Raw genomic sequence first — 115,024 nt, forward strand, 5'->3', positions numbered from 1 at the left:
CGCCGCCGGCGTCGACCTGATCATCGCGCAGGGTGGCGAGGCCGGCGGCCACACCGGCGAGATCTCCACGATGGTCCTGGTCCCCGAAGTGGTCGACACGGTCGCGCCGGTGCCCGTCCTCGCCGCGGGCGGCATCGCCACGGGACGCCAGATGGCCGCCGCCCTCGCCCTCGGCGCGTCCGGCGTCTGGTGCGGCTCGGTCTGGCTCACCACGGAGGAGGCGGAGACGTCCCCGGCCGTCAAGGAGAAGATGCTGGCCGCCACGTCCCGCGACACGATCCGCTCGCGGTCCCGCACCGGCAAGCCCGCCCGCCAGCTCCGCTCCGCCTGGACGGACGAGTGGGAGGGCCCCGCAAGCCCCGGCCCCCTCGGCATGCCGCTGCAGATGATCGTCGCCGAGGGCGCGATGCGGCAGATCACCAAAGTGGCCGAATCCGGCAACCCGGGCGCCCGCGCCCTCGCCAACTACTTCGTCGGCCAGTGCGTCGGCCTGATGAACACCGTCAAGCCCGCCCGCCAGGTCGTCTACGACATGGTCGAGGACTTCGCCGGCGCCGTGGAGCGCCTCAACACCATCACCGGCGACGACTGACCGGACAAGACCGGACGGTGATCGGGCCGTCACTTTATGACGCACGAACACCCGCGCCCCTACGCTTTCCCGGAACACTGAAGCACGTTCCGGAAGGCTGAACCGTGGGCAACCCCCGACCCACCGAGTCCGGGCGCGGACTCCTCGCTTTGTTCGACTGGATGTCCGGGCGCCTCCCGTGGCGGCTGGACTCCCGCCCGTACCCGGTCATCGTCCTGGAACCGGCCGACGACCCGGACGCCCCCGGCCGGCACCTCGACGAACTGAAGCGGCTCGCCGCCGAGACGGGCCTGCCGGCGATCGCCCCCGGCCTCGCCGCCGACCTGACCGGCGGCGAGGCCGGCGGCGCGGAGACCGCCGCGATCGCGCTGGCCGACACGATCTCCCAGCCGCTGACGTGGACGCACACCCGGTCGCCGTTCGGCCGGCTGCGCTTCCCCCGCTCCGACCTCATCCGGACGATCCAGGCCGCGGCCGCCGAACCCGGACCGGACGGCGCACCCGCCCCGCCCCCGTACCGCCGCTCCCCCGTCGCCGCCGTCGACCGCTGGAACGAGCAGGCCCGGCTGTTCCGCTGGCAGAGCGGGCCGCTGCGCGCCCCCGGCTGGTGGACCACCGTCGGCGGGTCCCTCGTCGCCATGATCGCCGTGCTGGCCGGCGGCATCGCCGAGCAGACGCCGAGCCTCATCCTGCTCACCGCCGCCGGCTGCCTCGCCGCGGTGCTGCTGGTCGTCGCGGGGCTGTCGACCCGGCGGATCTGGCTGCCCGTCCTGTCCCGCCTCGGCTTCGGCGGCCGGTACCGCTGGTTCGCCCGGACGTCGTTCTTCGCCGTCCTCGGCGACGGCGACGACGGCGGTGACGACCTCGGCTTCGAAGGCCGCCTGCACCGGGTGTGCGAGCGCCTCACCCGGCCGGACGCGGCCCGGTTCCTGCTCCAGATCAAGACGTTCGCGCTGCTGGAGGACCTGCGCGACCAGTACCGGCGGCTCGCGCCGGACCTGCGCGGCCTCAAGCGCCCGGCCCCGCCCGTCGTGTTCCTGTCCGGCGTCGGACGCGGCAACGGCGGCCTCGCGCTGCTGTCGGCGATCAGCGACATCCGCGCCCGGCGCAGCGAGTTCCACCCGCTGATCGTCATCGGCTCCATCGACGCCGCCACCCGCGACGCGTTCGGCGGGCCCGCACCGGGCGGCGACCCGCGCGACCGGTACGAGGAGTGGCGGTCGTCGCTCGGCACCGCGCAGGGGCCCAGCGAATCGATCCCGCTGCCCTACCTGCTGCGCATCCCGGTGACCGGCGACCCCGCCGCCGGACGCCCCGACGCCTTCGCCGTCCGGCGCCGTCCCCGCTGGACGTGGCTGTGGTCGTGGCGCAGCCTGGTCGCCGCCGCCATGGTCCTCACGCTCGCCCTGCTCTACGTGCAGACCCACCTGCGCTCCACGTACTGCAGCGTCGGGTTCCCCGTCGGCTGGAACGGCGACACCCGGCTGCAGACCAACGGCGACGGCAGCCACGAGTGCGTCGGGGTGTCCACGCACGGCGTCCGCTTCGAGCGCGACCGCGACAGCATCGGCCTGGACGCGGAGAAGCGCCGCCCGTCCCGCCGCAACACCGGCTCGCGCCTCACCCTCGCCGACCTCCAGCGCCGCATCCACGAGGAGAACGAGGCCGTCCTCGCCTCCGGCGAGCACTACGTCACCGCCGTCTACGCGGGCGTGTTCACCGCCAGCCCCGGGCAGAGCGACCTCACCGTCAGCAGCATCCGCGAACTCGCCGGCGTGTACCTCGCCCAGAAGCGCAACAACCGCTCCGGCCGGCCCGGCGAGGTCAACAACCCGCTCAAGCTGCGCATCCTGCCCGCGAACACCGGGCAGAACATGGTCTTCTCCCAGGAGACCGCCGACCGCATCCTCGACATCGCCCACCGCGACCCCACCCTCGTCGGCGTCATCGGCTTCGGCCGCAACACCGAGAACTCCCAGGCCGCCATCAAGGAACTGATCTCCGCCGGGCTGCCGGTCGTCAACACCGTCAACTCCTCCGACCAGCTCCCCGCACTGCCGCACTACTACGGCCTCGCCTCCACCGACTTCGACGAGGCGGCCGCGATCCGCGCCGCCGTCCGCGCCGAACTGCACGGCCGTCCGCTCTCCCGCCTGATGCTCGTCCACCGCGCCCCGGGCCCGTCCAAGGACGCCTACAGCCGCGAGATCGCCGACGACGTCGCCCGCGCGCTCGCGCCCGGCGACGTCGACCGCGTCGTCTACACCGGCACCGGCGACATCTCCGGCAAGGTGAAGGCGGCCTGCGAGGCCGCGCCCGCCCCGTTCGTCTACTTCGCCGGCCGCTCCGAGGACCTTCCCGGCCTGATGAACGGGCTCGTCGGGGGCGGCTGCACCCAGCACCGCCTCGTCCTGCTGGCCGGCGACGACGTGACCAAGACCCGGTTCGGGACCGGCCCGCACCAGGTGCCGATGCCCGCGAACACCGTCGTCTACCACACGGCGTTCGTCCACCTGCCGTTCCTGATCGCGGGCGACGCCGACCAGACCAACGGGTTCTTCACGCTCGCCCGCAGCCTCCTCGGCATCGGCGCACCCCGCGTCCGTCCCAACGAGCCGCTCCTCGTGGACGGCCAGATGGCCCTCACCTACGATGCCACCGTCGCCCTCGGCCAGGCCGCGCAGAACGCCTTCACGAACCTCGGCCTCACCGCCGCCGGGCCGGGCGTCGTGGCCGGCAGCCGCTCGGTGACGTCCGGCGACGTCATACTGGAGCTGCGCCACCTGCACGTCCGCAGCGCCGCGACGGGCGACATCGACTTCCGCGGCGACCAGCACAAGGTGAACGGCCCCGGCGACCGCAACCTGACGCTGATCAAGGTCATGCTGAAGAAGGGCGAACCGACGTCCACCCCGATCTGCGGCCGCCTGAACGGCGGCATCCCGGCTCCCCACCTGAAGCCCTGCCCCCGCTAACGCTGGAAGGCCGCGAAGCTAGTCCCAGCGGAGCGGCGGCGGCCCTGGGAACCGCATCCACACCGCCGTCCGCTCCCCATCCGGCCGCACGCCCCACTCCAGGCTCAGCGCGTCGATGATCCGCAGCCCGCGTCCGTCCTCGGCGAGCGGATCGTCCCGCATCACCGGCCGCCGGCCGCCGCCCGTCCGCCCCGTCATCGGCCACCTCCGCAACGACGTCCTCCGCCACCACGGAGAACACCACCGTCACCCTCCGCATGTTGAAGGCGCAACCTCGGTCGGAATGCCGGTTTCCCTCTGGTGCACACCTTTAGGACACGCGCTTGGCTGAGGTTCTCTTTTCATCGGTTCAGGGTGGTGCTGCAGGTGCACGGCTGAGGTGATCTTCCGAGGGTTGGCGCGCCCGTTTGCCTTTTCCGCTGATTGCTGCCACTTCGCTTGCGGTAGGTGCCCGGAAAGTGGTGTTACCCTTCCGGCCCGGCACGTGGTTGCTCTCTGGCCGCGCTCCGCGCGGCACATGGCGGGCGACGATCGGCAGCAAGGATGCGCGGGGCACGGTTCCCTCTGACGACACGGGGTGAACCGCCCCGCGACTGGCGTTTCTTGTGGAAAATAAAAGGGGGAGTTAGGTGGGATGTCTTGAATGCCCAGTGGCGGCAGTGACGGCTTGAGATATAATTGGAGAATGGATTAAGGGGAGGTGACTTTGGTGTCCATGCTCGCGGACAGCGCGGCTCCTCAGCGTGAATGGGGAGATCGGGAGTGGTTTCCGCCAGGGCCGCAACTGGCGATCTGTCTTTCCGGCGGGAAAGAGCACCTGGCCGAATTGACCGATGCCGAGCTCCTCCAGGTCGCCGCGGCCGCGCGCCGCCAGACCTCGTGGGCACAGGCTCGGGAGCTGGCCGCCATCGCCGAACTCACCGAACGCCGCACCCGGGACGAAGCCGACGGCGATCCCGACTACCGGATCCTGCCCGCCCGCGAATCCGTCGCGGAGGAACTCGCCGCCGCGCTCACTGTCACCGGCAACACCGCCGCCACTATGGTCCACCTAGCCGAACGCCTCACCGGTCCGCTCGCCGACACCGGTGCCGCGCTGGAAGCCGGACTCCTGGACTTCGCCAAGGCCCGCGTCATCAGCGACCTGACCGACCAACTCCCGGAACCGGTCACCCGCAGGGTCCAAGCGGAGGCGCTGCCGAAGGCATCCGCCCAGACCACCGGGCAACTACGCCGCACCATCAAGCGAATCTTCCAGCGGCTCGCCCCCGAGGCGATGGAGGAACGCAAGCGCGAAGCGGTGCGGCAACGGCGGCTGGAGATCTGGGGCACCCCCTCCGGCACCACCGATCTGGGCCTGTGCGATCTGGCCGCCGAGGACGCCCACGCCATCTACAACAAGATCACTGCCGCCGCGCACGGCGTCAGGCACGACGGCGACTCCCGGCCCCTGAACATGATCCGCGCCGACCTGGCCACCCGCCTCCTGCACGGACTCCCCCTCCCGGCCGCCGTCAGCAGCCTCATCGCCCCTGTTCCTGCCGACGGCCTCGCAGCGCCGTCCCACACCGATCCGGAACACGAACTCATGCGTCCGGAGTCAGACCAGTTGGCACCCGCATCCGACGACCGATCCGACACCGCCGGTCCGCATTCGGTGGGCGAACCAGCGTTGCGCCTGCCTGGCAACCACTCCGGCACCGGCACCCCGGGTCCGAGGGTGGGCGCGCACCTGCAGCCAGGGCCCGCCGTGGCACTGTGGCCTCACGGGATGGTGGTCGCGACCGAGGTCCGGGTCAGCGGGTACCTGGCCGGCGCCGGTGGAGGGACGGGTGCCGATGCGTTCTGGGCCGCGGATCTGGCCGGACGGCGGCTGGCGCACGTGAGCGCCCGCGTCCCCTCCCGGGATTTGGCGGCCGCCGTACCGCGCACCGTGCGACGCATCCACCGGGAACTCGCCCGTGCCCGCGAAGCCGCCTGCCGGGGCGATGCCCAGACTCACGGTCGCCCCGCTTACCGTCCGCCCGCCGCAATGCGCCGGGAAATCGAAGAGCGGCACCCCACCTGCGTGTTCCCGACCTGCAATCAGCCCTCGCACCGGTGCGACCTCGACCATACGGTGCCCTGGCGGCCCGGCATTACCTGCCGCTGCAACCTCGCCCCGCTCTGCAGACGCCACCACCGGCTCAAACAAAGCCCAGGCTGGACACTCCACCAGATCTGGCCCGGCTTCCTCATCTGGACCACCCCATCAGGCGCCTGGTACATCGTCCAACCAGACGAGAAGTAGCGCATCGGCGGGTGCGGGCCTTGGCACTCGCGGAGCCGGAATGCCGTTCGCACGGCCTTGGGCGCGACGATTTCCAGCGCGGACGGGTGTCCGTCGGAGGCCGCTGCGTGCTCCTGCTGAAGTCGTGGCCCGCTTTGTCAGACCCTGGATGTAGCGTTCTTGAGCGAGCAGCGAGGAGGCGTTATGGGCGTCGAGGAGAACGGGTGGGGCGGGGGAATGTGGGCGGCTGCCGACCTGGTCACTCCGATGGCCATTCGGGTGGCGGCGACGTTGCGGCTCGCCGATCACATCGCGGGCGGCACGCGGACGGACGCGGCGCTCGCCGCGGCGGTGGGCGCCGAACCCGACGCGCTGAGGCGGCTGCTCGGACACCTGGTCACGGCCGGGATCCTCTCCCGTGTGGAAGATGGCGGCTATGGCCTGACGAGTCTGGGTGAGCAGCTTCGGGACGACGATCCAGGGAGTATGCGGGCCTGGCTCGATCTGGAGGGGGCCATCGGGCACGCCGATCTGTGCTTCGTCGACCTGCTGCACACCGTTCGTACTGGTGAACCGGCGTTCCCACGTCGTTTCGGCCGGACGTTCTGGGACGACCTGTCCGCCGACTCCGGTCGCGCGGCGTCGTTCGACGCGCTGATGGGAGGCCGGCTGGTGCAGGAGGCGCCCGCCCTGGCCGCCGCCTACCCCTGGGGCGACCTCGGGCGCGTGATCGATGTGGGCGGCGGCAACGGCAGCCTGCTGATCACCATTCTGCGGGCCCATGAGGAGCTGCGCGGGACGGTCGTCGACCTGGCCGGGCCGGTCGCGCGTGCGGAAGAGGCCATCGCCGAGGCGGGCCTGGGCGATCGTGCCGATGCCCGGGCCGGCAGCTTCTTCGACGCCCTTCCCGCCGGGGCGGGCGGGTACCTGCTGTCGGGCGTCCTCCACGACTGGGACGACGAGCATGCCGCCCGCATCCTGCAACGGTGCGCCGAGGCGGGGGGCGGGACGGGAAAGGTCCTCGTCGTCGAGCACGTGGCCAACGTCCAGGGCGCCGAACGGGACACCGAAGGCGACCTGCGCATGCTCTGCTACGTCCGCGGCCGAGAGCGCACCCTCGACGAGTTGGGCGAGCTGGCCGAGCCGGCCGGGCTGCGGGTCGGCTCGGTCACGCCGGGAGAGCTGCACTCGATCGTCGAACTGTGCCCGTCCCGCTGACGCCATTCCCCGCCGGAGAAGCGTTCCAAGCGGACTGGCGGGTGCGCCGGGCGCGCCGATTCCTGCCCGGGTGACTCCGCGGCGGCCCGGTTCCCGGACCCGCGTGCACAGGTCGGCCTCGGTCGGGTCGATGGCGGCGGCGACGCGGGGAATGTGGTCGCGCGGCTGGTCGTCGCCCAGCGGCTCCAGGGCGCTGTGGGACGATGGCGAGGTGCCCGTTCCCGAGAGCATCACCGCAGATGCGCCAGGGTTGACCGGCCGGCCGTGGCTTACGCAGTGGTGGCTCGACCTCGCGTTCGTCCACTGGGCCGTGGAGCCGCGAGAGGTGGCGCCGCTGCTGCCGGAAGGCGTTGCCCCGGACACGCTGGACGGAGTCACCTATGTCGGGCTCGTCGCCTTCTGGATGCACCGGGTCGGCTGGTTCGGCCTCCCCGGGGTGCCGTACCTCGGGACGTTCCCGGAGACGAACGTGCGGCTGTACTCGGTGGACGAGCAGGGACGGCGCGGCGTGGTGTTCCGGTCGCTGGACGCGTCGAGACTGCTGCCCGTGGCGATCGCGCGCGCGGGGCTCCGGATGCCGTACCAGTGGTCGCGCATGACCGTCCGGGCCCGGAAGGACGTGATCAGCTACACCAGCTCGCGACGGTGGCCTGGGCCGCGCGGCGCCCACAGCCGCATCACCGTGCGGATCGGCGAGCGGGTGGAGGAGCCCTCCGAGCTGGAGCACTTCGTGACCGCCCGCTGGGGCATGCACAGCGAGCTCCTCGGACGCGTGCGGTTCCTGCCGAACGTCCATCCGCGGTGGCCGCTGCACCGGGCGACGCTGCTGCGCTGCGAGGAGAACCTCGTGGCGGCGGCCGGCCTCCCGGGGCCGCTCGGAGAGCCGGTGAGCGTGCTCTACTCGCCGGGCGTGCCGGTGCGGTTCGGCCGTCCGGACAGCTGATCACCCACTGGCGGGGAAGCCCATCACCGGGTTGCCGGTCAGCCGCGTCATGACCGCACTACCTACCTGAGCTTGCCTTGAGGGGGCCTGGATGCTTCCCGCCCTGGCCGTCCACCGGGCGAACGGGCGGGTGATCGAGATGCTCCTCGCCAACGTATCGGCGCGCGAACTGGAGGCCCGCGCTGACGCGAGGTCACTGGCCCGGACGATCCAGGCCGTGATCGCGGGCACCGGCCTGGCCTGGGCCCTCGACCGTGCGGGGACGCTGCCGGAACGGCTCCGGGACGAGATCGGCGCCGTCCTCGCGCCGAACATCCGCAGGGAGGAATCGTGAGGAAACTGACCGGTCAGGTAGCGCTGGTCGCCGGTGGCACGCGCGGGGGCGGGCGCGGCATCGCCGTCCAGCTCGGGGCCGCCGGGGCGACCGTCTACGTCACCGGGCGCAGCAGCGGCTCGGGGCGCTCCGAGCTCGGGCGGCCCGAGACGATCGAGGAGACCGCCGAGCGGATCACGGCGGCCGGCGGCGCCGGGATCCCGGTGCGCGTCGACCACAGCCGCCCGGACGAGGTCCGCGCGCTGGCCGGGAGACCCCCGCCTACCTGGGACGCGCGGTCGCCGCCCTCGCCGCAGACCCCAACATCATGCACAAGACCGGCAGGGCACTGGCGACTTGGGGCCTGTACCAGGAGTACGGGTTCACCGACGTCGGCGGCACGCAACCGGACTTCGCCGCGCACTGGGCGGAGGCGCTGGTGGACGAGCACGGCCCGCTCGGCGATCCCCTATAGCCCACCGATGACGAGCCGGCCGTCCCGCGCGGCGACGCCGGTGCCGAACGCACGGCACGCCGCGGTGAGACGCCCGGTGATCCAGGCGAGGTCGGCGCCGTCCGCCAGCCGGGTATGGGCGAAGTCGAGACGGAGCGGGACCGCCTCAACGCGGGACGGACGTCCGCCGTCCAGGGTCACCAGGAACAGCAGCCCCAGGTCGTTGCGCAGCCTGCCGTCAACGGCATAGTCGTCGATGAAGTCGCCCATGTCGTACATGACCGGCCAGGCCACGCCGTGGAACACGTGTGCCGAACTCCCCGCGATGAGCGACGCGCCCGCGTCCACGAGCGCTCCGGCCGCCCGCAGGACGTGCGCCAGCGGCTCCTCGATCATGTTCGGACCCCAGTGCGGCATGACCAGCACGGCGTCGGCCTGGTCCCGCAGCCGGCGGATCCGCCGCACCAGGCCGTCCGGGACGCCGCGCCGGAGATCGGCGTAGGCGACCCCGGGACGGCCGGGCGCGGCGGCGAAGTCGGCCGGGTGATCGGTGACGCCCACCACCGCGAGCCGCGTGCCCCGCACCTCCAGGACGGCGGGCTCGCGAGCCTCCGCGAGGTCCGCCCCGGCACCGACCGTGCGGATGCCCGCCCGCCGCAGGATGGCGACCGTGTCCAACAGCGCGTCCGGGCCGTAGTCCAAGGCGTGGTTGTTGGCGAGCGTCACGCAGTCGACGCCCAGGTCGGTGAGGGCGCCGACCGCGGCCGGAGGCGCCCGGAAATGGAACGGTTTTCCGGGCGCATCCCACGGATGTCCGCGCTCGGAGACGCAGCATTCCAGGTTCACGAGGGCGAGGTCGGCCCCGGCGAAGACTTCGCACACGCCGTCCGAGAACAGGCCGTGCGGGCCGGACGCGGCGATCCGCTTCGCCACGCCCCGTCCGAGCATGGTGTCCCCGGCGAGCGCGACCGTGACGGCCATGGGTCCCCCCATCCGACGGGACGTCCGGTTCCCAGCCTACGAGCCGCCCCGGAACCCGGCCCAGCGCAGGGCGGTGCCCTCGACCACTAGGACAGCGGGCGGCCGGGCCCCTTCTTGATCTGCGCGATGAACAACTGCGCCAGCGCGTGCTGCCCGGCGATCGTCGGGTGGTAGCTGCGCGGCTCGGCTTCGAGCGCCGACAGGTTCACCGTCAGGCCGTTCATGTACGCGTTCCGGCTGCCCACCTCGTGCCCGGCGAACGCGCTGTAGGCGTCGATGAACTCGACGCTGCCGGGGGCGTGCGTCGCGGCCTTCCGCGCGTCGGCCTCGGCGGCGGACTGCCGGATCAGCTGCCCCAGGGCGTAGGCGCGGGCGTTCAGCCAGCGCTGGTCCGGCACCGTGATGTTGTCCCCGTCGACGCCGCTGACCTCGGAGAACGCCTTCGGATAGCCCATCACGATCACCCGCGCGTACGGCGCTCGGGCGGCGATCTTGCCGAGCAGGCCCGGGAGGTCCTGGCGCAGGTCGGACATCTTCCCGGCGATCTCCTCGCCCTGCCCGGTGCAGCCCTTGCTCCACGGCAGCCTCACGACGCATCCGGCGAGCACCTTGGAGAAGCCCACGTCGTTGCCGCCGATGCTGAGCGTGACCAGGCTGGTGTCGCGTCCGATACGGCCGATCTGCGGGGGTTCGCCGCCCCGCCCGTCGAGGACGTCGTCGGTCGTCGCGCCGGAGCAGGCCCAGAACGAGGTGCCCTTCGCGAAACGGAAGGTCTGCGCGACATCGTGGTAGTACGCCTTGGACGTCCGATGGCAGCGGTCGAGAGGGTTGTGGTCGGCCGGCGTCGCCTCCGCGCCGACACCCGCCGAGTAGGAGTCCCCGAGCGCGACATAGGACCCGCGGGTGGCCGCTTCGAGCGGCGTGGGCGCCTTATGGGCGGCGACGGGGTCGGCGCGCTTCTCCGGGACGGGCATGCGGCAGCCGCCGCCGAAGACCTCGCAGCGTGCCGCGGGCAGCGCCACCAGCGGGACGACGGCCATCGTCAGCAGCACCACGAGGAAGACGATCGCGGCCCTCCGGTCGCCGAGCCGGTCCCGCACCCATGCCACCGGGCTGATCATCGTCCTCCTTCGCTCCATGGGGCAGACGTGCGTGAGCCGTCCCGGGTTCCCGCCTTTACATTGTAGATCTCAATTGGAACGCGGGCGCGGAGCCGCGCGTCCAAAGGACCAACGATAAGTCAGCGGGAGGGACGCATGCTCGCGGCACTGACCGGCCTCGGCCTCTCCGCCGCGGCGGGCCTCAACGCCTACATCCCGATGCTGGTCGTCGGCCTGCTCGCCCGGTACGGCGACCTCGTCCGGCTGCCCGCCGAGTTCGGCTGGCTCACCGACGGGCGGGTCCTCGCCGGGCTGGCCGTGCTGCTCGCCGCCGAGATCGTGCTCGACAAGGTGCCCGTCGTGGACAGCGTCAACGACGCCGTGCAGACGTTCGTCCGGCCCGCCGCCGGAGGCGCCGTCTTCGCGGCCACCGACGCCGCCGGGCGGCTCGACTCGTCCTCGTTCATGCAGGAGCACCCGTGGATCGGCTGGGGGCTCGGCATCGTCGTGGCGCTGGCCGTCCACGCGGCGAAGGCGTCCGTGCGGCCCGTGGCGAACGCGGGGACGATGGGCGCCGGAGCGCCGGTCCTGAGCACCCTTGAGGACGCCGCGTCCCTGGTCATGAGCGTGCTGGCGATCCTGGCCCCGATCATCGGGCTCATCGTCGTCCTGCCGGCCGGGTACGCGGGCTTCCGCCTCCTGCGGCGCCGCCGGCGCCGCAGGGCCGCTAAGCGGCCGGCGCCCACATGACGACGCGCGGCCCCAGGTCGTGCAGCCCGGCCTTGATCTCGGCGTCCCAGTAGGACCTGATGCCCGCCCCCCACCGCTCCTCGGGCAGCTCGGCGAACCCGTGCCGGGCGTACCAGGGGGCGTTCCACGGGACGTCCCGGAACGTCAGCAGGCTGACGCCGGGCGAGCCGGCCGCCGCCGACCGCGCCTTGACCTCCTCCAGCAGCCGGACGCCGATCCCCCGCCCGGTCAGGCGGCCGAGCACCGAGATCTGCTCCAGGTGCGCGGCCCCGTCGACCTCCTCGACCGCCGCGAACCCCACCGGCGGATCGCCGGCCACCACGATCTCGGCGCCCTTCTCGATCATCAGCTCGATCACGGCCGGACCGGGCGGGAACACGATCCCGATCTCCCTGAACATCGGATCGCCCGAGTTCTCGATGTCCGCCAGTCCCGGCAGATCCGCGGCCCGGGCCGGCCGCACCTCGTACTCCATCCCGCGATGGTAGGCCGCCGCAGAAGACATCGATCACGGTCATACCGGGGCTCCTTCCCGGGGCGGGGGCGGGCTCGTCCGGGGCAGGACGGCGAGGGCGAGGAGGGCGGCGCCGAGCAGGAGGACGGCGCCGAGGGCCAGGCCGAGCGCGTACCCGTCGCTGAGGGTCGCGGGCGTGACGGCGTGGCCGGTGCGGTCGTGGGCGACGGTGCCGAGGGCCGCCAGGCCGAGCGAGGCGCCGATCTGGCGGGAGCTGTTCAGCAGGCCCGAGGCGGTGCCGGTCTCGCGGGCCGCGACGCCGGCGGTGGCCGTGGAGACGAGCGGCCCCAGGCAGAGCCCGAAGCCGACGCTGGCGACGATCGACGGCCCGAGGACGTCGGTGGCGAAGGCGCCGTCCGAGCTGATCAGGCCGAACCAGGCGAACCCGGCCGCGGTCAGCGCCGCGCCGGCGGCCAGCAGGGTCCGGGGCGCGAGGCGGTAGCCGAGCTTGACGGCGAGCACGGAGCCGGCGATCACGCCGAAGGCGAACGGCAGGAACATGACCCCGGTCAGCGCCGCGCCGTGGCCGAGCACCCGCTGCAGGTAGAGGGACATGAAGTAGAAGGACGAGGCCATGGCGGCGCCGACCAGCAGGTTGTAGGCGTTGGCGCCGGCGACCGAGCGGTTGGCGAACAGGCCCAGCCGGACCAGCGGATCGCGGGACGTGCCCCGCTCGACGAGGACGAACCCGGCGAGCAGCGCGGCGGCGACCGCCAGGATCGTCACGGTGACGGGCGACGTCCACGGGTACCGGTCGGTGCGGACGACGCCGAACACCAGCAGGCTCAGGCCGCCCGTGGCGAGGACGGCGCCGAGCACGTCCGGGCGTCCGCCGCGGACCGGGCGCGGGCCGGCGGCGACGCCCCGCCAGGCCATGGCCAGCGCCGCGGCGGCCATCGGCACGTTCACGAACATCACCCAGCGCCAGCTCGCGTACTCGGTGAGCAGGCCGCCGATCAGGACCCCGAGGGCGCCGCCGGCGGCGTTCGTCGCGCTCCAGATCCCGAACGCCCGGACGCGGGCCCTGCCGGTGGGGAACGCCTCGGTCAGCAGCGCCAGCGCGGCCGGGGCCAGCGCGGCGGCCCCGACGCCCTGCGCGGCGCGCGCGGCGACCAGGTGGCCGGGCTCCTGCGCGAAGCCCCCGGCGAGGGAGGCGAGGCCGAACAGGCCGAGCCCCAGCAGCAGGACGCGCTTGCGCCCGTACCGGTCGGCGGCCTTGCCGCCCAGCAGGAGCAGCCCGCCGAAGGTGAGCGCGTAGGCGTGGATCACCCAGGCCACGCCCACCGCGCTGAAGCCGAGGCCGGCGCCGATCTGCGGGAGCCCGACGTTCACGACCGACAGGTCCAGCGAGACCATGAACTGCACGACCGCCACCGCGGCGAGGACGAGCCCGGGGCGCGCATCGGACGCGGCGACCGGCGTCAGCGTCCCGCCGACCGATTCCCTGACCGTCATCGCGACCCCCCGGGGCTCTTGCGGAATTCGTCCTTCACTCGGAACGTGTGCATGCCGGACATCGTGGTGTCCGGGCCGGTCACCCGTCGTCCTGCGGAGGAAGACACCTCCGCTCGGCACCCGGGAAGCAGCATTCGCCCGCCTACATCCCTGGGAGTAGTGGTCACTTGCGACGTGCGGCGGAGGACCTCGCCAGAAAAGCCCCATAACCTACCGAGATGGGCTTTATGAAGGGATGGCGGCCGCTCGCTCAGGACAGCCTGCTCGCCGTGGTGGTGGGCGTCCTACCGGTGGTCTTCGTGTTCTTCGCGCCGGACTCGGGCGTGATCGACCTCACGCTCGCCGTCGCCGGCTCGCTCGCGCTCGTCGCCTGGCGGCGGGCGCCCCTGGCGGCGCTGCTCGGCAGCACGGGCTGCATGCTCGCGGTCTCCGTGCACGTCCAGCCGGGCCCGTCGGCCGTCTTCCCCGTCCTGGTGGCCGTGTTCGCCGCCGTCGCGGCAGGCCGTCGGGCCGCCCCCGCCCTCGCCGCCACGGCCTTCCTGGGCGCCGACCTCGCGGTCGCCCTGCCCGGCGATGACGGGCCGGTGCACGACCTCGAGAACACCTCGCTGCTGCTCGGCTGGTTCGTCGCGGCCGGCGTGGCGGCGACGGTGACCCGGCACCGGCAGGCGTACCTGGAGGAGGCCGAGCGGCGGGCCGCCGAGGCCGAGCGCACCCGCGAGGAGGCGGCCCGGCGCCGCGCGGGCGAGGAGCGGCTGCGCATCGCCCGCGAACTGCACGACTCGCTCACGCACAGCATCTCGATCATCAAGGTGCAGGCCGGGGTGGCCGTCCACGTGGCGCGGCGGCGCGGCGAGGAGGTGCCTCCCGCGCTGCTGGCCGTCCAGGAGGCCAGCAGCGACGCCATGCGCGAGCTGCGCGCCACCCTGGAGGTGCTGCGCGACCCCGGCGGCTCCGGCGACGAGCCCCCCGGATCGGACGGGACCAGCGGCCTCGACCGGCTCGGCGACCTCGTCGAACGGGCCCGCTCGACCGGGCTGCCCGCCACGGTGACGATCTGCGGCACCCGGCGCGACCTGCCGGCCGAGGTCGACCGGGCCGCGTACCGGATCGTCCAGGAGGCGCTCACCAACGTCTCCAGGCACGCCGGCAGGGCGGCCGCCGCGGTGCGCATCGACTACACCGGCGGCGGGCTGGTCGTGCGGATCGACGACGACGGCGGGGCCGCCCCGGAGGCGCCGCCCGTCCCCGGCACGGGCCTGCTCGGCATGCGCGAGCGCGTCGCGGCGCTCGGCGGCCGGCTGCGGGCCGGGCCCCGCCCCGAGGGCGGCTTCACCGTGTGCGCCGAGCTGCCGCTGGGGGAACCGGCGTGATCCGCGTGCTGCTCGTCGACGACCAGGCGCTCATCCGCGGCGGCTTCCGGGCGCTGCTGGAGATCGAGGACGACGTCGAGGTGGTGGCCGAGGCCGCGAACGGCGAGCGGGGCGTCGCGCTCGCCGTCGAGCACCGGCCCGACGTCGCCCTCATCGACATCCAGATGCCGGTGATGGACGGCATCGAGGCGACCCGGCTGATCGCCGCCGACGAGCGGCTGACCGGCGTCCATGTCGTGATCCTCACCAACTACGGCCTCGACGAGTACGTCTTCAACGCGCTGCGCGCCGGCGCCTGCGGCTTCATGGTCAAGGACACCGAGCCCGCCGATCTCGTGCAGGGCGTCCGGGTCGCGGCCCGCGGCGACGCGCTGCTGTCCCCCGCGATCACCCGCCGCCTGATCGGCGAGTACGTCGCCCGCCGCCCCGAGCCCGCGCCCGGCGCGCTCGGCGTCCTGACCAACCGCGAGCGCGAGGTCGTCGCACTGGTGGCCCGCGGCCTGTCCAACGATGAGATCGCCGCCCACATCGTGATCAGCCCGAACACCGCGAAGACCCACGTCAGCCGCGCGATGACCAAGCTGCGCGCCAGGGACCGCGCCCAGCTCGTCGTCTTCGCCTACGAATCCGGCCTCGTCACCCCCCGCACCGGCTGACCGGGCGGGCGCGGCCGTCGCGGCGGCGCCGCCGGCGCCATTGTGCGAACTGCGGCAGAGCGGGCCCCGCCGTCGCCGCACACGGCGGCGGGGCTTCGAGAATTGGCCCCCTTTTTGTCATGCGGAATTGAGTCCACGTGATGCCATGGCACTGGCGGCCGGTCGAGCTTCTGATGTACCGGAACGCCATCGAAGAATATCCGCCCGGCTAGCTGGCGGAGGTTATCGGACGGACAGATGGACGCGCGCATCGCTTGACTTATTCGAGTTTGGCCCGATTTGCTACTCGCAGCCGTCCGGACGGCGTTTACGCAGGTGAAAGAATTGTCGAAGTGGCACGGCCCACATTCCCGGTGCCATACTCCGCTCGTTCCGCCTTTCGTGAAGGCGGAATTGGGAGCTCCCTCGAGAAAATCCACGGCATGGAACAGGAGAGAAGATGAAGCCGTACGAAACGCCCGTCCTGGTGGCGGCCGGCTCGTTCCGCAAGGTGACCGGCCTGCTCCTCAAGCACGGCAACGACCGTCTGATCCTCAGCAAGAACTGACGACGGGCGCCCAACGCACATGCCTGATCTGAACGGCATGCCGGGTCACGGCGAGGCGTTCTTCGTGGTCCTGCCGGACCACGAGGCCGCCCTCGCCGGCGCCGGACTCGACGAGCGGCAGCTGGCGGCGCGGCTGCTGTGGCCGCTCCCGCATCCGCTCCCGCACACGCCGATGTGGCGGGGCCTGCACGCCGTGGAGCCGGGCGCGCACCTGGTCGTGGAACCGGACGGCCGCACCCGCGTGCGCCGCTGGTGGACGCCGCCCGAGGCGGAACGGTCGCTGGCCGCCGGCGCGGCGGACCTCGCGGCCGTGCTCGCCGCGGCGGTCGGCGCGCGGACGGCGGGCGGCGGCACGGTGAGCTGCGACCTGTCCGGCGGCCTCGACTCCACTTCGGTCTGCTTCCTGGCCGCCCGCGGCGAGGCCGCGGTCGTCGCGAGCACCTGGCCCGGCCGGGACCCGGCCGACGAGGACCTCGTGTGGGCGCGCCGCGCCGCCGCCCGCATGCCCGGCGTCGAGCACGCGGTGTGGCCCGCCGAGGAGTCGCCGCTCGTGTACGCGGGGCTCCTGGAGATCGACGATCCGCTGGACGAGCCGTCCATCGGCATGATGGACCGGGCGCGGGTCCTCAGCCACGTCCCCCGGCTCGCGGCGAAGGGCAGCCGGCTGCACCTGACCGGCATCGGCGGCGACAACGTCGCCTGGTGCTCCGAGGCCCACTACCACGGGCTGCTGCGCCGCCGGCCGCTGCTCGCGCTGCCGCGGCTGCGCGGCTTCCGGGCGCTGTTCGACTGGGACCTCGGCCCGATGGCGGCGGCACTGGCCGACGGGCGCCCGTACCGCCGCTGGCTCGCGGACGCGGCCGGCGGCCTCCGCCGCCCCCCGCCGCCGCCCGCCACCGGGGCGCTCGGCTGGGACGGCGCGCCCCGGATGTTCGGCTGGGTCACCCCGGACGCCGTGCACGCGGCGGCGGAGGTGCTGCGGGAGGCCGCCCGCACGGCCGAGCCGCTGGCGCCCGACCGGGGACGGCACGCCGACCTGCAGGGCATCCGGTCGTGCACCCGCATCATCCGGCAGTGGGAGCAGATGAGCGCCCGCGCCGGGCTGCCGATGGCCTCGCCGTTCCTCGACGACCGGGTGGTCGAGGCATGCCTCTCCGTCCGCCCCGAGGAGCGGGTCACCCCGTGGCGGTACAAGCCGCTGCTGGTCGCGGCGATGCGCGGCACGCGTGGGTGGAGGCGGAGGGCCGGCCCGTCGAGGAGGACGTCCCGGACGGCTACCTCGTCCCGCTCATCACCGTCCCGCCGGCCGAGGAGCACCGTGCACGGTGAAGGCGGCGCGGGCGGCCTGCGCGGCGTCCTCGCCCTGGCCGCCGGGCACCGCGGGCCGATCGCCGCGACCGTGGCCCTCACCCTCGCCGCGTCGGCGCTGGGGCTCGCCCAGCCGCTCGTCGCCCGCGACGTGATCGGGGCCGCGGGGGCGGGCCGGACGCCGTGGGCCGCGGTGGCGGCGCTGGTCGCGCTGTTCACCGTCCAGGCGCTGCTGCAGGCGCTGGTCCGGTTCCAGCTCGCGCGCACCGGCGAGGGCATCGTGCTCGGCATCCGGCTGAACCTGATCGACCATCTGCTGCGGCTCCGCATGCCCGCCTACGACCGGCACCGGGTCGGCGACCTGATCTCCCGGGCGGACGCGGACACCCTCGCGCTCCGGCAGGTCGTCGCCGGCGGGCTCACCGACGCGGTCACCGGCGGCATCGGCCTGGCCGCCACGGTGGCGCTGATGATCTGGCTGGACTGGGCGCTGTTCGCGTGCGTCGCCGCCGTCATCGCGGTCGCGGGCACGCTCCTCGGGTTCGCGCTGCGCGGCATGCGGGCCGCGTCGCTGCGCGGGCGGCGGGCGACCGGGGCGATGGCCGCCGACCTGGAGCGGGCGCTCGGCGCGATCCGGACGGTGAAGGCCGGCCGGGCCGAGGACCGGGAGAGCGAGCGGATCGGGGGCCGGGCCTCGGCCGCGTACGCCGCGAACGTGCGGATGGCCGGGTTCGACGCGCTCGTCGCGCCGGCCACCGAGCTGGCGGTGACGGGTTCGTTCCTGCTGGTGCTGCTGACCGGCGGGGCGCGCGTCGCCGCCGGGGACGGGTCCGTCGCCGACCTCGTCGCCTTCCTGCTGTACATGCTGTACCTGACGGGGCCGCTGGGCGCGCTGTTCGAGTCGCTCAGCGTCGTCCAGCAGGGCACCGGCGCCGCCCACCGGATCGCGGAGGCCCTCGCCCTGCCCCGGGAGGCCGGTGACGCCCCCGGCGCGGACCTCCGCGCGGCGGACGCGTCCGGTGGCCACGCCCCGGCGCTGGAGTTCCGCGACGTGTGGTTCGGCTACCGCCCCGCGCGTCCGGTACTGCGCGGCGTGTCGTTCGAGGTGCCGCGGCGCGGCCACGTCGCGCTGATCGGCCGCTCCGGCGCGGGCAAGTCGACGATCTTCGCGCTGGCGGAGCGCTTCTACGACCCCGAGCGCGGCGAGGTGCTGGTCGGCGGGCTCCCGGCCGGGGCGCTGAGCCGGTCCGCGCACCGCGCGCGGATCGGGCTGGTCGAGCAGGACTGCCCGATCCTGGACGGCACCCTCCGCGACAACCTCCTCTACGCGGCCCCGGACGCCGGGGACGACGAGATCCACCGCGTGCTCGGCATGACCGATCTGGCGGATCTCGTCGCCCGGCTCCCGCGGGGCCTGGACACCCGGGTCGGCGAGCACGGCCGGGAGCTGTCGGGCGGCGAGCGGCAGCGGATGGCGATCGCCCGCGCGCTCATCACCCGTCCGGACCTGCTGCTGCTGGACGAGCCGACGTCCCACCTGGACCTGGAGAGCGAGCTGGCGCTGCGCCGCACCCTCGACGAGGCCGCCGGCCGGTGCGCGCTGCTGGTGATCGCGCACCGGTTCACCACGGTCCGCGCCGCCGCGCGCGTCCTCGTCCTCGACGGGGGCCGGGTCGCCGCCTCCGGCACCCACGACGAGCTCATGCGGGCCAGCCCCTACTACCGCGCCCTCGCCACCGGCTGGCCCGCCGACCACGCCGCCGCCCCCCGATGACCGCGCGACCCCGCCGGAAAAGGGGATGCGGACGGGGCGGCGGTGCGGGGATGCTCGGGTATGGGCTGGACACTCACCAATGACCTTGACGGCTTCCTCGCGCACGCGGGCGGGTTCCTGCGGGGCGACCCCGTCGCGAACACCGTGCCGCTGACCGTGACCGAGGCCATGCGCGTCCAGGGCTCCGGGCTCTACGGCGACGCGCTCCTCGGGTGGTGGACGGCGGACGGCCGGGTCGCGGGCGCGTGCCTGTGGACGGGCGCGCATCCGCCGATGCTGACCGCGATGCCGGAGACGGCGGCGGCGGAACTGGCGGAGACGCTGGCCGGACGGGACGCGACGGTGCCCGGGATCAACGGGTCGCCGGAGGCCGCCGAGGCGTTCGCGGACGCGTGGACCAGAAGGACCCGGGCGGCGAGCGGCGTCGCGATGCGGCAGCGGCTCTACCGGCTCGACGGCCTGGACGTCCCCGATCCGCAGCCCGAGGGTGCCGCGCGGGTGGCGGGCGGCGGCGACCGCGAGCTGGCGCTGGAGTGGTTCACCGCGTTCCACGCGGATGCCGGGGAGCCCCGGCGCGCGAACCCGGAACTGGTCGACGGCAGGCTCGCGGCGGGCGGGCTCATGCTCTGGGAGACCGGCGGCGGGCCCGTGGCGATGGCGGGACGGACGGCGGTCGTCGCCGGCATGGCCCGGGTCGCGCCCGTGTACACCCCGGCCCGGCACCGGCGCCGCGGCTACGGGGCCGCGGTCACCGCCGCCGTCACCCAGGGCGCGCTGGACGCGGGCGCCGAGCACGTCGTGCTCTTCACCGACCTCGCGAACCCGACCAGCAACGGCATCTACCAGCGCCTCGGGTACCGTCCCGTGCAGGACCGCGTCGTGCTGTCGTTCACCTGAGACCTGTCCTTCACCTGAGACCTGTCCTCCCTGGGAGCCGTCCTCTGCCTGAGACGGCGAACAGCGCGGGCCGCCGGGCCCGGTCGTGCTCCCCCCTACGTGACGCCGGCCTCCTTCATGTCGCGGAGCTCGCGCTTGAGTTCCTTGATCTCGTCGCGGAGGCGGGCGGCGAGCTCGAACTGCAGGTCGGTGGCGGCCTGGTGCATCTGGTCGGTCATCTGCTCGATCAGGCTCTCCAGCTCCTCGCGGGGCCGGTCGCCGACGAGGTCGGCGGCGTGCCGTCCGGCCTCCCTGGTCCTGGAGGCGAGACCGGGGACGGGGGCCTTGCCGCGGGACTGCTGGCGTCCGCCGCCGCCGATCAGGGTCTCGGTGTCGGCGTCCTCGCGGACGAGGGAGTCGAGGATGTCGGCGATCCGCTTGCGCAGCGCCGTCGGCTCGATGCCGTGCTCGGTGTTGTAGGCCTGCTGCTTGGCACGGCGCCGGTTGGTCTCGTCGATCGCCCGCTCCATCGACGGGGTGACCGTGTCGGCGTACATGTGGACCTGGCCGGACACGTTGCGGGCCGCGCGGCCGATCGTCTGGATGAGGGACGTCTCGGAGCGCAGGAAGCCCTCCTTGTCGGCGTCCAGGATCGCGACGAGGGACACCTCGGGCAGGTCGAGGCCCTCGCGGAGCAGGTTGATGCCGACGAGGACGTCGAACTCGCCGGCCCGCAACTCGCGGAGCAGCTCGATGCGGCGCAGCGTGTCGACCTCGCTGTGCAGGTAGCGGACCTGGATGCCGAGTTCGAGGAGGTAGTCGGTGAGGTCCTCGGACATCTTCTTGGTGAGGGTGGTGACGAGGACGCGCTCGTCGCGTTCGGTGCGCTCGCGGATCTCGTGGATGAGGTCGTCGATCTGCCCCTTGGTGGGCTTGACGACGATCTCGGGGTCGATGAGGCCGGTCGGGCGGATGACCTGCTCGACGACGTCGCCCTTGACGCGGTTCATCTCGTAGCTGCCGGGCGTCGCCGACAGGTAGACGGTCTGGCCGATGCGGTCGAGGAACTCCTCCCACTTCAGCGGCCGGTTGTCCATCGCGGACGGCAGCCGGAACCCGTGCTCGACCAGCATCCGCTTGCGGGACGCGTCGCCCTCGTACATCGCGCCGATCTGCGGGACGGTCTGGTGCGACTCGTCGACGACCAGGAGGAAGTCCTCCGGGAAGTAGTCGAGGAGGGTGTTGGGGGCGGTGCCGGGGCCGCGGCCGTCGATGTGCCGGGAGTAGTTCTCGATGCCGGAGCAGGTGCCGACCTGGCGCATCATCTCGATGTCGTAGGCGGTGCGCATGCGCAGCCGCTGCGCCTCCAGCATCTTGCCCTGCCGCTCCATCACGGCGAGGGTCTCCTCCAGCTCGGCCTCGATGGCGCGGATGGCCCGCTCCATGCGCTCGGGCCCGGCGACGTAGTGGGAGGCGGGGAAGACGTACAGCTCCTCGTCCTCGGTGATCAGCTCGCCGGTCAGCGGATGCAGGGTGGCGAGCTTCTCGATCTCGTCGCCGAACATCTCGATGCGGACGGCCAGCTCCTCGTACTGCGGGATGATCTCGATGGTGTCGCCGCGGACCCGGAACGTGCCGCGGGTGAACGCGAGGTCGTTGCGGGTGTACTGCATGCCGACGAGCTGGCGGAGCAGGTCGTCGCGGTCGATCTCCTGGCCGACGTGCAGCCGGACCATCCGGTCGACGTACTCCTGCGGGGTGCCGAGGCCGTAGATGCAGGACACGGACGCGACGACGACGGTGTCGCGGCGGGTGAGCAGCGAGTTGGTCGCCGAGTGCCGGAGCCGGTCGACCTCGTCGTTGATCGAGGAGTCCTTCTCGATGTAGGTGTCGGTCTGCGGGATGTACGCCTCGGGCTGGTAGTAGTCGTAGTACGACACGAAGTACTCGACGGCGTTGTGCGGCATCATCTCGCGCAGCTCGTTGGCGAACTGCGCGGCGAGGGTCTTGTTCGGCTGCATGACCAGGACCGGCCGCTGCAGCTTCTCCACCAGCCACGCGATCGTGGCGGTCTTGCCGGTGCCGGTGGCGCCGAGCAGCACCGCGTCGCGGTCGCCGCCCTCGATGCGGGCGGTCAGCTCGGCGATCGCCTGCGGCTGGTCGCCGGACGGCGTCATCTCGGTGACGACCTCGAACGGCGCGACGCGGCGCCGCAGGTCGGTGACTGGGCGCATCGGCACTCCCCTGGTCCTGCTGATTACTGGTCCTGCTGAGCCCTGCTCCGGCGAACTCCTGCTCTGACAACTGTATGCAGGGGGTCCGACATTCCGCGCCGGTCAGGACGCGGGCAGCGGCAACCGGGCCCGGACGGCGTAGCCGCCCTCGCGGGGACCGGCCTCGAAGCTGCCGCCGAGGGCGTGGACGCGCTCGCGCAGCCCGACCAGGCCGTTCCCGCCGCTCGGCAGCCGGTGCTCGGGCCGGGCGGTCGGCGGGGCGTTGACGATCTCCACCTCGATCGCCTCGGGCAGCAGGCCGAGCGCGACCCGGGTGTCGGCGGCCCCGGCGTGCTTGTGGACGTTGGTGAGGGCCTCCTGGACGAGGCGGTAGACCGTCCGTCCCACGGCGTAGGGCATCGGGCGCTCCTCGCCGCGGACCGACAGGTCGACGCGCAGGCCGGCGGCGCCGGACTGGCCGACGAGCTCGCGGACGTGGGCGAGCGTCACCGCCTCCTGGGGAAGGGCCTGCTCGCCCTGCCGCAGCACCCCGACGACGTGCCGCAGCTCCTCCAGCGCCTGCCGTCCCATGTCCCCGATGACGGTGGCGGTCTCGGCGGCCCGGACGGGGTCGCGGCTGGCGATCGCCTTGAGCGCGCCCGCGTGCACGACCATGACGCTGATCCGGTTGGCGACCACGTCGTGCATCTCCCGGGCGATGCGGGTACGTTCCTCGCCCCGCGCGCGCTCCGCGAGCAGGTGCTGTTCGCGCTCGAGCCTCGCCGCGCGCTCCTGGAGCGATGCGAGGAGCTGCTTGCGCGCGCCCATGTAGAGGCCGAGCAGCACGGGGACGGCGATGAACGCGATGCCGAAGATGGCCTGCGCGGCGAAGTTCTCGGTCGCCGCCGTCGGGGACGGGAACGCCAGCCCGGCGATGTAGGTCGTCGCGGCGATCGTCAGCACCGTACGGCGGGACGGGGCGTAGGCGGCGAGCGAGTACAGGATGACCAGCGCGGCGAAGACGCCCGCGCCGGTGACCGTCCCGAACACGAGCGAGAACAGGGCGAGGCCCACGGGATGGACGCGCCGCACGATCAGCGTCAGGCCGAGGACGACGCTGCACGCCGACACGACGGACGGCGGCAGCCAGAACCGCTGGTCGGCGAACCACAGGAACACGGAGTCGCCGGCCGCCAGCGACACGGCGAGGAAGGCGTCGAGCGCGCGGGAGCGCCGGGTCGGCCATGCCCCCGCCCACGCCCCAGCCCACCGGCCCCGCACGCGCATGCGACGAGTCTAGGGCGAGCGGGGCCGCACCCGGTCGCGCAAGGGACCGAACCCCTTACCCGCAGGGCTTTTCCGCATTCGTTGCACTGTGGTTACGATGACGGCGCCGACTAGGACGGGGTGCCAGCCGAACATGACCCGCTTCACGAACTGGCTCGGGAAGAACGCCGACGCGGTGATCGCGCTGGTGCTGGCGGTCGTCGTCGCCGTGCTGGGCCTCGGCGTGAACCTGCCGAACGAGGACGAGATCACCAACAGCGGCATCCTCGCGGTGATCGGCCTGCTGGCGACGTCGGTGCTGCGGGACCGGGGCCGGCGCATCCCGGTCGAGGCGGAGGTCCGCGACACGCTGCGGTCGTCGTCGGGCACGCTCGACGAGCTGAGCGCGAAGCTGACCCGCATCGAGGGGTTCGAGAGCGTCCTGTCCGACACCAAGCGCGCGCTGGACGAGACCACGGTCGTCCGCGTCATCAGCGGCGCGCAGGTCGCGCAGGTCCTCGCGGAGGCCCGCCGCGACACCGACCGGTGGTTCTTCAAGGGCGGGACGGGCACCTACATCCGCGCGCGGACGCTGCCCGAGTGCGTGGCGGCGGCGCGCAGGGAGCGGCGCACGCTGCTGTTCCGGCTGGAGATCCTCGACCCCACCAGCGTGGAGGTGTGCGAGGCGTACGCGCGGCACCGCCGCTCGGTGTCGGACGGCCCGGACGCGACGGGCGAGCCGTGGACGCTGGAACGCACCCGCAAGGAGGCGTACGCGACGATCCTGGCGGCGTGCTGGCACAAGCAGCGGTTCGCCATGCTGGACATCGACATCGGCCTGGCGCGGACCATGACGACGCTGCGCTACGACCTCGCCGCGTCCCGCCTGGTGGTGACCCGCGACGATCCGCGCGGCGAGGCACTGGTCGTGGACAGCGCGAAGTTCTACTACAGCTGGGTGAGCGCGGAACTGCAGACCAGCCTGGACCAGGCGCGCCGCGTCCCGGTCGAGCAGGCGAGGCTGGCGCCGCTGGACGAGGAGCCGACGGTCGAGGAGGTGCGCAAGCTCTTCGATGTGATCGGCATCGACCTCGCGCCCGGCTACACCGACCGGGACGTCATCGAGATCATCCGCAAGGCGCTGCGAGCGAAGGACCCGTACGGGTGAGGTACCAGGAGATCCGGGAGGAGATCCGCGCCGGGACCGCGGCGCGGACGCTGCCGGCATGGGCGGGGCGGGTCCTCGGCGAGGTCCTGGAGGGCCTCGCCTCCGGCGCGCCGCCGATCCCGGCGGTGCGCCATCCGCTGGGGTTCCTGTGCCTGCCGGTGGAGCGCAGCGGTGATCTCGGCGTGTGCCTGCACATCTGGACGCCGGAGGTGCCGCCGGCCCCGTCCACCACGTCGCCCGTGCACTGCCACAGCTGGGACCTGCTCAGCTTCGTCCTCTACGGGACGGTCCGGAACGTGCGGGTGGACGTGGAAGAGGCCGCCGGAAGGGCACCGCAGCAGGTCTTCGAGGTCGTCAGCCATGGCGACGTGGACGAGTTGAGGGCGACCGGGCGGGCCGTCCGCTGCGCCCCCGGCCGTTCCGCGGCGCACGGGACCGGCGAGTCGTACACCCTGCCCGCGGGCGTGTTCCACAGCACCCTCATCGAAAGCGGCCAGGACGCGGCCACGGTCGCGCTGGGCCGCCAGACGCGGGGCGGCGGCGACCTGTCGCTCGGCCCTCTGGACACGCCCACGCACCGCCTGCACCGCTCCCTTTCCGATCAGGCCGACACCGAGCGCGCCCTGCGGCGTTCCGCGCGCAAGATCACCGCCGCCCACTGCTCGGCGCGCCGGTAGGCCGCCGCCCGATCCCACTGGAGAGGCCCGATGAGACCCACGACCCCGTCAGCGGCCCTTCCGGTCGATCTCTCCGAGGCCCGCGCCGTGGCGGTGGACGCCGCCGAGGCGGCGGGCGCCCTGCTGAGCGCCCGCATCGGCGAACCGCTGGAGATACGGCCGAAGGGCGCCGGCGGGGACGTGGTGACGGAGCTGGACACGGCCGCCGAGGAGCTGATCGTCGGGCGGCTGCGGGCCGCGTATCCGGGGCACCGCATCATCGCGGAGGAGTCCGGTGTCCTGGAAGGGGCGCCCGGCGAGGAGATGGTGTGGCTCGTCGACCCGCTCGACGGCACCAACAACGTGGCGATCGGCATGCCCGTGTACGCGGTGGGGCTGGCGTTGTGCGCGCGCGCCGAGCCGGTCATAGGCGTCGTCCACGACCCGGTGTCGGGCCGTACATGGTCGGCGGTCCACGGCTACGGGGCCCGGGGCCCGGACGGGGCGCTGCTGAGGCTGCCCGGCCGCCCGCGATCGGGCAGGGAGCGGAACCCGCTCCTGGCCTGGACGCAAGGGCATCAGGTCGGGCCGGACGATCTCGTCGCGTTCGCCTTGCGCACGTCCCTGGAGAAGCAGTGCGCGCGCATGCTGCAGCTGTGGGCGCCGCTGGTCGCCTGGACGATGCTGGCGCGCGGCGACATCGACGGCATCGTCGGCTACCTGCCGGAGATCGTCGATCTGCCCGCCGGCGCGCTGATCGCGGCGGAGGCGGGTGCCGAGCTGCGCCGCCTGGACGGCGCCCCCTACGAGCTCGGCATCGACCGCCCGCCGTCCGAGCTGGGTTTCGTGGCCGCCCGCCCCGAACTCCTGAACCGCCTCCTGGAGACCACGACGCGGATAGCCCGCCCCGGCGGCCGCTTCCACGTCGCCTTCTGAGGCGGCTACCGGGTCAGCAGGAGCGCCCCCACGGAGGCCCCGCAGCCCGCGATCGCGAGGACGGTCCCCGTCACGACGAACTTGCGGATCGGTACGCGCACGTCCCACCGCCGGCACCACTCGAACCACAGCAGCGTGGCGAGCGAGCCCCACGGGGTGATGACCGGCCCCACGTTCGTCCCGATGAGCAGGGAGAGAAGCTGGTCCTTGTTCGACGCCGGTACGGCCGACTCCCCCGCCACGTACGCGGGAAGGTTGTTGAGGACGTTCGACAGGCCCGCACCGGAGAACGCCGCCCGGAACGCCCCCGCGGCGTCCCCGTCGTGGCCGACGAAGGCGCGCATGACGTCGTCCAGGCCGAACCGTTCGAGTGTGGGGACGACCAGGAACAGCCCGGTGACGAACACCAGGAGCTGCCAGGGGATGAGCACCGGACGCAGCACCGACCGGTCGCGGACGGCGAAGGCGGCGGCGGCCACGGCGGCGGCGGCGGTCGCGGCGATGCCCAGCTGGACGCCGGTGTGCACGCCGGCGAGGATCGCGCCGATGAACATCAGGCACGCGATCCCGGTGGCGGAGAACAGCACCCTGTCTCGGACTGGCGCGGGACCGGGCGGGTCGTAGGCGTCCTCACCGCGCATGCCGCGCCGCCAGTAGAACGCCCACAGCAGGGCCATGGTGACGGCCAGCACCGCCACCTGCGGCAGCCACATGCGGGCCGCGAACGCACGCGTCTGCAGGGCCACCCGGTCGGCGGCGAGCAGGTTGGTCAGGTTGGACACCGGCAGGAGGAGGCTCGCGGTGTTGGCCAGCCACACCGTCGTCATGGCCAGCGGCAGGGTCGCGATCCGCGCGCGCGCCGCCAGCGCCAGCATGACCGGGGTCAGCAGCACGGCGGTCGTGTCGAGATTGAGGAAGATCGTGGTGAGCGACGCGAACGCCACGCACAGGAGGAAGAGCGCGGCGTAGTTCCCCCGCCCGGCCCGCGCCATCCGCTGCGCGATCGCGTCGAAGACCCCGGCCTCCTTGGTCAGCTCCGCCAGGATGATGACGCTGAACAGGAACAGCAGCAGCGGTGCGATCCGTCCGATACTGGCCCGCGCCGTGCCGGCGGGCAGCAGGCCGGTGGCGACGAACACCAGCCCCGCCGCGAGGACCCCGAGCCGGATCCAGTCCAGTACACCGAGGGAGCCGACGGCGCGGCGCAGGGTCTCCATCGGGGGCGGCACGGCCGCCATAATCCCACAGGGGCCGCCGACGCCAAGATCCAAAAGCGTCGCGGCACCCTGTTCTCCGCGGCGGGCCGCGCGATACTGGCGGCATGACAACCCCCGGCGGCCACCTCGGGCAGGAGCGTCCGACCGATTTCTTCGTCAGCTACTCCCCCGCGGACGAGCGGTGGGCGTCCTGGATCGCGTGGCAGCTGGAGGCCGCCGGGCACCGGACGATGATGCAGGCGTGGGACTTCGTGCCGGGGACCAACTTCATCGACTTCATGGACCGGGGCCTGTCGGAGGCCAAGGCCGTGGTGGCGGTGCTGTCGCGCAACTACCTGCGCTCCCGGTACGGGCGGCTGGAGTGGATGGCGGCGCTGCGGGCCGACCCGGACGACCCGGCCCGCAAGCTCGTCACGGTCCGGATCGAGGACTGCCCCATCGACGGGCTGCTGTCGACGATCACCTACGTGGACCTGGTCGGGATCGACGACCCGGACGAGGCGCGCGGGCTGCTGATGCGGCGCATCCAGGAGGCCCTCGCCGGGCACGCGCGGCCCCTCGACGGCCCCGGCTTCCCCGGCGGCGGCCCGTCCCTGCCGGGTGGCGGCGGCGTCCTCCCGGGGCGTCTGGAGCCCGCTGAGCCGCAGCCGGAGCGGGTCGGGGAGCGTCCGGCCCGGCGGGCGCCCGCGGCCGCGCCCGCGTTCCCCGCGGCGGGCGCGGGGCACGAGCCGCGCGAGCATCTCAGCGTCCTGCACATCTCGGGTCCCCGGTTCGGCCGGACGCTCGCCGAGCCCGGTGAGCCGACCACCGCCGCCGAGCTGCAGGACCGCGTCTGGAGCGACGTGACGCGGCTGGCCGACTCCGGCGTGCCGCGTCCCGACCTGCTGGTCGTCACCGGCAACATCACCCACTCGGGCAGCCGCCGGGAGTTCGCCGAGGCGCTGTCGTTCCTGACCAGCCTGCGGGCGCTGCTCGGCCTGGAGGCGCAGCGCGTCGTGGTCGTGCCGGGCACCCACGACGTCACCCGCGCCGCATGCCAGGCGTACTTCTCCAGCTGCGAGGCCGACGACATCGAGCCGCAGCCGCCCTACTGGCCGAAGTGGCGGCACTACGCGGGCCTGTTCAAGGAGTTCTACCAGGGCATCGACGCGCTGATCTTCGACAGCGCGCAGCCGTGGACGCTGTTCCCCGTCCCGGACCTGCGGGTCGTGGTCGCCGGCCTCAACTCGACGCTGCCGCAGACCCACCGCGAGGAGGACCGGTACGGGCACGTGGGCCGGGCGCAGGCCGCCTGGTTCAACGAGCGGCTCCGGCACTTCGAGGACCAGGGGTGGCTCCGCCTGGCCGCGCTGGAGCACACGCCCATCGCCGGCGAGCCGGGCGCCCTCCGCGACCCGGAGACGGTGGAGACGCTGCTCGGCGGCCACGTCAACCTGTTCTTCCAGGGGACGGAGTCGGAGTTCGGCGCCGTCCCGCTGCTCGGCGGCCGGGGCGTCCCGTCCGTCCCGGCGCTCGGGCCGGGACGCCACCAGACCGTCGTGCTGCGCCGGGACGGCCTGGAGCGCTGGATCCCCGAGGACGCCGGGCGGCGCGGCCCCGAGCGCCTCGACCGGTCCTGGGCCGGCGCCCGGGGAACGTTCCCGCCGCCGCGCGCGCAGACCCCGCCAGCCCCTCCCGCCCCGGAACTCGGCCCCGCGCCGGACGGCGCCGCCGAACCCGTCCCCGACCCCACGGCGCGGCTGCTCGACCGGCTGACGGAGGCGTGCGAGACGCGGTTCGAGCGGGCGACGATCCGGCGGATCGTCCCGCCCCCGCGCGAGGACGGCCGCTCCGACCCGCCGCACCTGCTGCTCACCCACCTGGAGGACGGGTTCGTCCGCCAGTACCGCATCGGCGCCCACGTCGGGCAGGTCACCGAGGCGGACGTGGACGCGTTCATCCGGCACGTGCACGCCGACGGCACCGACCACGGGTCGGAGCTGGTGTACGTGGGGCCGGCGCCCGCCCGGTCGCTGCGCGGCGACGCGCTGCGGCGCGGCATCCGGGTCCGCAGCCTCACCGAGTTCCAGGGCCTTCTCGACCTGTCGGAGTACGTGGCGGCGCAGACGCGGCGGCTGTCCGGCGACGGGCTGTACCCGCCGTCCCTGTACGTCCCGCAGCGGTTCCGGGAGCTCGACCGCTTCCAGGCGCCCGGGGAAGGGACGCGCCTGGCCGGGGACGTCCGCGAGGACGTCGCCGGCGAGATGCTGCGGCTGCTGGCCGCCGACCACGGGCGGTTCCTGCTGCTGCTGGGCGACTTCGGGCGCGGCAAGACGTTCGCGCTGCGCGAGCTGGCCCGGCGCATCCCCGCGGAGCTGCCGCACGTCATCCCGATCCTCATCGAGTTGCGGGCGCTCGACAAGGCGCACTCGGTGGACGGCCTGGTCGCCGCGCACCTCGCCAACCACGGCGAGGAGCTGATCGACCTCAAGGCGTTCCACTACATGCTCCGGCAGGGCCGCATCGTGCTGCTCTTCGACGGGTTCGACGAGCTGGTCACGCGGATGACCTACGACCAGGCCGCCGACCACCTCGACACGCTGCTGCGCGCCGCCCGCGACAAGGCCAAGATCGTGGTGGCGAGCCGCACGCAGCACTTCAAGTCGCAGGCGCAGGTGCTGACGGCCCTCGGCGAGCGGGTCGGCGTGCTGCCGCACCGGCGCGTCCTCGGCCTGGAGGAGTTCACGCCGCCGCAGGTCCGCTCGTACCTGGTGAACCGGTACGGGAACGAGGACGCGGCCGAGGCGCGGCTGGACCTGCTCGCCGGCATCGAGGAGCTCCTCGCGCTGACGGCCAACCCGCGGATGCTGTCGTTCATCGCCGACCTGCCCGAGGCCCGGCTGCGCGCGGTCGCGCAGGCCCGCCGCGCCGTCTCCCCCGCCGACCTGTACCACGAGATCCTGTCGTCCTGGCTGGCGTACGAGGCCGACCGGGTCGGCGGCTCCGGCGGGCCGTCCGGGCTGAAGGCCGAGGACATGTGGCAGGCCGTCGGCACGCTCGCGCTGCGGCTGTGGGAGGGCAACGAGCAGTTCCTCAGCCTCGCCGAGCTGGCCGACGTCGCCGACACCCTCACCGGCCTCGCCGGCGGCCGGCTGTCGCCGCACCAGGTGACGCACGCCGTCGGCGCCGGCAGCCTGCTCGTCCGCACCGACGACGGCCTGTTCGGGTTCATCCACACGTCGGTGATGGAGTGGCTCGTCGCGCGGCACATCGCGGACGAGTTCGCGCGCGGCGCGGTCCCGGCCTCGCTGGGCCGCCGCGCGCTGACCCAGCTCGCCGTCGACTTCCTGTGCGACCTCGCCGACACGCGCGCCTGCCAGGACTGGGCGGCCGGCGTCCTCGCCGACCCCGGCGCCGGCGACCTGGCCCGCGCCAACGCGATCCGCGTCACGACCCGGCTGCGGACCCCGGCCCGCACCGACCTGCGCGGCGCCCGCCTCCAGGGCGAGGACCTGTCCTACCGCGACCTGCAGGAGGTCGACCTCACCGGCGCCGACCTCACCGACGCGCAGCTCGTCGGCGCCAACCTGTCCCGGGCGATCCTGCGGGACGCGTCGCTGGCCGGGGCCCGGCTGGACGAGGCCCGCCTCACCGGAGCCGACCTGCGCGGCGCCGACCTGTCCCGGGCCCGGCTCGCCCGCGCCGACCTGCGCGACGCCGCCGTCGACGGCAGCCGCTGGACGCGCGCCGCCCTCGTCGACGCCGTCCTCCCCGACCGGATCGCCGCCGCCCCCGAGCTGCGCGAGGCCGCGATCGCGCCGGGGCGTCCCATCGACATCCAGATCGCGCCGCCCGCGGTCGGCGTCCCCTACGGGTTCCACTTCCAGACGAGCCGCCTCCCGCAGCCGCTCGCCTACAGCCCGGGCGGGTCCGTCGTGGCCGTGGGCAGCGAGGACGGCGGCGTCCTCGTGTGCGACGCCGTCACCGGCACGCCCCTGCGCACCCTCCAGGGCCACACCGACCGCGCCTACGCGGTGGCGTTCGACTCCGGCGGCAACCTGCTGGCGAGCGGCTCGGCGGACGGCACCGTCCGGGTGTGGGACCTCGCGACCGGGCACACGGCGCACACCCTCGCCGTCCACCCCGAGGGCGTGTGGCCGGTCGTCGTCGGCGGGCGCGCCCCGTCCGGCGGCGACCTCGTCGCGGCGGGCGCCGCCGACGGGACCATCCGCATCTGGGACACCGCCACCGGCGCCCTGGTCCACGAGCTGTCCGGGCACACCGCGCCCGTCTACACCGCCGTGTTCGACCCCGCCGGCTCCCTCATGGTCACCGGCGACGCGGGCGGCACCCTGCGCGTCTGGGACCTCGCCACGGGCGCGCTGCGGCGCGAGCTGTCCGGCCACCGCGGCGCCGTGTTCCGCGCCGTGTTCCACCCGGACGGCTCCCTCCTCGCCGCCGGGGACGAGGCCGGCGTGGTCCGGCTCTGGGACATCCGCACCGGCGACATCGACCGGGAACTCCTCGGCCACACCGGACGCGTCTACGCCATCGCCTTCCACCCGGACGGGGACCTCCTCGTCACCGGCGACACCGACGGGTCCGTCCGCATCTGGGCGGACGGCCTGCAGCGCAGCGTCCTCTCCGGCCACGGCGGCGGCATCTACCAGGCGACGTTCAGCCCGGACGGCGGCCGCCTCGCCACCGCCGACAGCGCCGGGTCCGTCCGGCTGTGGGACCCCGCGACCGGGCGGCAGCGCCTCGAACTCGCCGGGCACCGCGGCGCCGTGTGGCCGTTCGCGTTCCGCCCCGACGGCGCCCAGCTCGCCACCAGCAGCAACGACGGCACCGCCCGGCTGTGGGACGCCGAGACCGGGCAGTGCCGCGTCGTGCTGCGCGGCCACGGCCGCCGCGTCACCGGCGTCGCGTTCAGCCCGGACGGCGGCATGCTCGCCTCCAGCGGCAACGACGGCCTCGTCCGGCTCTGGGAGCCGCGCTCCGGCCGGATGATCCGCGAGCTGCGCGGCGTCGCCGACAACCTCACCTCCGCCGTGTTCAACACCCGCGACTCCCAGCTCGCCACCGCCACCAACGACGGCGGCGTCCACCTGTGGCAGGCCGGGACGGGCACCTTCGAGCGCGAGCTGAACGTCGAGACCGACCACGTGTGGGCGCAGGCGTTCGCGCCCGCCGGGGACGTCCTCGCCACCGCCAACGACGACGACTCCGTCCGCCTCTGGTACTGGACGACCGGCCGCGAGACCGTCAACCTCGCCGACCACCGGGGGCGTGTCCGCTCCATCGACTTCCAGCCGGGCGGCGCTCTTCTCGCCACCGGCTGCGACGACGGCCTCGTCCGCCTCTGGAACCCCCGCACCGGCGAACTCACCGCCGCTCTCCAGGGCCACACCGACCGCGTCTACCGGGTGGTGTTCTCGCCGTCCGGCGAGACCCTCGCCAGTGCCAGCAACGACGGCACCGTCCGCCTCTGGGACCCGTCCACGGGCGGGGCGCTCCACACCCTCACCGCCCACACCGGCCGCCTATGGACGACCGCGTTCCATCCCTCCGGGGCGATGCTCGCCACCGCGGGCGACGACATGCTGGTGCGCCTGTGGGACCCGTCCACCGGACGGCTCCTGCACACCCTCACCGGCCACACCCGCCGTATCTGGTCGGCCGCGTTCAGCCCGGACGGCGCCCTCCTCGCCACCGCCGGCGACGACGGCGCCATCATCCTTTGGGACGTCACCGACCGCGACGCCCCCGCGCGCCGCGCGACCCTCCTCGGCCTGGCCGAAGGCTGGGCCGCGCTGGCCCCGGACGGCCGCTACAAGTGGGAGGGCAACGCCACCGCCGAATTCTGGTACGCCGTGGGCATGTGCCGGTTCGAACCAGGCGAACTGGACCCCTACCTCCCAGAAGTCCACCGCCTCCCCCTCGACGCCCCGTTCTAGGAGGCGGCGCGGCGGGTGAAGGTCTCCCAGAGGGCGTCGACCTGCGTTTTCAGGTCGGCGAGGGTGCCGGAGTTGTCGATGACGTGGGTGGCCACGGCGCGGCGTTCCTCGCGGGACGCCTGGTTGGCCATGCGGGCGCGGGCGTCCTCCTCGGCCATGCCGCGGCGGGACGTCAGGCGGTCGAGCTGGGTCTCCTCGGGGACGTCCACCACGACGACCTCGTCGTACATGGGGGCCAGGCCGTTCTCCGCCAGCAGCGGGACGTCGTAGACGACGACCGCGTCCGCCGGGGCGGCGTCCATCAGCTCCTGCATGCGCTCGCCGACGAGCGGGTGGACGATCGCGTTCAGCGCGGCGAGCCGCCCGCGGTCGGCGAACACGATCCTGCCGACCTTCTCGCGGTCCAGGGCACCGGACGGCAGCAGCACGTCCTCGCCGAACTCCGCCACGACGGCGGCGAGGCCCGGGGTGCCCGGCTCCACGACCTCCCGGGCGATCTTGTCGGCGTCGATGACCACCGCGCCGCGCTCGTCCAGCCGCGCGGACACCTCGCTCTTGCCCGACCCGATTCCGCCGGTGAGTCCCACTTTCAGCACGGACTCAACGTATCGGTCAGGCGGTTTCCGCGGAGACGAGGGGCTTGCGCATGTGGACGAGGGTGAGGTGGGCGGCGACGCGTTCGCGGTGCGTCTCGGCGTAGCCGAGGCGGCGGTACAGGCGCAGGTTGGTCTCGCTGAGGTGCCCGGTGAACAGCACGCACGCGTCGACCCGGCCGGCCACCTCGGCCTCCAGTTCGGCCATCAGGCGCCGGCCGATGCCGCGGCCCTGCAGGTCGGGGACGACGACGAGCCGCCCCACCAGGCACGTGTGGTCGCTGAACTGGGCGCGGACCGCGCCGACGAGGCGGCCGTCCGCCACCGCCTTCAGCACCACCGCGTCCGTCTCCAGCACCTTGCGCAGCTGCTCGACCGACTCGACCAGCGGCGGGAGGAACGGGTCGCCGTACAGCTGCGCCTCCGCGACGTAGGCGGCGCGCTGGACGGTCATCAGCTCCCCGGCGTCCCCGGGTCCCGCCCGCTCGATCACGACCGGCGCTTCAGCCATGGAGCGACCCTAGCGCCGGGCGGGCGCCGCGTCCGCTCACCGCCCGATCCGGACGGTCACCGCGACCGGATAGTGGTCGGACGCCTCCGACCTCGGCACCTCGTAGTCGGTGACGAGGATGCCGTCCGACCCGAAGATCCAGTCGTGCGTGGAGCCGTCGGGCCGGGTCGGGTACGGCTCGCCGCCGAGGGCGGCGCTGCGCAGGTCGGTGCCGTCGGTCATCGCGGTCAGCTCCGGGCTGGCGGCATCGGTGTTGAAGTCGCCGCCGATCAGCGTGCGGGGCGCGCCGCCCCAGGCCCGCAGCAGCGCCGCGATCTCCCGGGACCGCTCGCCGGCCCGGTCGTCGCCGCCCTCCAGGTGCGTCGACCACACGTCCATCGTGGTCTCGCCGACGGCGAGCCGCGCCCACACGTACCCGCGGATCTGCGACCAGTCGCCGCGCGGCATCCGGCTCGTCCCGGAGCTGCGCACCGGCAGCGACGTCAGGATCGCGTTGCCGAACTGGCCGTCGGCGGCCGGGCCCCAGATCAGCTTCATGCCGAGGCGGCGGGACAGCCACACGCCGACGTCGGTGGTGCCGGACGTCAGCGACCCGCGGCCGGCCTCCTGCAGCAGGACGACCTGGGCGCGCTGGCCCTCGATGACGCGCGCGATCCCCTCGGGGTCGAGCTGACCGGACTGGTCGACCGCGTCGTGGATGTTGTAGCTCATGACCCGCACCTGGCCGGCGGCGGGCGCCGGCTGCGCCTTCCCGTCCGGCGCGGCCACGGTGAACACCAGCGTGCCGGCGAGCAGCACGAGGGCGGCGGCGCCGGCGGTGAGCGCGCGCAGCGGGGCGCGGGCGGGCAGCGGGCCGCCGCGGGCCGCCGCGAACGCGGCGAGCGCGCCGAGCAGGATCCCGGCGAGGCCGGGCAGCAGGTTGTTCGGGACGGGCAGCGGGGACACCGCGCTGACCTGGTAGGGGATCAGGATCGCGGCGAGCAGCAGGCCGCCGAGCGCGGCGCCGGCGTCGATCCGCCAGACCGGCCCGCCGGTCCCGGCGCGGCGCAGCGGCGCGCGGACGGCCACGGCCAGCAGCCACGCCGCCATCACCTGGCCGACGATCACGATGGGGACGGTCTCGATGCCGGAGAGCGCGTACGTCCCGGCGACGGCGCCCGCGCCGACCCCGAGGACGGTCCCGCCGAGCACGCACACCCCGCCCGGCACCGCCCGCACGGCGAGGCCGGAGGCGAGGAACGCGAGCGCGAGCCCCTGCCCGATGACGATGGTGACGTGCGCGCCGGTCAGCGACTGCCAGCCGGACGACGCCACGAACGCGGGGCTGGACAGGACGAGGACCTGCAGCGCGAGGAACGGCCCGAGCGCGGCGGCGCCCAGCGCGTCCCGCCAGGACACCCCGGGCGCGCCGACGGGCCCCGACGCCAGCTCGCGGTAGAGGGCGGCGGCGCCGACGCCGACGAACGCCAGGCACGCCAGCCACGGGCCGACGCCGTCCCGCCACACCGGGTCCCAGGTGGCGAAGCACATCCGCACGGCGCTGTCGATCGACAGGCCCGCGACCGCGGCGGTGGCGAAACCGACGCCGGACAGGCCGCGGGCGCCCTCGAAGAGCGCCGCGAGCGCGATCATGCCGATCGCGGTGCCCGCGAACGCGAGCCAGGTGCGCGGGTCGATCGCCTGCGCGAGGAGCCGGACGGCGAACAGGCCGCCGACGCCGGCGAGCAGCAGCCCGCGCGGCCCGGCGGCGCGGCGGATCGGCGGTGCGAGGAACCCGGCGAGGTAGACGACCAGCACACCGGCCGCGGCGACGGGGATGCCGGCCTGGTCGGCGAAGTGGTCGAGCTGCGGCAGTGAGAACCGCAGGGTCTGCGCGAGCACCGCGACGGTGACCGCGATCAGCGCGAGCCGGGCGGGGCCCTGCGGGACGATCGAGGGGCCGGCCGCGGCGGGGCCGCCGGTCCTGGTGCCGGCGTCGGTGCCGGCGTCTGTGCTGGCCAATTGAACGAGTGCTCCCGGGGACGAGCGGACCTTCGGGGGTGCGGCGAGGCGCCGAGGGGACGCGGCCCTCCCGCCATGGTGGCGCAACCGAAGCACGGCCGGAGGCCGATCCAGAAGATCGTTCTCCGGCCGTGTTCGTGTTGTTCATCCGCCGGCCGCGCGGGCGGCCGGCGGAGGGGTGCGGCTACTGACCGCCGGAGAGCTTCTCCCGCAGCGCGGCGAGCGCCTCGTCGGTGGCGAGGGCGCCACCGCCGGACTCGCTCTCGCCGCCGCCGGAGTAGGAGGTCTCGCCGCCGCCGCCGCTGCTGGTGCTGGTGCTCGCGGGCGCGGTGTCGGCCTCCGCCTCGGCCTTGCGGGCCTCCTCGATCTGCTTGCGGTGGGCGTCGAAGCGCGTGCGGGCCTCGGCGTACTGCCGCTCCCACGTCTCGCGCTGCTCGTCGAAGCCCTCCAGCCACTCGCCGGTGTCGGCGTCGAAGCCCTCGGGGTACTTGTAGTTGCCCTGCTCGTCGTACTCGGCGGGCATGCCGTACAGCGTGGGGTCGAAGTCCTCTTCCTCCATGCTGGCCGCGCCCTCGTTGGCCTGCTTGAGGGAGAGGCTGATCCGGCGCCGGTCGAGGTCGATGTCGATGATCTTCACGAAGATCTCGTCGCCGACCTGGACGACCTGCTCGGGGATCTCCACGTGGCGCTCGGCCAGCTCGGAGATGTGCACCAGGCCCTCGATGCCCTCCTCGACCCGGACGAACGCGCCGAACGGCACCAGCTTGGTGACGCGGCCCGGCACGACCTGGCCGATCTGGTGGGTGCGGGCGAACTGCTGCCACGGGTCTTCCTGGGTCGCCTTGAGCGACAGGGAGACGCGCTCGCGCTCCATGTCGACGTCCAGGACCTCGACCGTGACCTCCTGGCCGACCTCGACGACCTCGGACGGGTGGTCGATGTGCTTCCAGGACAGCTCGGAGACGTGCACCAGGCCGTCGACGCCGCCGAGGTCGACGAACGCGCCGAAGTTGACGATCGAGGACACGACGCCCTTGCGGACCTGGCCCTTCTGCAGCGTGTTGAGGAAGGTCTGGCGGACCTCGCTCTGCGTCTGCTCCAGCCAGGCGCGGCGGGACAGGACCACGTTGTTGCGGTTCTTGTCCAGCTCGATGATCTTGGCCTCGAGCTCGCGGCCGACGTAGGGCTGCAGGTCGCGGACACGGCGCATCTCGACCAGCGACGCGGGCAGGAAGCCGCGCAGGCCGATGTCGAGGATGAGGCCGCCCTTGACGACCTCGATGACCGTGCCGGTGACGATGCCGTCCTCGTCCTTGATCTTCTCGATCGTGCCCCAGGCGCGCTCGTACTGAGCGCGCTTCTTGGACAGGATCAGACGGCCTTCCTTGTCCTCCTTCTGGAGAACGAGGGCCTCGACGTGGTCTCCGACGGTGACGACCTCGTTGGGGTCGACGTCGTGCTTGATGGAGAGCTCACGCGAGGGAATGACGCCCTCGGTCTTGTAGCCGATGTCGAGGAGGACCTCGTCACGATCGACCTTGACGACAGTGCCTTCGACAATGTCGCCGTCGTTGAAGTACTTGATGGTCTCGTCGATCGCTGCGAGGAAGGCTTCCTCGGACCCGATGTCGTTGACCGCTACCTGCGGGGTGGTCGAGGTGGCCTCGGTGCTGCTCGTCATGTGTCGGCTGGCTCCGGTACGGACATGGAAGTCGTATGGGTAGTGCGCGGAGGGCCGTTATCCGCCCTGCCGAAGACCGGAATGGGACGCGGGCCGTGCCGCGTCAGTGAACCGAACCGTTGTCGCCGACCTGACCGAGCGCGAGCCTGCTCCGTCCGAAGCGCGCGCAGGCCCACAGCGCAGCGATCAGGATATGGGACCAATCTCGCGTGGTCAATCCGCAGGGGGCGGCGATGATCAATAGGTCCGCGCACGAGCCCGGTACTCCTTGGCCAGCCGGTCCTCGGCGGCCTTCGGAAACGTCACGGTGTTCGGATCCCCGTCAGAGGTGTACCGCTCATCGGGGTTCTTGTCCAGGTACTCCAGCCAGGCGGTGGAGCAGTACTTCTTGCAGTCGTTCTCCTTGATCTTGCCTTCGGACCGGATCCGGTCGATCTTCCTCCGGTCGTAGTCGGCGTCGAACGGCGACACCGAGGGCCGCCAGCCGGCGAGGAACAGGCCCTGGAAGGAGTAGCGGCCCCCGTCCTTCTCGGCCCAGCCCGCCTTCTTCGGGACGGACCCGAACGGATAGGCGAACGTCGTGGTGTGCGCGCCGGTGAGCTTGACGATCCGGTCCTCCATGTCACCGATCTCCTTGCGCACCCCCTTTTCCGACATGCCGGACAGGCTCGGGTGCGTCACCGTGTGGTTGCCGAGCTCGAACCCGTGCTGCTGAAGCCACTTCAGCCCGGCCCCGGCCTGCACGTCGTCCATCCCGAACAGCTCCTTGTTCAGGTAGAACGTCGCCACCGGCCGGAACCCCGGGTTCTCCCGCGCGACCTGCTCGATGATCGCGACCGCGGTGTCCGGCTTCGGATTGCCCTGCGCGTCGAGCCCGAAGTGGCCGGGCGTGCTGTCGTCGAACGTCAGCACCACCGGATGCCTGCCCGCCGGGACGTTGAACCGCCCGCCGACGAACTCCGCCGCGGTGATCGGGCAGTAGCCGTCCTTCGCGAGGCGCGTCAGCTCGTCGTACAGCTCCTTGGCCGACCGGTCCAGCGACTGCTCGGGCTTCTTCATGATCCGGTGGTACATCAGCACCGGGACCTGGCCGAGCTCGTTCGCCTTGGCCGCCACCGCCGCGGGCGCCGCCGCCGGGATCGGCGCGGACGCCGACGCGGAGGGCGCCCCGGACGGCCCGGCCGTCCCCGGTCCCGCCGGTGCGGGCGTCCCGCCGGCCTTCGCGGCCCGTACCGGGGGCGTCGCCTCGGACGCCGCTCCGGCCCGCTCGGCCGCGGTCCCCGCGTCCCGCCCGCGCCGCTCACCCGGCAGCGTCAGCCCGAGGACCACGGCGCAGACGATCACGACTCCAGCGATCTTGTGAAGGAGAGGCACGATACCCCCGCCGGTAGACCCGAACAGGACCAGGGGGACAGCGTACGACCCCCCGGACATCTAGGACACCTACCGGCGTACCCACATGATCCCCACCCACCACTCCCGCCCCACCCCGCATCCCCCAAAATGTCCATTGCCGTTCCTATGGCAACGAACGACGAGGACGCGGACACGCAGCCAAGAACCTGATCGCGCGGCGAGGGCCCCCAGGGCCCGAAGTGGGAGGAAAAGGCAAAGACCTAGTGCGCTGCGTCTTGCCAGGTCCTGCCGGTGCCCATGGAGACGCTCAGGGGGGCTCGTAGTGCGTAGGCGCCGGCCATTTCGGTGCTGACCAGGGTCTTCAGGGTGTCGAGTTCGCCGGCGGCCACTTCGAAGACGAGTTCGTCGTGGACCTGGAGGAGCATGCGGGACGTGAGGCCGGCGGCGCGGAGGGCGCGGTCGACGTTGAGGCTGGCGACCTTGATGATGTCGGCGGCGGAGCCCTGGATGGGGGCGTTGAGGGCCATGCGCTCGGCCATCTCGCGGCGCTGGCGGTTGTCGGAGTTGAGGTCGGGCAGGTAGCGGCGGCGGCCGAGGATGGTCTGGGTGTAGCCGTCCTGGCGGGCCTTGGCGACGATGTCGCGGAGGTAGTCGCGGACGCCGCCGAACTGCTCGAAGTACTCCTCCATGAGGCCGCGCGCCTCGTCCGGGGAGATCCGCAGCTGCTGGGAGAGTCCGTAGGCGGACAGGCCGTAGGCGAGGCCGTAGTTCATGGCCTTGATGCGGGCGCGGAGCTCGGAGTCGATCTGCTCCGGGGGGAGGCCGAAGACGCGGGACGCGGTGATGGTGTGGAAGTCGGCGCCGGAGCCGAACGCCTCCAGGAGCGCCTCGTCCTCGGAGAGGTGCGCCATGATCCGCAGCTCGATCTGCGAGTAGTCGGCGGTGAGGAGCGACTCGTAGCCGCCGCCGACGACGAACGCCTCGCGGATCTGGCGGCCCTCCGCGGTGCGGATCGGGATGTTCTGCAGGTTCGGGTCGGTCGAGGAGAGGCGGCCGGTCGCGGCGATCATCTGGTTGAACGTGGTGTGGATGCGTCCGGCGTCGTCGAGCATCGGGATGAGGGAGTCGACGATGCTCTTGAGCTTGGCGACCTCCCGCCAGCGCAGGATGTGCTCCAGGACGGGGTGGCCGTCCTTCTCCAGGAGGGTCGTGAGGGCCTCGGAGTCGGTCGTGTAGCCCGTCTTGGTGCGCTTGGTCTTGGGGAGGTTCAGCTCGTCGAACAGGACCTGCTGGACCTGTTTGGGCGATCCCAGGTTGAACTCGCGGCCGACGGCGTTGTGGGCCAGCTGCTCCTGTTCCTTGACCTGGCCGCCGAGAGAGGCCGATAGGTGCGCCAGGTGGTCGGCGTCCACGGCGATGCCCGCGCGCTCCATGTCGGCCAGGACGCCGACGAGCGGCAGTTCGACTTCGTGGAGCAGGCGGGTGGCGCCGCGCTTCTCCAGGTCCTGGTCGAGGATGTCGGCCAGTTCGGTGACGGCGCGCGCGCGGACCGCGAGGGCCTCGGCCGCCTCCTCCTCGCCGGAGCCGTCCAGGGTGAGCTGCCCCGAGTCCTCGGTCTCGCTGCGCAGCTCGCGGTGCAGGTAGCGCAGGACGAGGTCGGCGAGGTCGAAGGTCCGCTGCCCCGGGAGCGCGAGGTACGCGGCGAGCGCGGTGTCGCTGGTGACGCCCTCCAGCCGCATGCCGCGCGCGGCGAGCGCCAGCATCGGGCCCTTGGCCTCGTGGACCGCCTTGGGGTGCGCCGGGTCGGCGAGGTAGGCCGCGAGGGCGCGCTCGTCGTCCTCGATCAGCTCGGCCGGGTCGAGGTGGACGGCCGGCCCCTTCTTGGACGCGAGGGCCAGCGCGGTGATCTCGCCGGTGCCGCGCCCCCAGGTGCCGGTGACGGCGACGCCGAGCCGGTCGCCGGCGTTGGCCTCCAGCCAGGTGCCGAGCGCGCCGGGCTCCAGCGCGTCCAGGTCGACCTCGAAGCCCTCGTCGGCCTCGGGCTCGGCCGCCGACAGCGACGCGTACAGGCGCTCGCGCAGGACGCGGAACTGCAGGGAGTCGAACAGGGTGTGGATCTCCTCGCGGTCCCACTGGCCCATCACGAGCTGCGGCGGCGTCAGCTCCAGGCCGACCTCGGTGTCGAGCTTGTTGAGCTGCTGGTTGCGCAGCACCCCGGCGAGGTGCTCGCGCAGGTTGTCGCCGGCCTTGCCCTTGATCTCGCCGACGCGGGCGACGAGGGCGTCGAGGTCGCCGTACTTGGTCAGCCACTTCGCGGCGGTCTTCGGGCCGACACCGGGCACGCCGGGCAGGTTGTCGCTGCTCTCCCCCACCAGCGCGGCCAGTTCCCGGTAGCGCTCGGGCGGGACGCCGTACTTGGCCTCGACGGCGGCCGGATCCATCCGGGCGAGTTCGGACACGCCGCGGACCGGGTAGAGGATCGTGACATGCTCGTCGACGAGCTGGAACGCGTCCCGGTCGCCGGTGACGATCAGGGTGTCCAGGCCCGCCGCGGTGGCCTGGACCGACAGCGTGGCGATGATGTCGTCGGCCTCGAAGCCGGCGACCGACAGCCGCGGGATGCGCAGCGCGTCCAGCACCTCGAAGATCAGGCTGACCTGGCTGCGGAACTCGTCGGGGGTCTTCTGCCGCCCCGCCTTGTACTCGACGTACTGCTCGTGCCGGAACGTCGGCTCCGAGCGGTCGAACGCCACCGCGATGTGGGTCGGCTGCTCGTCGCGGAGCACGTTGATGAGCATCGAGGTGAAGCCGTACACGGCGTTGGTCGGCTGCCCGTCGGTGGTGGAGAAGTTCTCCACCGGCAGCGCGAAGAACGCCCGGTAGGCCAGGGAATGCCCGTCGAGCAGGAGAAGCCGGTCACGCTTGTCAGGGGTCGCTGGTGTCGTCGCCACACCAGGACTCTAGTCTGCGCGTACGACAGTTGTGTGGAGGCGTAAGTGACTGACACCAGCGGGATGTCCCCGCAGGAAGCGGCCGCGAAGATCGGCTCGGACGAGGGGTTCGACGGGTACGGCGATCTGGCCAAGGCCATGGGCGTCGAGTACCTGGAGGTGTCGGCCGAGCGCGTCGTGGGCCGCATGCCGGTCAAGGGCAACACCCAGCCGTACGGGCTGCTGCACGGCGGCGCGTCCTGCGTCCTCGCCGAGACCCTCGGCTCCACCGGGTCGGCGCTGCACGCCGGTCCGGGCCGCGTCGCCGTCGGCATCGAGATCAACGCCACCCACCACCGGTCCGCGACCGGCGGGTACGTGACCGGTGTGGCGACCCGCGCGCACGGCGGGCGCACGCTCGCCACCTACGACATCGTGATCACCGACGAGCAGGACCGGCGGGTCTGCACCGCCCGGCTCACCTGCATGCTGCGGGACGCTCCGCCCGGCGCCTGATCACCGGCGCCTGATCACCGGCGGCCGACCGGCGCGATCCGCGCTTTCTTTGCGATGCGCGGCCCGTGGTCTGTAGCGTGGACGAGAACGGCCCGGGATCACCGAGTAGACAACGTGCGCGCCGGGGAAGGTTCGTGCGGCCCCAAAGGTGATCCCGGGTCAATGCACGGGGACGGCGCGCCCCTCCGTCCGACACCGGCATAGGTCCGTCACTGGTTGCGGTTGGGTTGCGAAACGGAATCGCCGGTTCATCCCGCCCCCGATCGGCCGTACGTTCCGGATCATGCGCCACCGTGACACGCGCACCCGCCCGGCCACCGCACTGGTCCTCGCCGCCGTCCTCACCGCGGCCGCCCTCGCGGGCTGCTCCGGCTCCGGAGACGACCGGTCGGACCCCACCTACACGATCCCCGCCGAGAAGGCGCGCGAGGGCGAGTCCGTCCTCCAGGGCAAGACCGGGCAGAGCGCCGACATGCGCTTCACCGTCATCGGCTTCAGCGAGGCCATGACCGACGTCATGGGCACCCACGCCGCGATGAACGCCAAGGGCGCCTTCACCCGCGTCCGGGTCCTCGCCGTCAACACCGGCCGCGACATCCAGGTCTTCGACACCTGGAAGCAGCGCCTCGTCACCGCCGACGGCCGCGCCCACTCCCCCGACGTCAACGCCACCATGATCAAGCGGCAGCCCGAGCGGTTCTCCGTCGGCTCGTTCATGCGCGTCGAGTTCGATCTCTGGTTCGACCTGCCGCGCGGCGCAAAGACGAAGGCCGTCAGGCTCTACGGCTCCCCGCCCGTCGGCTCCGTCAGCGACCCGGCCCCCGCCGAGATCACGCTCCCCTGATCACGTCCCCGGACAGGCGGGCCCGGATACGGGCCCCGGACACGGCCGCGCCCGCCGGCCCAGGGCGAACCGGGCTCGGCGGGCGCACACCGCGAAACGGATCCCGCTACCCGGCCTCCTCCGTACCGTCGGCGGGCTCGGCGGGCTGCGCCGCGTCCGGCGCCGCCGCCTCGCCCAGCTCGCCGCCCAGGTAGGCGGCGCGGACCTGCGGGTCGTCGAGCAGTTCGCCCGCCGGCGCCGCCTTGACGACGCGGCCCGTCTCCAGCACGTACGCGCGGTGCGCGATCTGCAGCGCCTGCTGGGCGTTCTGCTCCACCAGCAGGACCGTCGTGCCGCGCCGGTTGATCTCCCCGATGATGGAGAAGATCTGCTGGACCAGCATCGGCGCGAGGCCCATGGACGGCTCGTCCAGCAGCAGCACCTTCGGCTTCGCCATCAGCGCCCGCCCGATCGCGAGCATCTGCTGCTCGCCGCCGGACATCGTGCCGCCCGCCTGCGACTTGCGCTCGGCCAGCCGCGGGAACAGCTCGTAGGCCTCCGCCAGCTCCTTGGACGCGTCGTCCTTGCGGGCGTACGCGCCCATCAGGAGGTTCTCCTCCACGGTCATCCCGGGGAAGATCCCGCGCCCTTCCGGCGCCTGCCCGATCCCGGCCGACACCCGCTTGTGGCCCGGCATCCTGCTGATGTCCCGGCCGTCGAACGTGATCGCTCCGGACGTCAGGTTCCGCAGACCCGAGATCGTCTTCAGCGTCGTCGTCTTCCCGGCGCCGTTCGCGCCGATCAGCGTCACGATCTCGCCCTCGTCCACGGACACCGAGATGCCCTTGAGCGCCGCGATCTTTCCGTAGTGGACGTGAATGTCCTCGATCTCAAGAAGCATCGGCCGGAGCCCCCAGATACGCCTCGATCACCCGCGGGTCGTTCTGCACCTCGGCCGGGAGGCCGTCGGCGATCTTCTGCCCGAAGTCCAGCACCGCGACCCGGTCGCTGATCCCCATCACCAGGCTCATGTCGTGCTCGATGAGCAGGACCGTCACCCCGGTGTCGCGGATCCTGCGGATCAGGTCCTGCAGCGCGACCTTCTCCGCCGGGTTCATGCCCGCCGCCGGCTCGTCCAGCAGCAGCAGCTTCGGCTTGGTGGCCAGCGCCCGGGCGATCTCCAGCCGCCGCTGGTCGCCGTACGGCAGGTTCTTCGCGGCCTCCTCGGCCCGGTGCGAGATCCCCACCAGCTCCAGCAGCTCGCGCGCCAGCTCCCGGCCCCGCCGCTCCTCGCGGTGGAACCACGGCAGGCCCAGCGCGGCGCCCGCCAGGCCCGTCCGGTGGTGCGCGTCCGCGCCCACCAGCACGTTCTCCAGCGCGGTCATGTTGTGGAACAGCCGCACGTTCTGGAACGTCCGGGCCACGCCGAGCTTCGTCACGACGTAGCGCTTCTTGCCGTCGATGCGCTCGCCGTCGAAGACGACCTCGCCCTCGGTCGGCTTGTAGACGCCGGTGGTCACGTTGAACACCGTGGTCTTACCGGCGCCGTTCGGGCCGATCAGCGCGAAGATCTCGCCCTCGCGGATGGTGATCTCCACCTTGTTCAGCGCCACGACGCCGCCGAACCGCATCACGATGTCGCGCAGCTCCAGGACCGGCTTGCGCTCGTCCGTCCCGCTCACTTGCCCACCTCCGCGGTCTCGGACTGGCCCGGCCCGGCGACCTCGGCGCCCATGCTGCCCATGCCGCCGGTGCCCTCCGCCAGTTCGGCCTTGCGCCGCCGCGACGGCCACAGTCCCTCCGGACGGAAGATCATCATCAGCACGAGCGCGCCGCCGAAGATCAGCATGCGGTACTCGTCCAGGAAGCGGAACCGCTCGGGCAGCCACGCCACCACGAACGCGCCCAGGATCGCGCCCGGGATGTTCCCCGAGCCGCCCAGCACGACCGCCGCCAGGATCAGCGCCGACACGATGAACTCGAAGTTCGCCGGCAGGATCGACGTCTGCTTCGCGGCGAACACGACGCCGCCGCTGCCGCCGATGGCCGCGCCGATCGCGAACGCCGCCAGCTTGAACTTGAACGTCGGGACGCCCATCAGCTCGGCCGCGTCCTCGTCCTCGCGGATCGACGCCCACGCCCGGCCGACGCGCGAGGCGTCCAGCCGCCGGACGAAGATGATCGCGATGATGATGAACAGGAGCAGCAGGTAGTAGTACGGCCGCGTGTCCAGCAGGCCGTACTTCAGCGGCTGCACGCCGAGGATCTCGAACTCCGACAGCGTCGGCGGGTGCGGGATGCCCTGCACACCGCGCGGGCCGTTCACGAACGAGCTGTTGTTCGCGGTCCGCTTGACGATCTCACCGAAGCCGAGCGTCACGATCGCCAGGTAGTCGCCGCGCAGACGCAGCGTGGGCGCACCCAGGATCACGCCCGCCAGCGCCGAGAACAGGATCGCCAGGACGAGCGTCTCCCAGAAGCTCCAGTGGTACCGCACCGCGAAGATCGCGATGGTGTAGCCGCCGACCGCGTAGAACGCCACGTAGCCGAGGTCCAGCAGGCCGGCCATGCCGACCACGACGTTCAGGCCCAGCGCCAGCAGCACGTAGATGGCGATCTGGTCGCTGAGCATGGACGGCCAGCTGGCGTCGCTCGGCGCCATGAAGCTGCCGATCGCCTCGCTCGGCAGGAACACCGCGCCGATGACGAGGAGGACGTACACCGCCCAGCGCTGCCAGCCGGGTGCGCCCGCCCACCAGTTCCGCAGCGGATCGAGGGAGAGGCCGGAACCGCGCCGGCCCGCTTTGCCGTTGATCGTCTTCGTGAGGTTCATGCGCGCGCCTGCTGGAGGGACTCACCGAGGATGCCGGTGGGACGGAACATCAGGACCAGGATCAGCACGGTGAACGCGACCACGTCCCGCCACTGCGAACCGAACAGGCTCGAACCGTACATCTCGAGCAGCCCGAGCACGAAACCGCCGGCGAGAGCGCCGCGGATGTTGCCGATCCCGCCGAGGACGGCAGCCGTGAACGCCTTGATGCCGAGCAGGAACCCGACGAAGTAGTTCGTCTGCTCGAATCGCAGGAAGTACAGCGCCGCCGCGACACCCGCCATGACGCCGCCGACCACGAACGTCACCGACACGACGCGGTCGATGTTGACGCCCATCAGCACGGCCGTCTCCGGGTCCTGCGCCGTCGAGCGGATACCGCGGCCGAGCTTCGTCCGGTTCACGAACTGGTCGAGCGCCACCATCATCAGCACCGCGCCGACGAAGACGATCAGCTTGTCGTTGCTGATCTGGATCGGGCCGAAGTCCACCACGTTCGTGAGCTTCTTGAAGTGCTCGTCGACGGGGAGCCTGCCGCCCTCCTTCGACGTTCCGAACAGATGGCGCACGGCCACCGTCGCGAACAGCTGCTGGATGAAGATGGACGCCCCGATGGCCGAGATTAGGGCCGCCAGCCGGGACGCGCCCCGTTTCCGGAGCGGCCGGTACGCCGTCACCTCCAGCAGCATCGCGCTGCCGGCGGTGACCGCGCCGGCCACCACCGCGGTCAGCGCCACCACCCCTACCAGCGCGAAGCCGCCCACGGCGCCGACGCCCAGTGAACGCACCGTCCACAGGGCTGCGAAGGTGCCGACCATGAAGATGTCGGCATGGGCGAAGTTGATCAGCCTCAGCACGCCGTAGACCATCGTGTAGCCCAGCGCCAGCAGCGCGTAGATCGCGCCGAGCGCCAGGCCGTCGATGGTCGACGGCCAGAATTGATTGATGAAGTCGTCGAGCACCTTTGGGTCGCCTTAATCAGAGAAGGAGCGGGAGCGCTGTAGCGCTCCCGCTCCCGCGCCATCAGGGGGTCTCGTCAGGGGCGTTGGTGACGCCTAGGAGACCTTCGCTTCGCTGCTCTTGCCGAGCAGCGGCAGCTGGTTGTCCTTCACCTCGTAGATGTAGATGTCCTCGGTGGCCAGCTCGCCGTTCTCGGCGAACTTGATCTGCTTGCCGACACCCTGGACATCGACCGTCTTGAGGAACTCGTTGATCTCCTCGGGCTTGGTCTTGCCCGCCTTGACGGCCTCGACGAACGCCGTCGCCGCGTCGAAGCCCTCCGTCGAGTAGATCGCGACGTCCGAGCCGAACTTGGCCTTGTAGTCGTCGGAGAACTTCTTGGCCTTCGGGTTCGTCTTGCCCGTGGGGTCGATGAGGCAGCCGCAGCTGATCAGCGTGCCCTGGGCGTTCTTCTCGCCGGTGCCCTCGATCAGGCCGGTGGCGAGCGAGCCGTCGCCCGACATCATCTTGCCCTTGTAGCCGCCCTCGCGCAGCTGCTTGAACAGCCGGCCCGCGACCGCGTAGTAGCCGCCGAAGTACACGAAGTCGGGCTTGAACTCGTTGATCTTGTTGACCGTCGAGGAGTAGTCGGTGCCCTTGTCGTCGACCGCGTCGTTCTGGGTCTGGGCGCCCTTGGCCTTCACGGCCTTCTCGATGGCGTCCGCGAGGCCCTTGCCGTAGTCCTGGTTGTCGGACACCAGGAAGACCTTCTTGGCGCCGGAGTTCATCGCGAAGGTGGCCACGCCGGCGCTCTGCGCCGCGTCGTCGGCCACCACGCGGTGCCAGTACTTCCAGCCCTTCTCGCCCAGCGTGATGTTCGTCGCCGACGGCGAGACGCTCGGGATCTTGGCCTCTTCCAGGATCGGGCCGACGCTCTGGGACTCGCCCGAGAACGCCGGGCCGACCAGGCCGGCGATCTTGTCGTTCTTGACCGCGTTGAGCGCCAGCGAGGTCGCCTGCTCCGGCTTGCCCTGGCTGTCATAGGTCTTGAACTTGATCTTGACCTTGGGGTTCGTGGCGTTGTACTGCTCGATGGCCAGCTGCGCGCCCTGCTTGGGCGGGATCACCAGGCCCGAGTTCTCACCGGTCAGGTCGCCCATGAACCCGATCGTGACCTCGTTGCCGCTGCCACCGGAGTCACTATCGTCGCCACCACAGGCCACGGCGCTGAGCGCGAGCGCCGCGCTCACCGCCACCGCGCCGGTGATCCTCATCTTGTTGCGCCGCAAGGTGCCCAACCTTTCCATCCGGATCCGGGAGGGGATCGGGTACGAGACATGCCCCGACACCGAGAACCAGGAACCGGAAAACGGGCAGTCGGGGATCAGCTATGTCGTACACCGTCGACCCACCTCAGAACAGGACCCCCGGCTCGAAGGGTTACTAGTTCGTTACACCTCTGTGCCCATCCGATACCCGCACTTGCCTGGGACGATTACACAGAGTGACGGCATCTGGCCGGGCCGGTCCGCATGGTTGGCCCTTGACAACGCGCCAGACGGCGGTAGTGGGAGGCTCAGCCCGCGGCGGGCTCGTCCCGGCCGCCGGACGCGCCCGCGACGACCGCCTCGGCGACGGCCCGCATCGTGAGGCGGCGGTCCATCGAGGTCTTCTGGATCCAGCGGAACGCCTCGGGCTCGGACCAGCCGTGCGCCTGCTGCAGCAGCCCCTTCGCGCGGTCGACCACCTTGCGGGTCTCCAGCCGGTCCTGCAGCCCGGCGACCTCCGCCTCCAGCGCCCGCAGCTCGGTGTACCGGCTCACCGCCATCTCGATCGCCGGCGCCAGGTCCGTCTTGGTGAACGGCTTCACGAGGTAGGCCATCGCCCCGGCGTCCGTCGCCCGCTGGACGAGCTCGCGCTGGGAGAACGCGGTGAGGATCACCACCGGCGCGATCCGGTCGGCGGAGATCCGCTCGGCCGCCGAGATCCCGTCCAGCACGGGCATCTTGACGTCGAGGATCACCAGGTCCGGCTTCAGCTCACCGGCCAGCCGCACGGCGGTCTCGCCGTCCCCCGCCTCCCCGACGACCTCGTACCCGTCCTCCTGAAGCATCTCCTTCAGGTCCAGCCGGATCAGGGCCTCGTCTTCCGCGATCACAACCCGCCGAGCGTTCTCCACGCCCACGACCCTACCGAAACCCGCTACCCTGGTCCGCAGCCGCCCCAGACACGGGCGACGAACCGGACAATAAGGTACATGTCCGGATAAGATGCCGGGATGGCGAAATAGGCAGACGCGAATTCCTCAAAAGAATTTGTCCGAAAGGGCGTGCGGGTTCGAGTCCCGCTCCCGGCACCAGCGGCGATGGCGGCGGAACCACGGTGGCCATCGCGACCAATCCACCTCGGATTACCCAGGGCCTGCTACTGCCCAGGCCCTTCACGATGGCATGAACGACGAAAGACCACCCCCTCATGCGTAACTTGACGCCTCACCATGCGCTGATGACGCTCGCTCGCCGACCGTGACAACCCGCGCACTTTCAGTGCCGGCTGCGAGAGTGCGGATATGGACGACCCGCGACAACGTCCGCCGGCGTCCCGCGGAACGAGTTCACGGGGCCTCAGTACTGAGACCGCGTTGCATTCCTGGTCGGAGGGTTGACTCGGTTTCCGGAGCGAAGTGGAAATGAGATCGGGTGGTGATACCTGCGCGGTGGGAAAGGAAGAGCCGGGCACCGCGCGGGGTGCGGTCGCGCGGTGCCCGGCGGGCGGGTGGCCGGTGCCGGGTCTCTCAGTGCTGGACGGCGATGGCGTCGCCGATGCTGTGCACGCGGAGGGCGTTGGTGGAGCCGGGGGTGCCGGGCGGCGAGCCGGCGACGACGACGACCTTGTCGCCCTTCTGGACGCGGCCGAGTTCGAGGAGGGCCTGCTCGACCTGGCCGAACATGGCGTCGGTGTGGTCGACCTGGGGGACGATGAAGGTCTCGACGCCCCAGACGTGCGCGAGGCGGCCGCGGACGGCGGGGACGGACGTGAACGCCAGCAGCGGGATCGGCGAGCGGTAGCGGGACAGGCGGCGGGCCGTCTCGCCCGACATCGTGAAGGCGGCGAGGGCCTCGGCGCCGACGATGGCGCCGACCTCGGCGGCGGCGCGGGCGATGGCGCCGCCGACGGTCTCCGGCATGCGCTCCAGCGTGTGGGTGGCGTGCAGGGCGGCCTGCTCGGCGGTCTGCACGATGCGGCTCATCGTGAGGACGGACTCGATGGGGTACTGGCCGACGCTCGTCTCGCCGGAGAGCATGACCGCGTCGGCGCCCTCGAAGACGGCGTTGGCGACGTCGGAGGTCTCGGCGCGGGTGGGCCGGGGCGCGGAGATCATGGATTCGAGCATCTGGGTGGCGACGATGACGGGGCGGGCCTTCTCGCGGCAGAGCTCGATGGCGCGCTTCTGGACGATCGGCACCTGCTCGAGGGGCATTTCGACGCCGAGGTCGCCGCGGGCGACCATGATGCCGTCGAAGGCGGCGACGATCTCGGGGAGGCGCTCGACGGCCTGCGGCTTCTCGATCTTGCCGATGAGCGGGACGCGGACGCCCTCCTCCTCCATGATCTGGTAGCAGATGTCGGCGTCGGCGGGGGTCCGCACGAAGGAGAGGGCGACGAGGTCGACGCCGAGGCGCAGGGCCCAGCGGAGGTCGGTCTCGTCCTTCTCGGTGAGGGCGGGGACGCTGACGGGGACGCCGGGGAGGTTCAGGCCCTTGTTGTCGGAGACCATGCCGCCGACGGTGACGGTGGTGCGGACCCGGATGCCGTCGACGTCCACGACCTTGAGGGCGACGCGGCCGTCGTCGATGAGGACGCTGTCGCCGGGGCTGACGTCGCCCGGCAGGCCCTGGTAGGTGGTGGACACCTCGCGGCGGGTGCCGGGGACGTCGTCGGTGGTGATGGTGAACTCGTCGCCGAGCGTGAGGCGCACGGGCCCGTCCGGGAAGCGCCCGATGCGGATCTTGGGGCCTTGCAGGTCCGCCAGGATGCCGACGCCGCGCCCGGTGGCGTCGGCCGCCGCCCTGATCCGGTGGTAGACCTCCTCATGGACGGCGTGGTCGCCGTGGCTCATGTTGAGGCGGGCGACGTCGATGCCGGCGTCGACGAGGGCGTGGATCTGCTCGGTGCTGGAGCAGGCGGGGCCGATGGTGCTGACGATCTTCGCTCGACGGGTCACGTGCACAACCGTACTTAGTTACTTGTCGGTACGGATATTCGTGCAGGATATGGTCGCCCGCGGTTCACCGAATGGTCTAGGTCAGAGGTCTAGACCACATGTGGCCCGGTCAGCCCTTGAACGCCTCCACGGCGGCCCGGCAGAAAGCCTTGAGGTCGTCGGGTTTGCGGCTGCTGACGAGGACGTTGGGCCCCTCCTCGCACACCCGCACCTCCTCGTCCACCCAGGTGGCGCCCGCGTTGCGCAGATCGGTCCGGAGGCTGGGCCAGGACGTGAGGGTCCGGCCCCGGACGACGTCCGCCTCCACGAGCGTCCACGGCCCGTGGCAGATGACGGCGACGGGCTTGCCGGCGTCGAAGAAGGCCTTGGCGAACGCGACCGCGCCCGGGTCGGTGCGCAGGAAGTCGGGGTTGGCGACGCCGCCGGGCAGCACGAGGCCGTCGAACTCGGTGTGCTCGGAGACGTCGACGGTGGTGTCGACGGGGAAGGTGTCGCCCTTGTCCAGGTGGTCGAACGCCTGGAGGCGGCCGGACTGGGTGGAGACGAGGCGCGGGTGGCCGCCGGCCTGCTCGACGGCCGCCCAGGGCTCGGTGAGCTCGACCTGCTCGGTGCCCTCCGGGGCGCAGAGGAAGGCGATGGTCTTGCCCTGGAGATCGTTCGACATGATTTCTCCTGCTTTAAGTGATTTTCAGGGCTCTTGCCCGCTGAGCCGGGTGGTATGCAGGAGAGGTGAATCCGACCGGCTATCGCGAGTACCAGGCGCCGGGGCTGGCCTGCGCGTGGACGGCGGCGCTGCCGCCCGGCGCCGAGCCGTTCGTCCAGCGTGTGGTGCCGGACGGCTGCGTGGACCTGATCTGGTCGGACGCCGGGATCCTCGTGGCGGGGCCGGACACCGGCCCGGCCCCCGCGGCGATGCGGCCGGGCGACGTGCTGGTGGCGGTGCGGTTCCGGCCCGGGACGGCGCCGCCGGTGCTGGGCGTCCCCGCGGACGCGGTCCGGGACGGGCGCGTCCCCTTGCGCGAGCTGTGGGGCGCGGAGGCCGACCGGCTGGCGGAGGACGTCGCGGCGGCCGGCGACCGGCGGGCGGCGCTGGTCGCGGCGGTGCGGCGGCGGATCGGCCCGCCCGATCCGCTGGTGCCCGCGGTGGTCGCGGGGCTGGCCCGGGGTTCGGTGCGGGACGTGGCGGACGACCTGGGCATCGGCGAGCGGCAGCTGCGGCGCCGCTCGGCGGCGGCGTTCGGGTACGGGCCGAAGACGCTCCAGCGGGTGCTGCGGTTCCAGCGGGCGCTGGCGCTGCTGCGGGCGGGCGAGACGCGGGCGGGCGCGGCGCACGCGGCGGGCTACGCCGACCAGGCCCACTTCGCGCACGAGGTGCGGGACCTGGCGGGCGAGCCCGTCCGCGGCCTGCTGTGAGCTAGGACTCGAGCCTGCCGTGGGCGCGGAGCGTCAGCAGCCGCTCGACGGTGGTGAAGCCGCGCCATTCGGGCCGGGCGACTGGAGGGCGTGCTGGGCCGGGACGGGCTGGCGGCCGTTGAGCCGCATGAATGCCTCGGCGCGGGCGAGGCCGGTGCGTGCAGGACTTTCATGGCACCCACGGTAGGACGGCCGGATCCAGCCGGTCTTGGAGAAAACGGCCGTCCGGGAGGCGGGAGCGGGGCGCGGTGGGCCCGGCCACCCCAGCGGTGGGTGGCCGGGCCCCTGGTGTCCCGCGTTGCGGGGTGCGGGAGCGCGGGCCCACGGCGGCGGGCCGGGACGGTCCGGGCGCCGGGCGTGAACCCTGGCGGGACGGTAGCCGACCGGCTTCAAGACCACAAGTGGCGCGTGGGGTACGAGTCACCGGCGAGGTGACCGCAGGCGGCAGAAGGCCCTGGAGGGACGTCCCTCCAGGGCCTTCACCGTGCTCGGGCGATCGCGGGCTCAGGCGATCGGCCGCGCCGTCGGCGGGATCGGGTACGGCAGGTCGGTCCGGCCGGTGAGGAACGCGTCGACGCCGCGCGCGGCGGCGCGTCCCTCGGCGATCGCCCAGACGATCAGGGACTGGCCGCGGCCCATGTCGCCCGCGACGTACACGCCGTCCACGGACGTCTTGTAGTCGCCGTCGCGGACCACGTTGCCGCGCTGGTCGAGGTCCACGCCGAGCTCGTCGAGCAGGCCCTCGCGCTGCGGGCCGAGAAAGCCCATGGCGAGGGTGACCAGCTCGGCGGGGATCTCCCGCTCGGTGCCCTCGATCGGCGCGAACCGGGTCTCCGGGCCGCCGACCTCCACCAGCCTCAGGGCGCGGACGTTGCCGTCCCCGTCGCCGGCGAACTCGGAGGTGGACACCGCGTAGACGCGGTCGCCGCCCTGGTCGGCGAGCTCCTCGTGGGCGCTCTCCATCTTGAACAGCATCGGGTACGTCGGCCACGGCTGGGTGTCCGGCCGGGACTCCGGCGGACGCGGCATGATCTCCAGCTGGGTGACCGACGCGGCGCCCTGGCGGATCGCGGTGCCGATGCAGTCGGCGCCGGTGTCGCCGCCGCCGATGACGACGACGTGCTTGCCCTTCGCGGAGATCGGCGACTCCTCGTAGTCGCCCTCCTGCACCTTGTTGGACGGCGGCAGGTACTCCATCGCCTGGTAGACGCCCTTGAGCTCGCGTCCCGGGACGGGCAGGTCGCGCCACGCGGTGGCGCCGCCGGCCAGGACGACCGCGTCGTAGCGGTCGCACAGCTCCTCGGCGCTGATGTCGACGCCGACGTTCACCGAGGTCTTGAAGGCGGTGCCCTCGGCGCGCATCTGGGCGAGGCGCCGGTCGAGGTGCCGCTTCTCCATCTTGAACTCGGGGATGCCGTAGCGCAGCAGGCCGCCGACGCGGTCGGCGCGCTCGTACACCGTGACGTCGTGGCCGGCGCGGGTGAGCTGCTGCGCGGCGGCGAGGCCCGCGGGCCCCGAGCCGACGACCGCGACCGTCTTGCCGGTCTTCACGGCGGGCGGCTGCGGCCGCACCCAGCCCTCCTCGAACGCCCGGTCGACGATCTGGAGCTCGATCCGCTTGATCGTCACCGGCTCCTGGTTGATGCCGAGGACGCAGGCGCTCTCGCACGGGGCGGGGCACAGCTTCCCGGTGAACTCCGGGAAGTTGTTGGTGGCGTGCAGCCGCTCGATCGCCTCGTGCCAGTCCTTGCGGTAGACGAGGTCGTTCCACTCGGGGATGAGGTTGCCGAGCGGGCAGCCCTGGTGGCAGAACGGGATGCCGCAGTCCATGCAGCGGCTCGCCTGCTTCTCCAGCCGGTCGTGGCCGAAGTCCTCGTAGACCTCGGACCAGCTCTGGATCCGCACGTCGACCGGGCGGCGCTTCGGGAGCTCCCGCCGGACGGTCAGAAATCCCTTCGGGTCAGCCATGTGGGAAGTCCCCCTCTCTCAGCTCTGCGCCGCGGCCATGACGGCCTCGTCGACGTCGCGTCCCTCGGCCTCGGCCTCGGCCATGGCGGTCAGGACGCGCCGGTAGTCACGCGGCATGATCTTGGTGAAGCGGCCGGCCGCGGTGTCCCATTCGTCCAGCAGCCGCCGGGCGACCTGCGAGCCGGTCTCGGCCAGGTGCCGCTCGACGAGCGCCCGGACGAACTCGGCGTCGCCGGAGTCGAGCGGCTCCAGGTCTACCATCTCGCCGTTGACCCGCTCGGGCACCAGGTCCAGGACGTAGGCGACGCCGCCGGACATGCCGGCCGCGAGGTTGCGTCCCGTCCGGCCGAGGATGACGGCGCGGCCGCCGGTCATGTACTCGCAGGCGTGGTCGCCGACGCCCTCGACGACGGCGGTGGCGCCGGAGTTGCGGACGCAGAACCGCTCGCCGACGACCCCGCGGGCGAACAGCTCACCGGACGTGGCGCCGTACAGGATGACGTTGCCGCCGATGATCTGCTCCTCGGCCGCGAACCCGGCGTCCGCCGGGGGCCGCAGCGTGAGCCGCCCGCCGGACAGGCCCTTGCCGACGTAGTCGTTGGCGTCGCCGACCAGCCGCAGCGTGACCCCGCGCGGCACGAACGCGCCGAACGAGTTGCCCGCCGAGCCGGTGAAGGTGACGTCGATGGTGCCGTCGGGCAGGCCGGCCCCGCCGTGCCGCTTCGTCACCTCGTGGCCGAGCATCGTGCCGACCGTCCGGTTGACGTTGCGGATAGGCAGTTCGAGCTTCACCGCGTCGCCGAAGGCGATCGCGCCCTCGGCGAGCTGGATCAGCGTGTTGTCGAGGGCCTTCTCCAGTCCGTGGTCCTGCTCGGCGGTGCAGCGCAGCGACGCGCCGTCCGCCACCTCGGGGACGTGCAGGATCGGGGCCAGGTCCAGGCCGGACGCCTTCCAGTGGTCGACGGCCTCGCGCGCGTCGATCATCTCGACGTGCCCGATCGCCTCCTCCAGCGAGCGGAACCCGAGGGCCGCCAGGTACTCGCGGACCTCCTCGGCGATGAACTCGAAGAAGTTCACGACGAACTCGGGCTTGCCGGAGAACCGCTGCCGCAGCACCGGGTTCTGGGTGGCGACGCCGACCGGGCAGGTGTCCAGGTGGCAGACCCGCATCATGATGCAGCCCGACACCACCAGCGGCGCGGTCGCGAAGCCGTACTCCTCGGCGCCGAGCAGCGCGGCGACGACGACGTCGCGGCCGGTCTTCATCTGCCCGTCGGTCTGGACGACGATGCGGTCGCGCAGCCCGTTCAGCAGCAGCGTCTGCTGCGTCTCGGCGAGGCCCAGCTCCCAGGGGGCGCCGGCGTGCTTCAGCGACGTCAGCGGGGACGCGCCGGTGCCGCCGTCGTGCCCGGAGATGAGCACCACGTCCGCGTGCGCCTTGGACACGCCCGCCGCGACCGTGCCGACCCCGACCTCGGCGACGAGCTTGACGTGCACGCGCGCCGCCGGGTTGGCGTTCTTCAGGTCGTGGATGAGCTGCGCCAGGTCCTCGATCGAGTAGATGTCGTGGTGCGGCGGCGGCGAGATGAGGCCGACGCCCGGGGTAGAGTGCCGGGTCTTGGCGATCCACGGGTACACCTTGTGGCCGGGCAGCTGGCCGCCCTCGCCGGGCTTGGCGCCCTGCGCCATCTTGATCTGGATGTCGTCGGAGTTGGTGAGGTACTCCGAGGTCACGCCGAACCGGCCGGACGCGACCTGCTTGATGGCGCTGCGCCGCAGGTCGCCGTTCTCGTCCGGGACGAAGCGGGACGGGTCCTCGCCGCCCTCGCCGGTGTTGGACTTGCCGCCGAGGCGGTTCATCGCGATCGCGAGGGTCTCGTGCGCCTCCGCCGAGATGGAGCCGTACGACATGGCGCCGGTGGAGAACCGCTTGACGATCTCCGATACCGGCTCGACCTCGTCGATCGGCACCGGCTCGCGGTCGCCCTCCTTGAGCTTGAACAGCCCGCGGAGGGTCATCAGCCTCTCGGCCTGCGAGTCGACCTGGGAGGTGTACTCCTTGAAGATCTCGTAGCGGCGGGTGCGGGTGGCGTGCTGGAGCTTGAACACCGTGTCCGGGTTGAACAGGTGCGGCTCGCCCTCGCGGCGCCACTGGTACTCGCCGCCGACGTCGAGCGTCCGGTGCGCGAGGTCGTTGCCGCCCGGCGGGTAGGCGCGGGCGTGCCGCTGCGCGACCTCGCGGGCCAGCACGTCGAAGCCGACGCCGCCGAGCCGGGACGTGGTGCCGGTGAAGCAGCGGGACACGACGTCCTCGCCGAGGCCGATCGCCTCGAAGATCTGCGCGCCGGTGTAGGACGCGACCGTGGACACGCCCATCTTCGACATGACCTTCAGGACGCCCTTGCCGTACGCCTTGACCAGGTTCCGGACGGCCTCCCCCGGCGCCGGGCCCTCGATCACGCCGCCGCGGACCAGGTCCTCGACGGTCTCGATCGCCAGGTACGGGTTGATCGCGGACGCGCCGTACCCGATGAGCAGCGCCATGTGGTGGCACTCGCGGGCCTCACCGGTCTCGATCACCAGGCCGACCTGCGTCCGGGTCTTCTCCCGGATCAGGTGGTGGTGGACGGACCCGGTGAGCAGCAGCGACGGGATCGCGGCGCGGGCCGAGTCGGCGCCCCGGTCGGACAGGACGATGACGCGGGCGCCGGCGGCGATGGCCCGGCTCACCTCGGAGTTGATCTCCTCCAGGCGGGCTTCGAGGGCCTCCCCCTCGCCGGACACCTCGTACAGGCCCTGCACGACGTGGGCCTCCAGGTGCGGCAGCGACCCCTCGTCGTTGATGTGGATGATCTTGGACAGTTCGTCGTTGTCCAGGATCGGGGTCGGCAGGACGAGCCGCCGGCACGAGTCGGGGCCGGGCTCGAGGAGGTTGCCCTCCGGGCCGAGCGTGGACTGCAGCGAGGTGACGAGCTCCTCGCGGATCGCGTCCAGCGGCGGGTTCGTGACCTGCGCGAACAGCTGCTTGAAGTAGTCGAACAGCAGCCGCGGCCGCTCCGACAGCACCGCGATCGGGGTGTCGGTGCCCATCGACCCGATCGGCTCGGCGCCGTTCTTGGCCATCGGCGTCAGGATGATCCGCTGCTCTTCCAGCGTGTACCCGAACGTCTGCTGCCGCTTGACCAGCGTCTCGTGGGTCGGGATCTCCCGCTCGCGGCGCGGCAGCTCCTCGAACCGGACGAGGCCCTGGTGCAGCCACTCGCCGTACGGGTGCTCGGCGGCCAGTTCGGCCTTGACCTCGTCGTCCTCGACGATCCGCCCGGCGGCGGTGTCCACGAGGAAGATCTTGCCGGGCTGCAGCCGGCCCTTGCGGACGACCTTGCTCGCCGGGATGTCGAGCACGCCCGCCTCGCTGGCCAGCACGACCAGGCCGTCATCGGTCACCCAGTACCGGCCGGGGCGCAGCCCGTTGCGGTCCAGGACGGCGCCGACGACGGTGCCGTCGGTGAAGCTGACGCTCGCGGGACCGTCCCACGCCTCCATCAGCGTGGAGTGGAACTCGTAGAACGCGCGGCGGTCGGCGTCCATCTCGGCGTGGTTCTCCCACGCCTCCGGGATCATCATCAGCACCGCGTGCGGCAGCGACCGGCCGCCGAGGTGCAGCATCTCCAGGCACTCGTCGAACGAGGCGGTGTCGGACGCCTCGATGTCGATCACCGGGTAGATCCGGGACAGGTCGCCCGGGATCAGGTCGGACTTCAGCAGCGCCTCGCGGGCCCGCATCCAGTTCCGGTTGCCCTTCACCGTGTTGATCTCGCCGTTGTGGGCGATGAACCGGTACGGGTGGGCCAGCTCCCAGGCCGGGAACGTGTTGGTCGAGAACCGCGAGTGCACCAGGGCGATCGCGCTGGTGAAGCGGCGGTCCGACAGGTCGGGGAAGAACGGCTCCAGCTGCGGGGTCGTCAGCATCCCCTTGTACACGATCGTCCGGCTGGACAGGCTCGGGAAGTACACCCGGACGTCCTGCTCGGCGCGTTCGCGCATGCAGAACACGACGCGGTCCAGTTCGAGGCCGGTCTTGCCCGCGTGCGGGCCCCCGGGGGCGGGGGCGACGAACAGCTGCGCGAAGTGCGGCATGACGCGGCGCGCGGCCGGGCCGGTGAAGTGCGGGTCGTGCGGGAGCTCGCGCCACCCGAGGACCGACAGGCCCTCCTCGACGCACAGCGTCTCGACGTGGGCGATCGTGGCGGCGCGCTCGTCGCCGTCCGCCGGGAGGAACGCGATGCCGGCCGCGTAGGCGCCGGCCTCGGGGAGCGGGAAGTCGCAGACCTCGCGGAAGAACGCGTCCGGGATCTGGACGAGGATGCCGACGCCGTCGCCGTCGTCCGGCTCGGCGCCCACCGCACCGCGGTGGTCGAGGTTCTTCAGAACGGTCAGGGCGTTCTCGACGATGTCATGGCTTTTACGGCCGTGCATGTCGGTGACCATGCCGACGCCGCAGGCGTCGTGCTCGTTGGCCGGATCGTACAGCCCCTGTGAATCAGGGCGGCCCTGTACGCGGGCAGCAGGTGTGTAGGCAGCCGAGGCCATCAACCCTCCCGTCGTCGTCTCGTGTCACTGCTTCGATGTCAGTGCAGTCGTGGGACGACGTTGGCCCTGCTGCGGTGAGATGACATTACATCACTGCCGGGATCATGCCCGACTGCACCAGATCGCGAAACTTCTCCGTGGTGATCGGTGGTGCGTCATCTCACAGTGGTTTAGACCAAGCGTAGTGGTCGACCTGGGCCGGACCCCGCGCGGGCCCCGGTGAGCATCATCACCGAGACGCGATGTTTACGGTGAGATGTCGGTGATCTACCGGAGAATTCCGCTGTCCGGCGCCTAGTCGGACGCCTAGTCGGACGCGCGGGCGGCGCGGCCGAGCACCGCCGGGGACTTGCCGCCCTCGATCAGCAGCGACAGCAGCGTCTCGTCGGTCGGGTCGCCCTTGCCGTCCAGCCGCTGCACCCACGACACCATGGCGAAATGGCCCATGGCGAGGCCGCGCGCCATGCCGAAGCCGCGCCCGAAGCCGTCCAGCGGCTTCGGTGCCGCCAGCGGCAGGACGAAGCCCGCGCCGATCGTGTGCTCCAGCTTCGCGACGAACCGGTCCGCGTCCGCCGAGGAGTTCAGGTTGAACACCGCGACGGCCAGGGCGTACCCGTTCCTGGTGTCGGAGTAGATGCCCCGCGCCGCCTGCGTGCAGCCGCCCCTGCCCAGCTCGGCGCCCACGGAGCCGCCCCACACGGCGGCCGCGCAGTCGCCGTCCAGCCGCTTGGCGCGCAGCTTCACCTTGGCCTTCCCGCTCGGGACGGACAGCGTGGCCGCCTCGCCCGGGAAGACCTCCCCGATCGTCAGCGGCTCGGGGTCCGCGCTGCGGGCGGTAATGCCGCCGTACGCCGACGTCGAGGGGGAACTGGAGTACGACGTCGGCGAGGGACCGTTCCCGGCGGGCGTCCCGATCTTCGCGTTCACCGCGTGGCCCGCGCCGGGAGCGTTCCCGCCGCGCAACAGGACCACGGCGCCGAGCCCGATGAGCACGAGCACGGCCAGCACGGCCGCCGCGCCGAAGTAGAGCTTCGGCCCGGCCCTGCCGGAGGCGCCCGCCTTCCGCGCCTCCCCCGGCCGTGTCGCCTTGCCGGGCTTCTTTCCTGGTTTCTTCGCCTCGCCCGGCTTCTTCGGCTTGCCGGACTTCGCCGGCTTCCTGCCGCGCGGGCCGGGGGTCGGGGCGGCGTCGTACGCCTCCTCATACGGTGCACGCTCATACGGAGCGCCCGCGTACTGCGCTCCCTCGTACGGAGCGCCCGCGTACGGCGCGCCCTCGTACGGCGTCTCGCCGTAGGGCGCCTCGTCGTACGGCTGGGCCGGGGGCGGTGGCGCGGGCCGCTCCCTCGGCGGTGCGGGGCGGCGGGGCGGGGTGCCCCGGCGGGGGCCGCCCGCGCGGGCGGGCGGGGTCCTGCGGGGGCCGGGCCGGCCGCGGCCCTGCCGGTTCACCGGCGCTCGCCCGCGGCCGCCGCGGCGGGGCTCATCGGGGTCCACGAGCGCGCAGACTACTGCCCGCCGGCCGGTGACACGCCCGTGCGCGGCGCGTTCACTGGCCGGGCTTCCCGCCGGAGGCCAGGTCGAGCCGCCCGTAGAGGAAGTCGGCGGCGTTCTCGATGACCAGGCTCACGTCGATCATCTCGTTGAGCGAGGCGGGCTGCGCCCCGCCGGCCCGCTCCACCCACGTGATCACGGCGTAGTGGCCGTAGGTCTTGGCGTAGGCGGCGCTGAACCCGGGCCCGAACGCGGGCACGCCCGGCGCCTTCAGCGGCACCGCCCAGCCGGCGCCGGTCGCCGGGTCCAGGTCGCGCAGGACCTGCTTGACGCCGTCCTCGGTCGCCATGTTCAGCACGATGAACTGCCCGACGTGCTTCTTGTCGGTGCTCACGTACGCGGCGCGGACGAGCTGCGTGCACTGGTGCTTGGCGAGGTCGTCCTGCAGGCGGGCCCCCCACGTGCCGGCCTTGCAGTCGTTGGTCAGCTTGGACGCGGCCAGCGTGAACGCGTACTTGCCGGTCTTCAGGTCCTTGGCGGAGAACGCCTCGCCCTCGGTGATCGCGCGGGCGTCGGCGGACCGGGACGCGATCTGGCCGAAGCCCTCGCCGAGGTAGTCCGGCGTGTACGCGGTCGGCACCGCCGTCTTCGCCGCCGGCTCGTCGCCCCCGCCGGTGAGCAGGACGACGGCCACGACCGCGACGATCACCGCGATCAGCGCGGCGGCGGCGGCCAGCAGCAGCTTCGGACTGGGGAGCTTGCGGCCTGGCTTCTCCGCCGGCCAGAAGTCCCCCCCGCCGGCCTGCTGCGCGGTCTGGGCGGAACCTGGGTCACGAGCCTCGATCACGCCCCGGAGCTTAGCGGTCCGGGCGCCCTTCGCGGGACCAAAGGGGCTTTTCGTCCGCATTCGTTGACACTAGAGGCCATTGCTGCCGATCAGCGCGCCGACGCCGTAGGTGATGCCCGCCGCGGCCGTGCCGAACAGCAGCTGCCGCGCCCCGCCGAACCACCAGGGCCGGGCGGTGATCCGCGACACCAGCGCGCCGGCGAGGAACAGGCCGAGGGCCGCGACGATCGCCGCGGGCCACAGCGAGGTGGCGCCCAGCAGGTACGGCAGCACCGGCAGGACCGCGCCGACCGCGAACGACAGGAACGACGAGCCCGCCGCCAGCACCGGCGACGGCAGGTCGCCGGGCGTGACTCCGAGTTCCTCCCTGGTGTGCACCTCCAGGGCCTCGTCGGGGTCGCGGGACAGCTGCCGGGCGACCTCGGCGGCCGTCTCCGGGTCGACGCCGCGCGCCTCGAAGACCTCGGCCAGTTCGCGCTCCTCGGCGACCGGGTGGCGGGCGAGCTCCAGCCGCTCCACCTCGATCTCCGCCTCCGCCAGCTCCGCCTGGGAGGCGACCGAGATGTACTCCCCCGCCGCCATCGAGAACGCGCCCGCCGCCAGGCCCGCGAGCCCGGCCAGCAGGACGACCTTCTGGTCGGCCCGGCCGCCCGCGACACCCGCGATCAGCGCGAAGTTCGAGACGAGCCCGTCCATCGCGCCGAACACCGCGGGCCTCAGCCAGCCCCCGGTGACGTCGCGGTGCTGGTGGTGGTGCTCCGGCACCACGCCGGTCTTCTCACCGCTCATCTGCGCCTACGTCCGACACCGTTGCCGTCTCCTACTTCCCGTCCGTGACGGGCTCCCCCTTCGCCGTTCGGCTGGGGTCCGCGGCACCGTCGCTCCCATTGTCCACGGTCTCGCCCCCCGCCTCGGCTTCGGCCTCGGGCTCGGGCTCGGGCCGGGGCTCGGCCTCGATCTGGGGCTCGGGGTCCGGGGTGTCCGCAGGGGCTTCCCCGGCGGCGTCGTCCTCAGCCGGGCCGCCCTCTCCGGAGTCCGCCTCCGGTTCGCCCGCGTCCTCGGTGTCCGCGTCCCGGGTGTCCGCGTCCCGGGTGTCCGCGTCCCGGGTGTCCGCGCCCTGGGTGTCCTGGGTGTCGGGGTCCTGGGTGTCCGCGGTGTCCGAACGGAGCTCCGGCTCGTCCGAGGGCTCCCCGGCCTCGGGCTCGCCCTCGCTCGCGCCGGCGTCGGCAGTGCCGGCGGGCACCGTTCCGACGGCGGGGGCGCCGACGTTCTCCGGGCCGCTGCGGCCGCGGTTCAGGTACAGGTAGGCGACCGCGCCGAGGAACAGGACGATCGACGTCCAGTCGTTCAGCCGCAGGCCGAGGATGTGGTGGGCGTCGTCGATGCGCAGCGCCTCGACCCAGCCGCGACCGACCGTGTAGGCGGCGACGTAGAGGGCGAACGCGCGGCCGTGCGTGAGGTGGTAGCGGCGGTCGGCCCAGATGACGAGGACGGCGACGCCGACGCACCACAGCGACTCGTACAGGAACGTCGGATGGTACGTCGCGATGTCGGCGTACCTGGGGTCGATGGCGGGCCCGCCGTCCAGCATCGGCCGGTGGTTCTCGTCGATCTTCAAGGCCCAGAAGGCGTCCAGCGGGCGGCCGTACAGCTCCTGGTTCCAGTAGTTGCCCCAGCGGCCGATCGCCTGCGCCAGCGCGATGCCGGGCGCGACCGCGTCCCCGAGCGCCAGCACCGAGATGCCGCGCCGCCGGCAGCCGATGACCGCGCCGACCGCGCCCAGCGCCACGGCGCCCCAGATGCCGAGGCCGCCCTTCCAGATCTCCAGCGCCCGCAGCGGCTCGCCGTTCTCCCCGAAGTACCGCTGGTAGTCGGTGATCACGTGGTAGAGCCGCCCGCCCACCAGGCCGAACGGCACCGCCCATACGGCCACGTCGACGATCACACCCGGCGCCCCGCCCTTGGCGGCCCAGCGCCGCTCGCCCAGCCAGACCGCGGCGACGATGCCCAGGATGATCATGATGGCGTAGGCGCGGATCGGGACGGGCCCGAGGTGCCAGACGCCCTGCGAGGGACTCGGGATGTAGGCGAGCTGGTGCATGACCGTTGACGTTACCGCCTCCCGGGCGCGGTGCGCGCCCTCTCCGTCACCGCGGCCCGGCCGCCGTGCCGCGCGACCGCGTGCTCCCGGGTGCGGGTGCGCTCCCGGCCGCCTTCGCGACCGCCTTCTTCAGCTCGTCCGGCGAGCCGAGGACGTCGTCGGCGACCTTCTTGCCGTTCAGCGCGAGGTACGGGGTCGCGTCGACGCCGGACTTCCCCGCCAGGGCGCTCGCCTGGTCCACGGCCTTCATCTTCTGCTCGCCGTTGACGCAGGCGGCGAAGGACGGGTCGGTCACCCCGACGTCGGCCGCCCAGGAGATGAGGTCCTGCGGGAGGAACCCCTTCTTGCCCTCCTCGGGCTGCTCCGCGTAGAGCCTGTCGTGGTACTTCACCCAGTGGTCGGCGGGCAGGCAGGCGGCGGCGTTCGCGGCCCGCCGCGAGTTCGACATCAGCGGCTCCTGCTGGAACAGCTGGAACGGCCGGTAGACGACCTTGAGACTCCCCTCCGCGGCGAGCTGCTTCATCGCCCCGCCGAGCCGCGCCTCCATCGCCTTGCACGCGGGGCACTGGAAGTCCTCCCAGACGTCGAGGACGGGCGTGCTCACCCCCGGCTTCGCCATCGCGACCGAGCCGTCCTGCTGCCGGGTCGCGGGGGCGAGCGCGCCCTTGTAGTCACCGATCACGGGCTTGTCGCCCCCGTCCCGGGACACCAGCACGACGATCGCCGCGACCGCGACCCCCGCCAGGGCGACGGCGCCGAGGACCACCAGCAGCGCGCGCTGCCGGCGGCCCCGTGCCGCCGCCCGTGCCCGTTCGTCCGCGAGGCGCTTCCGCGCGGACGGTCCCCTGCCCTGCTCGCTCATCGATCCCCCGATCGCCACCGTGCGTGCTCCTGAGCTATCACGAGCGTAGCGGTGACGGCCGGGGGAGGTCGTCAGGAAGCGCCGGGGGGCGGGGTCACTTCCCGGCCGCGCCGCTGGTCTCGATGGCGGCCCGCAGGCCCGCCGGGTTCATGAAGTGGGACGAGTCGAGCTTCTGGCCGTTCAGGAAGACCGTCGGCGTGCCGTCGACGCCGCGCTGCTGCAGCGCGTAGTTGGTCATCGCGTCGACCTGCGGCTTCTTCTGCTCGTCCCGGACGCACTTCTCGAAGTTCGGGTCGGAGACGCCGATGTCCTTGCCCCACTTCACGAGGTCGTCGGGCGAGAAGCCCTTCTCGCCCTCGGCGGGCTGGAACTTGAAGAGCGCGTCGTGGTAGGAGATCCACTTCTCGGCCGGGACGCAGAGCGCCGCCTCGGCCGAGCGCAGCGAGTTGGTCTTGATGGGGTCCTTCTGCTGGCCGAACAGGTGGAACGGCCGGTAGACGACCTTGACCTTGCCCTCCAGTGCGAGCTTCTCGACCGTCTCGCCGGTGGCCGCCTCGAACTGCTTGCAGATCGGGCACTGGAAGTCCTCGAAGATCTCCAGCTCCGGCTTGGTCACCCCGGCCTTGGCCATCACGATGGACCCGTCGTCCTGCCGGCTGAGCGGGGCGAGCGCGCCCTGGTGGACCTCGGCGCGGCCGTTCTTGTTCTTCTGGTCGATGACCAGGACGGTCGCGACCACGATCAGCGCGACCGCCACCACCGATCCGAGGACGATGGCGAGGAGCCGCCGCTGCTTCTCCCGCGCCGCCTGCCGCTTGCGCTCTGCGGCCAGGCGGTCCCTCGCGGACCGCTCTCGTGCGGCCTTGCTCATTGGTTCTCCTATGCGTGCGGACCCGGCGCCGCCATCGTGCGGCGCGGTAACGGGGAGATTAGTCGACCTGACCGATCCGTCGGAATTCGTCGGCCAGGACGAGGAGGAACAGCAGCACGGTGACGGCGTGGACCCCGGTGCACCACAGGCAGATCTTGTGCAGGACCGCCAGCTCGACGGTGACGAGGTAGACCACCATGAGCACGCCCACCGACACGCCCGCCACCCGGCCCCAGCGCAGCGGCGGCCATGTCGAGCGCAGCGCCCACGGCGTCAGCAGCGCGCCGAACCCCACGAAGAACGCGAGGCCGAGCAGCGGCATCGGGATGCCGAGCAGCGTGGAGTAGTCGCTCGTCGTGACCGCGTGGCAGTCGATCGTCGAGGTCGCCGAGCACACCAGCGCACCCTCGTCGTAGTGGGTGATCGTCAGGTAGACGGAGATCCCGAACCCGGCGAGCGTCAGCAGCCACGCCGCGACCTGGAACCATGCGGGCGGCAGCGGCGGCGACGCCGTCTTGGCCCGGCCTTCCGCCGTCATCTCTTGCGTCATCGTGTTCCTTCCGGGACCCGCCTCCTCCGGCGAACACACCTTACGGGAGACCGGCGGTACCACATGCAACAACTGGGCGGCGGCCGTCCGGAGTTCCCGGCGCGACGCAAAGCCCGCGCGGAAACGTTTTTTCCGCGTTCCGCGCGGGCCTCCGGAGCATGTCCGGAATGTGATCAGCGGCCGGCGCGCACGCCCGCCGCCAGCTCCTCGGTGAACGACCTGACCGCGGCCAGCCCCGCCTTGAGGTCGGGGGCCTCCAGGACGCGGCGGACGAACGCCGACCCGACGATCACACCGTCGGCGAACCCGGCGATCTCGGCGGCCTGCGCGCCGGAGCCGACGCCGAGTCCGAGCCCGATCGGCAGCCCGGTCCCGGCCTTGTCGATGATCGCGCGGGTCCGCTCGACCAGGCGCGGGGCGCCGGTGTCGACGGCCGAGCGGGCGCCGGTGACGCCCATCAGCGACGCCGCGTACACGAAGCCGCGGCACAGCCCCGTGATCGTCTCGATGCGCTCGTCGGTGGAGCTGAGCGCGACGAGGAACACCCGGTCGAGGCCGTGCGCGTCGGACGCCTCCAGCCAGTCGCCGCCCTCCTCGGGTGTCAGGTCGGGAGTGATCAGCCCGGACCCGCCGGCGGACGCGAGGTCGCGGGCGAACCGGCCGGCGCCGTAGTGGTCGACGGGGTTCCAGTACGTCATGACGAGGACCGGGGCGCCGGCGGCGGCGACGGCCTCGACCGTCCGGAACACGTCCGCGACGCGGGCGCCGCCGACGAGTGCCTGGTGGACGGCGTCCTGGATGACGGGGCCGTCGATCATCGGGTCGCTGTAGGGCAGGCCGAGCTCGATGACGTCGCAGCCCGCGTCCACCATGGTCTTGGCGACCTCGACGGCGCCGTCGACGGTCGGGAACCCGGCGGGCAGGTAGCCGACGAGCGCCGCCCGCCCCTCGGCCTTCGCCTTGTCGTAGGCGGTCTGGACGCTCACTGGGCGTTCCCTCCCCGGTCCTCCGGCATCAGCCCGAAGAAGGCGGCGGCCGTGTGCATGTCCTTGTCGCCGCGTCCGGACAGGCACACCACGATGGTGGCGTCCGGGCCCAGCTCCCTGCCGACCTTGAGCGCGCCGGCGAGCGCGTGCGCGGACTCGATCGCCGGGATGATGCCCTCGGTGCGGCACAGCAGCGCGAACGCGTCCATCGCCTCCGCGTCGGTGATCTCGCGGTACTCGGCGCGGCCGGTGTCGTGCAGCCACGAGTGCTCGGGCCCGACGCCGGGATAGTCGAGGCCGGCGGAGATCGAGTGGGTTTCGAGGGTCTGGCCGTCGTCGTCCTGGAGCAGGTAGGTCCGCATGCCGTGGATGACGCCCAGGGAGCCGCCGACGAGGGTCGCGGCGTGCCTGCCGGACGCGACGCCCTCGCCGCCCGCCTCGAACCCGTACAGCCGGACGGACTCGTCCGGGACGAAGGCGTGGAAGGTGCCGATCGCGTTGGAGCCGCCGCCGACGCAGGCGACGACCGCGTCCGGCAGGGCGCCCGTCATGTCGATGCACTGCTGCCGCGCCTCGACGCCGATGATGCGCTGGAAGTCGCGGACCATCATCGGGAACGGGTGCGGGCCCATGACCGAGCCGATGCAGTAGTGGGTGTCGTCGACGGTCGCGACCCAATCGCGGAACGCCTCGTTGCAGGCGTCCTTGAGGGTGCGGCTGCCGGTCTTCACCGGGATCACCTCGGCGCCGAGCATCCGCATCCGGGCGACGTTGAGGGCCTGCCGCTCAGTGTCGACCTCGCCCATGTAGACGGTGCAGGTCAGGCCGAGCAGGGCGGCGGCGGTGGCGGTGGCGACGCCGTGCTGCCCGGCGCCGGTCTCGGCGACGAGCCGGGACTTGCCCATCCGCTTGGTGAGCAGCGCCTGGCCCAGCACGTTGTTGATCTTGTGGGAGCCCGTGTGGTTGAGGTCCTCGCGCTTGAGGAGCACGCGGGCGCCGCCCGCCTGCTCCGAGAAGCGCTTGGCCTCGGTCAGCAGGCTGGGGCGTCCCGCGTAGTTCGCGAGGAGGTCGTCCAGCTCCGCGGTGAAGGCGGGGTCCCGCTTGGCCGCCTCGAACTCGCGGGTCAGCTCGTCCAGCGCCGCCATCAGCGCCTCGGGCGCGAACCGGCCGCCGAAGCGGCCGAAGTGGCCGGTGGCATCAGGTACAGCACCGCGCGCGGCGGTGTCCGTGGTCATGGGAAAACGCGTCCTGTCGTGGGAGAAGTGAGTGGGGTCGGCGGGGTCCTGGACTAGCCCCGCCATCGCTCCCGGAGCGGCTCGGCCTGCATGCTCCCACCCTATCCAGTCGGCATCCGGTCGGCCCGGTCAGCCGCTCTGCCGCAGCGCCGGGTGGGCACCCGCGGCGACGAGGTCGGCGACCGCGGCGCGCGGGTCCCGGCCGATGACGAGGCTCTCCCCCACCAGCACGGCGTCGGCGCCGCTGGAGGCGTAGGCGAGCAGGTCGTGCGGGCCCCGCACCCCGGACTCGGCGATCTTCACGACGTCCTTGGGGATCGTGGGCGCGACGCGGGCGAACACCCCGCGGTCGACCTTGAGGGTGCGCAGGTCGCGGGCGTTCACGCCGATGACCTTGGCGCCCGCCTCCACCGCGCGGGCCGCCTCCTCCTCGGTGTGCGCCTCGACGAGCGGCACCAGCCCGATCGACTCGGCCCGCTCCACCAGCGAGACCAGGGCGTCCTGCGGCAGCGCCGCGACGATCAGCAGCACCATGTCGGCGCCCGCCGCGCGCGCCTCCCACAGCTGGTAGGAGGTGACGATGAAGTCCTTGCGCAGGATGGAGACGCCGACATTGGCGCGGACGTCGGCGAGGTCTTCGAGGCTGCCGCCGAACCGGCGCCGCTCCGTCAGCACGCTGATCACCTTGGCGCCGCCGGCCTCGTAGTCGCGGGCGAGCGCGGCGGGGTCGGCGATCGCGGCCAGCGCGCCCTTGGACGGGCTGCTGCGCTTGACCTCCGCGATGACCGAGACGCCCGGGCCGCGCAGCGCGCCGAGCGCGTCCCGCGGGGCGGGGGCCTTCGCCGCCCTCTCCTTGAGGGCGTCGAGCGGGACCTCGCGCTGCCTGTCGGCGAGATCGGCCCGGACGCCGTCGATGATCTCGTCCAAAACGCTCAAGGTCGCAGGCCCCCTATTTCAGGTCGTTCCGTGCACTATATCGATCGGCGGGACGGCCCCCCGAACCGCCCGTCCACGACGCGGGGCAAGCCCGCCAGCCGACTAAGGGGCCGGCTAAGGGGCCGGTTAAGGTGCCAGCGCCTGGGCGAAGGGCAGGTTGCGGACGATCCAGTAGACGAACACCAGGCCGAGGAACGCGTACACCACCGGCTGCCTGAACAGCACGGTGCGCATCGGCAGCCCCCTGGCCGTCTGGACCGTCCACCGGACGTAGAGGTAGCCGAACACCGGCAGGAGCACGAACAGCAGCGGGTTGAGCCCGAACGCGGCGCCCACGTCGCCGTGCGTCAGCGCGTAGACGAGCCGCGTCATCCCGCAGCCCGGGCAGTAGTACCCGGTCAGTGCCAGGAACGGGCAGCCGGGATAGTGGCCCGCCTCGTTCGGATCCCCCCGGAACGCCACGACCAGGGACCCGGCGACCACGCCTCCGAGCACCGCCGCCTGCGGCAGCAGCGCCCGCCACCCCTGCCCGGGCGCGTGCGAGTGCTCTTGCGGCGGAACGGCTACCCGAGTCACACGTCCACGATAGGCGAGCCCGGTTCGAACCCCGGCCCCGGGAGTCCGAACCCCGGCCACCGGCTACGGGACATCCCCCCGGTGCGCATCGAGCACGTAGCCGATGCCGCGGACGGTCCTGATGGGGGTCCCTTCGCCCAGTTTGGCGCGGAGCTGCGCGACGTGGACGTCCACGGTGCGGCTGCCGGCGCCGGCGCCGGGCCCCCAGGCGGCGTCGAGGAGCTGCTCGCGGGTGAAGACGCGGCCGGGGTTGGCCATGAGGAATTCGAGCAGGTCGAACTCGGTGACGGTGAGGGTGACGCGGCGGTCGCCGGTGACGGCGGTGCGGTCGCGGGGATCGAGGGCGATCGGGCCCGCGCGCAGCGGCGGCGCCGGCGCCTCGGCAGGGGCGCCGCGGCGCAGGGCCTCGGCGACGGCGGCGACGAGGACGCGGGGGCCGAACGGGCGGTCCACGCGGTGATCGCCCAGCGAGCGGTCGATAGCGGGGTCCAGCGGGCCGGTGACGGCCACGACCGGGGCGGGGCGGGCGGCTTCGGCGACGCGGCGGTACAGGTCGGCGGGCAGCGCGGCGGTGGACAGGTCGAGGACGACGACGTCGGCGCGGGCGCGCTCGGCGGCGGCGGGCGCGCGGCCCGGGTCGGCCTCGATCTCGACGTCGAAGCCCTCCCGGGCGAGGTAGCGGCGCTGCAGCTCGGCGACGGCGGGATCGTGCTCGACCACGAGCACGAGGCCGCCACCGTCGCCGGTCATGGGCGGCCGTTCCGCTGGGCGGTCGGGTCCTCGCCGCGGTCGAGGGAGCGCCAGAGCGCGGACGGGTCGTCCGGCTCCTTCGCGGGCTCGCCGGCGCCCGGGCGTTCGTAGCGGGCCGACATGCCGGGCCAGCGGGCGCCGCGCACGGCCGTGACCAGGCCGCCGACGGCGAGCAGCACGCCGCCCGTGACCGAGACCAGCCACCACAGGTTCACGTTGAGGGCGGGGTCGGCGCCGAGCTTCAGCAGGGCGCTCTGGTCGCCGGCGGCCGAGAGCACGTTGGAGCGCTGGACGGCGGCGGCCGACGCGTAGGCGATCCCCGCGCCGAACAGGGCGATGAGGACGCCGACGGCCGCGCGCACGCGGCCGCGGGTGGCGAACAGGGCGGCGAGGCCGGCGAGTCCGGCCCAGCCGAGGGCGCCCGCCGCGCCGCCGAGGTCGCCGCCGGTCAGCGTCTGGGTGAAGGGGGTGATCGCGTCCTCGGCCTTGGCGGTGGCCCAGGTGCGGCCGGCGGCGAGCAGGGCGAGGCCGGCGCCGGCGGCGCACAGCAGCGCCGCCAGGCCGCGCTCGCGCCCGGGCGTCATGCGCTCTGCTCGGGGCGTTCCCCGACCACGGCGGGCAGGACGTCGGCGTCCCAGCAGGTGCGGTCGCCGGTGTGGCAGGCGCCGCCGACCTGGTCGACCCGCACCAGGACGGCGTCGGCGTCGCAGTCCAGCGCGACCGACTTGACCCACTGCTGGTGGCCGGAGCTCTCGCCCTTCACCCAGTACTCCCGCCGGCTGCGCGACCAGTAGGTGCAGCGGCCGGTGGTGAGGGTGCGGTGCAGGGCCTCGTCGTCCATCCAGCCGAGCATGAGCACCTCACCGGTGTCGTACTGCTGGGCGATGGCGGGCACGAGGCCGTTCGGGTCGCGCTTGAGCCGGTCGGCGATCTTCGGGTCCAGGTTGGACGGGGGTGCGGACATGACCCGAAGTTTATTGCGCCCCCGGTCCGGCATGGACGAAAGGGCCCGCTCCCCGGCGGAGGGGAACGGGCCCGGACGTACGACTAAGGGTGTTACAGGGGGACGACCTGGTCGGCCTGCGGACCCCGGTTACCCTGCGTCACCTCGAACTGGACGCGCTGGTTCTCGTCCAGCGTGCGGTATCCGGAGGACTGGATGGCCGAGTAGTGCACGAAGACGTCCGGGCCGCCGCCGTCCACGGCGATGAATCCGAAGCCCTTCTCGGCGTTGAACCACTTCACGGTGCCCTGCTGGGGCATGTCTTTCTCCTTGCGGCAAAACCTGGGCCCACACCTCGCGGGCCCGTGCGGTCGCTGCGGAACGCTCTCGCCCCCGGTACGGTCCCGGAAAAGCCAAAACGCCCGCTGCCATCAGTCCGCGGGCGTCTGCACGATCGAGAACCACGACTGCAACCGACGGGGCCACAGTATCACCGCTTCCGCGTAAAGCGGAGGAGCCGCAAGGCGCGCGATTCTCCTCCTGGCGAACCATGCCGTTACCTGGCCGTTAAAGACTCCAACCGGTCTCCGTCAGGGTCTTGACAGCCTCCGTGGCCCCGGTGAGGCGGACGTCCGCGACGTCGCGGCGGCCCAGCGCCCACAGGACGAGTTCGCCGACCGGGCCGTGCACGCGGACGGCGCCGCCCGCATTCCGGCGGGCGTCCCGGCCTGGGCCCGACACCCGGAGGCTCCGGCCGTCCGGTTGCACGAGCGTTACCTCGACGTGGACTTTCCTTAGGACAAAGCGGGCAATTCTTATCCGCCGCCAGAGCACTTCCTCGAGTTCCGGCGAGATCTCCCGGCGCTCCCAGTCGGGACGTGCGCGCAGGACGTCCTCATGGTGCACAAAGAACTCGACACCGTTCGCGATTTTGTCAACTCCCGGAAGCGCGTACGGCGAGAACTTCGCCGGCCCGTCCCGAAACCGTTCGACGAGCCGGTCGAACGGGACGGCCCGCGCCGTGCGGCGCCGGACGCGCTCGGTGTAGAAGGACAGCGGGGGCAGCACTATTCCGGGTGCGGCGTCGGGGCGGTTCTCCCGGACCACCAGATGCGCGGCGAGATCGCGGGCGTCCCAGCCGCCGCATTTGGTGGCCGCGTCCGGCCCCGCGTCCGCCAGCGCGCCGGCCAGCAGCAGCCGCTCGCGGCGCACCGGGCCGGGATCGGCGAGGCCGTCCTCGGGTGTGCTCATCGTCCGATCGTAGGCCGCGGCGGGACGGGCCGGGAATAAGCGCCGCGGCCGGGTGGTAGGCATGTGCGGGCCCGCAGATCCCCTCACCGCGGTCGAAGGGGGCATGTGCAGGGCTTCGTGATGACCGGGTCGTGATCAAGGAGTCGCCGTGCCACCTGCGTCCAGACGCGTCAGCCCGCACATCCTCAGGGAGGGGATGGGCGTGCTGTGGGTCGCGGTCAAGGCGGAGCCGCGGGTGTTCACGGTGTCGGTGCTCGCCAGCGCGCTGTACGCCGCGATGACGGTGGCGACCGCGAAGGTCCTGGGCTGGGCGACGGAGAAGGTCGTGCTGCCGGCGTTCGAGTCGGGGAGCACGACGGCCGGGGCGCTGGCCGGCGCCGCCGCCCTGATCCTGGGGGTGGCGGCGCTGAAGGCGCTCGGCGTCGCCGGGCGACGCTTCTACGCGGGCCTCATGCAGTACCGGATGCAGGCGGCCTACCGCCGCGCGGTGACCCGGCAGTACCTGCGGCTGCCGCTGGCGTGGCACCACCGGCATCCGACCGGGCAGCTGCTGTCCAACGCCAACGCCGACGTGGAGGCGGTGTGGGCGCCGATCGCGCCGCTGCCGATGGCGGTCGGCGTGGTGTTCATGCTGCTGATCTCGGCGGTGTCGATCCTGGCGACGGACGTGGTGGTGGCCGCGGTCGGCTTCCTGGTCTTCCCCGCCGTCGCGCTGATCAACGTCGTGTACCAGCGGCGGCTGTCGCCGGTCGCGACCCGCGCGCAGCAGCTGCGCGCGGAGGTCAGCGAGGTGGCGCACGAGAGCTTCGAGGGCGGCCTGGTGGTCAAGACCCTCGGCCGGGAGGCGGCCGAGACGGGCCGGTTCCGGGAGCGGGCGGAGGCGCTGCGGGACGCCAACGTCGCGGTGGGCCGGATCCGCGGGCTGTTCGACCCGGTGCTGGAGGCGCTGCCGAACCTGGGCGTCCTCGCCGTCCTGCTGATCGGGTCGCTGCGGCTGGAGTCCGGCGCGATGTCGCCGGGCGACCTCGTGAACGTCGCCTACCTGTTCACCCTGCTGTCGTGGCCGATCCGGGCGCTCGGCTGGGTGCTCGGCGAGGTGCCGCGCAGCGTCGTCGGGTGGGAGCGGGTCCGCGGCGTGCTGGACGCCAGCGGCTCCCTCCCCTACGGCGACGGCGCGCTGGACGGCGCCGGCGCGGCGACCGGCCTGGAGGTCCGGGAGATCCGGTTCGCGTACGAGGCGGACGAGAAGGGGGACGAGGAGGGGGACGGCGGCGGGCACCACGTCCTGCACGACGTGTCGTTCGCCGCGTCCCCCGGCCGGACGATCGCGGTGGTCGGCCCGACGGGCTCCGGCAAGTCGACGCTGACCTCGCTGCTGGTCCGGCTGGTCGACCCGGCGGACGGCTCCGTCCTGCTGGACGGCGTCGACCTGCGCGACGTCCGGCGCGGCGGGATCGCGGCGACGGCGGCGCTCGTCCCGCAGCAGACGTTCCTGTTCGACGACTCCGTGCGCGGCAACGTGACGCTCGGCCTCGACGTGCCGGACGAACGCGTCTGGGAGGCCCTGCGGCTGGCCCAGGCGGAGGGGTTCGTCGCGGCGCTCGCCGACGGTCTCGACGCGCTGGTGGGCGAGCGCGGCGCGACGCTCTCGGGCGGGCAGCGGCAGCGGCTCGCGCTGGCCCGCGCCCTGGTGCGCCGGCCGCGCCTCCTCGTGCTGGACGACGCGACGTCCAGCGTCGACCCGCAGGTCGAGGCGCGCATCCTGCAGGGCCTGCGGGAGGCGCAGTCGGACGAGGCGGGCGGCGCGACCGTCGTGGTCGTCGCCTACCGCAAGGCCACCATCGCCCTCGCGGACGAGGTCGTCTACATGGAGCACGGCCGCGTCGTCGCGCGCGGCGCCCACACCGACCTGCTGGAGAGCTCGGAGGGCTACCGCGACCTCGTCAACGCCTACGAGCGGGCCGAGACGGAGCAGGAGTCCGTCGAGGGCGGCGAGGAGGCCCTGGCATGACGATCCTGAACACGACCGCGACGACCGAGGGCGCGATCAGCACCCTGAAGCGCGGGTTGCGGCTCAGCCCCGAGTTCGCCGCGGGCCTCACCGGCACGATCGTGCTCGCCCTGGTCTCCACGGCGGGCCGCGTGGTGGTGCCCATCGCCGTCCAGCAGACGGTCGACAAGGGCATCGGCCGCCCCGGCGGCCCCGACATCGCCTTCATCCGGACGGCGGTGCTGCTGTGCGCGGCGGCCGTGCTGGTGACGGCGGTGTGCGCGTACCTGATGAACGTGCGGCTGTACAAGACGTCCGAGGGCGGCCTCGCGGCGCTGCGCGTGAAGGCGTTTCGGCACGTCCACGACCTGTCGATGCTCACCCAGAGCGGGGAGCGGCGGGGCGCGCTGGTGTCGCGGGTGACGAGCGACGTCGACCAGATCAGCCAGTTCATGCAGTCCGGCGGGCTGATGTTCATCGTGTCGATCGGCCAGCTGTTCGTGGCGAGCGTCCTGATGGTCGTCTACTCGTGGCAGCTGGCGTTCCTCGTGTGGGCGGCGTTCCTGCCGCTGGCGTTCGCGCTGCGCCGCTTCCAGCGGATCCTGTCGGCGGCCTACTTCCGGGTCCGCGAGCGCATGGGCGACCTGCTGGCCGCGGTCGGCGAGTCGGTCGTGGGCGCCCCGGTCATCCGCGCGTACGCGTCGGAGGAGCGCACCGGCCGGCGGGTGGACGAGACCGTGGAGGCGTACCGGTCGGCGCAGACCCGCGCGCAGGCGATGGTCGCGCTGACGTTCCCGGTCAGCGAGCTGGTCGCCGCCCTGGCGACGGGCGCCGTCGTCATCGCCGGCACCCTGCTCGGCATCGCCGGCGAGGTGTCGGCCGGCGAGCTGATCGCGTTCCTCTTCCTGGTCACCCTGTTCGTCAGCCCGATGCAGACGGCCACCGAGGTCCTGAACGAGGCGCAGAACGCGATCGCCGGCTGGCGCCGCGTGCTCGGCGTGCTGGACACCGTCCCGGACGTCGCCGACCCGGGCGACGGGGGCGAGACGCTGCCGCGCGGCCCGATCGAGGTGCGGTTCGAGTCGGTGGGGTTCGCCTATCCGGGCGGCCCGCCCGTCCTCCACGACGTGAACGCGGCCATCGCGCCTCGCAGCCGCGTCGCGATCGTCGGCCAGACCGGCTCCGGCAAGACGACGTTCGCCAAGCTCCTGACCCGTCTCATGGACCCGGCCTCGGGCCGCGTCCTGGTGGACGGCGTGCCCCTCACCGACGTCCGCTTCTCGTCCCTGCGCGAGCGGGTCGTGATGGTGCCGCAGGACGGGTTCCTCTTCGACGCGTCCCTCGGCGACAACATCCGCTACGGGAAATTGGACGCCTCCCGTGAGGACCTCGTCCTCGCCCTCACCGAACTGGGTCTCGCCGACTGGCTGGACGGCCTCCCGCAGGGCCTGGACACGCCGGTCGGGCAGCGCGGCGAGTCCCTCTCGGCCGGTGAGCGCCAGCTGGTCGCGCTGGCCCGCGCCTACATCGCCGACCCGGACCTCCTCGTCCTGGACGAGGCGACCTCGGCCGTCGACCCGGCGACCGAGGTCCGCATCCAGCGCGCCCTGGACGGTGTCACCCGGGGCCGCACCGCGATCGCCATCGCGCACCGCCTCTCCACCGCCGAGGCGGCCGACGAGGTGATCGTCTTCGAGGCCGGCCGCATCGTCCAGCGGGGCCCGCACGCCGCCCTCGTCGCCGAACCCGGCGTCTACGCGGACCTGCACGCCTCCTGGACGGCCCAGCGGGAGATATGAGGGCACGACTGCCTGGGGTAAAACACTTGCCCGTTATCTGGTCTGGTGCGCATTCTGGCGGGGTGAGCAACGAGGTCGTCTTGGAATCGGCGGGCACACTGCACGGTCAGCTGCAGCGAGGGCTCGGGAGGGGCGCGCGGCGCGCGGCGGACAGGCGCGGGGCGGGCGAGTACGTGTACGCCTGCGTGCGGCGGGATCCGCGGTGGGACCGGCAGTGCGAATCACGGCGGCTGTACTACGCCCGGTTGCTGGTGGATCTGGAGTTGCCGGTCGGGCCGGTGGCCAAGCATCTCTTCGATCCGTCCGACCACACCGATCCGGACGACTGGCGGGTCGACCTGGCCTTGGGCGTGCTCGCGGACCTGGTGCGGCTGAGCCGGCGGGAGGCGGCCGCGCCGCTGCGGCAGTACGCCGAAGAGGGCGCGCAGTGGTTCGACGCGGTCGTGGAGCTCATCGACCTCGAAGACCCGGCACTGACGATCGGTTTGGACGAGCTGGTGGCGGCCCGGTGCGACGACGCCGACCTGGCGCTGCTGGTACCGGCCGGGCGCAACCCGGTGATCGAGGCGTGGGCGGCCCGGCAGCCGCGGGTGGCGGCGGCGCTGGAGCGGCAGCGGGAGGCGGGACGGGCGGCGCGGCGCGCGATGGTCACGGCCCCCGGGCGGGGCGCGCAGAGCGAGGACGAGCTGCTGGAGCTGGCGCGGCGGCGCGGCGAGGGCGCCATCGCGGCGATCTTCGAGCTGGGGCGGCGGCGGACGCCGGCGCTGCTCGACCTGGCCGAGGAGCTGCTGCCGCAGCGGCCGAGCAGGGTCGGCGGCGCGGTGTGCCGGGCGCTGCGGGACTACGGGCCCGAGACGCTGCCGCGGGCGCGGGCGTGGGCGGCGGCCCGCGGCGGCTGCGCCGACATGGGCCTGCGCATCCTCGCCCGGTACGGCACCCGCCAGGACATCCCGCTCCTGATGGACGAGCTGCGCGGCGCCGTCGCCCGCCGGGAGTGGGGCGGCGCCGCCGGCCCGATCGAGGGCCTCGGGCGGCTGCGCGCCGGGGAGGCCGTCCCGCTGCTGAAGACCGCTTGGACCGAGTCGACCTACGCCTACCTGAGACCCCGCATCCTGACCGCGTTGACGAGAACCGCGCCGCACACCGCCGAGTCCTACAGCGTCGAGGGCCTGTGGGACTGCGAGGAGGGCGTGCGCGCCGAGGCCGCCCGGTCCGCGCCGCTCACCCGCGAGACGGGGCTGCGGCTGCGGCGGCTGCAGCAGGACGGCGCCGAGGAGCCCGGCGTCCGCGCGGCGGCGGGGGCCCGCCTGATGACCTGAGCACTGCGGTGAACCCCGCCGGGGCGGGATGCGTATTCACCCCTCGAATCGCGCATCTCACCCCGGAGAGGAATGGCGATGGGTTCCCGACACCCCCTCGACCTCATCAGGCCGCCGCTGCTGTGCGCGGCGGCGCTGGCGCTGCCGCTCGCGGCCGGCTGCTCCGCAAGCTCGGACGCCGCCGGCGAGAAGGCCGCCAAGCCGGCCAGCCTGCAGGAACTCGCGCAGCAGACGGACTGCAAGGTGACCGGCACCCGCAAGGTCAAGGACCTGGAGCAGGGGAACTGCAAGACCGGTCTCGGGCGCTACGTCCTGCTCAGCTTCACCTCCGACAAGGGCATGGACTCCTGGCTGCACGAGGCCAAGCCGTGGGGCGGCTGGTACCTGGTCGGGGCCCGGTGGGTGGCGGTCAGCGAGAAGCCGACGCTGGAGTCGCTGCGCAAGGAGCTCGGCGGCGAGATCGTCCAGGGCGACCACCACGGCACCGGGCACAGCGGCGGCGAGCACGGCTGATCCGGCTGATCCGGCTCAGCCGTCGCCGCCGCGGACCAGCAGGACGCTCCAGCGCTCCAGGGCGGGGCCGGTGCGGGCCAGGACGCGCCGTGCGGCCAGCCCGCGCCCGATGGTGCCCGGCCGCCACAGCGGGTGCCCGGGGCCGTCCACGACGACCCGGACGGCGGCGACCGGCAGCCCGCCGCCCCGCGCCGCGACGACGGCCGACTCCATGTCGGCGACGCGCGCGCCCTGCGCGGCGAGGACGGCGCGCTCCCCGCCGTGGACGACACGGCCGGTGGTGACGAGCGGGCCGACCTGCGTGCTCAGGCCGTCCCGGATCAGCTCCTCGGCGAGCAGCCGCGGCGCGGCGCAGGGCACCGCCGTCCCGCCGGGGCCGCGGATCTCGTCGGCGACGAGGACGTCTCCGGGCCGCAGCCGCGCGTCGAGCGCGCCGCCGAAGCCGACGACGACCAGCGCGGCGCACGCGTCCGGGAGCCGCGCCGCGCGCCGGGCGCGGTAGCCGACGACGACGACCGGTGTCCGGGTGAGCCCGCGCCGGACCGCACGCGCCTCGATCCCCAGCGCGGCGCACACGACCGGGCCGACCACCGGCGCTTCGGCGGCCTCGCCGCCGTCCACCGGGGCGCTGTCCGTACTCACGCGTCCAGCGAAGCACGAGGTCACCGTGAAGATCCAGCCGCGTCACCGTGCGGTACCACATTCGTCCCGGCCGGTTCCGCCTCGCGGAGGGCGGCGGCGGCCCGGCCTGCCCATAGACTCCCCGGCATGACCTCCATTCCCCTCCGGCGGAAGCTGGCCGTGATCCCGCTCGTCCTGCTGCCGCTCGGCGCGCTGGCAGCCTGCGGCGGCGAGAACAGCAAGACCTCCTGCGCCGTGAACTCCTGCACGGTGACCTTCGACCGCGGGGTCGACGCGAGCGCGTCCATCCTCGGGGTGAAGGCGGAGCTGGTGAAGGTGCAGGGCGACCTGGTCACCCTCAAGATCGCGGGCCAGCAGGTGACCGTGCCGGTGGGCGACGGCGGGCAGGAGGCCGAGGGCTTCAACGTCTCGGTCCAGTCGGTCACCAAGGACAATGTGGTGGTGAAGATCTCCAACGCCGGCTGAGCCGGGCTAAGCTTCGCACATGCGTTCGATGACTCCGGCGGAGCGGCGCGCCCGGCTCGCACTCCGCCACCGGCTCGCCCGGCAGGCCAGGACCGACGACGTCCTCGACATCGCGCGGTCCTTGGTGGTGCTGCACGCCACCGACCCGGCGACAGTGTTCCTGTCGGTCGCGGCCCGCAGCGCCGAGGCCGGCCCCGCCGCGGTGGAGCGGGCCCTGTACGACGACCGCACCCTGCTGCGGATGCTCGCCATGCGCCGGACGATGTTCGTCGCGCCCACCGACCTCGTCCCGGTCCTGCAGGCGTCCACGGCGAACGGGCTGGCCGTCAAGCAGCGCGCCACCTACACCCGGATGATCGAGCGCGGCAGCGGCATCGCCGACGCCCCGGCCCTGTTCGCCGAGGCCGAGGAGGCCGCGCACCGGGCGCTGCTCGCGCGCGGGGAGGCCACCGGCGCCCAGCTCGGCGCCGACGTGCCGCTGCTGCGGACGCAGGTCGACCCGGCGCCCGGCAAGTCCTACTCCCGGCCGACCGGCATCACCACCTGGGTGCTCGTCACCCTCGGCTGCGAGGGCCGCATCGTGCGGGGCCGCCCCAACGGGACGTGGGCCAGCAGCCAGTACATGTGGTCGCCCGTCGAGGCGTGGCTGCCCGGCGGCATCGAGGACGTCCCGGCCGACGGCGCCCGCGCCGCCCTCGTCCGCCGCTGGCTGCGCGCGTTCGGGCCCGCCCCGGTCGCGGACCTGAAGTGGTGGACGGGCTGGAACGCCGGCGACGTCAAGAAGGCCCTCGCGCTCCTCGACGTCACCGAGGTCGATCTCGGCGGCGCCACCGGCATCGCCCTGTCCGGCGATCTGGAGCCCGCGGCCGAGCCGGAGCCGTGGGCGGCGCTGCTGCCCGCGCTCGACCCGACGCCGATGGGCTGGCGGGAGCGCGGCTGGTTCCTCGGCGGCCACGGCCCGGCGCTGTTCGACCGCAACGGCAACATCGGCCCGTCCGTCTGGTGGGACGGCCGCGTCGTCGGCGGCTGGGGGCAGCGCAAGGACGGCGAGATCGCCGTCCGCGTCCTGGAGGACGTGGGCGCCGACGCCGAGGCCGCGATCGAGCGCGAGGCGGCGCGGCTGGCGGCCTGGTACGGCGACGTCCGCGCCGTGCCCCGGTTCCGCACACCGCTGGAGCGCGAGCTCACGTCCTGACAGGCCGGCGACGAACGTGCGCGGGGAGGTTCACCGGCGGGCGGCTCTGCGCCGGAGGAAGGTGATCACGAAGCTGAGGGCGGCGAGGCCGCCGAGCACGAGGGCGGCGAGGAAGGCGGAGCCGAGGTAGCCGTGCACGGTGGCGTCCGGCGCCACCAGGATCGGCCCGCCGGTGCCCCGGCAGGTCAGCCGCGCCGTCCCGGACGCCGGTGCCTGGAACGTGGCCGTGTAGCGGTAGCCGGCGCGCTCGGCCGCGCTCCAGGAGTTCTTCCGCGTCAGCCGGACGGGCCCGGACCGCTCACCGACCTGGACCACGCAGGAATAGGGCGAGGGGCCGCCGGTGCGGACGTAGAGGAAGTACCCGTACCCCTCGGAGAGCTGGACCCGCACCCCTGCGACCGGGTCCCCGGCCGCCGCCGGACCTCCCGCGACCTGGTAGTCGTCCCACAGGAACGCGAGCGCGGCGAGAAGGCCCGCCACCGCCGCGACGAGCAGGACGACCGGCAGCGCATACCAGCCCGCGCCGGGGCCGACACGGCGCTCCGGGACCCAGGAGGGCGCCGCCGACCCCAGGGGCGGCGGTCCCATCGGCGGGTTCGGCCCGGGCCGCATCTCGTGTTCTCCCCTCGGCGTGGGTTGTGGGAGGGCAACGATTCCAGACGGCACCGGCTCCGCCAAGGACGGCCCCTGGTAAGGGTCCGCTGATCGGCGCGCGGAGGCGCGTCTGTAACGTCGCCCTGAGACCGAGGAGGCGCACGTGGCCAGACCGTCCGACCTGGAGCCCGGGACGTTCCCCCCGCAGGCCGCCGAGCTGCGGGCGCAGGTCCGGGAGTTCCTCGCGGAGGCGGCGTTCACGCCCCGCTGCGACTGCTGGCTCACCGGCGCGGACCCGGCGTTCAGCAGGCGGCTCGGGGAGCGCGGCTGGCTCGGGATGACGCTGCCCGAGCGGTACGGCGGGCACGGCCGCTCCCCGCTGGAGCGGTTCGTGGTGATCGAGGAGCTGCTCGCCGCCGGGGCGCCGGTGGGCGCGCACTGGATCGCCGACCGGCAGACCGGGCCGAGCATCCTCGCCAACGGCTCCGAGGAGCAGAAGGCGCGGTTCCTGCCGGCGATCGCGCGCGGCGAGTGCTTCTTCGCCATCGGGATGAGCGAACCCGACTCCGGGTCGGATCTCGCGTCCGTCCGCACCCGCGCCGAGCGCGCGGAGGGCGGGTGGCGGCTGCACGGCACCAAGGTGTGGACGAGCGGCGCCCACATCGCGCACGCGATCCTCGTGCTCGCGCGGAGTTCCCCCCGGACGGACGACCGGCACGCGGGGCTGAGCCAGTTCATCGTCCCGCTGCCGGACGAGCGGGTGGCGATCCGGCCGATCCCGGGGCTGTCCGGCGAGCACCACTTCAACGAGGTCGTGCTCGGCGGGGTGTTCGTCCCGGACGCGATGGTGCTCGGCCGTGTCGGGGACGGCTGGCGGCAGGTCACCGCCGAGCTCGCCTACGAGCGCAGCGGGCCGGAGCGGCTGCTCAGCACGTTCCTGCTCCTGCGGCTGCTGCACGGCCGCGCGGCCGGACCGGCGGCGCGGCGCGCCCTCGGCCGGCTGACGGCGCGGCTGTGGGCGCTGCGGCAGGCGTCCCTGGCGGTCGCGGGGGCGCTGGACGCCGGGCTCACCCCCGACATCCCCGCGGCCCTGGTCAAGGACCTGGGGACGCGATTCGAGCGCGAGGTCATCGAGACGGTGCGGGAGCACGCGGACGTGGAGCCCGACCTCGCCTCCCCCGATCCGCTGGCCCGCGCGCTGGCGGAGGCGGTCGTCCAGGCGCCCGGGTTCACGCTGCGGGGCGGCACCAACGAGATCCTGCGCGGCATCGTCGCGCGCGGCCTGGGAGTGCGCTGATGGAGCTGCTGGAAGAGACCGCGCACGAGATCCTGGTCGCAGGACGACCCGTGGGCCGCGCTCGTGGAGTCCGGCCTGGCGCTGGCCGGCGTTCCGGAGGAGGCGGGCGGCAGCGGCGGGAGCCTCGCCGACGCCGCGGCGGTCCTCCGCGCAGCCGGGCACCGCGCCGCCGCCGTCCCCGTCGCCGAGACCGGCTGGCTCGCCGGGCGGCTCCTCGCCGGGGCCGGGCTGCCCGTCCCGCCCGGCGTCCTGACGGCGGCGTCCGGCGAGGTCGAGACCGACGGCCGGACCCTGAGCGGGACGCTGCGCCGGGTGCCCTGGGCTCGTTCCGCGCACCGGATCGCCGTCCTGGCGGACGGGCTCGTCGCGGTCGTCGACCCGGCCCGCGCGCGGATCACCGAGGGGGCCAACGTGGCGGGCGAGCCCCGCGACGACGTCGTCCTGTCCGGCGTCCGGGCCGAGGCCGCGGCGCCGTGCGGCGTGGACGCGGCGGAGCTGCGGCGGCGCGGGGCGCTGGCGCGGGCCGTGCAGCTGACCGGCGCGATGGGCCGGGTGCTCGACCTGTCCGTGCGGTACGCGGGCGAGCGGGAGCAGTTCGGGCGGCCGCTCGGGCGGTTCCAGGCCGTCCAGCAGATGCTCGCCGAACTCGCCGGGGAGGCCACGGTCGCGGACGTCGCGGTGCGCGCCGCCGTCCGCGCCCCGGACGACCCGGTCGCGGCGGCCGCCGCCAAGGCGAACGCGTCGCGCGCGGCGGGCACGGTCGCGGCGATCGCGCACCAGGTCCACGGCGCGCTCGGCGTCACCGGGGAGCACGTCCTCCGCACGCTCACACTGCGGCTCTGGTCGTGGCGGGACGAGTACGGAAACGAGACGGCCTGGGCGGACGAACTGGGCGCCTCGGCCGCCGCCGCGCCCGACCCGTGGGCGTTCCTCACCGGCGGATGACGATTGCGGTCCCCGCCGGCGGTTACCTTACTAGGTAGTAGCCCCATCGCGGACGGAGGCGGAATGGCGCCCTGGGACCGACTGCCCGCCCCACCGATCCGGCTGCGGCGCCCCGCCGCGCTGTCCCGCTACACGGTCGAGCGCGACCTGCCGGCGACCATGCCGGACGGCGTGACCCTCCTCGCCGACCGGTACGTCCCCGCCGGCGTCGAGCGGCCGCCCACGATCCTGGTGCGGACGCCCTACGGGCGGCGCGGCCCCGCCGCCCTGGCCAACGGGCTGCTGTTCGTCCCGTTCGGGTTCCAGCTGGTCGTGCAGAGCGCGCGGGGGACGTCCGGATCCGGCGGCGAGTTCGACCCGCTCGGCAGCGAACGCGACGACGGGCTCGCCACCGTCGAGTGGATGAAGCGGCAGCCCTGGTTCCACGGCGCGTTCGCCACCTTCGGCCCCAGCTACCTCGGCTACTCGGCGTGGGCGATCGCGGCGGAGGCGGGTCCCGAGCTGAAGGCGATGTCGCTGCAGATCACCGCGTCCTCCTTCCGCGACGCCGCCTATGTGGGCGGGGCGTTCGCGCTGGAGTCCACCCTCACCTGGACCGACCTGACGCACCGGCAGCAGCGCCCGCTCGGCATGATCACCGCGCCGCTGACGTCCCGGCGCCGCGCCCTGCGCGCCGCCCGCTCCGGCCGCCCCCTCGCCGAGCTGGACGTCCTCGCCGGCGGCGCGCCGATGCGCTTCTACCAGGACCTCCTCGCCAACCACGACCTCCTCGGGGGCCACGCCGTCCCGAACCGCTACTGGGACCGCCGCGACTTCAGCGGCACCGTCGGCCGGGTCGCCGCGCCCGTCAGCCTCCTCGGCGGCTGGTACGACGTGTTCCTGCCGTGGGAGATCAAGGACTACCTCGCGCTGCGCGCCGCCGGGCACGCCCCGTACCTGACGATCGGGCCCTGGTGGCACACCGACGCCCGGCACGGGCTGCCGGGGATCCGGGAGTCGCTCGCCTGGTTCCGCGCCCACCTGCAGGGCGACCCGTCCGGGCTGCGCCGCGACCCCGTCCGGCTGTACGTGACGGGCGCCCGCGAATGGCGGCACTACCGCGACTGGCCGCCGCCGGGCACGCGGCAGGTCCGCTGGCACCTGCACGGCGGCCCGTGGAACCGGCACAGCCTCGGCGAGGACGGCCCGCTGGACCACCCGGCGAGCACCTACACCTTCGACCCCGCGCACCCGACGCCGGCGCTCGGCGGCCCCACCCTGCTCGGCAGCTCCCGCCCCGTCGACAACCGCCCGCTGGAGCGGCGCCCCGACGTCCTCGCGTTCACCTCCCCCGCCCTGAGCGCCGACCTGGACGTGATCGGCCCGGTCGGCGCCGACCTGTTCGTCCGGTCCGACCGCGAGCACACCGACTTCATCGTGCGGCTCTGCGACGTCGCCCCGGACGGGACGTCCCGCAACGTCTGCGAGGGCGGGCTGCGCCTGCCCGCGGTCGCCGAGAAGCCCGTCGGGACGGACGGCGTCCGCCGCATCGCCGTCGACCTGTGGCCCGCCGGCCACCGGTTCGCGCGCGGCCACCGGATCCGCGTCCACGTCACCAGCGGCGCCCACCCCAAGGTCGCCGTGAATCCGGGCACCGGCGAGCCCCTGGCCACCACCGCGACCCGCATGCTCAAGGCCCGCCAGGAGGTCTTCCACGACCCCGACCACCCGTCCGCGATCATCCTGCCGATCGCCGAGCGCTCCCCCGAGGCCGCCGTCCCGGCACCCGAGGAGGACCCGGTCTAGAGGCGGGCGGCGATCGCCTCCGCGAATTTCGCCGCGCTTCCCGGACCGTGCTGCAGGTACAGGTTGGGTTCCGTCAGTTCCAGCTCGATGATGAGCGGGGACCCCTCCGGGCCGGGGATGAGGTCGACGCGGGCGTAGAGGAGGTCGTGGCCGCCCGGGACGGCGGCGAGGGCGCGGTACGCGACGTCCAGTTCGGCTTCGGTCGCGGTCGACGCGGTGACCTGGCCGCGCGTCCTGTCGTTCCGGACGGGGCCTTCGACGCCCGCGCCGGCGGTGAGGATCCGGGCCTTGCGTCCGGCGTGGCTGTACTCGCCGTCGCAGAAGACCAGGGCCGTCTCGCCGGCGGTGTCGACCGCCGTCAGGTAGGGCTGGACCATCGCCGTCCGGCCCGCGTCGCGCAGGGAGCGCAGGTGGGCGCGGGCCCGCTCGTCCTCGCCGGGGCCCCAGCGGGCCGTGTCGCCGGAGCCGATCGAGACCGCCGGTTTGACGACGTACTCCGGCCATCCGGACGGGATGCCGGCCGGGTCCCAGAGCGTCGGGACGACGGGCAGGCCGGCGCCGGCGAGGTCGCGGAGATAGCGCTTGTCGGTGTTCCAGCGGATGACCTCCGCCGGGTTGAGGACGCGCGGCAGGCTCTCCGCCCACGCGACGAACTCGTCGCGCCGGGACGTGTAGTCCCAGGTGGAGCGGACGACGACCAGGTCGTAGCGGGACCAGTCGACGTCGCCGTCCCAGATCACGGGCTCGGCGCCGACGCCCAGGGAGGCGAGCGCGCCGATCAGCTCCCGAACGTCGTCGCTTCCGCCGGGCAGCGGCGAGCACGTCGCGAACGCGATGGTCATACCGGGGGGCTTCCTCTTCAGCGGACGGGGTGGCCCGCCTCGCGCAGGGCGGTCTTGACCTCGGGGATCGTCAGTTCCCCGAAGTGGAAGACGCTGGCGGCGAGGACGGCGTCGGCGCCCGCGGCGACGGCGGGCGCGAAGTGCCCGACCGCGCCGGCGCCGCCGCTGGCGATCACCGGCACCGTCACCGTCTCCCGGACGCGGCGGAGCATCTCCAGGTCGAAGCCGGCCTTGGTGCCGTCGGCGTCCATGGAGTTCAGCAGGATCTCCCCGACGCCCAGCTCCTCGCCGCGGCGGGCCCACTCGATCGCGTCGATGCCCGTCCCCTCGCGGCCCCCGTGGGTGGTGACCTCGAAGCCCGACTCGGTGCCGGCGGCCCGGCGCGCGTCCACCGACAGGACGACGCACTGCGACCCGAAGCGGTGCGCGGCCTCGCGCAGGAACTCCGGCCGCGCGATCGCCGCGGTGTTGATCGAGACCTTGTCGGCGCCCGCGCGCAGCAGCCGGTCGACGTCCTCGACCGTGCGGACGCCGCCGCCGACCGTCAGCGGGATGAAGACCTGCTCGGCGGTGCGGCGCACGACGTCGTAGGTGGTGGACCGGTCGGCGCTGGACGCGGTGATGTCCAGGAACGTCAGCTCGTCGGCGCCCTCGGCGTCGTAGCGGCGCGCCAGCTCGACCGGGTCGCCGGCGTCCCGCAGGTTCTGGAAGTTGACGCCCTTGACCACGCGCCCGGCGTCGACGTCCAGGCACGGGATCACCCGCACGGCGACGGTCACTTCACGGCCTCCCTGATCACTTCACGGCCGCCAGGGCCTCTTCCAGCGTGAACGCCTGCGCGTACAGGGCCTTGCCGACGATCGCGCCCTCGACGCCATCGGAAACAAGACCGGCCAGGGCCCGCAGGTCGTCCAGCGACGAGACGCCGCCGGACGCGACCACCGGCTTGTCGGTCCGGGCGCAGACCTCGCGGAGCAGCCCGGTGTTGGGGCCGCGCAGCGTCCCGTCCTTGGTGACGTCGGTGACGACGTAGCGGGGGCAGCCGTCGTCCTCCAGCCGGGCGAGGACCTCCCACAGGTCGCCGCCCTCCCGCGTCCAGCCGCGGGCGGCGAGCGTCGTGCCCCGCACGTCCAGCCCCACCGCGATCTTGTCGCCGTGCGAGGCGATGATCTTCCGGCACCACTCGGGGTTCTCCAGCGCGGCCGTGCCGATGTTGACGCGGGCGCACCCGGTGCCGAGGGCCGCCTCCAGCGACGCGTCGTCGCGGATGCCGCCGGACAGCTCCACCTTCACGTCCAGCCGCCCGGTCACCTCGGCGAGCAGCTCCCGGTTGGAGCCGCGCCCGAACGCCGCGTCGAGGTCGACGAGATGGATCCACTCCGCCCCCGCCCGCTGCCAGGCCAGCGCCGCGTCGAGCGGGGCGCCGTAGGAGGTCTCGGTGCCGGCCTCGCCCTGGACCAGGCGGACCGCCTGGCCGTCGGCGACGTCGACGGCGGGAAGGAGCGTCAGAGTCATGCGGGAACCCTATCGAGGCTGATGGAACGGGTGATCAGGCGACCGTGGCGAGCCAGTTGCGCAGGAGGTGCGCGCCGGCGTCGCCGGACTTCTCCGGGTGGAACTGGGTGGCGCACAGCGGGCCGTTCTCGACGGCGGCGACGAAGCGGTCGCCGTGCTCGGCCCACGTGACCAGCGGCGGCGCGATGGTGCCGGCCGGGTCGGGCTCCAGGTCCCAGCTGCGGGCGGCGTAGGAGTGGACGAAGTAGAACCGCGCGCCGTCCAGGCCGTCGAAGAGGACGGAACCCTCCGGGGCGTCGACCGTGTTCCAGCCCATGTGCGGGACGACCGGCGCGTCCAGCCGGTCGACCGTGCCGGGCCATTCGCCGCAGCCCTCGGTGGTGACGCCGTGCTCGATGCCCTTGGCGAACAGGATCTGCATGCCGACGCAGATGCCGAGGACGGGGCGCCCGCCCGCGAGGCGGCGGCCGATGATCTGCTCGCCCCGGACGGCGCGCAGGCCCGCCATGCAGGCGGCGAACGCGCCGACGCCCGGGACGACCAGGCCGTCGGCGTTGAGCGCGGCGTCCCAGTCGGCGGTGACGGTGACGTCGGCCCCGGCGCGGGCCACGGCGCGCTCGGCCGAGCGCAGGTTGCCGGAGCCGTAGTCGAGGATGACGATGTTCGTCACAGCCACATCACTCCCCCGGCGAACACCAGCCCGGCGAGGACGAGCAGGATCAGCGCACCGACCTTGATGCCCTGCTTGATGAAGCTGTAGACGCCCGCCAGCAGGAAGACCGCGATCGCGAAGACGGCGATGTTGCCGTAGGTGAGGTGCAGGTCACCGATGTCCACGGCTACAGCGCTCCCTTGGTGGACGGGATGCCGTGCACCTTCGGGTCGAACGCCACCGCGTCGCGCAGCGCGCGGGCGAGGGCCTTGAACTGCGCCTCGACGATGTGGTGGGCGTTGCGCCCGTACGGGACGTGGACGTGCAGCGCCACCCGCGCGTTCGACACGAACGACTCGAAGATGTGCCGGGTCATCGTGGTGTCGTACTCGGGGCCGATCATCGGGGCCATGCCGTCCGGCTCGACGTGCACCAGGTAGGGGCGGCCGGAGACGTCCACGGTGACCTGCGCGAGCGCCTCGTCCAGCGGGATGGACGCGTCGGCGAAGCGGCGGATGCCGACCTTGTCGCCGAGCGCCTCCCGGAACGCCTGGCCGAGCGCGATGGAGGTGTCCTCGATCGTGTGGTGGCTGTCGATGTGCAGGTCGCCGGCCGTCTTCACGGTGAGGTCGAACGATCCGTGCTTGCCGAGCTGGGCCAGCATGTGGTCGAAGAACCCCACGCCGGTCGCGACGTCGACCCGCCCGGTCCCGTCGAGGTCGATCTCGACCAGGACCTGGGTCTCCTTGGTCCCGCGCTCGATCCGTCCCTTGCGCGTCACAGACTCTCCTTCAGTGCGGTGCGGAACGCGGCCATCTCGCCGGGGGTGCCGACGCTGACCCGCAGCCACTCGGGCGGTCCCACCTCCCGGATCAGCACGCCGCGCCCGAGCAGGTTCTCCCAGACCTCGCGGCGGTCCGGGAAGGTCCCGAACAGGACGAAGTTGGCGTCGGAGTCGGCCACCCGGAAGCCCTCGGCGCGCAGCCACGCGACGAGGTCGTCGCGCTCGCGGCGCAGGGCCTCGACGCCGCCGAGCAGTTCCCCGCCGTGGGCGAGGGCGGTGCGGGCGACGGCCTGGGTGACGGCCGACAGGTGGTACGGCAGCCGGACGAGCAGCAGCGCGTCGATCACGGCGGGGTCGGCGGCCAGGTAGCCGAGCCGGGTGCCGGCCATCGCGAACGCCTTGGACATCGTCCGGGTGACGATCAGCCGCGGGTTGCCGTCCAGCAGCGTGAGCGCGGACGGCGTCTCGGCGCGGCGGAACTCCGAGTACGCCTCGTCGACGACGACCATGCCCGGCGCCGTCCCCAGCACCGCCTTGATCGCGTCGAGGGGCAGCGCCGTGCCCGTCGGGTTGTTCGGCGAGGTGAGGAACACGACGTCGGGGCGGTGCTCCTCGACGGCGGCGGCGGCCCGCTCGGGTTCGAGGCCGAAGTCCTCGTCGCGGAAGGCGTTCACCCAGCGGGTGCCCGACACGGCGGTGATGACCGGATGCATCGAGTAGGAGGGCTCGAAGCCGAGCGCGGTGCGGCCCGGCCCGCCGAACGCCTGCAGGATCTGCTGGATGATCTCGTTGGAGCCGTTCGCCGCCCACACCCGGTCCCTGGTGAGGCCCGCGGCGGGCGTGTCGGTGTTCAGGAACGCGGCGAGGTCCTCACGGAGCGCGACGGCGTCGCGGTCGGGGTAGCGGTTGAGGGTCCCGGCGACGTCCATGACGGCCTCGCCGAGGGCCTTCACGAGCCGCTCGGACGGCGGGTACGGGTTCTCGTTGGTGTTCAGCGCGTACGGGACGTCCAGCTGCGGCGCGCCGTAGGGCACCCTGCCGCGCAGGTCGTCCCGCAGCGGCAGGTCGTTCAGCGAGGTCACGAAGGGATCCCCCAGTCGAAGCGTGCCTTCAGGGCGGCGCCGTGCGCGGGCAGGTCCTCGGCCTCGGCGAGCGCGACCACGCGCCCGGTGGCCTCGGCGAGGGCGTCCCGGTCGTATTCCACGACGTGCACGCCCCGCAGGAACGACTGGACCGACAGCCCGGACGAGTGGCAGGCGCACCCGCCGGTCGGCAGGACGTGGTTGGACCCGGCGAGGTAGTCGCCGAGCGACACCGGCGCGTGCCGCCCCACGAAGATCGCCCCGGCGTTGCGGACGCGGGCGGCGACCGCCGCGGCGTCGGCGGTCTGGACCTCCAGGTGCTCGGCGGCGTAGGCGTCGACGACCTTCAGGCCGTCCTCGACGCCGTCCACGAGGACGATGCCGGACTGCCGCCCGGCGAGCGCCTCGGTGATCCGCTCGGTGTGCCTGGTGCGGGCGGCCTGCGCCTTCAGCTCGGCCTCGACCTCGTCGGCCAGCCGCACCGAGTCGGTGACGAGGACGGCCGCGGCGAGCGTGTCGTGCTCGGCCTGGCTGATCAGGTCGGCGGCGACCTCCACCGGGTTCGCGGTGTCGTCGGCGAGGATCGCGATCTCGGTCGGGCCGGCCTCGGCGTCGATGCCGATCACGCCCTTGAGCAGCCGCTTGGCGGCGGCGACGTAGACGTTGCCGGGCCCGGTGACCAGGTCGGCGCGGGGGCACTCATCGGTGCCGTAGGCGAACATCGCGATGGCCTGGGCGCCGCCCGCCGCGTACACCTCGTCCACGCCGAGGAGAGCGCACGCGGCCAGGATCGCCGGGTGCGGCAGCCCGCCGAAGTCCTTCTGCGCCGGCGAGGTCACGGCGAGCGAGCCGACGCCCGCCTCCTGCGCCGGGACGACGTTCATGACCACGCTGGACGGGTACACGGCGCGCCCGCCCGGCACGTACAGGCCGACGCGCCCGACCGGGATCCACCGCTCGGTGACGGTGCCGCCGGGCACGACCTGCGTGGTGACGTCCGTGCGGCGCTGGGCGCGGTGCACGGCGCGGGCGCGGCGGATGCTCTCCTCCAGCGCGTCCCGGACGGCCGGGTCGAGGCCGGCGAGGGCCTCGTGGACGGCCTTCACCGGAACGCGCGTGCTCTCCAGCTCGACCCCGTCGAACGCCTTCGTGTGCTCCCGGACCGCCGCCGAGCCGCGATGGCGCACGTCCTCGCAGATGGGCCGCACCTTGTCCAGGGCGGCCTCGACGTCGAAGTCGGCGCGGGGCAGCACGGAGCGCAGGTCGCCGGGAAGCGGGCCGCGCAGGTCGATACGGGAAATCACCCGTCCAGTCTACGGAGTGCCCCCGGCCCCTCGCGCACCGTCTCACGTCGCGAGACGCGGCGCGCCGTCACGCGCTGAAGGCGCCGTCCAGGACGGTGACGGCCGTACCGGACAGGGTCACCCGGTCGCCGCGGACGGAGACGCGGACGTGCCCGCCGCGCGCGGACGCCTGGTACCCGGTCAGCGTGTCGCGGCCGAACCGCGCGGCCCAGTAGGGGGCGAGGGCGGTGTGCGCGGAGCCCGTCACCGGGTCCTCGGCGTCGCCGGGCAGGACGCGCGGCGCGAAGAACCGGGACGTGAAGTCGTGCGCCCGCCCCGGTCCGGCCGCCGCCGTGACGATCACACCGCGCGCGTCGATCGCGGCGAGGGCGCGGATGTCGGGCGTGGCCTTCCGCACGGCCGTCTCGTCCGCGACCTCGGCCAGCAGGTCGTTCTGGACGTTGCGGGCGGCGCGGAGCACCTCGGCGCCGAGCGCGGCGGCGAGGCCCTCGGGCACCTCGATCGGCTCGGCCGGGCAGGCGGGGAAGTCCATCGACAGCGCCCCGCCGTCCGCGCGCGCGACGGTGAGGACGCCGCTCCTGAGCGTCCGGAACCGGATCGGGCGGTCCGGCGCGACCGTCCCGGTCTCGTAGAGGGCGTGCGCGGAGCCCAGGGTGGCGTGCCCGCAGAGCGCGACCTCCATCACCGGCGTGAACCAGCGCAGTTCGAAGTCGGCGTCCGCATCCTCGATCGGGCGCACGAACGCCGTCTCCGAGTGCTTCATCTCGGCGGCGACGCGCTGCATCCACTCCGGGTCGGCGGCGTCCCGGAGCAGGCACACCCCGGCCGGGTTGCCGGTGAACGGACGGTCCGCGAAGGCGTCGACGACGAGCATCCTCATGCCGCCGACGCTACCGCCTTCACACTCTGCCAAAAGTTCTCTTACCAAGATCATCAATATGGACGTACGCTGGCGGGCGAGGGCGTCTTCCCGGTGGCGCCCAGGAACGCTGGAGTGAGAAGTTTGACCGAGCGGCTCGCCCTGTTCCCCCTCGGCACCGTCCTGTTCCCGGGGCTGGTGCTGCCCCTGCACCTGTTCGAGGACCGCTACCGCCGGCTGATCGGCGACCTGCTGGAGCGGCCCGAGCCGCGCGGGTTCGGCGTCGTCGGCATCGAGCTCGGCCATGAGGTCGGCGAGGGCGCCGCGCACCGGCTCGCCGAGGTCGGCTGCGTCGCCGAGCTGCGCGAGGCGACCCCGCACCCGGACGGCCGCTACGACATCGTGACCGTCGGGACCCGCCGGTTCCGGGTGAAGGAACTGGACCGGTCCCGCCCCTACCTGCAGGGCGAGGTCGAGTTCCTCCCCGAGGAGCCGGGGACCGACCCCGGCCCGATGGCGGCGCGGGTCCGGCTGCTGTACCGGCTGTACCGGCACCGGATCGGCGCCGCCGGCGCGGGCGTCGGCCCGGTCGGGGAGGGGCCGCCCCCGGACGACCCGGTCGCGCTGTCCTACCTGATCGCGGCGTCGCTGGTCCTGGACGGCCACGAGAAGCAGCGCCTGCTGGAGTACGAGGACGCGGCGCTGCGGCTGGCCGCCGAGCGGGACCTGCTGGCCCGGGAGAACCGCATCCTGAACGTGCTGCCGATGATCCCCGCCGGGCAGTTCCTGGACGGGTCGTTCACCGCGAACTGAGCGGGCGCGAACCGGCCGCGCACGGCAGACTGCCCCCATGAGCACTGCCAAGGCCAAGGGCGGCAAAGCGAGCAAGGGCGGCCGGGGGACCCCGGCGACCGCCGTCGCGGCGAACGCCGGGATCGAGTACACGCTGCACGCCTATGAGGCGGACCCGGACGCCGGGTCCTACGGCGAGGCCGCCGCCGACGCCCTCGGCATCCCGTACGGGCAGATCTTCAAGACGCTCCTGGCGGAGGTGGACGGGCGGCTCACGGTCGGGATCGTCCCCGTGTCGGCCAGCTTGGATCTGAAGGCGCTCGCGGCGGCGGCCGGCGGGAAGAAGGCGCGGATGGCCGACCCGAAGGACGCCGAGCGCGCCACCGGGTACGTCGTCGGCGGGATCAGCCCGCTCGGGCAGCGGAGGCGGCTGCCCGCCGTGATCGACGCGTCGGTGTCAGCGCTCGCGACCGTCTACGTCTCCGCCGGTCGGCGCGGACTCCAGATCGAGCTCGTCCCCGCCGACCTCGTCCGGCTCACCGGCGCCGCCGTCGCCGCCATCGCCCGGGGGTAGCCGCCGGACGGCGACCTCCAGCAGGCCGTACGCCGCCACGGCCGACACCGGCCAGAACATCAGGACGCCCCTGGCGCGCAGGTCGGCGACGCCGGTGACGGCGGTGCCGTCGCGCGCGTGCCGGACCGCGTCCTGGAAGCCGCCCAGCCCGATCATGTGGCCGGCCTGCCAGGCCAGCACGGCCGCGGCGCACCCGCCGGCGGCCAGGCCGAGCAGCAGCGCGACGTCGTTGCCGCGGCCGCCCGCCAGGTACGCGGCGGCCCCGCACAGGAGTCCGGCGACGAGCGTGAGCAGCGCGAACCGCGCGTCGATGCCGATCGGGCCCTGCCCTTCCGGCTCGGCCAGAAGGGGCTCACCCTGCACGATCACATAGGTCACCTTGGGCGCCGTCCAGGCCCACAGCAGGCCCGCGAGCGGCCCGAGCACCGCCATCGCGCCGGCGGCGACGGCGCCCGTCACCCAGAGCCTCGTCGTGAAGAGCCTCCCGGTGGGTCGCCGCACCTCGTACGCTCCTAGATGTGAGTGCTCTGACAGCGAAAGCCTAGCCTGCCCGGTTCGGCCGATCGACTCTCGAAGGGTGTCCGATTCCCGCCCACGACCGCCTCGATTCCTGGGATAATGTGCCCGACATGTCCGGATTCAGTCCTGCGTTCGAACGCCTCGGCGCCGCACGCGCGGCCGTCGTCCTGCAGCAGCAGGAGACGCTCGCCGAGTTCCTGCCGCGCGAGGACTGGAGCGCCGACCTGACCGCCCGCACCTACACCAGCGGCGGCGTCACGGTCCGCGTGTCGCTGCTCGGCAGCTACGCGGCCCGCGAGCGCACCTGGCTGTGGGGGTGGGCGAACCCGCAGTTCGGCGACGCGCATCCCGCGGTCACCCCGATGCTGGTCATCCGGGCGATCGGGGAGCGGCTCGGCATCACCGAGTTCACCACCCCCGAGGTCGACCTGTCCTGGTACGAGGGCCCGGCCGGGCACGGCGGCGAGCTGATCGCGATGGCCGCCGGCGGTGTCCTCGGCGGCGCCGGGTACCTCGGCGCCGGCTACGACGGCGGCTCCGCCTACCTGCACGTCGACGACCCGCAGGTGCCGGCCGCCCAGTGGGACCCGGTCCCGCTGCCCCGCCTCCTCGCCAACGCGGCGAGCCTGTTCCCGCACGAGCCCCGCCTGACGCTCGCCGGGTTCCTGTCGCACCACCGCGTCCCCTACCGGCAGACCGACGTGCTGACCGAGGCCGCGCTCCCCGGCGGCGGCACCGCCCGCGCCTCCTTCGACGGCCTCGGCCGCTTCGTCGACTGGAAGGCTGCGCTTATTGCAGAGCCCTCGGCGGTCGGGCGCTAGAGCGCCCTCCCTTCAGCGGGCACTGCGGCGAAGGGCGTCAGCCTAGGCAGGACGGGCCCAGGAGTTGTTTCAGGTCGCCCATCAGGGCCGGGGACGGCGCCACGCGGAGCCGGTCGTCCAGGCGGACGACCGTCGTGCGCGGGCCGTTCTGCAGGTGCAGGTGGACCTCGGCCGTGCCGGGATGGGTGATCAGCACTTCCTTCAGGCGCGACACGGTGGGAGGCGTGCAGCGGCCCAGCGGCATCGTGACCGAGAGCGGCCCGGTAGCGTCGGTGACGGTGAGGTCGGGCTGGGTGACCTCCATCGCGATGATCTTCGCGACGTCCTCGCGGCGGTCGAGCCTGCCCTTGACGATCAGGATGGCGTCCTCGGCGAGCAGCGTGGAGCACAGCTGGTAGGCCGACGGGAAGCACAGCACCTCGATCGAGCCGGCCAGGTCCTCCAGCTGGAACATCGCCCACGAGTTGCCCTGCTTGGTGACCTTGCGCTGGAGGCCGGAGAGCAGGCCGGCCACGATGACGATCTGGCCGTCCGGCCGCTCGCCCTCGTTCAGCGACGCGATCGTGCAGTCGGCCTCGCGCTCCAGGATGTGCTCGACGCCGAGCAGCGGGTGGTCGGAGACGTACAGGCCGAGCATCTCCCGCTCGAACGCGAGCAGGGTGGTCTTGTCCCACTCCTCGCCCTCGGGGATCGCGACGGTGAACGCGTCCTCGCCGCCGTCGTCCTCCAGCGCGCCGAACAGGGAGTCCTGGCCGATGGCCTCCTTGCGCTTGATGTCGATGACCGAGTCGATGGCCTGCTCGTGCACCATCAGCAGCGCCTTGCGCTGGTGGTCCAGCTCGTCGAACGCGCCGGCCTTGATCAGCGACTCCACGACCCGCTTGTTGCACACCTGCGGCGGGACCTTGTCGAGGAAGTCGTTGAAGTCGGTGTAGGCGCCCTTCTCCTTGCGGGCGGCGACGATCCCGTCCACCACGTTGTGGCCGACGTTGCGGACCGCCGACAGCCCGAACCGGATCTCGGTGTCGCCCAGCGGGGTGAAGTCCGCCTCGGACGTGTTGACGTCCGGCGGCAGGACCTTCAGGCCCATCCGGCGGCACTCCGACAGGTAGAGGGCGCTCTTGTCCTTGTCGTCGCCGACGGACGTCAGCAGGCCCGCCATGTACTCGGCCGGGTAGTTCGCCTTGAGGTACGCCGTCCAGTAGGAGACGAGCCCGTACGCGGCGGAGTGCGCCTTGTTGAACGCGTAGTCGGAGAACGGGACGAGGATGTCCCACAGCGTCTTCACGGCCTCCTTGGAGAAGCCGTTGTCGATCATGCCCTGCTCGAAGCCGACGAACTGCGCGTCCAGCTCGGCCTTCTTCTTCTTGCCCATGACGCGGCGGAGCAGGTCCGCCTTGCCGAGCGTGTAGCCCGCCACCTTCTGCGCGATCGCCATGACCTGCTCCTGGTAGACGATCAGGCCGTAGGTGGTGTCGAGGATCTCCCTGAGCGGCTCCTCCAGCTCCGGGTGGATCGGGGTGATCTCCTGCTGGCCGTTCTTGCGGAGCGCGTAGTTGGTGTGGGAGTTCGCGCCCATCGGGCCGGGCCGGTACAGGGCGCCGACGGCGGAGATGTCCTCGAAGTTGTCCGGCTTCATCAGCCGCAGCAGCGAGCGCATCGGGCCGCCGTCGAACTGGAACACGCCGAGGGTGTCGCCGCGCGCGAGCAGGTCGTAGGTCGGCTGGTCGTCCAGCGGGAGGCCGAGCAGGTCGACGTCGACGCCCTTGTTCTTCTTGATGCCCTTCAGGGCGTCGTCGATGATCGTCAGGTTCCGCAGGCCGAGGAAGTCCATCTTCAGCAGGCCGAGCGTCTCGCAGGTCGGGTAGTCGAACTGCGTGATGATCGCGCCGTCGGCGTCCCGGCGCATGATCGGCACGTGGTCGGTGATCGTCTCGCCGGACATGATGATCCCGGCGGCGTGCACCCCGGTCTGCCGGATCAGGCCCTCCAGGCCCTGCGCCAGATCCATGATCTGCTTGACGTCGGTCTCTTCCTCGTACAGCTTGCGCAGCTCGCCCGCCTCGCCGTGGCGCGGGTGCTTGTCGTCGAAGATGCCCGACAGCGGGATGTCCTTGCCCATCACCGCGGGCGGGAACGCCTTGGAGATCCGGTCGCCGAGCGCGTACGGGAAGCCGAGGACGCGGCCCGCGTCCTTGATCGCGGCCTTCGCCTTGATGGTGCCGAAGGTGGCGATGAACGACACCTTGTCGGCGCCCCACTTGTCCGTCGTGTACTTGATGACCTCGGCGCGCCGGTCTTCAGGGAAGTCGATGTCGATGTCGGGCATGGACGCGCGCTCGGGGTTCAGGAACCGCTCGAAGATCAGCCCGTGCGGGATCGGGTCGAGGTCGGTGATCCCCATCGCGTAGGCGATCAGCGAGCCGGCGGCGGACCCCCGCCCCGGCCCGACGAGGATGCCGTTCTCCTTGGCCCACATGATGAAGTCGGCGACGACGAGGAAGTAGGACGGGTACCCCTTGCCGAGGATGACGCCCATCTCGTACTCGGCCTGCTCCTTGTACCCGTCCGGGAGGCCGTCGGGGAAGCGGCGCTCCAGGCCCTTCCAGACCTCCTTGCGGAACCAGCTCTCCTCCGTCTCGCCCTCGGGGACGGGGAAGCGGGGGCTGAGGTCGCGGTACTCGAACATCCCCGCCGGGTCGACCTTCTCCGCGACGAGGAGGGTGTTCTTGCAGCCTTCGAGCCAGATGGCGGACGAGTCGATGCCGCGCATCTCGTCCGCCGTCTTGAGGTAGTAGCCGGACCCGTCGAACCGGAACCGGTCGGGGTCGGCGAGCTGCTTGCCCACCTGGACGCACAGCAGCGCGTCGTGCGCGGTGGCCTCCGACTCGTGCGTGTAGTGGGAGTCGTTGGTCACGACCGGCGGGATGTTCAGCTTCTTGCTGATCTCGATCAGGCCGTCGCGGACGCGGCGCTCGATGTCCAGCCCGTGGTCCATCAGCTCGAGGAAGTAGTTGTCCTTGCCGAGGATGTCCTGGAACGTGGCGGCGGCCTTCAGCGCCTCGTCGAACTGGCCGAGCCGCAGCCGCGTCTGGATCTTGCCGGACGGGCAGCCGGTGGTGCCCATGACGCCCTCGGCGTGCTCGGCGAGCAGCTCCTCGTCCATGCGCGCGTACTTGAACACGAAGCCCTCGGTGTACGCGCGGCTCGACAGCTTGAACATGTTGTGCAGGCCGGCCCTGTTCCGAGCCCACAGCGTCATGTGGTTGATCAGCCCGCCGCCGGAGACGTCGTCGCGCTTCTGGCTCGGCTCGCCCCACTGGACCTTCTTCTTGTGGTAGCGCGATTCCGGCGCCATGTACGCTTCGATCCCGATGATGGGGGTGACCCCGGCGGCCGTCGCCTGCTTGTGGAAGTCGTAGGCGCCGTGCATGTTGCCGTGGTCGGTCATGGCGATCGCCGGCATCTTCTGGCGGTCGACCTCTTCGAACATCTGCTTCAGCCGGGCGGCTCCGTCGAGCATGGAGTACTCGGTATGGACGTGCAGATGAACGAAAGAGTCGGCCATGTGCGCTGCGCCTCCTGCTCGTCGCATGCGACCGCCCACGTGGCCTGCCGGCACGTGGTGGCGTTATCGGTCCCGGGGGAAGATCGTCAACCCGGGCGGACGCCGGGATGACGCGGTCCTGAGAGCCTAACCCGCATCGGGGGCCCCACGCGCCCCGACTCGCCCGATCCCCGCGGCGTCTCAGCACGTGGGACGTCCTGTCCGGAGTTTGGCGCGCAGGGCGGCACGGCATACCATCGGAACCGTGGAACGTCGCCTCTTCAGGTTTACGCGGCCGGCTCCGGGCGAGCCGGTCGCAGCCGCGACCTGAGCGACGACCCCGGAGCCGGCCGAGGCGAAGCCCCCATCGGGCTTCGCCTTTCCCATGGACGTCCACCGTCAGGCGCGGCCCCGGGCACCGAACCTCCCCCTGCGCGGCCCGCCGCGGCATGAGAGGGAACCCGACATGCACGACCAAGTGATCGACCCTGCCACCGGCCCTGCCACCGGCCCTGCCACCGGCCACAGGGCCACCGGCCGCCCCGCACGCGGCGCGCCGGACGAGCTGCGCGTCGCGCTGCCGGACGCCGCCGCGCTCACCGGCCTGGGCGAGGCCAGGGCCGCGATCGACGCGATCGACGCCGCCCTCGCCGCGCTGCTGGAGCGGCGCGCCGCCGTGGCCGCCGCCGTCCAGCGGCTCAAGCCCGTCGGCGGCCACGCCGGCCGCGACGCCGGCCGGGAGCGGGAGATCGTCGAGGCCATGGCCGTGCACGCCCCCTCCCTCGGGCCGGACCGGCTCGCCCGCATCATGAACGCGGTCATCGAGGCGGGCCTGGACGCGGCCGAAGCGCGCCGGTGAGCGAGGCCGAGACCGCGGCGGGGACGGACGGGGGCGCGCGGGCCGCGGCCGTCCGGGACGGGCTGAGCGTGGGCATCGCCGTGGGCGTGTCCGGGCTCGCGTTCGGGGCGGCGGCGGTCACCGCGGGCCTCACGGTCGCGCAGGCGTGCGTCCTGAGCCTGGTGACGTTCACCGGCGCGTCCCAGTTCGCGCTGGCGGGTGTGATCGGCGGGGGCGGCGGGCTGGTCGCCGGGACGCTCGGCGCGGTCCTGCTCGGCGGGCGCAACGCCCTCTACGGGATGCGGCTCGCCCGGACGCTGGCGGTGCGCGGGTGGCGCCGGCTCGTCACCGCGCACGCCGTGATCGACGAGACCGCCGCCGTCGCCACCGCGCGGCGCGACCCGGCGGCGGCCCGCGCGGGGTTCTACACCACCGCGATCAGCCTGTACCTGGCGTGGAACGCCACCACGCTGCTGGGCGCGGCCGGCACGGCCCGGCTCGGCGACCCGGACGCCGTCGGCCTGGACGTCCTCGGCCCGGCGGCGTTCCTGGCGCTGCTGTGGCCGCGCCTGAGGGAGGGGCGGAGCGCGGCGCGGGTCGCGGTGGCGGCGGCCGTGATCGCGGTCGCGGCGACGCCGGTGCTGCCGCCCGGCGTCCCGGTCATGCTGGCCGCCGCGGCCGCGCTGCCCGCCCTGATCGGGAGGAGGGGGACGCCGTGAGCGTGTGGATCGCGGTGATCGCGACCGGGCTCGGCTGCTACGCGCTCAAGCTCGGCGGGCTCGTCACCCCGCCGCGGATCCTGGACGACCCGCGGGTGCGCCGGTTCACCGAGCTGGTGCCGGTGGCGCTGCTGACCGCGCTGATCGCCGTCCAGGCGCTCGCCGACGGCACGTCCCTGGACTTCGACCCGGCCCGGCTGGCCGGCCTCGGCGCGGCCGTCGCCGCGCTCCTGCTGCGCGCGCCGTTCCTCGTGGTACTGATCGCCGCCGCCGCCGTCACCGCCGGGCTGCGCCTGCTCGGCCTGTAGCGGTCAGGACTCGGCCTCGACGATCTCCAGGGCGCGGGCCAGGTCGTCCGGGTACGGGCTCTCGAACTCCACCCAGCCGCCCGTGGCGGGGTGCTCGAACCCCAGCCGGGCGGCATGCAGCCACTGCCGCTTCAGGCCGAGCCGCGCCGCCAGCGTCGGGTCGGCGCCGTACGCCATGTCGCCCGCGCACGGATGCCGGATCGCGGACATGTGCACCCGGATCTGGTGGGTGCGCCCCGTCTCCAGGTTGATGTCGAGCAGCGTCGCCGCCCGGAACGCCTCCACCGTGTCGTAGTGGGTGACCGACGGCTTGCCGCCCGCCACGACCGCGAACCGCCCGTCGCCGGACGGATGCCGGTCGATCGGCGCGTCGACCGTCCCCCGGAAGGGGTCCGGATGGCCCTGCACGAGCGCCCGGTAGCGCTTGTCGACGCGGCGTTCCTTGAACGCCCGCTTGAGCCGCGAGTACGCGAGCTCGCTCTTCGCCACGACCATCGCGCCGGTGGTGTTGGCGTCCAGCCGGTGCACGATGCCCTGCCGCTCGGACGCGCCGCTGGTCGCGATCGTGTGCCCGGCGCCGAGCAGCCCGCCGAGGACGGTCGGGCCCGTCCAGCCGGTGGTGGGGTGGGCGGCGACGCCGATCGGCTTGTTCACCACGACGATGTCGTCGTCCTCGTACAGGATGCCCATCCCCGGGACGGGCTCGGCGACCGGCGCGGGCGGCGCGGGCGGCGGCGGGAGCGTGACCTCCAGCCAGGCCCCGGCCTGCAGCCGCTCGGACTTGGTGGCCACCTCGGCGCCGTCCAGCAGGACGTCCCCGGCGGCGACGATCTCGGCGGCGCTGCTCCGGGACAGGCCGAACAGCCGGGCCAGTGCGGCGTCGACGCGCTCGCCCTCCAGGCCGTCCGGCACGTGGAGGCTGCGGACCTCCCCCATCAGGCCTTCTCCTCCGGGGCCTTCGCCGGCTCCGCGGCCCCCGGCTCGGCCCCGGACTCGGGCTCGGGCTCGGGCTCGGGCTCGGGCTCGGGCTCGGGCTCGGGGGGATCGTCGTCGTCCTTGCCGGTGATGCGCGTCCCGTCGACCTGCAGGCCGCGCGCCGCCAGCAGTACGGCGAGGACGCCGCCGCACACGATCGCCGAGTCGGCCAGGTTGAACACCGGCCAGTGCGGCAGCTGGATCCAGTCGACGACGTGGCCCTTCAGCGGCGCCGGCTCGCGCAGCAGCCGGTCGCCCAGGTTGCCGACCGCGCCGCCGAGCAGCAGGCCGAGGCAGACCGCCCACGGCACGCTCCGCAGATTGCGGGCGGTGCGCAGGATGGCCGCCACCACGCCGCAGGCGATCAGGGTGAACACGATCGTGTAGCCGGTGCCGATCGAGAAGGCGGCGCCGCTGTTCCGGGTCTCGCGCAGCGTCAGCAGCCCGCCGAGCAGCCGGATCGGCTCCCGGTCCTGCAGCGTCGCCACCACGATGATCTTGGACACGATGTCGGCGGCCAGCGCGGCCAGCGCCACGCCGACCAGCACGCCGACGCGGCGCGGCCGGGAAGGTCCCGTGGACTCCCCGGCCTCGCGCTCTGGGTTCGTTGAGTCGCTCAGCGACGTTCCTCGCGTTGTTTGCATGTCACACACAGGGTCGCACGCGGGAAGACCTGAAGTCGCGCCTTGCCGATCGGCCTGGCGCAGGACTCGCAGGTTCCGTACGTGCCGGCGTCCATCCGCTGGACGGCCCGCTCGATCTGGGCGAGCAGGTCCCGTGAATTGTAGGCCAGGGAGAGCTCATGCTCGCGCTCGTACGTCTTGGCGCCGGCGTCGGCCTGGTCGTCGCCGGCCCCGTCGCTGGCGTCGCCCTCGGCGATCTGGCTGGCGGACGCGGCGATCTCGGCGCGCAGCCCCTCGATCTGCTCCTGCAGCCCGGCCCGCACCTCGGCGAGCTCCGCGGCCGTCCAGCGGTGCTCCCCCTCGCGCACCGGCAGCTCCGCCGCCCTGGCCGCCTTCCCCCCGGCCCGCCCGGCCCGCCCGCCCGGTTTGGCGGGGGTCTTCGCGGCGGGCGTCTTGCCCCGGGTCTTGCTCGCGGGCTTCCCGGCGGGCGGCTTCCCCGCGGCCGGCTTCCCCGCGGGCAGGGTGTCCTTCGTCGCGCCGGCCATGTCGGCCTCCCTCGCGCTGATCGCCTCGACGGGCAGTGCGGGCAGCATAAGTCCCCCTTCTCGGGCGCGGTAAACAACCTGGGCGGTGGTACCGACCGCTTATGCCCGGTCGGCGATCGGCCGGAAACCCCGCGGCGAGGCGCGGGATCGCAAAGGAACGGCACGGCGCCCGCCGGGCCGGGCGGGCGGCGAAGGGGAAGAGGACGGCGCGCGGGTGCGTTAAAGTGCAGACGAGCAGTCGCACGGCAGGCCCTGATGGGGACACCTGCCGCCGAACGCGGCCATGAGCGACCCGGGGACGGTGCGAGCCCGGGGGCGAGCCCGGCGGTCTGATCACCCCTGAGCCGCCGGAAGAACCGCCCGCGAACCCGGTGTCCCGGTCCGCGGGCGCGGTAGACCCGGCAGCCGAGACTCGAACGAAGCGGGCCGTGCCGTCCGGCGCGGTCAAGGAGGGTGGTACCGCGGGGCCGCGCGCCTCGTCCCTCCGGTCAACGTCTGACGTCGATCCGGAGGTCCGCCATCGTGAGCCGAGGTTTTCGGCCGCTGCCCGCGCAGGTCGATCTGCCCGCCCTGGAGCGGGACATGCTGCGCCGCTGGCAGGAGAACAAGGTCTTCGAGCGGTCGCTGGAGCGCACCGCGTCCGGTGAGCCCTGGGTGTTCTACGAGGGGCCCCCCACCGCCAACGGCATGCCGGGCGTCCACCACGTCGAGGCCCGCGTGTTCAAGGACGTCTTCCCCCGCTTCAAGACCATGAAGGGCCACCACGTCCCCCGCAAGGCCGGCTGGGACTGCCACGGGCTGCCCGTCGAGGTCGCCGTGGAGAAGGAGCTCGGCCTCACCGGCAAGAAGGACATCGAGGAGTACGGCGTCGCGGAGTTCAACGCCCGCTGCCGCGAGTCGGTCCTGCGCCACGTGGACGCGTTCGAAGAGATGACCGAGCGCATGGGGTACTGGGTCAACACCGACCAGGCCTACCGCACGATGGACCCCGAGTACGTCGAGGCCGTCTGGTGGTCGCTGAAGCAGGTGTTCGACAAGGGCCTGCTGTTCAGCGACTTCCGCATCACCCCGTACTGCCCGCGCTGCGGGACGGGCCTGTCCGACCACGAACTGGGCCAGCCCGGCGGGTACGAGACGGTGTCCAGCCCGTCGGTGTACGTGCGGATGCCCGTCACGTCCGGTCCGCTCGCCGAGATGGGCGCCGCGCTGCTCATCTGGACGACGACACCGTGGACGCTGGTGTCGAACACCGCCGTCGCCGTCCACCCCGACGTCACTTACGTCGCGGCCCGGCCGGCGGGGTCGGACGAGGTGCTCGTCGTCGCCGAGCCCCTGGTCGACGAGGTTCTCGGTGAGGGCGCCGGGCGGCTCGCCACGTTCCAGGGCGCCGAGCTGGAGCGGACGACCTACCGGCGGCCCTTCGACCTGGTCGACATCCCCGACTCGCACTACGTCGTGCTGGGCGACTACGTCACCGTCGAGGACGGCACCGGGCTCGTCCACCAGGCGCCCGCGTTCGGCGGCGACGACATGGCGGTCTGCAAGCGGTACGGGATGCCGATCGTCAACCCGATCGGGCCGGACGGGCGCTTCCTGCGCGAGGTGCCCCTGGTCGGCAACAAGTTCTTCAAGGACGCCGACGAGCCCCTCACCGACGACCTGCGCGCGCGCGGGCTGCTGTTCCGCGGCGGGCACTTCGACCACAGCTACCCGCACTGCTGGCGCTGCCACACGCCGCTGCTCTACTACGCGCTCCCCGCCTGGTACATCCGCACCACGCAGATCAAGGACCGGCTGCTGGAGGAGAACGAGAAGACCAACTGGTACCCCGAGACGGTCAAGCACGGCCGGTACGGGGAGTGGCTGCGCAACAACGTCGACTGGTCGTTGTCCCGCAGCCGCTACTGGGGCACGCCCCTGCCGCTGTGGGTCTGCGGTGGCGACGAGGACCACGTCACCTGCGTCGGGTCCCTGAAAGAACTGGGCGAGCTGGCCGGGCGGGATCTGTCCGCACTCGACCCCCACCGGCCGTATGTGGACGACGTCACGTTCCCCTGCCCGCACTGCGGGACGGAGGCGCGCCGCGTCCCCGACGTCATCGACGCCTGGTACGACTCGGGGTCGATGCCGTTCGCGCAGTGGGGCGCCCCCCACCGCAACAACGAGGTCTTCGAGAACTCCTACCCGGCCCAGTACATCTGCGAGGCCCAGGACCAGACCCGCGGCTGGTTCTACTCCCTCATGGCCGTCGGGACCCTCGTGTTCGACCGGTCGTCCTACGAGAACGTCGTGTGCCTCGGGCTGATCCTCGCCGAGGACGGCCGGAAGATGAGCAAGCACCTCGGCAACGTGCTCCGGCCCATCCCGCTGATGGACGAGCACGGCGCCGACGCGGTGCGCTGGTTCATGGCCGCCAGCGGGCTGCCCTGGGCGTCCCGCCGCGTCGGGCACGGCGCCCTGGAGGAGATCGTCCGCAAGGTCCTCCTCACGTACTGGAACACCGCGTCGTTCTTCGTCCTGTACGCGAACGCGGCGCAGGCGCAGGGCCGCGCCTGGACGCCGGACCGGCTTTCCGAGGCCCCGGCCCCGGCCGACCGCCCCCTCCTGGACCGCTGGGCGCTCGCCGAGCTGCACCGCACCGTCCGCGAGGTCGACACGGCGCTGGAGGAGTTCGACACGGCGCGCGCGGGCCGGTGCCTCTCGCAGTTCGTGGACGACCTGTCCAACTGGTACGTGCGGCGCTCCCGGCGGCGTTTCTGGGAGGGCCCGGAGACCCCGGAGGGCTCGGCCGCGTTCGCGACGCTGTACGAGTGCCTGGAGACCCTCACCCGGTTGATGGCGCCGATGGTGCCGTTCATCACCGACCACGTGTGGGACGTCATCCGGCCGGAGGACGGCCCCGAGTCGGTGCACCTGGCCGACTGGCCCGCCGTCGACGAGAGCCTCGTGGACGAGGCCCTGACCGCCCAGATGGCCCTCGTCCGGCGGCTGGTCGAGCTCGGCCGGTCGGCGCGGGCCGCGAGCGGCGTCCGGACCCGCCAGCCGCTCGGCCGCGCCCTGGTCGGCGCGCCCGGCTGGGCGTCGCTGCCCGGGCAGCTGCGGGAGCAGATCTCCGCGGAGCTGAACGTCCAGGCGTTCGAGGAGCTGTCCTCGATCGGCGGCGACCTGGTCGAGTACGAGGTCAAGCCGAACTTCCGGGAACTGGGCAAGCGCTACGCCAAGGACACCCCGAAGGTCGCCAAGGCGATCACGTCGGCCGACGCGGCGACGCTGGTACGGGCGCTGCGCGCGGGTGACGCGGAAGTGGCCGCCGCGGGCCTCGGCACGGTGCCCCTGTCGGCGGACGACGTGATCGTCACCGAGCGGCCGCGCAGCGGCTGGGCGGTGGAGAGCGCCGCCGGCGAGACCGTCGCGCTCGACCTGACCGTCACGCCCGAGCTGCGCCGCGCGGGACTGGTGCGGGAGGCCGTCCGGCTCGTCCAGGAGGGCCGCAAGGCCGCCGGCCTGGAGGTCACCGACCGGATCGAGCTGTGGTGGGAGGCGACCGGCACCGACCTCGCCGAGGCGCTGCGCGCCCACACCGCCGAGGTGGCCGCCGAAGTCCTCGCGGCCGCGGTGAGCGAGGGGCGGCCAGCGGACGTCCCCGCGACCCGTGACGAGGACCTCGGCCTCACCTACTACCTCCGCAAGGCGTGATCTCGCTCCGCCGCGCCCGGGACGGAATCCGGGCGCGGCGGAGAACTTTCCGCCAAGGGGTTCATCGCGACACATCGCGTTTGCGATGATGGGTCCGTGAATCTTCCCGAGCAGCCTTCCGGCTCCGAACGCCCGGCCCCACCGTCACCCGCGAGCATGCGCGCGTCGGACGCCGACCGCGACGAGGTTGCCGACCGCCTGCGCGAGGCCCTCGCCGAGGGGCGCATCACGCCGGAGGAGCACGCCGAGCGCATCGACGCCGTCTACAAGGCCAAGACGTACGCCGACCTGGAGCCCGTCCTCAGCGACCTGCCGGCGGAGCAGGCGCCGCGGCCCCGGGTGGACCTGCGCAAGGAGCCCGCCCTCGCGCCGCCCCCGGCGCAGTCGCCCAACATCGTGGCGATCTTCGCGGGCGCGGAGCGCAAGGGCCGCTGGCTGGCCGAACCCACCACCAACATCACCTGCGTGTTCGGCGGCGTGGAACTCGACTTCCGGCAGGCCGTCCTCAGCCGGAGCGAGGTGACCGTCAACGTCACCTGCGTGTTCGGCGGAGTGGACATCACCGTCCCGCCCGGCGTCCGCGTCGCGGGGTCCCCCACCGCGATCTTCGGCGGGAGCGAGCTGACGGAGGACGACACCGCGGACCCGGACGCGCCCGTCATCCGGCTGACCGGGATGGTGCTGTTCGGCGGCGTCTCAGTGAAGCGCCGCGCAGTCGGCGAGAAGGGCCGCCGCCGCCACGACCGGCACCGTGACGCCCACGAGCTGCACCGCGCGCACCATGAGGAACTGCGGCAACTGCACCGCGAGCGCCGGGACGTCCGCCGGGAGCGGCTGCGGGAGTTGCGCGCGGAGCGGCGCCGGTACCGCTGAGCCGGGGGCTTCCGGCCGGACGGCCGGCCGTCAGGGCCGGCCGTCAGTCGCGGGCGTGCTCGTGGTCGGGCTGGCAGACCAGGCAGGGCGTGCAGCCCCGGGACTTCGCCTCCGCGCGGGACAGCGACTCCAGATCGTCGGCCTCGTCGCCGATGTCCTCGATGAGGGCGCAGTCGACGCGGTGGTAGCGCTTGGTGCCGCTCAGGATGCGCACCTGCGGGCCCTCCGCGTCCGGCTCGCCGGCGGACTCGTCGTCCGCGGCGTCGGCAGAGTGGGCGGCGTCCGCAGAGTGCGCGGTGTCTGCAGAGTGGGCGGCGTCCGCGCCGGACGGCTCCGGCTCGGATGCGGGCTCCGGGGCCGGCTCCGGCTCCGCCGCGAGGGCGTCGCTCTCCTCGGCCGCGTCGCCGGACTGCTCCGCGGGCGCGTCGTAGCCGTGCCGCGGCTTCGGGGCCGCCGCCCCCGTGCCGGTGTACGGAGCCGGGCCGAGGTCGACGGTGGTGTCCGGTGACGCCGGCTCGGTCTCAGCGGGCTCGTCCCAGACGGAGCGGGCCTCCGGCTCCTCCGCGGCGGGTTCGGCCTCGCCGGCCGTCTCCGGCGCCCTGGGCGCCTCCGCGGGCGTCTTGCCGAACAATCCCGCGACGGGCATGTCGGTGAGGGTCGGCCCGGCCGGGTTCGCGGGCTCGTCCGCCCGCGGGATCTCCGCCGCCCAGCCGGAGGACCCGGGCGTGCCGCTCCCCGGCTCGTCGAACCCTGGCTTGTCGAACCCTGGCTTGTCGAACCCGGGCGTGTCGAACGAGGTCGGCGCGGAGCGGGGCGCCGGCTTGGCGAGGCCCGCCAGGCCGCGCTCGGAGCGCTCCAGGCCGGGCTCGCGCCCGGCGTCCCCGCGCGAGCCGGGGGGCGCGGTCACCGACGCCGCGGCGCGCGCCGCCAGTGCGGTGTCGGGCAGGCAGGCGGTGCAGGGGCTGAACCCCTCCTCCTTGGCCTCGGCGTAGGTCAGCTCCTCGGTGTCGCGCCCGGCGAGCTGCCGGCACGTGTCGAGGTGGTAGCGCTTGCGGCCGCGGACGACGAACACCAGCGCGTCGTCGGGGACATCGGCGGGCGGAGCGGGCAGCTCCAGCGCGTCGTCGTCCGGGTCCGGAGCCGGGGCGGTGCCCGCCGGGACGCTCGCGGCGGTCTTGGCCGGCGACGGGGGCGCGGCCTTCTTGCGCTTGTCCTTCTTGGACTTCTTGCTCGGGCGGGCCGGCGCCGCGGAGGCCCCGGGCCCCCAGAGCTCCTTGCGCCGCAGGAAAACCCCGAGAGCCAGGCACAGCGCGGAGACGATGCTGACGGCGATCGATATGTAGATCACCATCAGCGCATCCAGGCCGAAGACCTGGGCGCTGTCTCCGCCGCCGGCGACGATTCCCGCTACCAGCAGGGCGATCGCCACCACCACGAGAACGCCACTCAGGATGATCACAGGGTCTCTCCCACTCGTTCGGACCGCTCGGCTCCAGGCCGCGCGAAGGGCCCGCTCGCCGTCCCGCACGACCGCCCGGAGTCACCGGGGTGGCGCCGCTGCCACGCCCGGCGCGGGGATCGGGACGACACTATCGCCTGCGCGGCCGCGGTCAGCGCCGGTCGTGCGGCGGGTTGTCGCCGCCCGCGTGGAACGCGCCGGTCGCGGAGTGCTGCACCTGCTGGCCGTGCTCGCCGGGCGGCGGGAACTGGCCGGGCGCGGGCGCCGGGCCGCCGGCGGTGCCGTTGCGGTTATCCGCGTGCGGCAGGCCGCCCTGCGGGCCGGTCTGCGGACCCTGCGGCATGTTCTGCTGGGACTGGACGGGCGCCGCGCCGGGGACGGCGGCGAACGCGCCGGTCTCGGTGCTGCCCGCCTCCAGGTCGCGGAGCTGGCCCTCCAGGTACACCTTCAGGCGGCTGCGGTACTCGCGCTCGAACGCGCGCAGGTTGTCGACCTCGCGCTCCAGCTCCTCGCGCTGCTGCACGAGCGAGCCCATGACCTGGCGGTGCCGCTCCTGGGCGTCGCGGTCGAGGGCCTCGGCGCGCGAGCGGGCCTCGCTGACGATCTGGTCGGCCTGCCGGCGGGCCTTGCCGAGGATCTCCTCGGCCTCGCGGCGGGCGCGGCCGAGGGTCTCGTCGGCCTCCCGGCGGGCGTCCGCGATCGCCTGGTCCGCGGTCTGCTGCGCCAGCGCGAGGACGCGGGCCGCGGTGTCCATGTTGTCCTCGCCGGAGGGCGCGGCGGACATGCCGAGGCCGCCGAGGACGGGCTCCGGCTCGGGCTGCGGCTGCGGCTCGGGGCGAGGCGGTTCGGGGATCTTCTGGACGTCCGGCTTCGGCTCCACGATGGGCGCGGCCATGGCGGGAACCTTGCCGCGCAGGCATTCGGCCAGCTTGGCCCGCAGCTCCTCGTTCTCCTGGATGAGGCGGTCGAGCTCGGCCTCGACCTCGTCGAGGAAGGCGTCCACCTCCTCCTCGTCGTACCCCGGCCTCAGCCTGGTGGTACTGAACTGCTTGTTCCGCACGTCGGCGGGTGTCAGCGGCATGTTCTCGTCTCCTTGGCGCGCTTGGAGTCTGTCCCCGAAGGACGGTATCCGATCGATCTAGGGACCGCCGAATATGGAGCCAATGACCATGATCAGGATCCAGACCACAAGGATGAGCACGGTGAAGCTGAGGTCCAGTGCAACGTTACCCAGCCGGACGGGCGGGATGAAACGCCTCAGCAGTTTCAGGGGCGGATCGGTGACGGTGTAGGTCGCCTCGGCGATCACCAGCACCACCCCAGACGGCTTCCATTGGCGGGCGAACGACTGCAGGACCTCCAGCACCAGCCTCCCGATCAGGAAGAGGAGGAAGAAGTACAGGAGGTACGTCAGTACCTGTCCAGCGATGTTCACTGATTCTCTCGCATGCGACTCTCAACTCTGGTTGAAGAACCCACGTTCCGCCATCCGGGCCTTGTCCTCCGCCGTCACCTCCACGTTGGCGGGCGACAGCAGGAACACCTTGTTCGTAACACGCTCGATGCTCCCGTGCAGGCCGAACACGAGACCCGCCGCGAAGTCGACCAGACGCTTGGCGTCGCTGTCGACCATCTCGGTCAGATTCATGATCACCGGCGTGCCCTCCCTGAAGTGCTCCCCGATGGTCCGTGCCTCGTTGTAGGTCCTTGGATGCAGGGTAGTGATACGAGCGAGGTCGGTGGTACCGGACTCGTAGAGAGCTACGGAGCGCCGCTCCACCGTCGACGCGGAGTGATGGTCGCGATCCCGGTCCGCGGTCTCCTCCGCTCGGGTAAGCTGACCGCCGGATTCGTCCTCGCGACGGCGGCTCTGCCCGGGGTCGGTCTCGTCGTCGTAGACCTCGTACTCGTCGTAGTCGCCGTACTTGTCGTCGTAACGGTCGTCCTCCACAAGGCCGAGGTACACCGCCATCTTGCGCATCGCGCTGGCCATACGCCCCTCCGTGTCCTGTGGTGGCGGTTCCGGGCGCGTCCGGCCCCGCCGGTGGACTGTTCCGTCGTGGCGGCCCGCGTTCCGGCAGGTACCACTGGGGGGACATTACCTGACGATTGCCCGTCGGCCGCCGAGCAACGCCGTACCGACCCGCAGGTGTGTCGCGCCGCACGCGATCGCCTGTTCCAGATCGCCGCTCATACCCGCACTGACGATCCGGGCGTCCGGATGGTTCCGCCTGATCTCCCCCGCAATCGCGGCGAGCCGGGTGAAGGCGGGCAGCGGGTCGGCGCCGAGCGGCGCGACGGCCATCACGCCGCCGAACCGCAGGCCATCGGCCCCGGCGATCCCGTCGGCCAGCCCCGGCACCGCGTCGGGGGCCGCGCCGCCCCTGCCGCGGCGCAGTTCATCGTCATCGAGCGACACCTGGACGAGGCAGCGCAGCGTCCGGCCGGCGCGGACGGCGGCGTCCGACAGCGCGGACACCAGCCTGGGGCGGTCCACCGAGTGCACGACGTCGGCGTAGCCGGCGACCGCGCGGGCCTTGTTGGTCTGCAGCCTGCCGACGAAGTGCCAGGTGAGCGGGAGGTCGGCGCATTCGGCGGCCTTGGGCCGGGCCTCCTGGTCGCGGTTCTCGCCGACCTCGGTGAGGCCGAGTCCGGCCAGCAGCCGCACATCGGAGGCGGGGAAGGTCTTGGTCACCGCGATGAGGGTGATCTCGCCCTCGTCCCGGCCGGCGGCGGCGCAGGCGGCGGCGATGCGGGCGCGGACCGCGGCGACGCCCTCGGCCAGCTCCGCCCGGCGCTCGTCGGGGGAGAGACTCGGCTCGCCGGTCACGCGCCGTCCCCGTGCGAGTCGTCCTTGAGCCAGATGTATCCGGCGAAGCGGCCGGTGCGGCCCTCGCGGCGGTAGGAGAAGAGGCCCGTGTCCTCGATGGTGCAGCGCGGGTCGGTGCCGACCTCGGGGACCCCGGCGGACGCGAGCTGCTCGGCGACGCCGGCGCGGATGTCCAGGCCGGGCGTGCCCCTGGACGTGGTGGAGTACGCGGCGGGCACGGCGGCGGCGACCTCGTCCCGCATCGCGGCGGGCACCTCGTAGCAGCGGCCGCACGCGGCGGGCCCGATCGCGGCGGTCATCCGCGCGGGGTCGGCGCCCCGCTCGCACATCGCCTTCACCAGGGCCGGGACGACTCCGGCGGCGGTGCCGGGACGGCCGGAGTGGGCGGCGCCGACGACCCCGGCGACGGGATCGGCCACCAGCACCGGGGCGCAGTCGGCGACGAGGACGGCGAGGGCGAGGCCCGGGACGGTCGTGACGACCGCGTCGGCGGGGCCGGGGATCTCGGGGGAGGCGGCGAACGCGACGTCCGCGCCGTGCACCTGCCGCATGAACACGGTGCGGTCGGGGTCGACGCCGAGCGCTCCGGCGGCACGCCGCCGGTTGCCGAGCACGGCGGCGGAGTCGTCGCCGACCGCGCCGCCCAGGTTCAGGGAGTCGTAGGGGGGCCTGCTCACGCCGCCGGCGCGGCCGGTGAAGGCGGCGCCGACGCCGTCGCCCAGGGCGACGGTGGTGATCACTTCAGGAAGTCGGGGACGTCGAGGTCGTCGTCCTCGTCGAACACCACGGGACGGCGGCGCTGCCCGGAGGAGGCGGGGCCGCCGTCGTTCTCGCCCGCGTGCACGCGGGGCGGGTTCTGCTCGGTGGGCTGGCGCGGCGCGGGCGCGCGGGTCCCGGCGGACTCGGCGTCGCGCTCGCCCGGCGGACCGGCCGGGGCGGCGTCCTGCCGGGCGGGCTCGTCGCGGTCGTCGCGGCCGGACGCCCGGTCGTCGCGGCCCTGCGCGCGGTCGCCCTCGGCCCGCGGCGGCGGGGCCGGCGCGGGCGGGTGCGGCGCGGCGGCGGCCTGCGCCACCGACGGCTGCGACCGCTGCTGCCCGGCGGGCGGCGCGCCCGCCGGCTCGGACCGCCCGACCCGGCTGGGGATCGGGTTGGCCGGGGCGGCGGGCGGCGCGGGCGCGGGCACCGGGCGGGGCGGGGGCGGAGGAAGCCGCTTACTCTCCGGCTCGACGGCCGGCTTGGTAGGGCGGCCTTCGTCAAAACCCGCCGCTATCACCGTGACCCGCACCTCGTCGCCGAGGGCGTCGTCGATGACAGCGCCGAAGATGATGTTGGCGTCCGGGGCCGCCGCGTTCGACACCAGCTGCGCGGCCTCGTTGATCTCGAACAGGCCGAGGTCGGAGCCGCCGGAGATGGACAGCAGCACCCCGTGCGCGCCGTCGATGCTGGCCTCCAGCAGCGGGCTGGAGATCGCCATCTCGGCGGCGGCGACGCTGCGGTCGTCGCCGCGTGCGGAGCCGATGCCCATCAGCGCCGAGCCGGCGCCGGACATGACCGACTTGACGTCGGCGAAGTCCAGGTTGATGAGGCCCGGGGTGGTGATGAGGTCGGTGATGCCCTGGACACCGGACAGGAGCACCTGGTCGGCGGCCTTGAAGGCGTCCAGCACGCTGACCTGCCGGTCGGAGATCGACAGCAGCCGGTCGTTGGGGATGACGATGAGGGTGTCGACCTCGTCGCGCAGCGTCTCGATGCCGGCCTCGGCCTGCATCGCGCGGCGCTTGCCCTCGAAGCTGAACGGGCGGGTGACCACGCCGATCGTCAGCGCGCCGAGCGTGCGGGCGATGTTGGCGACGACGGGCGCGCCGCCGGTGCCGGTGCCGCCGCCCTCCCCGGCGGTGACGAACACCATGTCGGCGCCTTTGAGGACCTCCTCGATCTCCTCCCGGTGGTCCTCGGCGGCCTTGCGGCCGACGTCGGGGTTCGCCCCGGCGCCGAGGCCGCGGGTGAGCTCGCGGCCCACGTCCAGTTTCACATCGGCGTCACTCATCAGCAGCGCCTGGGCGTCCGTGTTGATCGCGATGAACTCGACGCCCTTGAGACCCTCTTCGATCATCCGGTTGACGGCGTTGACGCCGCCGCCGCCGATGCCGACGACCTTGATGACCGCGAGGTAGTTCTGCGGTGCTGCCACGACGAGGGGCCTTTCCGCTCTCTCCGACCGCCCTGCCCGGTCTGACCGACCGTGCCGCCGCGGTTTCCCGACCTGTGCACTGAGGCGGGGCCAAAACCCTCACCCTCAACTTGAGGCTTACAGTTATGTCAACCTGAAGACTGATACGGACAGTAGGGCGGCCTTACCGCCAGGGTCAACTAACCTCCCCCGAACTCCACCGGCGTGTCGCAACCGGCACGGATCTGCCCTGGTCGGCGTCGGACGGCTGCCCGTTCCATGGCTCGCGCGCACCCGGCTCGTCCCCCCCTCGTCCGCATCGGCCCGGCATGACCGTTCCAGCGTGCCCGATCGGACGGCCGGAATCGCCGCGACACACGCACCCGGCCCACTTCCTCCGGATCAGTTCTTCCTGATCACTTGGTCCTGAGGACCTCGGGGGAACTGATGTCGACGGTGCGGATGGCGCGGCCGGCCGCGGTGCGCCGCACGGCGTCCAGCAGCCTGATCTTCTCTTCTGCCCTTTCCGCGGCGCCCCACACCACCGTCTGCCCGTCCCCGGTGTGCAGGGTGACCGCCTCCGGGCCGGTGGCCTCGACCTCGGAGATCCCGCGCCGCAGCCGTTCCGGCAGGCCGGTCAGCACGGTGAGCGCCGCGCGGGTCGCCCGGTCGGACGGCCCGGCCGAGGCGACCGTCAGCGCCGGCAGCCCGGACGGCCGGGACACCCCGTCGGCCACGGTGACCCCGTGCCGGTCGAGGAGGTGGTACTGCCCGCCGCGCGCGTAGACCGCCACCGGGACCCGCTCGCGCACGACGATGCGGACCGTCCCCGGCCAGTGCCGCTCGATCTCCGCCGACTCGACCTCGCGGAGCCGCTCGACCCGCTCC

The 115,024-nt window shown here is 73.0% G+C and carries 101 protein-coding genes, 1 tRNA gene and 1 pseudogene (2 of these 103 only partly in view); 39 read left to right on the forward strand and 64 right to left on the reverse strand.

The features are described 5' to 3' along the window. Positions 1-592, forward strand: partial view of an NAD(P)H-dependent flavin oxidoreductase gene (locus AL2_RS06620; protein ID WP_067630893.1) — the 3' portion only. Its footprint begins 545 nt before the window's first position; the window shows 592 of its 1,137 coding nt (coding positions 546-1,137); its start codon lies beyond the left edge, outside the window; its stop codon occupies positions 590-592. A gap of 104 nt (positions 593-696) precedes the next feature. Continuing rightward, positions 697-3,567, forward strand: a complete 2,871-nt coding sequence (locus AL2_RS06625; RefSeq protein ID WP_157438043.1) for a hypothetical protein — start codon at positions 697-699, stop codon at positions 3,565-3,567. A gap of 18 nt (positions 3,568-3,585) precedes the next feature. Here the strand turns inward: AL2_RS06625 and AL2_RS06630 are convergent, their stop codons facing one another. Next, on the reverse strand, positions 3,586-3,765 hold the full coding sequence (locus AL2_RS06630; RefSeq protein WP_067630898.1) for an ATP-binding protein: 180 nt from the start codon (positions 3,763-3,765) through the stop codon (positions 3,586-3,588). 517 nt (positions 3,766-4,282) lie between these two features. Between AL2_RS06630 and AL2_RS06635 the strand changes: the two genes are divergently transcribed. From AL2_RS06635 to AL2_RS39030, 6 genes and pseudogenes are all read left to right on the forward strand, one after another. Next, entirely contained in the window at positions 4,283-5,857 is a 1,575-nt protein-coding gene (locus AL2_RS06635) for an HNH endonuclease signature motif containing protein (RefSeq protein ID WP_245666510.1), read from the forward strand. A gap of 183 nt (positions 5,858-6,040) precedes the next feature. Beyond that, positions 6,041-7,054, forward strand: a complete 1,014-nt coding sequence (locus AL2_RS06640) for a methyltransferase (RefSeq protein ID WP_067630902.1) — start codon at positions 6,041-6,043, stop codon at positions 7,052-7,054. 103 nt (positions 7,055-7,157) lie between these two features. Continuing rightward, entirely contained in the window at positions 7,158-7,997 is an 840-nt protein-coding gene (locus AL2_RS06645) for a YqjF family protein (RefSeq protein WP_245666410.1), read from the forward strand. 91 nt (positions 7,998-8,088) lie between these two features. Then, positions 8,089-8,331, forward strand: a complete 243-nt coding sequence (locus tag AL2_RS06650; protein ID WP_067630903.1) for a hypothetical protein — start codon at positions 8,089-8,091, stop codon at positions 8,329-8,331. After that, positions 8,325-8,585: pseudogene (locus AL2_RS40250) on the forward strand (short-chain dehydrogenase); the annotation flags it as partial. The gene AL2_RS06650 and the pseudogene AL2_RS40250, both read left to right, overlap by 7 nt. Positions 8,586-8,638: 53 nt before the next feature. Further along, complete coding sequence (locus AL2_RS39030) at positions 8,639-8,785, forward strand: hypothetical protein (RefSeq protein ID WP_245666412.1); 147 nt, start codon at positions 8,639-8,641, stop codon at positions 8,783-8,785. Here the strand turns inward: AL2_RS39030 and AL2_RS06660 are convergent. Together AL2_RS06660 and AL2_RS06665 are read right to left on the reverse strand one after the other, a co-directional pair. Further along, entirely contained in the window at positions 8,780-9,745 is a 966-nt protein-coding gene (locus AL2_RS06660; protein ID WP_067630913.1) for a CapA family protein, read from the reverse strand. The two genes, AL2_RS39030 and AL2_RS06660, sit on opposite strands and share 6 nt — an antisense overlap. A gap of 86 nt (positions 9,746-9,831) precedes the next feature. Then, positions 9,832-10,866: an SGNH/GDSL hydrolase family protein gene (locus tag AL2_RS06665; protein WP_067630915.1), complete on the reverse strand. Its 1,035-nt coding sequence runs from the start codon at positions 10,864-10,866 to the stop codon at positions 9,832-9,834. 135 nt (positions 10,867-11,001) lie between these two features. Here AL2_RS06665 and AL2_RS06670 point away from each other — a divergent pair, with 135 nt between their 5' ends. Then, a complete protein-coding gene (locus AL2_RS06670; protein ID WP_067630917.1) occupies positions 11,002-11,595 on the forward strand; it encodes a DUF4126 domain-containing protein in 594 nt (197 codons plus the stop codon). On the opposite strand, the gene AL2_RS06675 is transcribed toward AL2_RS06670, so the two are convergent. Then, on the reverse strand, positions 11,573-12,070 hold the full coding sequence (locus tag AL2_RS06675) for a GNAT family N-acetyltransferase (protein ID WP_067630920.1): 498 nt from the start codon (positions 12,068-12,070) through the stop codon (positions 11,573-11,575). The two genes, AL2_RS06670 and AL2_RS06675, sit on opposite strands and share 23 nt — an antisense overlap. Before the next feature lie 39 nt (positions 12,071-12,109). Further along, entirely contained in the window at positions 12,110-13,564 is a 1,455-nt protein-coding gene (locus tag AL2_RS06680) for an MFS transporter (RefSeq protein WP_083946124.1), read from the reverse strand. A 218-nt stretch (positions 13,565-13,782) separates the two neighbouring features. Between AL2_RS06680 and AL2_RS06685 the strand changes: the two genes are divergently transcribed. From AL2_RS06685 to AL2_RS39045, 5 genes are all read left to right on the forward strand, one after another. Beyond that, complete coding sequence (locus AL2_RS06685; RefSeq protein ID WP_067630922.1) at positions 13,783-14,937, forward strand: sensor histidine kinase; 1,155 nt, start codon at positions 13,783-13,785, stop codon at positions 14,935-14,937. Then, complete coding sequence (locus AL2_RS06690) at positions 14,934-15,593, forward strand: response regulator (protein WP_067630926.1); 660 nt, start codon at positions 14,934-14,936, stop codon at positions 15,591-15,593. Before AL2_RS06685 ends, AL2_RS06690 begins: the two co-directional genes overlap by 4 nt. A gap of 439 nt (positions 15,594-16,032) precedes the next feature. After that, a complete protein-coding gene (locus AL2_RS37275; protein WP_157438045.1) occupies positions 16,033-16,140 on the forward strand; it encodes a keywimysin-related RiPP in 108 nt (35 codons plus the stop codon). A gap of 19 nt (positions 16,141-16,159) precedes the next feature. Further along, positions 16,160-19,222 carry an asparagine synthase-related protein gene (locus AL2_RS39705; protein ID WP_083946126.1) on the forward strand — a complete coding sequence of 1,021 codons (3,063 nt, stop codon included), beginning with the start codon at positions 16,160-16,162 and terminating at the stop codon, positions 19,220-19,222. A gap of 60 nt (positions 19,223-19,282) precedes the next feature. Continuing rightward, entirely contained in the window at positions 19,283-20,119 is an 837-nt protein-coding gene (locus tag AL2_RS39045) for a GNAT family N-acetyltransferase (protein WP_067630928.1), read from the forward strand. A gap of 95 nt (positions 20,120-20,214) precedes the next feature. Here the strand turns inward: AL2_RS39045 and uvrB are convergent, their stop codons facing one another. Next, the gene (gene uvrB / locus AL2_RS06705) at positions 20,215-22,332 is read right to left on the reverse strand and encodes an excinuclease ABC subunit UvrB (RefSeq protein WP_067630929.1); all 2,118 of its coding nucleotides are present in this window, start codon (positions 22,330-22,332) and stop codon (positions 20,215-20,217) included. Positions 22,333-22,434: 102 nt separating this feature from the next. Next, positions 22,435-23,598 (reverse strand): sensor histidine kinase, encoded by a 1,164-nt coding sequence (locus tag AL2_RS06710; RefSeq protein ID WP_067630934.1) that lies wholly within the window; start codon positions 23,596-23,598, stop codon positions 22,435-22,437. A 133-nt stretch (positions 23,599-23,731) separates the two neighbouring features. Between AL2_RS06710 and AL2_RS06715 the strand changes: the two genes are divergently transcribed. Genes AL2_RS06715 through AL2_RS06725 form a run of 3 tightly spaced genes read left to right on the forward strand, consistent with a single transcriptional unit; the run spans position 23,732 to position 26,337 of the window. Continuing rightward, positions 23,732-24,745: a hypothetical protein gene (locus tag AL2_RS06715; RefSeq protein WP_067630936.1), complete on the forward strand. Its 1,014-nt coding sequence runs from the start codon at positions 23,732-23,734 to the stop codon at positions 24,743-24,745. Then, the gene (locus AL2_RS06720; protein ID WP_067630937.1) at positions 24,742-25,422 is read left to right on the forward strand and encodes a hypothetical protein; all 681 of its coding nucleotides are present in this window, start codon (positions 24,742-24,744) and stop codon (positions 25,420-25,422) included. Before AL2_RS06715 ends, AL2_RS06720 begins: the two co-directional genes overlap by 4 nt. A gap of 30 nt (positions 25,423-25,452) precedes the next feature. After that, positions 25,453-26,337 carry an inositol monophosphatase family protein gene (locus AL2_RS06725; protein WP_067630940.1) on the forward strand — a complete coding sequence of 295 codons (885 nt, stop codon included), beginning with the start codon at positions 25,453-25,455 and terminating at the stop codon, positions 26,335-26,337. A 5-nt stretch (positions 26,338-26,342) separates the two neighbouring features. Here the strand turns inward: AL2_RS06725 and AL2_RS06730 are convergent, their stop codons facing one another. Continuing rightward, positions 26,343-27,566: an ArsB/NhaD family transporter gene (locus AL2_RS06730; RefSeq protein ID WP_376741318.1), complete on the reverse strand. Its 1,224-nt coding sequence runs from the start codon at positions 27,564-27,566 to the stop codon at positions 26,343-26,345. 92 nt (positions 27,567-27,658) lie between these two features. Here AL2_RS06730 and AL2_RS06735 point away from each other — a divergent pair, with 92 nt between their 5' ends. Further along, positions 27,659-33,490, forward strand: a complete 5,832-nt coding sequence (locus AL2_RS06735) for a WD40 domain-containing protein (protein WP_067630943.1) — start codon at positions 27,659-27,661, stop codon at positions 33,488-33,490. On the opposite strand, the gene coaE is transcribed toward AL2_RS06735, so the two are convergent. The 6 genes from coaE to polA all read right to left on the reverse strand — a co-directional run bounded on the left by coaE (position 33,487) and on the right by polA (position 42,583). Further along, positions 33,487-34,086 carry a dephospho-CoA kinase gene (gene coaE / locus AL2_RS06740; protein WP_067630946.1) on the reverse strand — a complete coding sequence of 200 codons (600 nt, stop codon included), beginning with the start codon at positions 34,084-34,086 and terminating at the stop codon, positions 33,487-33,489. The genes AL2_RS06735 and coaE overlap by 4 nt on opposite strands. Before the next feature lie 16 nt (positions 34,087-34,102). Next, positions 34,103-34,594 (reverse strand): GNAT family N-acetyltransferase, encoded by a 492-nt coding sequence (locus tag AL2_RS06745; RefSeq protein WP_067630949.1) that lies wholly within the window; start codon positions 34,592-34,594, stop codon positions 34,103-34,105. Between the two features lie 36 nt (positions 34,595-34,630). Further along, positions 34,631-36,595, reverse strand: coding sequence for an endonuclease/exonuclease/phosphatase family protein (locus tag AL2_RS06750; protein WP_168444632.1), 1,965 nt, complete (start codon positions 36,593-36,595; stop codon positions 34,631-34,633). Positions 36,596-36,779: 184 nt separating this feature from the next. Next, on the reverse strand, positions 36,780-38,276 hold the full coding sequence (rpsA, locus tag AL2_RS06755; protein ID WP_067630951.1) for a 30S ribosomal protein S1: 1,497 nt from the start codon (positions 38,274-38,276) through the stop codon (positions 36,780-36,782). Between the two features lie 237 nt (positions 38,277-38,513). Then, positions 38,514-39,650, reverse strand: coding sequence for a polysaccharide deacetylase family protein (locus AL2_RS06760; RefSeq protein ID WP_067630953.1), 1,137 nt, complete (start codon positions 39,648-39,650; stop codon positions 38,514-38,516). Positions 39,651-39,892: 242 nt separating this feature from the next. Next, complete coding sequence (polA, locus tag AL2_RS06765; protein ID WP_067630955.1) at positions 39,893-42,583, reverse strand: DNA polymerase I; 2,691 nt, start codon at positions 42,581-42,583, stop codon at positions 39,893-39,895. A 63-nt stretch (positions 42,584-42,646) separates the two neighbouring features. Here polA and AL2_RS06770 point away from each other — a divergent pair, with 63 nt between their 5' ends. Both AL2_RS06770 and AL2_RS06775 read left to right on the forward strand, forming a co-directional pair. Next, positions 42,647-43,078, forward strand: coding sequence for a PaaI family thioesterase (locus AL2_RS06770; protein WP_067630957.1), 432 nt, complete (start codon positions 42,647-42,649; stop codon positions 43,076-43,078). Between the two features lie 283 nt (positions 43,079-43,361). Next, positions 43,362-43,922 (forward strand): DUF4352 domain-containing protein, encoded by a 561-nt coding sequence (locus AL2_RS06775; RefSeq protein WP_067630959.1) that lies wholly within the window; start codon positions 43,362-43,364, stop codon positions 43,920-43,922. Between the two features lie 106 nt (positions 43,923-44,028). On the opposite strand, the gene AL2_RS06780 is transcribed toward AL2_RS06775, so the two are convergent. The 6 genes from AL2_RS06780 to AL2_RS06805 all read right to left on the reverse strand — a co-directional run bounded on the left by AL2_RS06780 (position 44,029) and on the right by AL2_RS06805 (position 49,852). Next, positions 44,029-44,802, reverse strand: a complete 774-nt coding sequence (locus AL2_RS06780; protein ID WP_067630962.1) for an ABC transporter ATP-binding protein — start codon at positions 44,800-44,802, stop codon at positions 44,029-44,031. Further along, positions 44,792-45,583 (reverse strand): ABC transporter ATP-binding protein, encoded by a 792-nt coding sequence (locus AL2_RS06785; RefSeq protein WP_439951357.1) that lies wholly within the window; start codon positions 45,581-45,583, stop codon positions 44,792-44,794. The genes AL2_RS06780 and AL2_RS06785 overlap by 11 nt, the downstream gene beginning before the upstream one ends. Continuing rightward, positions 45,580-46,734, reverse strand: coding sequence for a branched-chain amino acid ABC transporter permease (locus AL2_RS06790; protein ID WP_083946130.1), 1,155 nt, complete (start codon positions 46,732-46,734; stop codon positions 45,580-45,582). Before AL2_RS06790 ends, AL2_RS06785 begins: the two co-directional genes overlap by 4 nt. Further along, on the reverse strand, positions 46,731-47,696 hold the full coding sequence (locus AL2_RS06795; protein ID WP_067630965.1) for a branched-chain amino acid ABC transporter permease: 966 nt from the start codon (positions 47,694-47,696) through the stop codon (positions 46,731-46,733). The genes AL2_RS06790 and AL2_RS06795 overlap by 4 nt, the downstream gene beginning before the upstream one ends. A gap of 93 nt (positions 47,697-47,789) precedes the next feature. Further along, complete coding sequence (locus tag AL2_RS06800) at positions 47,790-48,962, reverse strand: branched-chain amino acid ABC transporter substrate-binding protein (RefSeq protein ID WP_210748065.1); 1,173 nt, start codon at positions 48,960-48,962, stop codon at positions 47,790-47,792. A 287-nt stretch (positions 48,963-49,249) separates the two neighbouring features. Further along, positions 49,250-49,852 carry an ANTAR domain-containing response regulator gene (locus tag AL2_RS06805; protein ID WP_281181573.1) on the reverse strand — a complete coding sequence of 201 codons (603 nt, stop codon included), beginning with the start codon at positions 49,850-49,852 and terminating at the stop codon, positions 49,250-49,252. Between the two features lie 93 nt (positions 49,853-49,945). On the opposite strand from AL2_RS06805, the gene AL2_RS06810 reads away from it, so the two are divergent. After that, a tRNA-Leu gene (locus AL2_RS06810) sits at positions 49,946-50,032 on the forward strand. A gap of 435 nt (positions 50,033-50,467) precedes the next feature. Here AL2_RS06810 and pyk read toward each other — a convergent pair. Together pyk and AL2_RS06820 are read right to left on the reverse strand one after the other, a co-directional pair. Continuing rightward, positions 50,468-51,898: a pyruvate kinase gene (gene pyk / locus AL2_RS06815; RefSeq protein ID WP_067632419.1), complete on the reverse strand. Its 1,431-nt coding sequence runs from the start codon at positions 51,896-51,898 to the stop codon at positions 50,468-50,470. Between the two features lie 109 nt (positions 51,899-52,007). Continuing rightward, on the reverse strand, positions 52,008-52,562 hold the full coding sequence (locus AL2_RS06820; protein ID WP_067630971.1) for a type 1 glutamine amidotransferase domain-containing protein: 555 nt from the start codon (positions 52,560-52,562) through the stop codon (positions 52,008-52,010). A 65-nt stretch (positions 52,563-52,627) separates the two neighbouring features. Here AL2_RS06820 and AL2_RS06825 point away from each other — a divergent pair, with 65 nt between their 5' ends. Next, positions 52,628-53,311 (forward strand): DUF6597 domain-containing transcriptional factor, encoded by a 684-nt coding sequence (locus AL2_RS06825; RefSeq protein WP_067630974.1) that lies wholly within the window; start codon positions 52,628-52,630, stop codon positions 53,309-53,311. Between the two features lie 504 nt (positions 53,312-53,815). On the opposite strand, the gene AL2_RS06830 is transcribed toward AL2_RS06825, so the two are convergent. The 18 genes from AL2_RS06830 to AL2_RS06915 all read right to left on the reverse strand — a co-directional run bounded on the left by AL2_RS06830 (position 53,816) and on the right by AL2_RS06915 (position 73,265). After that, positions 53,816-55,279: a glutamate synthase subunit beta gene (locus tag AL2_RS06830; RefSeq protein ID WP_067630977.1), complete on the reverse strand. Its 1,464-nt coding sequence runs from the start codon at positions 55,277-55,279 to the stop codon at positions 53,816-53,818. 18 nt (positions 55,280-55,297) lie between these two features. Then, positions 55,298-59,869: a glutamate synthase large subunit gene (gene gltB, locus AL2_RS06835; RefSeq protein WP_067630980.1), complete on the reverse strand. Its 4,572-nt coding sequence runs from the start codon at positions 59,867-59,869 to the stop codon at positions 55,298-55,300. A 306-nt stretch (positions 59,870-60,175) separates the two neighbouring features. Then, positions 60,176-61,360, reverse strand: coding sequence for a hypothetical protein (locus AL2_RS37285; protein WP_157438046.1), 1,185 nt, complete (start codon positions 61,358-61,360; stop codon positions 60,176-60,178). A gap of 52 nt (positions 61,361-61,412) precedes the next feature. After that, a complete protein-coding gene (locus tag AL2_RS06845; RefSeq protein WP_067630985.1) occupies positions 61,413-62,204 on the reverse strand; it encodes a hypothetical protein in 792 nt (263 codons plus the stop codon). Positions 62,205-62,273: 69 nt separating this feature from the next. Continuing rightward, positions 62,274-62,993 (reverse strand): VIT1/CCC1 transporter family protein, encoded by a 720-nt coding sequence (locus tag AL2_RS06850; protein ID WP_067630987.1) that lies wholly within the window; start codon positions 62,991-62,993, stop codon positions 62,274-62,276. A gap of 31 nt (positions 62,994-63,024) precedes the next feature. After that, complete coding sequence (gene lgt / locus AL2_RS06855) at positions 63,025-64,305, reverse strand: prolipoprotein diacylglyceryl transferase (RefSeq protein WP_083946136.1); 1,281 nt, start codon at positions 64,303-64,305, stop codon at positions 63,025-63,027. A 46-nt stretch (positions 64,306-64,351) separates the two neighbouring features. After that, positions 64,352-65,185: a DsbA family protein gene (locus AL2_RS06860; protein ID WP_245666414.1), complete on the reverse strand. Its 834-nt coding sequence runs from the start codon at positions 65,183-65,185 to the stop codon at positions 64,352-64,354. A 76-nt stretch (positions 65,186-65,261) separates the two neighbouring features. Then, on the reverse strand, positions 65,262-66,038 hold the full coding sequence (locus AL2_RS06865) for a DsbA family protein (protein WP_067631002.1): 777 nt from the start codon (positions 66,036-66,038) through the stop codon (positions 65,262-65,264). A 58-nt stretch (positions 66,039-66,096) separates the two neighbouring features. Beyond that, positions 66,097-66,588, reverse strand: coding sequence for a vitamin K epoxide reductase family protein (locus AL2_RS06870; RefSeq protein WP_083946138.1), 492 nt, complete (start codon positions 66,586-66,588; stop codon positions 66,097-66,099). A gap of 173 nt (positions 66,589-66,761) precedes the next feature. Continuing rightward, on the reverse strand, positions 66,762-67,574 hold the full coding sequence (trpA, locus tag AL2_RS06875; RefSeq protein ID WP_067631005.1) for a tryptophan synthase subunit alpha: 813 nt from the start codon (positions 67,572-67,574) through the stop codon (positions 66,762-66,764). Further along, the gene (trpB, locus tag AL2_RS06880) at positions 67,571-68,809 is read right to left on the reverse strand and encodes a tryptophan synthase subunit beta (RefSeq protein ID WP_067631006.1); all 1,239 of its coding nucleotides are present in this window, start codon (positions 68,807-68,809) and stop codon (positions 67,571-67,573) included. Before trpB ends, trpA begins: the two co-directional genes overlap by 4 nt. Positions 68,810-68,938: 129 nt before the next feature. After that, on the reverse strand, positions 68,939-69,745 hold the full coding sequence (gene trpC / locus AL2_RS06885) for an indole-3-glycerol phosphate synthase TrpC (protein ID WP_067631008.1): 807 nt from the start codon (positions 69,743-69,745) through the stop codon (positions 68,939-68,941). Between the two features lie 126 nt (positions 69,746-69,871). Then, positions 69,872-70,321, reverse strand: a complete 450-nt coding sequence (locus tag AL2_RS06890) for a DUF2752 domain-containing protein (RefSeq protein ID WP_245666416.1) — start codon at positions 70,319-70,321, stop codon at positions 69,872-69,874. A 63-nt stretch (positions 70,322-70,384) separates the two neighbouring features. Next, positions 70,385-71,071: a response regulator transcription factor gene (locus AL2_RS06895; RefSeq protein WP_067631012.1), complete on the reverse strand. Its 687-nt coding sequence runs from the start codon at positions 71,069-71,071 to the stop codon at positions 70,385-70,387. Next, a complete protein-coding gene (locus AL2_RS06900) occupies positions 71,068-71,655 on the reverse strand; it encodes a Trp biosynthesis-associated membrane protein (RefSeq protein ID WP_067631013.1) in 588 nt (195 codons plus the stop codon). Before AL2_RS06900 ends, AL2_RS06895 begins: the two co-directional genes overlap by 4 nt. Next, positions 71,652-72,035: a phosphoribosyl-AMP cyclohydrolase gene (hisI, locus tag AL2_RS06905; RefSeq protein ID WP_067631014.1), complete on the reverse strand. Its 384-nt coding sequence runs from the start codon at positions 72,033-72,035 to the stop codon at positions 71,652-71,654. Before hisI ends, AL2_RS06900 begins: the two co-directional genes overlap by 4 nt. Positions 72,036-72,127: 92 nt before the next feature. After that, the gene (locus AL2_RS06910) at positions 72,128-72,334 is read right to left on the reverse strand and encodes a cold-shock protein (RefSeq protein ID WP_018657218.1); all 207 of its coding nucleotides are present in this window, start codon (positions 72,332-72,334) and stop codon (positions 72,128-72,130) included. Positions 72,335-72,581: 247 nt separating this feature from the next. Beyond that, positions 72,582-73,265, reverse strand: coding sequence for a TIGR03085 family metal-binding protein (locus tag AL2_RS06915; RefSeq protein WP_067631016.1), 684 nt, complete (start codon positions 73,263-73,265; stop codon positions 72,582-72,584). Between the two features lie 196 nt (positions 73,266-73,461). On the opposite strand from AL2_RS06915, the gene AL2_RS06920 reads away from it, so the two are divergent. The 4 genes from AL2_RS06920 (at position 73,462) to AL2_RS06935 (ending at position 78,886) form a co-directional block, all read left to right on the forward strand. Beyond that, positions 73,462-75,276, forward strand: a complete 1,815-nt coding sequence (locus AL2_RS06920) for an ABC transporter ATP-binding protein (protein WP_067631018.1) — start codon at positions 73,462-73,464, stop codon at positions 75,274-75,276. Then, positions 75,273-77,054: an ABC transporter ATP-binding protein gene (locus AL2_RS06925; protein WP_067631020.1), complete on the forward strand. Its 1,782-nt coding sequence runs from the start codon at positions 75,273-75,275 to the stop codon at positions 77,052-77,054. The genes AL2_RS06920 and AL2_RS06925 overlap by 4 nt, the downstream gene beginning before the upstream one ends. 62 nt (positions 77,055-77,116) lie before the next feature. Next, the gene (locus AL2_RS06930) at positions 77,117-78,373 is read left to right on the forward strand and encodes a hypothetical protein (RefSeq protein WP_157438047.1); all 1,257 of its coding nucleotides are present in this window, start codon (positions 77,117-77,119) and stop codon (positions 78,371-78,373) included. A gap of 78 nt (positions 78,374-78,451) precedes the next feature. Then, a complete protein-coding gene (locus AL2_RS06935; protein ID WP_067632425.1) occupies positions 78,452-78,886 on the forward strand; it encodes a hypothetical protein in 435 nt (144 codons plus the stop codon). Positions 78,887-78,901: 15 nt separating this feature from the next. On the opposite strand, the gene AL2_RS06940 is transcribed toward AL2_RS06935, so the two are convergent. Next, entirely contained in the window at positions 78,902-79,528 is a 627-nt protein-coding gene (locus AL2_RS06940) for a phosphorylase family protein (protein ID WP_168444758.1), read from the reverse strand. Between the two features lie 126 nt (positions 79,529-79,654). On the opposite strand from AL2_RS06940, the gene AL2_RS06945 reads away from it, so the two are divergent. Both AL2_RS06945 and AL2_RS06950 read left to right on the forward strand, forming a co-directional pair. Then, positions 79,655-79,993 carry a hypothetical protein gene (locus AL2_RS06945; protein WP_067631026.1) on the forward strand — a complete coding sequence of 113 codons (339 nt, stop codon included), beginning with the start codon at positions 79,655-79,657 and terminating at the stop codon, positions 79,991-79,993. 19 nt (positions 79,994-80,012) lie between these two features. Then, positions 80,013-81,188, forward strand: a complete 1,176-nt coding sequence (locus tag AL2_RS06950; protein ID WP_067631028.1) for a winged helix DNA-binding domain-containing protein — start codon at positions 80,013-80,015, stop codon at positions 81,186-81,188. A 30-nt stretch (positions 81,189-81,218) separates the two neighbouring features. On the opposite strand, the gene AL2_RS06955 is transcribed toward AL2_RS06950, so the two are convergent. Beyond that, positions 81,219-81,800: a hypothetical protein gene (locus AL2_RS06955; RefSeq protein WP_067631029.1), complete on the reverse strand. Its 582-nt coding sequence runs from the start codon at positions 81,798-81,800 to the stop codon at positions 81,219-81,221. Positions 81,801-81,945: 145 nt separating this feature from the next. Between AL2_RS06955 and AL2_RS06960 the strand changes: the two genes are divergently transcribed. The 3 genes from AL2_RS06960 (at position 81,946) to AL2_RS06970 (ending at position 85,809) form a co-directional block, all read left to right on the forward strand. Beyond that, positions 81,946-83,079 (forward strand): acyl-CoA dehydrogenase family protein, encoded by a 1,134-nt coding sequence (locus tag AL2_RS06960; protein WP_067631032.1) that lies wholly within the window; start codon positions 81,946-81,948, stop codon positions 83,077-83,079. A 63-nt stretch (positions 83,080-83,142) separates the two neighbouring features. Then, positions 83,143-84,024: an acyl-CoA dehydrogenase family protein gene (locus AL2_RS06965; protein WP_210748514.1), complete on the forward strand. Its 882-nt coding sequence runs from the start codon at positions 83,143-83,145 to the stop codon at positions 84,022-84,024. 63 nt (positions 84,025-84,087) lie between these two features. Further along, positions 84,088-85,809: a CocE/NonD family hydrolase gene (locus tag AL2_RS06970; protein ID WP_067631042.1), complete on the forward strand. Its 1,722-nt coding sequence runs from the start codon at positions 84,088-84,090 to the stop codon at positions 85,807-85,809. Here the strand turns inward: AL2_RS06970 and AL2_RS06975 are convergent. From AL2_RS06975 to AL2_RS07010, 9 genes are all read right to left on the reverse strand, one after another. Then, complete coding sequence (locus AL2_RS06975) at positions 85,806-86,651, reverse strand: ATP-grasp domain-containing protein (protein WP_067631044.1); 846 nt, start codon at positions 86,649-86,651, stop codon at positions 85,806-85,808. The two genes, AL2_RS06970 and AL2_RS06975, sit on opposite strands and share 4 nt — an antisense overlap. 17 nt (positions 86,652-86,668) lie before the next feature. Continuing rightward, positions 86,669-87,430, reverse strand: coding sequence for an imidazole glycerol phosphate synthase subunit HisF (gene hisF, locus AL2_RS06980; protein ID WP_067631046.1), 762 nt, complete (start codon positions 87,428-87,430; stop codon positions 86,669-86,671). 16 nt (positions 87,431-87,446) lie between these two features. Next, positions 87,447-88,166, reverse strand: a complete 720-nt coding sequence (priA, locus tag AL2_RS06985; RefSeq protein ID WP_067631048.1) for a bifunctional 1-(5-phosphoribosyl)-5-((5-phosphoribosylamino)methylideneamino)imidazole-4-carboxamide isomerase/phosphoribosylanthranilate isomerase PriA — start codon at positions 88,164-88,166, stop codon at positions 87,447-87,449. Between the two features lie 34 nt (positions 88,167-88,200). Beyond that, positions 88,201-88,836: an imidazole glycerol phosphate synthase subunit HisH gene (hisH, locus tag AL2_RS06990; RefSeq protein WP_218003642.1), complete on the reverse strand. Its 636-nt coding sequence runs from the start codon at positions 88,834-88,836 to the stop codon at positions 88,201-88,203. Continuing rightward, entirely contained in the window at positions 88,833-89,003 is a 171-nt protein-coding gene (locus tag AL2_RS38010; RefSeq protein WP_168444759.1) for a CG2302 family histidine operon protein, read from the reverse strand. Before AL2_RS38010 ends, hisH begins: the two co-directional genes overlap by 4 nt. 2 nt (positions 89,004-89,005) lie before the next feature. Then, positions 89,006-89,599, reverse strand: coding sequence for an imidazoleglycerol-phosphate dehydratase HisB (gene hisB / locus AL2_RS06995; protein ID WP_067631055.1), 594 nt, complete (start codon positions 89,597-89,599; stop codon positions 89,006-89,008). Beyond that, positions 89,596-90,684: a histidinol-phosphate transaminase gene (locus AL2_RS07000; RefSeq protein WP_067631057.1), complete on the reverse strand. Its 1,089-nt coding sequence runs from the start codon at positions 90,682-90,684 to the stop codon at positions 89,596-89,598. The genes hisB and AL2_RS07000 overlap by 4 nt, the downstream gene beginning before the upstream one ends. Further along, positions 90,681-91,988 (reverse strand): histidinol dehydrogenase, encoded by a 1,308-nt coding sequence (hisD, locus tag AL2_RS07005; protein ID WP_067631060.1) that lies wholly within the window; start codon positions 91,986-91,988, stop codon positions 90,681-90,683. The genes AL2_RS07000 and hisD overlap by 4 nt, the downstream gene beginning before the upstream one ends. A gap of 67 nt (positions 91,989-92,055) precedes the next feature. Beyond that, the gene (locus AL2_RS07010; protein ID WP_067631068.1) at positions 92,056-92,868 is read right to left on the reverse strand and encodes a PhzF family phenazine biosynthesis protein; all 813 of its coding nucleotides are present in this window, start codon (positions 92,866-92,868) and stop codon (positions 92,056-92,058) included. 114 nt (positions 92,869-92,982) lie between these two features. On the opposite strand from AL2_RS07010, the gene AL2_RS07015 reads away from it, so the two are divergent. Both AL2_RS07015 and ybaK read left to right on the forward strand, forming a co-directional pair. Next, entirely contained in the window at positions 92,983-93,660 is a 678-nt protein-coding gene (locus AL2_RS07015; protein WP_376741351.1) for an LON peptidase substrate-binding domain-containing protein, read from the forward strand. A gap of 37 nt (positions 93,661-93,697) precedes the next feature. Continuing rightward, entirely contained in the window at positions 93,698-94,213 is a 516-nt protein-coding gene (gene ybaK, locus AL2_RS07020; protein WP_067631073.1) for a Cys-tRNA(Pro) deacylase, read from the forward strand. On the opposite strand, the gene AL2_RS37290 is transcribed toward ybaK, so the two are convergent. After that, entirely contained in the window at positions 94,097-94,714 is a 618-nt protein-coding gene (locus tag AL2_RS37290) for a hypothetical protein (protein ID WP_245666418.1), read from the reverse strand. The two genes, ybaK and AL2_RS37290, sit on opposite strands and share 117 nt — an antisense overlap. Before the next feature lie 128 nt (positions 94,715-94,842). Here AL2_RS37290 and AL2_RS07025 point away from each other — a divergent pair, with 128 nt between their 5' ends. Then, positions 94,843-95,553: a DUF6882 domain-containing protein gene (locus AL2_RS07025; RefSeq protein WP_067631075.1), complete on the forward strand. Its 711-nt coding sequence runs from the start codon at positions 94,843-94,845 to the stop codon at positions 95,551-95,553. 37 nt (positions 95,554-95,590) lie between these two features. On the opposite strand, the gene dnaE is transcribed toward AL2_RS07025, so the two are convergent. Beyond that, positions 95,591-99,121 carry a DNA polymerase III subunit alpha gene (gene dnaE, locus AL2_RS07030; protein ID WP_067631078.1) on the reverse strand — a complete coding sequence of 1,177 codons (3,531 nt, stop codon included), beginning with the start codon at positions 99,119-99,121 and terminating at the stop codon, positions 95,591-95,593. 544 nt (positions 99,122-99,665) lie between these two features. Here dnaE and AL2_RS07035 point away from each other — a divergent pair. From AL2_RS07035 to AL2_RS07045, 3 genes are read left to right on the forward strand one after another with little or no spacing between them, the layout of a single operon-like run. Next, positions 99,666-99,959 (forward strand): chorismate mutase, encoded by a 294-nt coding sequence (locus tag AL2_RS07035; RefSeq protein ID WP_067632427.1) that lies wholly within the window; start codon positions 99,666-99,668, stop codon positions 99,957-99,959. Further along, positions 99,956-100,657, forward strand: a complete 702-nt coding sequence (locus tag AL2_RS07040; protein WP_067631080.1) for an AzlC family ABC transporter permease — start codon at positions 99,956-99,958, stop codon at positions 100,655-100,657. Before AL2_RS07035 ends, AL2_RS07040 begins: the two co-directional genes overlap by 4 nt. After that, the gene (locus tag AL2_RS07045; RefSeq protein WP_067631083.1) at positions 100,654-100,965 is read left to right on the forward strand and encodes an AzlD domain-containing protein; all 312 of its coding nucleotides are present in this window, start codon (positions 100,654-100,656) and stop codon (positions 100,963-100,965) included. Before AL2_RS07040 ends, AL2_RS07045 begins: the two co-directional genes overlap by 4 nt. A gap of 3 nt (positions 100,966-100,968) precedes the next feature. On the opposite strand, the gene AL2_RS07050 is transcribed toward AL2_RS07045, so the two are convergent. The 3 genes from AL2_RS07050 to AL2_RS39050 are packed head-to-tail and all read right to left on the reverse strand — an operon-like array spanning position 100,969 to position 102,937. Then, the gene (locus AL2_RS07050; RefSeq protein ID WP_067631086.1) at positions 100,969-101,901 is read right to left on the reverse strand and encodes an RluA family pseudouridine synthase; all 933 of its coding nucleotides are present in this window, start codon (positions 101,899-101,901) and stop codon (positions 100,969-100,971) included. After that, positions 101,901-102,584 (reverse strand): signal peptidase II, encoded by a 684-nt coding sequence (locus AL2_RS07055; RefSeq protein ID WP_083946144.1) that lies wholly within the window; start codon positions 102,582-102,584, stop codon positions 101,901-101,903. The genes AL2_RS07050 and AL2_RS07055 overlap by 1 nt, the downstream gene beginning before the upstream one ends. After that, positions 102,557-102,937 (reverse strand): TraR/DksA family transcriptional regulator, encoded by a 381-nt coding sequence (locus AL2_RS39050; RefSeq protein ID WP_067632429.1) that lies wholly within the window; start codon positions 102,935-102,937, stop codon positions 102,557-102,559. Before AL2_RS39050 ends, AL2_RS07055 begins: the two co-directional genes overlap by 28 nt. Positions 102,938-103,630: 693 nt before the next feature. Between AL2_RS39050 and ileS the strand changes: the two genes are divergently transcribed. After that, positions 103,631-106,804, forward strand: coding sequence for an isoleucine--tRNA ligase (gene ileS, locus AL2_RS07065; RefSeq protein ID WP_067631091.1), 3,174 nt, complete (start codon positions 103,631-103,633; stop codon positions 106,802-106,804). A gap of 156 nt (positions 106,805-106,960) precedes the next feature. Continuing rightward, a complete protein-coding gene (locus AL2_RS07070; protein WP_083946148.1) occupies positions 106,961-107,677 on the forward strand; it encodes a DUF1707 SHOCT-like domain-containing protein in 717 nt (238 codons plus the stop codon). Positions 107,678-107,720: 43 nt separating this feature from the next. Here AL2_RS07070 and AL2_RS07075 read toward each other — a convergent pair whose 3' ends face one another. From AL2_RS07075 to AL2_RS07110, 8 genes are all read right to left on the reverse strand, one after another. Next, the gene (locus AL2_RS07075; RefSeq protein WP_067631094.1) at positions 107,721-109,136 is read right to left on the reverse strand and encodes a preprotein translocase subunit SecG; all 1,416 of its coding nucleotides are present in this window, start codon (positions 109,134-109,136) and stop codon (positions 107,721-107,723) included. A 151-nt stretch (positions 109,137-109,287) separates the two neighbouring features. Further along, positions 109,288-110,217 carry a DivIVA domain-containing protein gene (locus AL2_RS07080; protein ID WP_067631096.1) on the reverse strand — a complete coding sequence of 310 codons (930 nt, stop codon included), beginning with the start codon at positions 110,215-110,217 and terminating at the stop codon, positions 109,288-109,290. A gap of 57 nt (positions 110,218-110,274) precedes the next feature. Continuing rightward, positions 110,275-110,571, reverse strand: a complete 297-nt coding sequence (locus tag AL2_RS07085) for a YggT family protein (protein ID WP_067631098.1) — start codon at positions 110,569-110,571, stop codon at positions 110,275-110,277. A 21-nt stretch (positions 110,572-110,592) separates the two neighbouring features. Continuing rightward, complete coding sequence (locus AL2_RS07090; protein ID WP_067631100.1) at positions 110,593-111,129, reverse strand: cell division protein SepF; 537 nt, start codon at positions 111,127-111,129, stop codon at positions 110,593-110,595. 105 nt (positions 111,130-111,234) lie between these two features. Further along, positions 111,235-111,966 carry a YggS family pyridoxal phosphate-dependent enzyme gene (locus AL2_RS07095; protein ID WP_067631103.1) on the reverse strand — a complete coding sequence of 244 codons (732 nt, stop codon included), beginning with the start codon at positions 111,964-111,966 and terminating at the stop codon, positions 111,235-111,237. Beyond that, the gene (pgeF, locus tag AL2_RS07100) at positions 111,963-112,706 is read right to left on the reverse strand and encodes a peptidoglycan editing factor PgeF (protein WP_067631109.1); all 744 of its coding nucleotides are present in this window, start codon (positions 112,704-112,706) and stop codon (positions 111,963-111,965) included. Before pgeF ends, AL2_RS07095 begins: the two co-directional genes overlap by 4 nt. Then, positions 112,703-114,157: a cell division protein FtsZ gene (gene ftsZ / locus AL2_RS07105; protein ID WP_067631111.1), complete on the reverse strand. Its 1,455-nt coding sequence runs from the start codon at positions 114,155-114,157 to the stop codon at positions 112,703-112,705. The genes pgeF and ftsZ overlap by 4 nt, the downstream gene beginning before the upstream one ends. A gap of 395 nt (positions 114,158-114,552) precedes the next feature. Continuing rightward, positions 114,553-115,024, reverse strand: the 3' portion of a protein-coding gene (locus tag AL2_RS07110; RefSeq protein WP_067631114.1) for a cell division protein FtsQ/DivIB. The gene runs 272 nt beyond the window's last position; the window shows 472 of its 744 coding nt (coding positions 273-744); its start codon lies beyond the right edge, outside the window; the stop codon is at positions 114,553-114,555.

Source organism: Actinomadura latina NBRC 106108 (assembly GCF_001552195.1).
Lineage (GTDB): Bacteria > Actinomycetota > Actinomycetes > Streptosporangiales > Streptosporangiaceae > Spirillospora > Spirillospora latina.

Bases quoted from the DNA above. Each gene is read 5' to 3' on its own strand.
- AL2_RS39705 (WP_083946126.1), top strand. From the start codon at position 16,160: ATGCCTGATCTGAACGGCATGCCGGGTCACGGCGAGGCGTTCTTCGTG.
- AL2_RS06660 (WP_067630913.1), bottom strand. From the start codon at position 9,745: ATGGCCGTCACGGTCGCGCTCGCCGGGGACACCATGCTCGGACGGGGC.
- AL2_RS06710 (WP_067630934.1), bottom strand. From the start codon at position 23,598: ATGCGCGTGCGGGGCCGGTGGGCTGGGGCGTGGGCGGGGGCATGGCCG.
- AL2_RS06950 (WP_067631028.1), top strand. From the start codon at position 80,013: ATGCGTTCGATGACTCCGGCGGAGCGGCGCGCCCGGCTCGCACTCCGC.
- AL2_RS06640 (WP_067630902.1), top strand. From the start codon at position 6,041: ATGGGCGTCGAGGAGAACGGGTGGGGCGGGGGAATGTGGGCGGCTGCC.
- AL2_RS06900 (WP_067631013.1), bottom strand. From the start codon at position 71,655: ATGACGCCCGGGCGCGAGCGCGGCCTGGCGGCGCTGCTGTGCGCCGCC.
- AL2_RS06680 (WP_083946124.1), bottom strand. From the start codon at position 13,564: ATGACGGTCAGGGAATCGGTCGGCGGGACGCTGACGCCGGTCGCCGCG.
- AL2_RS06925 (WP_067631020.1), top strand. From the start codon at position 75,273: ATGACGATCCTGAACACGACCGCGACGACCGAGGGCGCGATCAGCACC.
- hisI (WP_067631014.1), bottom strand. From the start codon at position 72,035: ATGTCCGCACCCCCGTCCAACCTGGACCCGAAGATCGCCGACCGGCTC.
- AL2_RS06870 (WP_083946138.1), bottom strand. From the start codon at position 66,588: ATGACGCAAGAGATGACGGCGGAAGGCCGGGCCAAGACGGCGTCGCCG.
- AL2_RS06955 (WP_067631029.1), bottom strand. From the start codon at position 81,800: ATGCGGCCCGGGCCGAACCCGCCGATGGGACCGCCGCCCCTGGGGTCG.
- AL2_RS39030 (WP_245666412.1), top strand. From the start codon at position 8,639: ATGCACAAGACCGGCAGGGCACTGGCGACTTGGGGCCTGTACCAGGAG.
- AL2_RS06725 (WP_067630940.1), top strand. From the start codon at position 25,453: ATGAGACCCACGACCCCGTCAGCGGCCCTTCCGGTCGATCTCTCCGAG.
- AL2_RS06865 (WP_067631002.1), bottom strand. From the start codon at position 66,038: ATGAGCAAGGCCGCACGAGAGCGGTCCGCGAGGGACCGCCTGGCCGCA.
- AL2_RS06630 (WP_067630898.1), bottom strand. From the start codon at position 3,765: ATGACGGGGCGGACGGGCGGCGGCCGGCGGCCGGTGATGCGGGACGAT.
- AL2_RS06915 (WP_067631016.1), bottom strand. From the start codon at position 73,265: ATGAGCACACCCGAGGACGGCCTCGCCGATCCCGGCCCGGTGCGCCGC.
- priA (WP_067631048.1), bottom strand. From the start codon at position 88,166: ATGACTCTGACGCTCCTTCCCGCCGTCGACGTCGCCGACGGCCAGGCG.
- AL2_RS07070 (WP_083946148.1), top strand. From the start codon at position 106,961: ATGCGCGCGTCGGACGCCGACCGCGACGAGGTTGCCGACCGCCTGCGC.
- AL2_RS06970 (WP_067631042.1), top strand. From the start codon at position 84,088: ATGGCGCCCTGGGACCGACTGCCCGCCCCACCGATCCGGCTGCGGCGC.
- AL2_RS06920 (WP_067631018.1), top strand. From the start codon at position 73,462: ATGGGCGTGCTGTGGGTCGCGGTCAAGGCGGAGCCGCGGGTGTTCACG.
- AL2_RS37275 (WP_157438045.1), top strand. From the start codon at position 16,033: ATGAAGCCGTACGAAACGCCCGTCCTGGTGGCGGCCGGCTCGTTCCGC.
- AL2_RS06685 (WP_067630922.1), top strand. From the start codon at position 13,783: ATGGGCTTTATGAAGGGATGGCGGCCGCTCGCTCAGGACAGCCTGCTC.
- AL2_RS06735 (WP_067630943.1), top strand. From the start codon at position 27,659: ATGACAACCCCCGGCGGCCACCTCGGGCAGGAGCGTCCGACCGATTTC.
- AL2_RS06910 (WP_018657218.1), bottom strand. From the start codon at position 72,334: ATGCCCCAGCAGGGCACCGTGAAGTGGTTCAACGCCGAGAAGGGCTTC.
- AL2_RS06635 (WP_245666510.1), top strand. From the start codon at position 4,283: ATGCTCGCGGACAGCGCGGCTCCTCAGCGTGAATGGGGAGATCGGGAG.
- uvrB (WP_067630929.1), bottom strand. From the start codon at position 22,332: ATGCGCCCAGTCACCGACCTGCGGCGCCGCGTCGCGCCGTTCGAGGTC.
- AL2_RS06935 (WP_067632425.1), top strand. From the start codon at position 78,452: ATGGGTTCCCGACACCCCCTCGACCTCATCAGGCCGCCGCTGCTGTGC.
- AL2_RS06665 (WP_067630915.1), bottom strand. From the start codon at position 10,866: ATGATCAGCCCGGTGGCATGGGTGCGGGACCGGCTCGGCGACCGGAGG.
- AL2_RS06830 (WP_067630977.1), bottom strand. From the start codon at position 55,279: ATGGCTGACCCGAAGGGATTTCTGACCGTCCGGCGGGAGCTCCCGAAG.
- AL2_RS39045 (WP_067630928.1), top strand. From the start codon at position 19,283: ATGGGCTGGACACTCACCAATGACCTTGACGGCTTCCTCGCGCACGCG.
- AL2_RS06770 (WP_067630957.1), top strand. From the start codon at position 42,647: ATGTCCCCGCAGGAAGCGGCCGCGAAGATCGGCTCGGACGAGGGGTTC.
- AL2_RS07050 (WP_067631086.1), bottom strand. From the start codon at position 101,901: ATGGGGGAGGTCCGCAGCCTCCACGTGCCGGACGGCCTGGAGGGCGAG.
- trpB (WP_067631006.1), bottom strand. From the start codon at position 68,809: ATGACCACGGACACCGCCGCGCGCGGTGCTGTACCTGATGCCACCGGC.
- AL2_RS06820 (WP_067630971.1), bottom strand. From the start codon at position 52,562: ATGTCGAACGATCTCCAGGGCAAGACCATCGCCTTCCTCTGCGCCCCG.
- AL2_RS07055 (WP_083946144.1), bottom strand. From the start codon at position 102,584: ATGCAAACAACGCGAGGAACGTCGCTGAGCGACTCAACGAACCCAGAG.
- AL2_RS07090 (WP_067631100.1), bottom strand. From the start codon at position 111,129: ATGGCCAGCGCGATGCGCAAGATGGCGGTGTACCTCGGCCTTGTGGAG.
- AL2_RS06715 (WP_067630936.1), top strand. From the start codon at position 23,732: ATGACCCGCTTCACGAACTGGCTCGGGAAGAACGCCGACGCGGTGATC.
- AL2_RS06745 (WP_067630949.1), bottom strand. From the start codon at position 34,594: ATGGCTGAAGCGCCGGTCGTGATCGAGCGGGCGGGACCCGGGGACGCC.
- rpsA (WP_067630951.1), bottom strand. From the start codon at position 38,276: ATGACGAGCAGCACCGAGGCCACCTCGACCACCCCGCAGGTAGCGGTC.
- AL2_RS06895 (WP_067631012.1), bottom strand. From the start codon at position 71,071: ATGACCGGCGACGGTGGCGGCCTCGTGCTCGTGGTCGAGCACGATCCC.
- AL2_RS06790 (WP_083946130.1), bottom strand. From the start codon at position 46,734: ATGAACCTCACGAAGACGATCAACGGCAAAGCGGGCCGGCGCGGTTCC.
- AL2_RS07010 (WP_067631068.1), bottom strand. From the start codon at position 92,868: ATGAGGATGCTCGTCGTCGACGCCTTCGCGGACCGTCCGTTCACCGGC.
- ybaK (WP_067631073.1), top strand. From the start codon at position 93,698: ATGAGCACTGCCAAGGCCAAGGGCGGCAAAGCGAGCAAGGGCGGCCGG.
- AL2_RS07025 (WP_067631075.1), top strand. From the start codon at position 94,843: ATGTCCGGATTCAGTCCTGCGTTCGAACGCCTCGGCGCCGCACGCGCG.
- AL2_RS06975 (WP_067631044.1), bottom strand. From the start codon at position 86,651: ATGACCATCGCGTTCGCGACGTGCTCGCCGCTGCCCGGCGGAAGCGAC.
- AL2_RS06650 (WP_067630903.1), top strand. From the start codon at position 8,089: ATGCTTCCCGCCCTGGCCGTCCACCGGGCGAACGGGCGGGTGATCGAG.
- gltB (WP_067630980.1), bottom strand. From the start codon at position 59,869: ATGGCCTCGGCTGCCTACACACCTGCTGCCCGCGTACAGGGCCGCCCT.
- AL2_RS06670 (WP_067630917.1), top strand. From the start codon at position 11,002: ATGCTCGCGGCACTGACCGGCCTCGGCCTCTCCGCCGCGGCGGGCCTC.
- lgt (WP_083946136.1), bottom strand. From the start codon at position 64,305: ATGCACCAGCTCGCCTACATCCCGAGTCCCTCGCAGGGCGTCTGGCAC.
- AL2_RS06675 (WP_067630920.1), bottom strand. From the start codon at position 12,070: ATGGAGTACGAGGTGCGGCCGGCCCGGGCCGCGGATCTGCCGGGACTG.
- AL2_RS06945 (WP_067631026.1), top strand. From the start codon at position 79,655: ATGACCTCCATTCCCCTCCGGCGGAAGCTGGCCGTGATCCCGCTCGTC.
- AL2_RS07080 (WP_067631096.1), bottom strand. From the start codon at position 110,217: ATGCCGCTGACACCCGCCGACGTGCGGAACAAGCAGTTCAGTACCACC.
- dnaE (WP_067631078.1), bottom strand. From the start codon at position 99,121: ATGGCCGACTCTTTCGTTCATCTGCACGTCCATACCGAGTACTCCATG.
- AL2_RS06850 (WP_067630987.1), bottom strand. From the start codon at position 62,993: ATGAGCGGTGAGAAGACCGGCGTGGTGCCGGAGCACCACCACCAGCAC.
- AL2_RS06775 (WP_067630959.1), top strand. From the start codon at position 43,362: ATGCGCCACCGTGACACGCGCACCCGCCCGGCCACCGCACTGGTCCTC.
- AL2_RS06780 (WP_067630962.1), bottom strand. From the start codon at position 44,802: ATGCTTCTTGAGATCGAGGACATTCACGTCCACTACGGAAAGATCGCG.